95 protein-coding genes, 1 tRNA gene and 5 pseudogenes (2 of these 101 only partly in view) are annotated in these 113792 nt (G+C 72.5%); 50 read left to right on the forward strand and 51 right to left on the reverse strand.

Features of this window, described 5'->3' with window-relative positions; genetic code table 11:
• The 5 genes in view from IE242_RS07965 to IE242_RS07985 are tightly spaced (at most 55 nt apart) and all read right to left on the reverse strand, a layout consistent with a single transcriptional unit that may run on beyond the window.
• Nucleotides 1-823 carry the beginning of a 3-hydroxyacyl-CoA dehydrogenase NAD-binding domain-containing protein gene (locus IE242_RS07965; RefSeq protein ID WP_189856797.1) on the reverse strand. Its footprint begins 1358 nt before the window's first position, so only the first 823 of its 2181 coding nucleotides appear in the window; the start codon lies at nt 821-823; the stop codon falls past the left edge of the window.
• Between the two features lie 37 nt (nt 824-860).
• Complete coding sequence (locus IE242_RS07970; protein ID WP_189856799.1) at nt 861-2075, reverse strand: acetyl-CoA C-acetyltransferase; 1215 nt, start codon at nt 2073-2075, stop codon at nt 861-863.
• Between the two features lie 55 nt (nt 2076-2130).
• The gene (locus IE242_RS07975; RefSeq protein ID WP_189856801.1) at nt 2131-3273 is read right to left on the reverse strand and encodes an acyl-CoA dehydrogenase family protein; all 1143 of its coding nucleotides are present in this window, start codon (nt 3271-3273) and stop codon (nt 2131-2133) included.
• A gap of 22 nt (nt 3274-3295) precedes the next feature.
• A complete protein-coding gene (locus IE242_RS07980) occupies nt 3296-4321 on the reverse strand; it encodes an LLM class F420-dependent oxidoreductase (protein WP_189856803.1) in 1026 nt (341 codons plus the stop codon).
• 5 nt (nt 4322-4326) lie between these two features.
• On the reverse strand, nt 4327-5457 hold the full coding sequence (locus IE242_RS07985) for a CaiB/BaiF CoA transferase family protein (RefSeq protein WP_373299493.1): 1131 nt from the start codon (nt 5455-5457) through the stop codon (nt 4327-4329).
• A 283-nt stretch (nt 5458-5740) separates the two neighbouring features.
• Here IE242_RS07985 and IE242_RS07990 point away from each other — a divergent pair, with 283 nt between their 5' ends.
• A complete protein-coding gene (locus IE242_RS07990) occupies nt 5741-6415 on the forward strand; it encodes a TetR/AcrR family transcriptional regulator (RefSeq protein ID WP_229858447.1) in 675 nt (224 codons plus the stop codon).
• Nucleotides 6416-6482: 67 nt separating this feature from the next.
• Here the strand turns inward: IE242_RS07990 and IE242_RS07995 are convergent, their stop codons facing one another.
• From IE242_RS07995 to IE242_RS08005, 3 genes are all read right to left on the reverse strand, one after another.
• Nucleotides 6483-8075, reverse strand: coding sequence for an MFS transporter (locus IE242_RS07995; RefSeq protein ID WP_189856807.1), 1593 nt, complete (start codon nt 8073-8075; stop codon nt 6483-6485).
• A gap of 161 nt (nt 8076-8236) precedes the next feature.
• Nucleotides 8237-8707, reverse strand: a complete 471-nt coding sequence (locus tag IE242_RS08000; protein ID WP_189856809.1) for a MarR family winged helix-turn-helix transcriptional regulator — start codon at nt 8705-8707, stop codon at nt 8237-8239.
• Between the two features lie 64 nt (nt 8708-8771).
• Nucleotides 8772-9431 (reverse strand): TetR/AcrR family transcriptional regulator, encoded by a 660-nt coding sequence (locus tag IE242_RS08005; protein WP_189856811.1) that lies wholly within the window; start codon nt 9429-9431, stop codon nt 8772-8774.
• Between the two features lie 149 nt (nt 9432-9580).
• On the opposite strand from IE242_RS08005, the gene IE242_RS08010 reads away from it, so the two are divergent.
• From IE242_RS08010 to IE242_RS08035, 6 genes are all read left to right on the forward strand, one after another.
• Entirely contained in the window at nt 9581-10867 is a 1287-nt protein-coding gene (locus IE242_RS08010; RefSeq protein WP_189856813.1) for an MFS transporter, read from the forward strand.
• A 24-nt stretch (nt 10868-10891) separates the two neighbouring features.
• Nucleotides 10892-12682: a glycoside hydrolase family 3 protein gene (locus tag IE242_RS08015; RefSeq protein WP_189856815.1), complete on the forward strand. Its 1791-nt coding sequence runs from the start codon at nt 10892-10894 to the stop codon at nt 12680-12682.
• Between the two features lie 156 nt (nt 12683-12838).
• Nucleotides 12839-14239: a serine hydrolase domain-containing protein gene (locus IE242_RS08020; protein ID WP_229858449.1), complete on the forward strand. Its 1401-nt coding sequence runs from the start codon at nt 12839-12841 to the stop codon at nt 14237-14239.
• A gap of 78 nt (nt 14240-14317) precedes the next feature.
• A complete protein-coding gene (locus IE242_RS08025; protein WP_189856817.1) occupies nt 14318-14905 on the forward strand; it encodes an HXXEE domain-containing protein in 588 nt (195 codons plus the stop codon).
• Nucleotides 14906-14914: 9 nt separating this feature from the next.
• Complete coding sequence (locus IE242_RS08030; RefSeq protein ID WP_229858452.1) at nt 14915-15346, forward strand: hypothetical protein; 432 nt, start codon at nt 14915-14917, stop codon at nt 15344-15346.
• A 64-nt stretch (nt 15347-15410) separates the two neighbouring features.
• Nucleotides 15411-16004, forward strand: coding sequence for a DinB family protein (locus IE242_RS08035; protein ID WP_189856819.1), 594 nt, complete (start codon nt 15411-15413; stop codon nt 16002-16004).
• Nucleotides 16005-16006: 2 nt separating this feature from the next.
• Here the strand turns inward: IE242_RS08035 and IE242_RS08040 are convergent, their stop codons facing one another.
• A complete protein-coding gene (locus IE242_RS08040; protein WP_189856821.1) occupies nt 16007-16417 on the reverse strand; it encodes a VOC family protein in 411 nt (136 codons plus the stop codon).
• 295 nt (nt 16418-16712) lie between these two features.
• Between IE242_RS08040 and IE242_RS08045 the strand changes: the two genes are divergently transcribed.
• Nucleotides 16713-18671, forward strand: a complete 1959-nt coding sequence (locus tag IE242_RS08045) for a calcineurin-like phosphoesterase C-terminal domain-containing protein (RefSeq protein ID WP_189856823.1) — start codon at nt 16713-16715, stop codon at nt 18669-18671.
• A gap of 189 nt (nt 18672-18860) precedes the next feature.
• Here IE242_RS08045 and IE242_RS08050 read toward each other — a convergent pair whose 3' ends face one another.
• A complete protein-coding gene (locus tag IE242_RS08050; RefSeq protein WP_189857543.1) occupies nt 18861-19721 on the reverse strand; it encodes a helix-turn-helix transcriptional regulator in 861 nt (286 codons plus the stop codon).
• Between the two features lie 156 nt (nt 19722-19877).
• On the opposite strand from IE242_RS08050, the gene IE242_RS08055 reads away from it, so the two are divergent.
• Nucleotides 19878-20675: an alpha/beta fold hydrolase gene (locus IE242_RS08055; protein WP_189856825.1), complete on the forward strand. Its 798-nt coding sequence runs from the start codon at nt 19878-19880 to the stop codon at nt 20673-20675.
• Here the strand turns inward: IE242_RS08055 and IE242_RS08060 are convergent.
• Nucleotides 20657-21394: a metallophosphoesterase gene (locus IE242_RS08060; RefSeq protein ID WP_373299494.1), complete on the reverse strand. Its 738-nt coding sequence runs from the start codon at nt 21392-21394 to the stop codon at nt 20657-20659. The two genes, IE242_RS08055 and IE242_RS08060, sit on opposite strands and share 19 nt — an antisense overlap.
• Nucleotides 21395-21534: 140 nt before the next feature.
• On the opposite strand from IE242_RS08060, the gene IE242_RS08065 reads away from it, so the two are divergent.
• Nucleotides 21535-22161: a CGNR zinc finger domain-containing protein gene (locus IE242_RS08065; protein ID WP_189856829.1), complete on the forward strand. Its 627-nt coding sequence runs from the start codon at nt 21535-21537 to the stop codon at nt 22159-22161.
• 112 nt (nt 22162-22273) lie between these two features.
• Here IE242_RS08065 and IE242_RS08070 read toward each other — a convergent pair whose 3' ends face one another.
• Complete coding sequence (locus tag IE242_RS08070) at nt 22274-23041, reverse strand: MBL fold metallo-hydrolase (RefSeq protein ID WP_189856831.1); 768 nt, start codon at nt 23039-23041, stop codon at nt 22274-22276.
• Nucleotides 23042-23570: 529 nt separating this feature from the next.
• Nucleotides 23571-24692: an amidinotransferase gene (locus tag IE242_RS08075; protein ID WP_189857545.1), complete on the reverse strand. Its 1122-nt coding sequence runs from the start codon at nt 24690-24692 to the stop codon at nt 23571-23573.
• Between the two features lie 347 nt (nt 24693-25039).
• Between IE242_RS08075 and IE242_RS39090 the strand changes: the two genes are divergently transcribed.
• The 3 genes from IE242_RS39090 (at nt 25040) to IE242_RS08085 (ending at nt 28022) form a co-directional block, all read left to right on the forward strand.
• On the forward strand, nt 25040-25135 hold the full coding sequence (locus IE242_RS39090) for a putative leader peptide (RefSeq protein ID WP_373299479.1): 96 nt from the start codon (nt 25040-25042) through the stop codon (nt 25133-25135).
• Between the two features lie 232 nt (nt 25136-25367).
• Nucleotides 25368-26798 (forward strand): sulfatase family protein, encoded by a 1431-nt coding sequence (locus tag IE242_RS08080; protein WP_189856833.1) that lies wholly within the window; start codon nt 25368-25370, stop codon nt 26796-26798.
• 150 nt (nt 26799-26948) lie between these two features.
• Nucleotides 26949-28022 carry a type I phosphomannose isomerase catalytic subunit gene (locus IE242_RS08085; RefSeq protein ID WP_189856835.1) on the forward strand — a complete coding sequence of 358 codons (1074 nt, stop codon included), beginning with the start codon at nt 26949-26951 and terminating at the stop codon, nt 28020-28022.
• 124 nt (nt 28023-28146) lie between these two features.
• Here IE242_RS08085 and IE242_RS08090 read toward each other — a convergent pair whose 3' ends face one another.
• Nucleotides 28147-28407, reverse strand: a complete 261-nt coding sequence (locus IE242_RS08090; protein WP_189856837.1) for a hypothetical protein — start codon at nt 28405-28407, stop codon at nt 28147-28149.
• A 337-nt stretch (nt 28408-28744) separates the two neighbouring features.
• Here IE242_RS08090 and IE242_RS08095 point away from each other — a divergent pair, with 337 nt between their 5' ends.
• Both IE242_RS08095 and IE242_RS08100 read left to right on the forward strand, forming a co-directional pair.
• The gene (locus IE242_RS08095) at nt 28745-30037 is read left to right on the forward strand and encodes a YeeE/YedE family protein (protein WP_189856839.1); all 1293 of its coding nucleotides are present in this window, start codon (nt 28745-28747) and stop codon (nt 30035-30037) included.
• A 97-nt stretch (nt 30038-30134) separates the two neighbouring features.
• The gene (locus IE242_RS08100; RefSeq protein ID WP_189856841.1) at nt 30135-30560 is read left to right on the forward strand and encodes a DUF6003 family protein; all 426 of its coding nucleotides are present in this window, start codon (nt 30135-30137) and stop codon (nt 30558-30560) included.
• Between the two features lie 31 nt (nt 30561-30591).
• Here the strand turns inward: IE242_RS08100 and IE242_RS08105 are convergent, their stop codons facing one another.
• From IE242_RS08105 to IE242_RS08115, 3 genes are all read right to left on the reverse strand, one after another.
• Nucleotides 30592-31806, reverse strand: a complete 1215-nt coding sequence (locus IE242_RS08105) for a glycosyltransferase (RefSeq protein WP_189856842.1) — start codon at nt 31804-31806, stop codon at nt 30592-30594.
• The gene (locus IE242_RS08110; RefSeq protein WP_189856845.1) at nt 31803-32603 is read right to left on the reverse strand and encodes a MerR family transcriptional regulator; all 801 of its coding nucleotides are present in this window, start codon (nt 32601-32603) and stop codon (nt 31803-31805) included. Before IE242_RS08110 ends, IE242_RS08105 begins: the two co-directional genes overlap by 4 nt.
• Nucleotides 32604-32679: 76 nt before the next feature.
• A complete protein-coding gene (locus tag IE242_RS08115; RefSeq protein WP_189856847.1) occupies nt 32680-33666 on the reverse strand; it encodes an alpha/beta hydrolase in 987 nt (328 codons plus the stop codon).
• Nucleotides 33667-33827: 161 nt separating this feature from the next.
• On the opposite strand from IE242_RS08115, the gene IE242_RS08120 reads away from it, so the two are divergent.
• Nucleotides 33828-35498: an NAD-dependent malic enzyme gene (locus tag IE242_RS08120; RefSeq protein ID WP_229858455.1), complete on the forward strand. Its 1671-nt coding sequence runs from the start codon at nt 33828-33830 to the stop codon at nt 35496-35498.
• A gap of 32 nt (nt 35499-35530) precedes the next feature.
• Here the strand turns inward: IE242_RS08120 and IE242_RS08125 are convergent, their stop codons facing one another.
• Entirely contained in the window at nt 35531-35950 is a 420-nt protein-coding gene (locus IE242_RS08125) for a MerR family transcriptional regulator (RefSeq protein ID WP_189856851.1), read from the reverse strand.
• Nucleotides 35951-36384: 434 nt separating this feature from the next.
• Between IE242_RS08125 and IE242_RS08130 the strand changes: the two genes are divergently transcribed.
• Nucleotides 36385-37896, forward strand: a complete 1512-nt coding sequence (locus tag IE242_RS08130; RefSeq protein WP_189856853.1) for a SulP family inorganic anion transporter — start codon at nt 36385-36387, stop codon at nt 37894-37896.
• A 135-nt stretch (nt 37897-38031) separates the two neighbouring features.
• Here IE242_RS08130 and IE242_RS08135 read toward each other — a convergent pair whose 3' ends face one another.
• Nucleotides 38032-39339, reverse strand: coding sequence for a dicarboxylate/amino acid:cation symporter (locus IE242_RS08135; RefSeq protein WP_189856854.1), 1308 nt, complete (start codon nt 39337-39339; stop codon nt 38032-38034).
• A gap of 356 nt (nt 39340-39695) precedes the next feature.
• Nucleotides 39696-40106, reverse strand: coding sequence for a Fur family transcriptional regulator (locus IE242_RS08140; protein WP_189856856.1), 411 nt, complete (start codon nt 40104-40106; stop codon nt 39696-39698).
• A 247-nt stretch (nt 40107-40353) separates the two neighbouring features.
• Here IE242_RS08140 and katG point away from each other — a divergent pair, with 247 nt between their 5' ends.
• Complete coding sequence (gene katG, locus IE242_RS08145) at nt 40354-42588, forward strand: catalase/peroxidase HPI (RefSeq protein WP_189856858.1); 2235 nt, start codon at nt 40354-40356, stop codon at nt 42586-42588.
• Nucleotides 42589-42710: 122 nt separating this feature from the next.
• On the opposite strand, the gene IE242_RS08150 is transcribed toward katG, so the two are convergent.
• Nucleotides 42711-42968 (reverse strand): chaplin family protein, encoded by a 258-nt coding sequence (locus tag IE242_RS08150; RefSeq protein WP_229858458.1) that lies wholly within the window; start codon nt 42966-42968, stop codon nt 42711-42713.
• A gap of 262 nt (nt 42969-43230) precedes the next feature.
• On the opposite strand from IE242_RS08150, the gene IE242_RS08155 reads away from it, so the two are divergent.
• Together IE242_RS08155 and IE242_RS08160 are read left to right on the forward strand one after the other, a co-directional pair.
• Nucleotides 43231-44667, forward strand: coding sequence for an amino acid permease (locus IE242_RS08155; RefSeq protein ID WP_189856862.1), 1437 nt, complete (start codon nt 43231-43233; stop codon nt 44665-44667).
• Nucleotides 44668-44789: 122 nt separating this feature from the next.
• Nucleotides 44790-45575 carry a 2OG-Fe dioxygenase family protein gene (locus IE242_RS08160; RefSeq protein ID WP_229858463.1) on the forward strand — a complete coding sequence of 262 codons (786 nt, stop codon included), beginning with the start codon at nt 44790-44792 and terminating at the stop codon, nt 45573-45575.
• A gap of 102 nt (nt 45576-45677) precedes the next feature.
• Here IE242_RS08160 and IE242_RS08165 read toward each other — a convergent pair whose 3' ends face one another.
• Nucleotides 45678-46547 carry an esterase/lipase family protein gene (locus IE242_RS08165; RefSeq protein ID WP_189856864.1) on the reverse strand — a complete coding sequence of 290 codons (870 nt, stop codon included), beginning with the start codon at nt 46545-46547 and terminating at the stop codon, nt 45678-45680.
• A 915-nt stretch (nt 46548-47462) separates the two neighbouring features.
• Between IE242_RS08165 and IE242_RS08170 the strand changes: the two genes are divergently transcribed.
• Nucleotides 47463-48233: a hypothetical protein gene (locus IE242_RS08170; RefSeq protein ID WP_189856866.1), complete on the forward strand. Its 771-nt coding sequence runs from the start codon at nt 47463-47465 to the stop codon at nt 48231-48233.
• Between the two features lie 132 nt (nt 48234-48365).
• Here the strand turns inward: IE242_RS08170 and IE242_RS08175 are convergent, their stop codons facing one another.
• Nucleotides 48366-48632 (reverse strand): hypothetical protein, encoded by a 267-nt coding sequence (locus IE242_RS08175; protein WP_189856868.1) that lies wholly within the window; start codon nt 48630-48632, stop codon nt 48366-48368.
• A 241-nt stretch (nt 48633-48873) separates the two neighbouring features.
• Here IE242_RS08175 and IE242_RS08180 point away from each other — a divergent pair, with 241 nt between their 5' ends.
• Nucleotides 48874-49809 (forward strand): LLM class flavin-dependent oxidoreductase, encoded by a 936-nt coding sequence (locus IE242_RS08180; RefSeq protein WP_189856870.1) that lies wholly within the window; start codon nt 48874-48876, stop codon nt 49807-49809.
• Nucleotides 49810-49843: 34 nt separating this feature from the next.
• Here IE242_RS08180 and IE242_RS08185 read toward each other — a convergent pair whose 3' ends face one another.
• Nucleotides 49844-50680 carry an SDR family NAD(P)-dependent oxidoreductase gene (locus IE242_RS08185; protein WP_189856872.1) on the reverse strand — a complete coding sequence of 279 codons (837 nt, stop codon included), beginning with the start codon at nt 50678-50680 and terminating at the stop codon, nt 49844-49846.
• 309 nt (nt 50681-50989) lie between these two features.
• Here IE242_RS08185 and IE242_RS08190 point away from each other — a divergent pair, with 309 nt between their 5' ends.
• The 3 genes from IE242_RS08190 (at nt 50990) to IE242_RS08200 (ending at nt 52979) form a co-directional block, all read left to right on the forward strand.
• Nucleotides 50990-51307 (forward strand): hypothetical protein, encoded by a 318-nt coding sequence (locus IE242_RS08190; protein ID WP_189856874.1) that lies wholly within the window; start codon nt 50990-50992, stop codon nt 51305-51307.
• Nucleotides 51304-52068, forward strand: a complete 765-nt coding sequence (locus IE242_RS08195; protein ID WP_189856876.1) for an SDR family NAD(P)-dependent oxidoreductase — start codon at nt 51304-51306, stop codon at nt 52066-52068. Before IE242_RS08190 ends, IE242_RS08195 begins: the two co-directional genes overlap by 4 nt.
• Nucleotides 52069-52322: 254 nt before the next feature.
• A complete protein-coding gene (locus IE242_RS08200) occupies nt 52323-52979 on the forward strand; it encodes a YceI family protein (protein WP_189856878.1) in 657 nt (218 codons plus the stop codon).
• Here the strand turns inward: IE242_RS08200 and IE242_RS08205 are convergent.
• Together IE242_RS08205 and IE242_RS08210 are read right to left on the reverse strand one after the other, a co-directional pair.
• On the reverse strand, nt 52928-53884 hold the full coding sequence (locus tag IE242_RS08205; protein WP_189856880.1) for a DUF5995 family protein: 957 nt from the start codon (nt 53882-53884) through the stop codon (nt 52928-52930). The genes IE242_RS08200 and IE242_RS08205 overlap by 52 nt on opposite strands.
• Before the next feature lie 105 nt (nt 53885-53989).
• Nucleotides 53990-54352, reverse strand: coding sequence for a DUF2267 domain-containing protein (locus IE242_RS08210; RefSeq protein ID WP_189856882.1), 363 nt, complete (start codon nt 54350-54352; stop codon nt 53990-53992).
• 191 nt (nt 54353-54543) lie between these two features.
• Between IE242_RS08210 and fdh the strand changes: the two genes are divergently transcribed.
• From fdh to nrfD, 3 genes are read left to right on the forward strand one after another with little or no spacing between them, the layout of a single operon-like run.
• Nucleotides 54544-57834, forward strand: a complete 3291-nt coding sequence (gene fdh / locus IE242_RS08220; protein ID WP_229858466.1) for a formate dehydrogenase — start codon at nt 54544-54546, stop codon at nt 57832-57834.
• Nucleotides 57831-58859 carry a 4Fe-4S dicluster domain-containing protein gene (locus IE242_RS08225; protein ID WP_189856886.1) on the forward strand — a complete coding sequence of 343 codons (1029 nt, stop codon included), beginning with the start codon at nt 57831-57833 and terminating at the stop codon, nt 58857-58859. The genes fdh and IE242_RS08225 overlap by 4 nt, the downstream gene beginning before the upstream one ends.
• On the forward strand, nt 58856-59989 hold the full coding sequence (nrfD, locus tag IE242_RS08230; protein ID WP_229858468.1) for an NrfD/PsrC family molybdoenzyme membrane anchor subunit: 1134 nt from the start codon (nt 58856-58858) through the stop codon (nt 59987-59989). The genes IE242_RS08225 and nrfD overlap by 4 nt, the downstream gene beginning before the upstream one ends.
• Before the next feature lie 37 nt (nt 59990-60026).
• Here nrfD and selD read toward each other — a convergent pair whose 3' ends face one another.
• The gene (gene selD / locus IE242_RS08235; protein ID WP_189856887.1) at nt 60027-61073 is read right to left on the reverse strand and encodes a selenide, water dikinase SelD; all 1047 of its coding nucleotides are present in this window, start codon (nt 61071-61073) and stop codon (nt 60027-60029) included.
• 117 nt (nt 61074-61190) lie between these two features.
• Here selD and IE242_RS08240 point away from each other — a divergent pair.
• Nucleotides 61191-61283, forward strand: a tRNA-Sec gene (locus IE242_RS08240).
• Nucleotides 61284-61387: 104 nt separating this feature from the next.
• On the opposite strand, the pseudogene IE242_RS39095 reads toward IE242_RS08240, so the two are convergent.
• From IE242_RS39095 to IE242_RS37450, 4 genes and pseudogenes are all read right to left on the reverse strand, one after another.
• Nucleotides 61388-61927: pseudogene (locus IE242_RS39095) on the reverse strand (selenocysteine-specific translation elongation factor); the annotation flags it as partial.
• 504 nt (nt 61928-62431) lie between these two features.
• Nucleotides 62432-63250, reverse strand: a pseudogene (locus IE242_RS39100) (GTP-binding protein); the annotation flags it as partial.
• Nucleotides 63251-63257: 7 nt separating this feature from the next.
• On the reverse strand, nt 63258-64661 hold the full coding sequence (gene selA, locus IE242_RS08250; protein WP_189856889.1) for an L-seryl-tRNA(Sec) selenium transferase: 1404 nt from the start codon (nt 64659-64661) through the stop codon (nt 63258-63260).
• 143 nt (nt 64662-64804) lie between these two features.
• Nucleotides 64805-65455 carry a maleylpyruvate isomerase family mycothiol-dependent enzyme gene (locus IE242_RS37450; RefSeq protein WP_373299495.1) on the reverse strand — a complete coding sequence of 217 codons (651 nt, stop codon included), beginning with the start codon at nt 65453-65455 and terminating at the stop codon, nt 64805-64807.
• Between IE242_RS37450 and IE242_RS08260 the strand changes: the two genes are divergently transcribed.
• On the forward strand, nt 65342-66301 hold the full coding sequence (locus tag IE242_RS08260) for a LysR family transcriptional regulator (RefSeq protein WP_229858471.1): 960 nt from the start codon (nt 65342-65344) through the stop codon (nt 66299-66301). The genes IE242_RS37450 and IE242_RS08260 overlap by 114 nt on opposite strands.
• 136 nt (nt 66302-66437) lie before the next feature.
• Entirely contained in the window at nt 66438-66983 is a 546-nt protein-coding gene (locus IE242_RS08265; RefSeq protein WP_189856895.1) for a superoxide dismutase family protein, read from the forward strand.
• 234 nt (nt 66984-67217) lie between these two features.
• On the opposite strand, the gene IE242_RS08270 is transcribed toward IE242_RS08265, so the two are convergent.
• The gene (locus IE242_RS08270; protein WP_189856897.1) at nt 67218-70121 is read right to left on the reverse strand and encodes an nSTAND1 domain-containing NTPase; all 2904 of its coding nucleotides are present in this window, start codon (nt 70119-70121) and stop codon (nt 67218-67220) included.
• A gap of 523 nt (nt 70122-70644) precedes the next feature.
• Entirely contained in the window at nt 70645-72576 is a 1932-nt protein-coding gene (locus IE242_RS08275; RefSeq protein ID WP_189856899.1) for an AfsR/SARP family transcriptional regulator, read from the reverse strand.
• 456 nt (nt 72577-73032) lie between these two features.
• On the opposite strand from IE242_RS08275, the gene IE242_RS08280 reads away from it, so the two are divergent.
• Together IE242_RS08280 and IE242_RS08285 are read left to right on the forward strand one after the other, a co-directional pair.
• Complete coding sequence (locus IE242_RS08280) at nt 73033-73992, forward strand: TIGR03885 family FMN-dependent LLM class oxidoreductase (protein WP_189856901.1); 960 nt, start codon at nt 73033-73035, stop codon at nt 73990-73992.
• Entirely contained in the window at nt 73989-75995 is a 2007-nt protein-coding gene (locus IE242_RS08285; protein ID WP_229858473.1) for a glycoside hydrolase family 15 protein, read from the forward strand. Before IE242_RS08280 ends, IE242_RS08285 begins: the two co-directional genes overlap by 4 nt.
• Before the next feature lie 119 nt (nt 75996-76114).
• On the opposite strand, the gene IE242_RS08290 is transcribed toward IE242_RS08285, so the two are convergent.
• Nucleotides 76115-77314 (reverse strand): CaiB/BaiF CoA transferase family protein, encoded by a 1200-nt coding sequence (locus IE242_RS08290; RefSeq protein ID WP_189856903.1) that lies wholly within the window; start codon nt 77312-77314, stop codon nt 76115-76117.
• A 207-nt stretch (nt 77315-77521) separates the two neighbouring features.
• Here IE242_RS08290 and IE242_RS08295 point away from each other — a divergent pair, with 207 nt between their 5' ends.
• Nucleotides 77522-80581 carry an AfsR/SARP family transcriptional regulator gene (locus IE242_RS08295; protein WP_189856905.1) on the forward strand — a complete coding sequence of 1020 codons (3060 nt, stop codon included), beginning with the start codon at nt 77522-77524 and terminating at the stop codon, nt 80579-80581.
• A 454-nt stretch (nt 80582-81035) separates the two neighbouring features.
• Here the strand turns inward: IE242_RS08295 and IE242_RS08300 are convergent, their stop codons facing one another.
• Complete coding sequence (locus IE242_RS08300; protein WP_229858476.1) at nt 81036-81224, reverse strand: hypothetical protein; 189 nt, start codon at nt 81222-81224, stop codon at nt 81036-81038.
• A 208-nt stretch (nt 81225-81432) separates the two neighbouring features.
• On the opposite strand from IE242_RS08300, the gene IE242_RS08305 reads away from it, so the two are divergent.
• The 3 genes from IE242_RS08305 (at nt 81433) to IE242_RS08315 (ending at nt 85506) form a co-directional block, all read left to right on the forward strand.
• Entirely contained in the window at nt 81433-82251 is an 819-nt protein-coding gene (locus IE242_RS08305; protein WP_189856909.1) for a lipase family protein, read from the forward strand.
• Between the two features lie 587 nt (nt 82252-82838).
• Nucleotides 82839-83768 (forward strand): AurF N-oxygenase family protein, encoded by a 930-nt coding sequence (locus IE242_RS08310; protein ID WP_189856911.1) that lies wholly within the window; start codon nt 82839-82841, stop codon nt 83766-83768.
• A 76-nt stretch (nt 83769-83844) separates the two neighbouring features.
• Nucleotides 83845-85506: an FAD-dependent oxidoreductase gene (locus tag IE242_RS08315; protein WP_189856913.1), complete on the forward strand. Its 1662-nt coding sequence runs from the start codon at nt 83845-83847 to the stop codon at nt 85504-85506.
• 60 nt (nt 85507-85566) lie between these two features.
• On the opposite strand, the gene IE242_RS08320 is transcribed toward IE242_RS08315, so the two are convergent.
• The 4 genes and pseudogenes from IE242_RS08320 to IE242_RS39110 all read right to left on the reverse strand — a co-directional run.
• A complete protein-coding gene (locus tag IE242_RS08320; RefSeq protein ID WP_189856915.1) occupies nt 85567-85767 on the reverse strand; it encodes a hypothetical protein in 201 nt (66 codons plus the stop codon).
• A 153-nt stretch (nt 85768-85920) separates the two neighbouring features.
• On the reverse strand, nt 85921-86130 hold the full coding sequence (locus IE242_RS08325; protein ID WP_189857555.1) for a hypothetical protein: 210 nt from the start codon (nt 86128-86130) through the stop codon (nt 85921-85923).
• A gap of 172 nt (nt 86131-86302) precedes the next feature.
• Nucleotides 86303-86662 (reverse strand): annotated as a pseudogene (locus IE242_RS39105) (substrate-binding domain-containing protein); the annotation flags it as partial.
• A 188-nt stretch (nt 86663-86850) separates the two neighbouring features.
• A pseudogene (locus IE242_RS39110) lies at nt 86851-87063 on the reverse strand (LacI family DNA-binding transcriptional regulator); the annotation flags it as partial.
• Between IE242_RS39110 and IE242_RS08335 the strand changes: the two are divergent.
• Nucleotides 87062-87415 (forward strand): DUF1330 domain-containing protein, encoded by a 354-nt coding sequence (locus IE242_RS08335; RefSeq protein WP_189856917.1) that lies wholly within the window; start codon nt 87062-87064, stop codon nt 87413-87415. The pseudogene IE242_RS39110 and the gene IE242_RS08335 sit on opposite strands and share 2 nt — an antisense overlap.
• A 35-nt stretch (nt 87416-87450) precedes the next feature.
• Here IE242_RS08335 and IE242_RS37455 read toward each other — a convergent pair whose 3' ends face one another.
• On the reverse strand, nt 87451-87894 hold the full coding sequence (locus IE242_RS37455; RefSeq protein WP_229858478.1) for a sulfotransferase: 444 nt from the start codon (nt 87892-87894) through the stop codon (nt 87451-87453).
• Nucleotides 87849-88358: a sulfotransferase gene (locus tag IE242_RS37460; protein ID WP_229858480.1), complete on the reverse strand. Its 510-nt coding sequence runs from the start codon at nt 88356-88358 to the stop codon at nt 87849-87851. The genes IE242_RS37455 and IE242_RS37460 overlap by 46 nt, the downstream gene beginning before the upstream one ends.
• Nucleotides 88359-88906: 548 nt before the next feature.
• Here IE242_RS37460 and IE242_RS08345 point away from each other — a divergent pair.
• From IE242_RS08345 to IE242_RS08355, 3 genes are all read left to right on the forward strand, one after another.
• A complete protein-coding gene (locus IE242_RS08345) occupies nt 88907-89182 on the forward strand; it encodes an acyl carrier protein (RefSeq protein ID WP_189856919.1) in 276 nt (91 codons plus the stop codon).
• Nucleotides 89179-90405, forward strand: a complete 1227-nt coding sequence (locus IE242_RS08350; protein WP_189856921.1) for a beta-ketoacyl-[acyl-carrier-protein] synthase family protein — start codon at nt 89179-89181, stop codon at nt 90403-90405. The genes IE242_RS08345 and IE242_RS08350 overlap by 4 nt, the downstream gene beginning before the upstream one ends.
• 112 nt (nt 90406-90517) lie before the next feature.
• Nucleotides 90518-91786: a wax ester/triacylglycerol synthase domain-containing protein gene (locus tag IE242_RS08355; RefSeq protein ID WP_189856923.1), complete on the forward strand. Its 1269-nt coding sequence runs from the start codon at nt 90518-90520 to the stop codon at nt 91784-91786.
• Here the strand turns inward: IE242_RS08355 and lpdA are convergent.
• Nucleotides 91776-93176, reverse strand: coding sequence for a dihydrolipoyl dehydrogenase (gene lpdA / locus IE242_RS08360; protein WP_189856925.1), 1401 nt, complete (start codon nt 93174-93176; stop codon nt 91776-91778). The genes IE242_RS08355 and lpdA overlap by 11 nt on opposite strands.
• Before the next feature lie 250 nt (nt 93177-93426).
• Here lpdA and IE242_RS08365 point away from each other — a divergent pair, with 250 nt between their 5' ends.
• From IE242_RS08365 to IE242_RS08380, 4 genes are all read left to right on the forward strand, one after another.
• On the forward strand, nt 93427-94635 hold the full coding sequence (locus IE242_RS08365; protein ID WP_189856927.1) for an ROK family transcriptional regulator: 1209 nt from the start codon (nt 93427-93429) through the stop codon (nt 94633-94635).
• A 107-nt stretch (nt 94636-94742) separates the two neighbouring features.
• A complete protein-coding gene (locus IE242_RS08370) occupies nt 94743-95606 on the forward strand; it encodes a Cof-type HAD-IIB family hydrolase (protein WP_189856929.1) in 864 nt (287 codons plus the stop codon).
• A 142-nt stretch (nt 95607-95748) separates the two neighbouring features.
• Nucleotides 95749-95997 (forward strand): helix-turn-helix transcriptional regulator, encoded by a 249-nt coding sequence (locus IE242_RS08375; RefSeq protein ID WP_189856931.1) that lies wholly within the window; start codon nt 95749-95751, stop codon nt 95995-95997.
• A complete protein-coding gene (locus tag IE242_RS08380; RefSeq protein WP_189856933.1) occupies nt 95994-96524 on the forward strand; it encodes a hypothetical protein in 531 nt (176 codons plus the stop codon). The genes IE242_RS08375 and IE242_RS08380 overlap by 4 nt, the downstream gene beginning before the upstream one ends.
• Nucleotides 96525-96560: 36 nt before the next feature.
• Here IE242_RS08380 and IE242_RS08385 read toward each other — a convergent pair whose 3' ends face one another.
• Complete coding sequence (locus IE242_RS08385) at nt 96561-97355, reverse strand: helix-turn-helix domain-containing protein (protein WP_229858493.1); 795 nt, start codon at nt 97353-97355, stop codon at nt 96561-96563.
• A gap of 1218 nt (nt 97356-98573) precedes the next feature.
• Here IE242_RS08385 and IE242_RS08390 point away from each other — a divergent pair.
• Nucleotides 98574-98735: pseudogene (locus IE242_RS08390) on the forward strand (SDR family NAD(P)-dependent oxidoreductase); the annotation flags it as partial.
• A gap of 1077 nt (nt 98736-99812) precedes the next feature.
• Here IE242_RS08390 and IE242_RS08395 read toward each other — a convergent pair.
• Nucleotides 99813-100727 carry a restriction endonuclease gene (locus IE242_RS08395; RefSeq protein ID WP_229858495.1) on the reverse strand — a complete coding sequence of 305 codons (915 nt, stop codon included), beginning with the start codon at nt 100725-100727 and terminating at the stop codon, nt 99813-99815.
• Nucleotides 100728-100822: 95 nt separating this feature from the next.
• Entirely contained in the window at nt 100823-102271 is a 1449-nt protein-coding gene (locus IE242_RS08400) for a hypothetical protein (RefSeq protein WP_229858498.1), read from the reverse strand.
• A gap of 122 nt (nt 102272-102393) precedes the next feature.
• Here IE242_RS08400 and IE242_RS08405 point away from each other — a divergent pair, with 122 nt between their 5' ends.
• Complete coding sequence (locus IE242_RS08405) at nt 102394-102948, forward strand: DUF1269 domain-containing protein (RefSeq protein WP_189856936.1); 555 nt, start codon at nt 102394-102396, stop codon at nt 102946-102948.
• Nucleotides 102948-103430, forward strand: coding sequence for a DUF1269 domain-containing protein (locus IE242_RS08410; RefSeq protein ID WP_189856938.1), 483 nt, complete (start codon nt 102948-102950; stop codon nt 103428-103430). Before IE242_RS08405 ends, IE242_RS08410 begins: the two co-directional genes overlap by 1 nt.
• A 217-nt stretch (nt 103431-103647) precedes the next feature.
• On the opposite strand, the gene IE242_RS08415 is transcribed toward IE242_RS08410, so the two are convergent.
• Entirely contained in the window at nt 103648-105027 is a 1380-nt protein-coding gene (locus IE242_RS08415) for a diacylglycerol/lipid kinase family protein (protein ID WP_189856940.1), read from the reverse strand.
• Nucleotides 105028-105320: 293 nt separating this feature from the next.
• On the opposite strand from IE242_RS08415, the gene IE242_RS08420 reads away from it, so the two are divergent.
• Entirely contained in the window at nt 105321-106382 is a 1062-nt protein-coding gene (locus IE242_RS08420) for a hypothetical protein (RefSeq protein ID WP_189856942.1), read from the forward strand.
• Complete coding sequence (locus IE242_RS08425; RefSeq protein ID WP_229858500.1) at nt 106379-106903, forward strand: RDD family protein; 525 nt, start codon at nt 106379-106381, stop codon at nt 106901-106903. Before IE242_RS08420 ends, IE242_RS08425 begins: the two co-directional genes overlap by 4 nt.
• Nucleotides 106904-107204: 301 nt before the next feature.
• Here IE242_RS08425 and IE242_RS08430 read toward each other — a convergent pair whose 3' ends face one another.
• The 5 genes from IE242_RS08430 to IE242_RS08450 form a co-directional block, all read right to left on the reverse strand.
• Nucleotides 107205-108698, reverse strand: coding sequence for an alpha-amylase family protein (locus tag IE242_RS08430; protein ID WP_189856944.1), 1494 nt, complete (start codon nt 108696-108698; stop codon nt 107205-107207).
• Nucleotides 108695-111490 (reverse strand): MGH1-like glycoside hydrolase domain-containing protein, encoded by a 2796-nt coding sequence (locus IE242_RS08435; RefSeq protein ID WP_189856946.1) that lies wholly within the window; start codon nt 111488-111490, stop codon nt 108695-108697. The genes IE242_RS08430 and IE242_RS08435 overlap by 4 nt, the downstream gene beginning before the upstream one ends.
• Before the next feature lie 116 nt (nt 111491-111606).
• Nucleotides 111607-113076: a diacylglycerol/lipid kinase family protein gene (locus IE242_RS08440; RefSeq protein WP_373299480.1), complete on the reverse strand. Its 1470-nt coding sequence runs from the start codon at nt 113074-113076 to the stop codon at nt 111607-111609.
• Nucleotides 113073-113513: a DUF7144 family membrane protein gene (locus IE242_RS08445; protein WP_189856948.1), complete on the reverse strand. Its 441-nt coding sequence runs from the start codon at nt 113511-113513 to the stop codon at nt 113073-113075. The genes IE242_RS08440 and IE242_RS08445 overlap by 4 nt, the downstream gene beginning before the upstream one ends.
• 48 nt (nt 113514-113561) lie before the next feature.
• Nucleotides 113562-113792: the 3' portion of an SHOCT domain-containing protein gene (locus tag IE242_RS08450; protein ID WP_189856950.1), read on the reverse strand. 192 nt of this gene lie beyond the right edge of the window; the window shows 231 of its 423 coding nt (coding positions 193-423); the start codon falls outside the window, past its right edge; the stop codon is at nt 113562-113564.

Raw genomic sequence — 113792 nt, forward strand, 5'->3', positions numbered from 1 at the left:
AGGCCGTGTCGACGTCGACCTGGGCGCTCTCCACCGCCGCGGCCAGGATGTTGCGCGGCGCGGGGTAGGGCGCCCCGCCCAGCTTCTTGCGGAGGACGGCGGGCAGGGCGGGCAGCTGGGCGGCGAGCGCGGGGTGGGCGGGGGTGCCGCCGGGGATCCGGTACCCCCGCGCGTCCCAGGGCTGCGCGCTCTCCGGGTGGGCGTCGATGAACGCCCTGGCCTTGGCGATCAGCTCCTCCTGGCCGGCGGCGACGGCATCGACCAGGCCCGCGGCGAGCGCGTCGGCCGGCGCGTACTGCCGGCCCTCCAGCAGCACCTTCCGCAGCGCCTCGGCCACCCCGAACATCCGTACCGTGCGCGTCACTCCGCCACCGCCGGGCAGCAGCCCGAAGGTCACCTCCGGCAGTCCCACGCGGGCGGCGGGCCGGTCCAGTACGACGCGGTGGTGGCAGGCGAGCGCGATCTCGTAACCCCCGCCCAGGGCGACGCCGTTGATGGCCGCCACGACCGGTACGCCCAGCGTCTCCATCCTGCGCAGCGCGCGCTTGACGCGCATACCGGCCTCGAAGGAGTCACCGGCGGTCTCGGGGGTGACGGCGATCAGGTCGCGCAGGTCGCCGCCGGCGAAGAACGTCTTCTTGGCGGAGGCCACGATGACGCCCTTGAGGGTGTCGCGCCGGGCCTCCAGCCGGTCGACGGTGGCGTCGAGCGAGTCGATGAAGGCCGCGTTCATGGTGTTGGCGGACTGGTCGGGGTCGTCGAGGACCAGGGTGACGACGTGGTCGGCGTCCTCGTCCCAGCGGATGGTGCGGCTCTCGGTCATGGGTGGTCTCTCCTGGTGGCGGGACGGAAGGGGCGGGTCAGACACGCTCGACGACGGTGGCGATGCCCATGCCGCCGCCCACGCACAGGGTGACGAGCCCGTACCGCAGACCGCGCCGTTCCAGCTCGTCCACGACCGTGCCGAGGATCATGGCGCCGGTGGCGCCGAGGGGGTGGCCCAGGGCGATGGCGCCCCCGTTGACGTTGACCTTGTCCAGGCCCAGCCCCATGTCCTTGACGAACCGCAGGACGACGGCGGCGAACGCCTCGTTGATCTCCACCAGATCGATGTCGTCGATGGTCAGCCCGGCTTTGGCGAGCGCCTTGCGGCAGGCGGGCGCGGGGCCGGTCAGCATGATGGTGGGGTCCGAGCCGGACACGGCGGCCGACACGATCCGGGCCCTGGGCCGCATGCCGTGGCGCTCCCCGGCCTCGCGGGAGCCGATGACGACCAGCGCGGCTCCGTCCACGATGCCGGAGGAGTTGCCCGCGTGGTGGACGTGGTCGATCTTCTCGACCCAGTGGTACTTCTGCAGCGCCACGGCGTCGAAGCCGCCCAGTTCGCCGATGTCCGCGAAGGACGGCTTGAGCGCGGCGAGGGAGTCGGCGGTCGTACCGGGTCTCATGTGCTCGTCCCGGTCCAGGACCAGCAGTCCGTTGCGGTCCCGCACCGGGACGACGGACGAGGCGAACCGGCCCTCCTTCCACGCCTCGGTGGCCCGCGCCTGCGACTCGGCCGCGTAGGCGTCGACGTCGTGGCGGGTGAACCCCTCAAGGGTGGCGATGAGGTCGGCGCCGATGCCCTGGGGGGCGAAGCCGGTGCTGTAGTTGGTCAGGGGGTCCGTCGCCCAGGCGCCGCCGTCACTGCCCATCGGCGTACGGGACATGGACTCCACCCCGCCGGCCAGGATCAGGTCCTCCCAGCCGGAGCGGATCTTGGCGGCGGCGAGGTTGACGGCCTCCAGACCGGATGCGCAGAACCGGTTCTCCTGGACGCCGGCGACGGTGTCGGGCAGTCCGGCGGCCATCGCGGCGGTCCGGGCGATGTCCGCTCCCTGGTCGCCGACCGGGCTGACGACGCCGAGGACCACGTCGTCGATGCCGGCCGGGTCCAGGCCGGGGAACCGGCGGCGCACCTCGTCGATCAGCCCGACGACCAGGTCGACGGGTTTGGTGCCGTGCAGGGCGCCGTTCGCCCTGCCGCGGCCGCGCGGGGTGCGGATGGCGTCGTACACATATGCTTCGCTGGTCATGGGCTGCCTTCCGGTCGTATCGGTATCGGGGAGGACGATCAGGCTCGGAGGTCACTCAGCCCAGCAGCGAACGGCCGATGATCTCCTTCATGATTTCCGTGGTGCCGCCGTAGATGGTCTGGATACGTCCGTCGAGGTACGCCTTGGCGACCGGGTACTCCGTCATGTAGCCGTAGCCGCCGTGCAGTTGCAGACATCGGTCGACCACCCGTTTCTGCAGCTCGGTCGCCCACCACTTGGCCATCGAGGCGTGTACGGCGTCCAGCGCGCCCCTGCTGTGCTCGGTGATGCAGCGGTCGACGAAGCTCCGGGTGACCGCGCACTCGGTGGCCATCTCGGCGACCTCGAACCGGACGTGCTGGAGCCTGGCCAGCGGGCGGCCGAACGCCTCGCGCTGCCGCACGTACTCCCGGGTGAGGTCCAGGACGTGCTCGGCGGCGGCCGCCGCGCCCACGGCGATGGCCAGCCGCTCCTGGGCGAGGTTGGCCATGAGGTAGGAGAAGGCCCGGTTCTCCTCGCCCAGCAGGTTCTCCTTGGGCACCCGCACGTCGTCGAAGAACAGCTCGGCGGTGTCCTGCGCCTTCTGGCCGATCTTGTCGAGGTTGCGGCCCCGTTCGAAGCCCGGCATGCCCCGCTCGACGACGAGCAGGCTCTGTCCCGAGCTGCCGCCCTCGGGGGTGGTGCGGGCCACGACGACGACCAGGTCGGCCAGGATGCCGTTGGAGATGAAGGTCTTGGTGCCGTTGAGCAGGTAGTGGTCGCCCTGGTCGGTGGCGGTGGTGCGGATGCCCTGGAGGTCGGAGCCCGCGCCGGGTTCGGTCATGGCGATGGCCGTGACGGTCTCGCCGGAGGTGTAGCCGGGCAGCCAGCGCCGCTTCTGCTCCTCGGTGGCGAGCCGGGTCAGATAGGGGCCGACGATGTCGTTGTGCAGGCTCAGCGCCAGACCGGACGCCCCGGCGCGGGCGAACTCCTCGATGAGCAGGGCGCTGTACCGGTAGTCGTCGGTGCCTCCGCCGCCGTACTCCTGCGGGACGGCGAGGCCGAGCAGGCCCTGGCGGCCCGCCGCGCACCAGACCTCGCGGCTCACGATGCCGTCCCGTTCCCACCGTTCGTGGTGCGGGAGCACCTCCTTGGCGAGGAAGGTGCGTACGGTGTCGCGGAACGCCTCGTGCTCCGGCGTGTAGATGTCTCGTTCCATGTCGCCTCCGCGTCGGGGGTACTCACAGCCAGCTCTTGACCCGCTCGACGAGCCGGGCCGGTTCGGGTCCGACGGGCGTGACGTTGAGCATGGTCACGCCCGCCTCCCGGAACGCCTCGACCCGTTCGCGCACATAGCCCTCGGGGCCCGCCAGGCAGACGAGTTCGCACAGCTCGGCGGGAACAGCCGACTCGGCCTCCCGCTTGCGGCCCGCCAGATAGTGCTCCTGGACCGCGGCGGCCTCGGCCTCATAGCCGTAGGAACACACCAGGTCGTAGTAGAAGTTGCGGCCGGGGGCGCCCATGCCGCCCACGTACAGGGCCATGACGGGCCGCATCAGGTCGCGCACCGCCTCCGCCCCCTCGCCGATGGCCAGCAGCCCGCCGGCGACGACGGACAGCGGTCCCAGGGCCGGGTCGCGCAGTGCGGTGCCCTCCGCGAGAGGCTCGCCCCAGATCTTGGCGGCGTGCTCGGGGACGTACAGGAAGGGCAGCCAGCCGTCGGCGAGTTCGGCGGTCATCCGGACGTTGACGGGGCCGAGCGCGGCCACGTACACCGGAATGGTGTCGCGGACCGGGCGGGTGAGCAGCTTCAGCGGCTTGCCGAGGGTGCCGCCCTTCTCGGGCGGGAGCGGCATGTCCGTGATGCCGTGGTGCTCGATGACCTCGCGGCGCCAGATCCGCCGGGCCAGTTCGATCGTCTCGCGGGTACGGCCGAGGGGCTTGTCGTAGCGGCGGCCGTGCCAGCCCTCGACGACCTGGGGGCCGGAGGCTCCGATGCCGAGCAGGGCGCGCCCGCCGGTCAGGGCGTCGAGTCCGGCGGCGGTCTGGGCGATCAGCGCGGGGGTGCGCGAGTACACGTTGAGGACGGCCGAGCCGATCCGCAGGCGTTCGGTGCGGGCGGCGAGGTATCCCATGATCGTCGGGGAGTCGAAGCCGTACGCCTCGGCCACCCAGATCGCGTCGAGCCCGGCTGCCTCGAGCGCGGCGGCCTCGTCGGCGGCGGCCCGCGGGTCGCCCGCGTACTGCAGGGGCGTGGAGAGTTCCATCGGCGTCATCCCATCTCGTGCGGTGCGTCGTGCCGGAATCCCCGGACCAGTGCGGGCACCTGCCAGTCGTGGGCGACCTCGCCCTGGTGCGTACCGGGAACGGCGGGCGGCAGGCGCAGGGCGCCGGGTGTCGCGGAGAAGCGGGGCGCCACGCCCGGCTGTACGAGCCCCTGCGACCGGGTGAAGGTCCGCCGGTGGTCCAGGTGCGGGTGGCGGACGGCCTCGCGCAGGGACAGCACGGGGGCGACGCAGGCGTCCGTGCCTTCGAAGACGGCGGCCCACTCGTCGCGGCCGGCGGTCCTGAAGCGTGCGGCGAACCGCTCCCGCAGCTCCGGCCACCGGCGCGGGTCGTCGCGGTCCGGCAGTCTCCCGGCGTCGAGCCCGAGGAGCCGTACGAACTCGGTGTAGAACTGCGGCTCCAGCGCCCCGACCGCCATCCAGCCGCCGTCGCCCGTCTCGTACACGGCGTAGTAGGGGCAGCCGCCGTCGAGGAGGTTGCGGCCCCGGCCGTCCTGCCACGTTCCCGCGGCGAGCATGCCGTGCACGATGGCGGTGAGGTGCGCGGTGCCGTCGACGATCGCCGCGTCCACCACCTGTCCCTCACCGGTGGTCCGGGCGGTGAGCAGCGCGGCGAGCACTCCGACGACGAGGTAGAGGGAGCCGCCGGCGTAGTCGCCGAGCAGATTGGCGGGGACGGCCGGCGGGCCGTCGGGGGCGCCGATCATGCCGAGCGCGCCCGCGGTGGCGATGTAGCCGATGTCGTGCCCGGCCCGGGGTGCGAGGGGTCCGTCCTGGCCCCAGCCGGTCATCCGGCCGTACACCAGGGCCGGGTTGGCGGCCCGGCAGTCCTGCGGACCGACGCCCAGCCGTTCCGCGACACCGGGGCGGTAGCCCTCGATCAGGATGTCGGCACGCTCGGCGAGCGCCCGCACCACCGCCGGACCGTCCGGCGACTTGAGGTCGACCAGGACGGAGCGCTTGTTGCGGTTGGTGACGTCGTAGGCGGGGTCGATCCGGAGCGGGGAGCCCCCCGGCCGGTCGACGCGTACGACGTCGGCACCGAGGTCGCCGAGGAGCATGGCGGCGAAGGGGCCGGGGCCGATGCCGGCCAGCTCCAGCACACGCACGCCGGTCAGCGGTCCGGCCCGGCGGGACGGTGGAGCGGTGTCGGGGTGCGTCACATCGGTCCCTTTCTCACGGGGGTCGGCTGTCGCCCACCGGAGGAGACTTACTTAGCGCTCGCTAAGAAAGTAGGGGTGACGATATGGACGGTCAATGGGCATGACACGCTCAACTTTTGGAGACGAGGACCACTGGCGCACGAGCGCTTACTGAGCGGACGATAAGCAGCAGGGGGAGAGCATCCGAACCCGGCGGACGTACGATGTGCCTCGCCGGCAACCCATCGGAGGAGCACCGTTGAGCAGCACGCAACCAAGCCTGGAGCCGGGCCCGGGAGCCACTGCCGCACCGCACTGGCGCACCTACGGGCCGCTCGGCCTGCACCCGATCCTGGTGCACGCGATGGAGGCGTTCAACGAGCAGGGGTACCACGGCACTTCGGTGCGGGACATCGCCGGCCGGGTGGGCGTCACCGTCCCCGCGCTCTACTACCACTACGAGAACAAGCAGGCGCTGCTCGCGACGCTGCTGGAAACCTCGATGAAGGACGTGCTCGACCGCTGCCGGGCCGCGGCCGCCGAAGCGGGGGACGACCCGCTGTCCCGCTTCTGCGCCATGGTCGAGTCCATCGTGCTCTACATGGCCCACCGCAAGGGGCTGGCCTTCCTGGACACCGAGATCCGCAGCCTGGAGCCCGGCAACCGCGCCCGGTACGTGGCACTGCGCGACTATCTCGAGCACATGCTGCTGGACACGGTCGAGGCGGGGATCGCCCGGGGCCTCTTCACCACCCCGATCCCCGCCGACGCGGTGCGCGCGGTGCTCATCATGTGCCAGGGCGTGGCCAACTGGTACCGGGCGGACGGCCCGCTCAGCGCGGAGGAGATAGCCCGGCGCCACGTCCTGCTCAGTCTGGGCACGGTGGGCCACCCGGGCGCGACGGCCGGCCGGTACACGCTCCCCCGCTCCTGAGCGGGCGGCGTGGTCTGCCGGCCCTCCCCGGCGACCCCGTGACGGAGCCGCTGGGGAGGGGCCGCTCTCAGGTGACGGGCTGCCCGGAGGCGCGGCGTACGCCGGCCACGGCCACCACGGCGCCCACGACGCACAGCACACCGGCGACGAGCACGGAGGTGTGCACACCGTTCATGAAGGCCTGGTGGCTTCCCTCGATGACGGCGCCCTTGAGCTGGGCGGGCATCTCGCCGGAGACCGGGGCGACACCCATGGCCACCGCGTCCTTCGCCTCCTCCAGGCCGGTGGCGGCGGCCGCGGGCACGCCGGCGGAGGTCAGTTCGCCGGTGAGGGTCGAGCCGACCCGGCTGCTGATGAGCGAGACCAGCACGGAGGTGCCGAGCGCGCCGCCGATCTGCAGCGCGGTCGCCTGCAGACCGCCCGCCACGCCGCCGTCCCTGACCGGCGCGTTGCCGACGATGGCGTCGGAGGAGGACGACATCACCATGCCCACACCGAGGCCGAGCGCGATGAACGGCGGCCACATCGTGGTGTACGAGGAGTCGGCGCTCCAGCTGAGCATGATGAAGCAGGCGATCGCCTGCAGGGCCATGCCGAGGGGCATGGTGAGCCGCGGTCCGAACCTGTCCGTCAGCGCCGCGCCGAGCGGGGAGGCCACGACGGAGGCGAGGCTCAGCGGCAGGGTGCGCACACCGGCCTCGACGGGGCTGAATCCGCGCACGTTCTGCAGGTACAGCATGACGAAGAAGATCACGCCGAGCAGCACGAAGAAGTTCAGCGCGGTGATGACCGTGCCGATGGTCAGCGCCCGGTTGCGGAACAGGCGCATGGGCAGCAGCGGGGCCGCGACCCGGGTCTCGTAGAAGCCGAAGACGAGGAGGACCACCACACCGGCCGCCATCGCGCCCAGGGTGCCGCCCGAGGTCCAGCCCCACGTCTCGCCCTTGACCACGCCGAACACGAGGGCGAGCAGCCCGAGGGCCAGCAGCAGGACGCCGACGATGTCGAACTTCTCGTCCTTGGCGGCGTCGTTCTTGCTCTGCGGCAGGACGATGACGCTGAAGACGAGCGCGATGATTCCGATGGGGGCGTTGATGTAGAACACGGACTCCCAGTTGACGTGCTCCACGAGGAGGCCGCCGACGATGGGACCGAGGGCGGTGGAGACCGAGGAGACCATGGCCCAGATGCCGACCGCCATGCCGAACTTCTTCGGCGGGAAGACGGCCCTCAGCATGCCGAGGGTGTTGGGCATCAGCAGGGCACCGAAGAAGCCCTGCACCGCGCGGAAGGCGATGACGCCCTCGATGGACCCGGCGAGCCCGATGGCGACGGACGCGACGGTGAAGCCCGCGACGCCGACGAGGTAGAAGGTACGGCGCCCGAAGCGGTCACCGAGCTTGCCGCCGAGGATCAGCGCGGCGGCGAGGGCCAGCAGGTAGGAGTTGGTGACCCACTGGAGGTCGGAGGTGGAGGCCTGAAGGTCCCGGCCGATCTCGGGGTTGGCGATCGAGACGACCGAACCGTCCAGGCCGACCATGAAGAGACCGAAGGCGACGGCTATCAGCGTCAGCCACGGGTTGGCCCGGCGGCCGCGAGGCTGGTCCGCGGGCGACGCCTGGGTGGGCGGAGCGGAGGAGTCGGTGGTTGCGGAGGGCATGACTGTGGTGCCTTGTCCTTACGAGTACATGGAGAGAGGCGCGGACGGGAACGGGCCCGTCCGCGTGACATGAGGAGAACCGGCGACCGGCAAGGGAAACGGCGACCGCGCGAGACCCCTGGCGGGGCACGCGGAGGACCGGGGTGCGGGTCGGCCCGCGATCAGACGCGGGCGTGCAGGTGCTGGGTGAGTGCCGAGAGCGCGCTCAGGGCGGAGCCCAGAGCGTCCAGCTCGCCCTCGGTCAGGGCACGCAGCGCCCCGGCGAGATGGGAACCCATCAGGCGCTCGACGTCGGCGACCTGTCGCCGGGCGGTCGGAGTGAGGTGCAGATGCGCGACCCTCTTGTCCGCCGCGTCCTGCCGGCGCTCCAGCAGTCCCTGCTCGGTCAGCTGGGTGACCAGCGCGCTGACGTTGTTCGGTTTCATCAGCAGGGCCTCGGCCGCCGCGCGCACGGTGACGCCGTCGTTCTCCTCGACGTGACGGAGCAGGGCGAGCTGGGCCTCGGAGGGCTTGGGGTGCTCGTACCCCCGCGCGACCTGCCGGTCGAGAGCCCGAGTCAGCACCGGCAGGCACGCCACGAGCCCTGCGGCCACGTGGTCGATGTCCTGGGCGGACGCATGGTTCTCGGGCATACCCCCAGTATGTCTATGAGGCGATACCTATGTCAAAGCACCCAACGGGTGTCCGGCCTCCCGCTCAGCCGTTCGCGGGAAGTCCCGAGCCGTCGGCGGTGAGGGAGCGCAGCAGACGGTCGAGGTAGCCGTGCAGCCGGCCCGGCATGTCGTACGTCGCGGGGGCGAGCGACCACTGCAGCTGCAGTCCGTCCATGACGGCGGCGATCTCGGAGGCGACGCGCTCGCAGTCGGTGTCCGGCCCGAGCTCGCCCCGCTCGACGGCGGCGCGCAGCGTCCCGGCGATCTGTCCGACGACCGCGCGGTAGCGGCGGACGAAGTAGTCGTGGGCGGGGTGACCCAGCTCGCCCGCCTCGGCGGCCAGGACGTTGAACATCCGGGTGCGGCCGGGCCGCTCGCTGTTGAACCGGGCCAGGTCGACGATCGACTCGAAGGCCTCGACCGCGGTGCGCGGCTCGAGCGAGAAGAACCGCGCGACATCCTGCTCGTCACTGTGCCGCAGGACCGAGACGAGCAGGTCCTCCTTGCTGCGGAAGTGATGCAGCAGACCACCCTGGGTGATGCCGACGTCCTTGGCGATGCGCGCCAGCGACGAGGCGTGGAACCCCCACTGCGCGAAGTGTTCGACGGCGACGTCCAGGATCCGGGCACGGCGCTCGTCGCCCACGGCGTAGCTGCCGCGAGCCGCGGATTTACGGGGCTTACGGCCCTGGTCTCGGTCCATGACGATCACCCTAATCCGTGCCCCCGACAAGCCCTCAGGGGGTGTGATTCAAGCCACCCACGAAAACCTATTGCCTACTCGGTTTCTGCGTCTACGGTGAGGGCGCCTGGACGGCGAGGAAGCCGTCCCCTCCCCTCTGGAGAGCCGTCATGGCCGTCATCCCCGATGCCGCGCCGGGTGCCGAGTCCCCCGTGCCGACCGTGTTCCCCTCGCCTCAGCCCGCTTCCAAAGCGCTGGTTTTCGGCCTCGCCCTCGCCCAGTTCGGCGTGATGCTCTCGCTGCTGACACCGGTGATGGTCACGCTGGCGCTGCGCGTCGCGCAGATCGTCCCGGAGGACGGCCGGAGTGCCGCCCTGGGCCAGGTCCTCTCCCTCGGCGCGGTCCTGGCGATGATCGGCAATCCGGTCTTCGGCTCGCTCTCCGACCGCACCCGCGGCCGCTTCGGACGCCGCCGGCCCTGGCTGGTCGGCGGTATGGCGGCCGGCTTCCTCGGGCTGCTGGTGGTCGCCCTCGGCGGCAGCGTCCCGGTCCTGATGCTCGGCTGGGCGCTGGCCCAGCTCGGCGGCAACGCCGCCCTGTCGGCGGTCGTCGCCTGCGTCCCCGACCTGGTGCCCGAGCAGCAGCGCGGCAAGGTCTCCGGCATCGTCGGCATGATGACGTCCGTGGCGATGATCGTGGGCACCGTCCTGGCGAACGCCTTCGCCGACGACCTCGCGCTGGCCTTCGTCGTGCCGGCCGTCATCGGGCTCGCCGGTGTCCTCTGCCTGGCCTCGGTCATGAAGGACCGCCCCGCCGCGCCGGGCGCCTTCGCGCCGTACAGCCTGCGCGAGTTCCTGCGCTCGTTCTACGTCAACCCCAGGCGGCACCCCGACTTCGCCTGGAACTTCGCCGGCCGCTTCCTGGTCTTCACCGGCATGTCCTGCGTGACCAGCTACCAGGTCTACTTCCTGATGGACCGGCTCGGGTACAGCGACGCGGAGGTCTCCGGGAAGATCCTCGTCGCCACGGTCGCCATGGTCGTGGCGGTCGTCGCCGGTTCGCTCGTCGGCGGCTCCCTGTCCGACCGGTCGGGCCGCCGCAAGCCGTACGTCTTCGGCTCGTCGATCCTGGTCGCCGTCGGCCTGTTCCTGGTCGCCACCGCGTACTCCTTCCCCGCGTTCGTCGTCGCCATGGTCGTCTTCGGATTCGGCGAGGGCCTGTACCTGTCGGTCGACGTGGCGCTCGCCGCGGCGGTCCTGCCGAACCCGGAGGAGGCCGCGAAGGACATGGGCGTCCTCAACATCGGCAACGCGCTCCCCCAGTCCCTCGTCCCCATCGTGGCTCCCGCCCTGCTCGCCGTCGGCGGCGGCGGGAACTACGGGGTCCTCTTCCTCTTCGGCGGCGTCGCGTCCGTGCTCGGTGCGCTCGCCGTCCAGTTCGTCCGCAGCGTCAAGTAGCGTCCAGTAAGGCAGAAGTCAGTGATGAAGTCCCGTCCCGCAGTACGCAACGAGGGTCACCCCTACCAGAACCCCGAACTCCCGGTCGAGCAGCGGGTCGAGGACCTCCTGACCCGTATGACGGTCGCCGAGAAGGCGGGCCAGCTCTTCCACACCATGCTCGCCATGAAGCCGGACGGCGCAACGGTCGAGAAGGGCGACCCGGGCATGGTGGAGCTGGACACCACCCACATGCTGCACGGCCAGTACCTGACCCACTTCAACCTGCTGGGCACCTACGAGCCCGCCGCCATGGCCCGCTGGCAGAACACCCTCCAGGCGATGGCGGCGGACACCCGCCTCGGCATCCCGGTGACCCTCTCCACGGACCCGCGTCACGCCTTCACCGACAACGTCGGCACCTCCTTCAACGCGGGAGCGTTCTCGGCCTGGCCCGAGCCGCTGGGCCTGGCGGCGCTGGGCGACCCGGAGCTGGTGTACGAGTTCGCGGACACGGTACGGCGCGAGTACCTGGCCGTGGGGTTCCGGGTCGCCCTGCACCCGCAGATCGACCTGGCGACGGAGCCCCGCTGGTCCCGCCAGAGCGGCACGTTCGGCTCGGACGCGGCCCTCGCCTCGCGGCTCGTCCGCGCGTATGTGCGCGGGCTGCAGGGCGACCGGCTGGGCAGGCACTCGGTGTCCGCCATGGTCAAGCACTTCCCCGGCGGCGGTCCGCAGCAGGACGGCGAGGATCCGCACTTCCCGCACGGCAAGGAGCAGGTCTACCCGGGAGGCATGCGCGATCTGCACCTGGAGCCCTTCAAGGCGGCGATCGCCGCGGGATGCGCGCAGATGATGCCGTCCTACGGCCAGCCGATCGGCACCGACTGGGAGGAGGTCGGCTTCGGTCTCAACCAGGGCGTCGTCCAGGGGCTGCTCCGTGACCGGCTCGGCTTCGACGGCATCGTCTGCACCGACTGGGGCCTCATCACCGACGCCGCCATCTTCGGCGAGGTGCACCCGGCGCGGGCCTGGGGCCTGGAGTCCCTCCCGGAGATCGACAAGGTGGCGCGGGTGCTGGCGGCGGGGTGCGACCAGTTCGGCGGCGAGGCCTGCCCCGAACTCGTGGTGGAACTGGTCGAGTCGGGCCGCGTCCCGGAGTACCGTCTCGACGCGTCGTTGCGGCGGATCCTGCGCGAGAAGTTCGTCCTCGGTCTGTTCGACGACCCGTACGTCGACGTGGACGCGGCGGCCGAGACCGTCGGCCGCGCCGACTTCCGGGAGGCCGGCGCGCGGGCCCAGCGCCGCTCGCTGACCCTGCTCACCAACACCGACCGGACCCTGCCGGTGACCGCGACCGCGACCGCACGGCCGAAGCTGTACGTCGAGAACGTCCGCGAGGAGGTGGCCGGCGAGTACGGGCGGGTGGTCACGGACGCCGCCGACGCGGACCTGGCGATCCTCCGCCTGCGCACCCCCTACGAGCACCGCGCCAACAAGTTCGAGTCCTTCTTCCACTCCGGCCCCCTCACCTTCCCCGAGGAGGAGCTGAAGCCGGTCCTCGACCTCCTCGACACCGTCCCGACGGTCGTCTGCATCAACCTGGAACGGGCCGCGGTCATCCCGGAGATCGCGGAGCGGGCCGCCGCGCTGATCGCCGACTACGGTGCGAGCGACGCCGCGCTGCTCGACGTGGTGTTCGGCCGGGCCAGGCCGGAGGGGCGCCTGCCGTTCGAACTCCCCCGGTCCATGGAGGCGGTGGCGGCCTCCCGCCCCGACGTCCCCAACGACACGGTGGACCCCGTCTTCCCCCACGGGGCGGGCCTCACCCTGTGACCCACCCTGTCGTGGCGTACGCCTGACAAGTGTCATGTGTTTCCGTGCACAGGATCCTTCTGTGGGAGGAGGGCCGCCACCGGTCTCGCGACCAGGATGGGTGCCCCATGCACACACCGAAGTGTGCGGCACCGAGCGAGACAGGAGTGACCGCCCGTGCGCCTCGCCCGCCCGAGCACCGTCCACCCTCCGGCGCGGAAGAGATTCCACCTGGCCACAGCCGCCGCGACCGCCGTCCTCTCGCTGGCGGTCGCGGCGGTACCGGCGCAGGCGGCGTCCCAGCCGTCCGTCGCGGCCGGCACGTCCAGCACATCCAGCACGTCCACGGCGGCGTCGTCCCTGACCGGCGGCCTCGACCGCAAGGCCCTCCGCGAGTCGCTGGAGGCGTTCCACGACGCCGGGATGTACGGCGCCTTCTCGGCGGTCCGCGACGGCGGCGCGCAGTGGCGGGGGGCCGCCGGGGTCGCCGACGTGGACACCGGGCGGCCGGTGCGGCCGGACTTCGAGCACCGGATCGGCAGCATCACCAAGACCTTCACCGCGGTGGCCGTCCTCCAGCAGGCCGACCGCGGGCGCATCGACCTCGACGCGCCCGTCGGCCGCTACCTGCCCGACCTCATACCGGGCGAACGCGGCCGCGAGGTGACGGTCCGGATGTTGCTCAACCACACCAGCGGCATCGGCGACCACATACTGGGCGCCTTCCCCGCCCTCGCCACCGACGACCCCGGCAAGGCGCTCGACGAAGGCCGCTTCAAGCACTGGGAACCCGAGGAACTGGTCCGGTTCGGCCTCGCCGCCCAGCCGGTCGCGGAGCGCGGCACGTACGCCTACTCCAACACCAACTACGTCATCGCCGGGCTGCTGCTGGAGAAGGTCACCGGCCAGGACGCCGAGGACTACATCACCCGGCAGGTGATCCGTAAGGCCGGGCTGCGGCACACCTACTTCCCGGACTCTCCCCGTATCTCCGGACCGCACGCGAAGATGTACGAGTCGATGTACGGCTATATCGACCCGGCCCGCGACTACAGCGTCTACGACATGTCCTGGGCCGGTACGGCCGGGGCGATGGTCTCGACGATGCAGGACCTCAACGACTTCTACCGCCAGTTGCTCGGCGGGAAGCTGCTCGGCGCCGACGAGCTGCGCGCCATGAAGACCACCGTCCCGATGTACGAAACGCCCCCGGGCGAGGAGGCCCTGGCCCGCTACGGCCTCGGCATCTACACCCAGCAGATGCCCGACGGCGACTGGTACTGGGGTCATGACGGAGCCGTCTTCGGGGCCGGCACCTGGGCGATGTCCAGCGAGGACGGCCGCCGGCAGGTGGCCCTGGGCTTCAACCTGATGAAGTACCAGCGATACGACGAGAACAACGTCCCGCTGCCGGATCCCATCGGGGAGGCGCTCAACGACTACGCGATCGGGGCGCTCACCGGCGTGTTCCCGTCGGCGTCGGCCACCCCGTCCGCCCCTCAGCGCCGGCAGCAGGCCGCCCCCGACCCACTGACCGTCACCCCGCCCCTCGTCACGCCGGAGCAGCTGCGCCACTGAGCCGTACGGTCCCGGCGCCCTCCTCACGGGCGGGGGCACCGGGCGACGGACCTGTGCGTACTGGCATCCTTCCTGTCCATGAACGGACATGAGCCGGGCGACAAGACGGGTGGCGGGGCGGTCAATGGTCACGGGGGCGTCGGTGCCGGTGTGACCTTAGGGCTGCTGGCCGCGTGGGCGGTGCACGACCTGGAGGAGGTGGCCACGGTGCCGGGCTGGACGCGCAGCCGGGTTCCGGAGCTGCGGGGACGCTTGCCGCAGGTACCGGAGCGGCTGTGGCAGCGGCTGGAGTCCATCGACGGGCGTGAGTTCACCACGGCTGTCGCGGGGATGGGCCTGGTGGTCGCCGCCGCCGCTGCCGCTGGGCACCGTACCGGTGGACGTTCCCGCTTCTACCAAGGGGCACTCAACGGGTTCGGCCTGCATGCGCTGGTGCACCTGGCTCAGGCGGCGGCCGTCCGCGGATACACGCCGGGTGCGGTCACGTCCCCGCTGGTGGTCATCCCCTTCACGGTGTGGGCCCGCGGCCGACTGCGCGGAGCCGGGGTGCTGCGCCCCTCCCGGCCGCGTGGCGCCGTCCAGGGACTGGCGCTCGCCATGGCGGCGACGGCCGGGACACATGCGGTGGCGCGACGGCTTCTGAGCCGGCGCCGATCGGCATCGTGAAGTGCTGTCGTGCTGCTGAGACGGATCGCCGAGGTCGCGCACGAGCCCCTGGTCCTGGAGCCGGCCGACCGGCGGGTGGAGTGGGACGCCAACACCTGGTGGCTGAGTGCGGAGGAGCGGGACCGCAGGTCGTTGTCCGTCCCCGACGTGGTGGCCGCCTTCGAGCGGACCGCTTCCGTCATCCGGGACCGCATCCGTGAGCAAGGCTTCGTCGGAGTGGCGACGTTCTACGTATGGCACGACCCACAGGCCGGGCAGCTCCGTTGCTCGACCGGGTCGGTGCCCCCGGACGCGTTGCCGTTCGGTGGCGGCTACGTGCCTTCCGGGGATCTCGAGCCGGTCGTGGAGGAGTTCCTGACGGACAGTGAGGGGACCGGAGCCGGGCGGGAGAGCGCGCCCTTGCGTGTCTGGGTCAGCGGTGTCGGAGCTGCCCGGCCCTGAGCCCCGCACTGAGCCGATGTGCAAAAGCGGTGGACAGAGATCACGCGAGCGGCAGACTGACGCCATGACCCCTACTGATCCCAAGGCCGACCTCCACTTCTACCTGCAGTCCGCCCGCGACGCCCTGCTGTGGAAGCTCGAAGGGCTCTCGGAGTACGACATCCGCCGCCCGATGACGCCGACCGGCACCAACCTCCTGGGCATGGTGAAGCACGTCGCCAGTGTGGAGTTGGGCTATCTCGGTGACGTCTTCGGGCGGCCGTCCGGCGAGCCGCTGCCCTGGATCGAGGACGGCGCCGAGTCCAACGCGGACATGTGGGCCACCGCCGACGAGTCGCGCGAGGAGATCGTGGGGCTCTACCGCCGGGCGTGGGCACACGCGGACGCGACGATCGACGCGCTGCCGCTGGACACGGTCGGCAGGGTGCCGTGGTGGCCGAGCGGCAAGAACGAGGTGACGTTGCACCACGCAGTGGTGCGCGTGATAGCCGACACGCACCGGCACGCCGGCCACGCCGACATCGTCCGGGAACTCATCGACGGCGCCGTCGGGATGAACGAGGGCCGGGACAACATGGTGCCGGGCGACGCGGCGTGGTGGGAGAACTACCGGAACCGGCTGGAGCGCGCGGCCCGGGAGGCCGACGGGAAGGCCTGACCTCAGGTGTCCGACGCCGGTCGGGCACCCGGCCCGGTGGGCACCCAGAGGCAGAACGGGTGGCCCACCGGGTCGTACAGGACGCGTACGTCGTCCTGGGGCTGGAGGTCCGCGAGCGTCGCGCCCAGGGCGAGGGCGTGCTCGACACCTGCCGTCAGGTCGTCCACCTCGATGTCCAGGTGCATCATCATCTGCTGCCCGGACGGGCCGGTGGGCCATCGTGGGCGGGTGAACCGCGGTTCGGTCTGGAAGGACAGCCCGGCCGTGCCGTCGGGCGGTGCGATCTCGGCCCAGCCCGGTTCCTCCTTCTTCGTCGGCCAGCCGAGCAGAGCCCGGTAGAAGCGCGCGAGTTCGTGGGCGTTCGGCGCGTCGAGGGTGGTGGCGGACAACGTGTAGCGCGGCAGGGACTCCATGCTCTGCGGCTGCCCGGTTCCGGCGCCGGGACGCAGCCGTCCGTTCGGTGTCGTGACCGCGTGCTCCTCCGCGTCCGTGCCGTGGCTTCGCGTTCGGCCCTGTCCGGCGCCGTGGCTCCGCCCCCCTCCATGTCCGGTTACGTATCATCCGCCCCGTGAAGCCCGGTGAGCGCTGTCTGTCCCTCTATGCTTCAGCTGCTCCTCGCCCGCCATTCAACTCCGGTGGACAGTCTCACTGCCGTCGGCCGACCTGGGCCGGTGTTCCACCTGCCGGAACTACGGAGGTGCCACAGCAATGCCCCTGTCCCGCCCCCGCTTCGGACGCACCCGTGCCGGGATCGTCGCGCTCGGCGCGACGGCCCTCGCGGGTTCGACCGCCCTCGCCCTGACGGTGCAGGCCGCCGCGTCCGCCGCCCCGTCCGCCACCGCCGCCGCGACGACGACCGCGTCCGCGTCCGCCGCCCGCGGTGCCGACTGGGACGAGACCGCGTACCGCGGCCACATCGAGGTCGTTCCGGCCGACGGTGACAGTACGGAGAAGAAGACCACGGACGACGGCCGGCCGGTGATCGAGGGCCGGGTGTTCCTCGACAGCGACCGCGACAGCAGCAGCCGCGGCGGCCGCGACCGCGGTGTGGCGGGCGTGCAGGTCTCCAACGGCCGTGACGTCGTGACCACCGACCGCCAGGGCCGCTACGAGCTGCCCGCGTTCGACAACATGACCGTCTTCATCACCCAGCCCGCCGGCTACCAGGTGCCCGTCGACGACAGCAACGTCGCCCAGTTCCACTACAACCACCTGCCCGCCGGTTCCCCCGAGCTGCGCTACGGCGGCATCGAGCCGACCGGGCCCCTGCCGAAGGCCGTCAACTTCCCGCTGGTGAAGAGCAGGGCGACCGCCTCCATGCAGCAGAACTGCGTCATCGCGGGCGACCTCCAGACGTACAACAAGAAGGAGGTCGGCTACGCGCGCGCCGGTGCCATCGCCGACCTGTCGAAGCGCGACGACCACCAGGGCTGCGGCCCGCTGTTCATCGGTGACGTGGTCGGCGACGACCTGTCCCTCTACCCGGACGTCAAGGGCCTGACCAAGGAACTCAACGGCCCGGTGCGCTTCCTGCCCGGCAACCACGACCTCGACTACGACGCCGAGACCGCCGAGCACTCCTTCGACACCTTCCGTCAGCACCTGGCCCCGACGTACTACTCGTACGACGCCGGCCGCACCCACGTGGTCGCCCTCAACACCGTGCGCTACCCGTGCACCCCGGACGTCGACAACGCGGACGGCAAGCACCCCGAGTGCAACGACCCGGAGAACAGCCCCGCGTACAACGGGCGGCTCGGCGAGCGGCAGCTGGCCTGGCTGAAGGCGGACCTGGCCCGGGTGCCGAAGAACAAGCTGGTCGTCGTGGCGAGCCACATCCCGCTGCTGACCTTCGCCGACGAGGGCAGCCCCCGGCACCAGACGGACGAGCTGCTTGAGGTCTACGAGCTGCTGAAGGGCCGCAAGGCGGTCGCCGTGGCGGGTCACACCCACAGCGTCGAGAACATGAAGACCGGTGACCTGTTCAAGGGCTGGAAGGACATCTTCGGCATCGACGGCCTGCCCTTCCCGCACATCACGGCCGGTGCCATCGCCGGTGACTGGTACTCCGGGCAGCTGACCGAGAACGGCTACCCGGTCGCCGTCGGCCGTGACGGCGCTCTGCCGGGTGCGCTGACGCTGAACGTGAACGGCAACCGGTTCAAGGAGCGTTTCACCGTCACCGGGCGGGACGACGACTTCCAGATGCAGCTCGGCGTCAACTCGCCGACGTACCGGGACTGGTACGTGGAGCGCCAGGCGTGGAACAAGACCAAGGAGGGTGCGGCCCCGGAGCTCGCCGACACCGGCGTCGTCACCCGCGACGACCTCGCCGGCACCACCTGGCTGACCACCAACTTCTTCATGGGATCCACCGGTTCCTCCGTCGAGGTCAGCATCGACGGCGGCAAGGCGCGCAAGGCCGTGCGCACCCAGCGGGCGCGGGGTGAGGACCAGCTGGTCGGGCCGGAGTGGTCCGACCCGGTCGCCGTCGCCCAGCAGCTCGTCAACGGTGGCAGCGTCGCCGACCGGTCGATGCACCTGTGGCGGCTGGAGCTGCCCGCCGGACTCAGGACGGGCACGCACCGGGCCGAGGTGACGGCGACCGACTCCTACGGCCGCCGGTTCACCGAGACGATGACGTTCGAGGTGGCGGACCGGCGGTGAGCCGCGGGCCGCACCACGGCCCCACCCGTCACCGGGACACCTGACGGCACGGCCCGGGCACCTCGTACGAGCGGTGCCCGGGCCGTGCCGTACCCCTGCGCGCGACGTCCCGGCGGTGCGCCGGGCCGGCGACCGGGGCGTGGTCATGCGCAGGGACACCACCGTGGTGGGAGAGCATCTGACGGACCGTCAGCCGGTCGCGCCGAACTGGCCGTTGCCCACGACACCCAGCAGGGCGAGCCGTTCGGCGGTGCCACTGCCCGCGGGCGGGGTGCACAGGACCACACGCTGGTCGCCCTCCGGGGCGAGCAGCACCTGGCAGTCCAGCTCGATCTCGCCGATCAGCGGGTGCACGAGGCGCATGCGTGAGGCCCGTCGTACGGCTACCTCGTGCAGTTCCCAGAGACCGGCGAACTCGTCGCTGGCCTTCCGCAGCCGTTCCACCAGGCGCGTCGCGACGGGGTCACCCATGCGCCGGCCCACGGCCGCCCTCAGGTCGGCCACGTGCAGCCGGCTGTAGTGGTCGTGCTCGTCGGCCGGGTACGCGGCGCGCTGGGCAGGGTCGGTGAACCATCGCCACACCACGTTGCGCCCGTGTTCGGACACCGTGCACACACCGCCCAGCAGGGCCTCGGCCATGGCGTTCTGGGCGAGGACGTCGCCGAGGTCGCCGAGCACCTGCACCGGTGTGGCCGGCAGCCGGTCCAGCAGGTGCAGCAGCGCGGGACTCACATGGTCGCCGCTGATCCGGCCCGCGGGCGGGCGGCGGCCCGCGAGGACGTGGAGATGGTCGCGTTCGTCGGAGCTCAGGCGCAGGGCGCGGGCCAGCGCGGCGAGCATCTGGGGTGACGGCTGCGGGCCGCGGCCCTGTTCCAGACGGATGTAGTAGTCGGCGGACATGCCGGCGAGCTGGGCGACCTCCTCCCGGCGCAGGCCCGGCGTGCGGCGCCGGGGACCGGCCGGCAGGCCCACGTCCCGCGGACGTACCCGCTCCCGGGAACGGCGCAAGAAGTCGGCGAGTCCGGCTCGGTCGATCGTCATGCCGAGCATCATGCCGAAAGCTCCCCTCGCTCAACCAGGGACTGCCGGTCCCAGGGTCGGGAAGGCTCTCCCGGCGCCTGCGCCCCGGCCGCACTGTGGGACGGGCCGGAGCGGCACCGCCCCGGCCGGCAGCCACCGCAGTCGACACCCCCAGGGAGCGTCTCCATGGCCACCGTCACCGTCAACGGCGCCCGGGTCCACTACGAGCGGACCGGCTCGGGCCCCGCGCTCGTCCTGGTCCACGGCACCGGATCGGCGGGTGCCGCCGTCAACTGGGGGCAGACCGCCCCCAGGTTCACCCCGCACCGCACCGTCGTCACCCCCGACCTGTCGGGCACCGAAGCCACCACCGACGACGGTGCTCCCCTCACCACCGAAGGACTCGCCGCGCAGGTCCTCGCCGTCATCGAGGACGCGGCGGACAGACCGGCCGACCTGCTGGGCTTCTCGATGGGCGCCACGGTCGCCGCCGCCGTCGCGGCGCTCCGCCCCGACCTCGTACGACGGCTGGTCCTGGTGGCCGGCTGGGCGCACACCGACGGCGACGCGTACCTGCGCAGCCTCTTCACCCTCTGGCGGGACCTCGGCACGACCGACCCCGCCTCCTTCGGCCGCGCCGTGGCGATGACCGGCTTCAGCCGGGATTTCCTCAACTCCATCGGCCGCGACCGGTTCGAGGCCCTGATCCCCAACATGCCGCCCACGCCGGGCACCCTGCGCCACATCGCCTACGACCTCCAGGTGGACATCCGGCCGCTGCTCGCCCGCGTCCGGGCCCCCACCCTTGTCATCGGCTGTGCCCAGGACATCACGGTCCCGGTCGAGCACAGCCGCGCTCTGCACGCCGCGATCCCGGGCAGCGGCTACGCCGAGATCGACTCGGGCCATGTGGCGTTCTTCGAACAGGAGGACGTCTTCGTCAAGCTCGTGACCGACTTCGTCGATCAGAGCACCACCCGGTAGTGGGTGGTCAGGCGCCGGTCGCCGCCCAGGACGTGGAAGGCGAGGCCGGGCGGCTGGTCGCGGTCCGCGGGGCGGTCGCCCTCCCAGGGCATGCGCAGGGTCCAGGTGACGGCCGGTCCGACGATCAGGGGACGGCCGGCGAAGGTGGAGGCGGCCGCCGTGTGGGCGTGTCCGGTCAGGACGGCGACGACCTGCGGGTACGCCTCCAGCAGGGCGGCCAGCTCTCCGGGCTGTTCGAGCATGCAGGAGTCGGGCAGCGGGTGGTGGAGCGCGACCGGCGGCTGATGGAAGGCGATCAGTGCGGGGGTGTCCTGGGGCAGCCCGGCGAGTCGGGTGCCGATCCAGTCGAGCGTCTCCGGGTCGAGGCGCCCCTCGTCGCGGCCGGGGACGGTCGAGTCGCACATCAGGACGGCGGTCCCGGCGATGTGGTGGATCCGGTTGACGGGCCCGTGGCCGGGCGCCTCGCCGAGCAGGGCCTTGCGGTAGGCGGAACGCACATCATGGTTGCCGGGGCAGGTGAGCACCGGGAAGGGGGCTGCCAGGATGCCTGCCGCTTCCTCGTACTCGGCCTCCTCGCCGTGATCGGCGATGTCCCCGGTGACCAGGACCGCGTCGACCGGTCGGGGAAGGGCGCGCAAGTAGTCCATGACGCGGACGGCGCGCCGGGTGGCTCTCTCGCTGCCGTCCAGGTGCAGGTCGCTGATCTGGGCAAGCAACATCGTCATGTCCCGTCCCCTCCAGTGGCGGCTCCGGCCACCTTCACTCTCTAACGGAAGTTCTCGTTTTCCCGTTAGGAACTGTAGGGTGCGCCCGGGAGTGTGATCAAGCAGTGGACGACGAGGCAGGGAAGGAGACGCCGATGGAGCGCTGGCCGGCACTGGAACTGGCGAGCACGATCCGCCACGACGGAGACGGCGGCGTCACCGACGACCTCGCCACGGTCCAGGGCACGACCCGCTGGATCCGGGCGCAGAGCGACCTGCCGGCCGGCCATGCCCCGGCCGGGGACATCGCGGCGGACGAAGAGCTGCGGACGGAGATCGTCGCGTTGCGGCGGGCGGTACGGGCGCTGTTCGCCCGGGCGGTCAGTCCCGCTCCGCCCAGTCCCGCGGACGCCCGTCGGCTCATGCCGGCCGACCAGGCGTTGGCTCACCTCAACGCCGTCGCCGCCCGTGAACCGGTCGCCCCGCAGATGGACTGGCCTCTCGACGGGGCGCCCGTGACCCGGCTGCTGTCGGCGGAAGACGATCCGAAGGTCCGGTTCTTGGCGGCGCTGGCCCGCGCCGCCGTCGAGTTCCTGAGCGGCCCGCAGCGCACCCGGCTGCGCGCCTGCACCGCACCCCGCTGTGTGCGCTACTTCGTCCAGAGCCATGGACGGCAGGAATGGTGCAAGCCGTCCTGCGGCAACCGCGCCCGGGCGGCCCGCCACTACCGGCGTCAGCGCACGGCGGCCGACGGCGGTCCGGCCCCGGGCGGACCGTCCTGACCGCCCCGGGCCAACACTTCCTCAGTCACCGGCCAGGGCGTGGCTGACGGTTCGCGAACCGGACACGCGCCGGCCGGACTCGCGCTGCCCGGTCCCGAACCCCGCGCTGCGATCAGCGGCCCGGCACCGTCCTCGCCCGCGCGAGTTCCTGCGCCCGCCGGGCGGCTGCCGACACCGGGCCGCGGTGGACGGGGCCGTGCCCGGGAAGCAGTACGTCGCCGTCGAGGCCCGCCAGGATGTCCAGCGAGGCCACCGCCCGGGACCGCTCATGGTGGAACATGTCGGGCAGCAGCTGCGGGCCCTTGAGCCGTGCGGTCGGATGGCCGCTCACCAGCGCGTCACCGGAGATGACCACTCCGGCTTCGGGCAAGTGGTAGGCGCAGTGCCCGTCGGTGTGCCCAGGAGTGTGCACCGGTACGGGCCGGCCGGGCAGGTCGAGCGCCCCGGCCACGTGGAAGGGGGCCGGCTCGGCCACCGGCAGCTGGGCCGTGCCTCCGGAACGGACCACGTGCAGCGCCCAGGGCAGCACGCCCGGCCGCCATCCGTTGCGCAGCACCGCGCCGATGGAGACCTGCTGCAGGAAGTCACGGCGGGCGTGCGGCACTTCCGCCTCGTGGAGGAGGACGGGGGTGCCGTAGGTGGCGCGCAGGTACTCGGCCGACCCGAGGTGGTCGTTGTGGGCGTGGGTGATCAGCACAGCGACCACGCGCTCCGGTGAACTGCCCACCTCGGCAAGGGACTGGAGGAGCTGGGGCCGGTCCCCGGGGTACCCGGTGTCGACCAGTGTCACCGCGTCGCCCTTGGTCAGGATGACCCAGTTGGTGTTGCTGCCGTGTACCAGGTGGATGTTGTCGGCGACCTGCCGCACGTCCGCGCGCATCGGGTTCCCTCTGTTTCCCTCTGTCCTGCGTCGGCCGCCCACGGAGGCCGGACGGCCTCGCGGCCGAAGCCGGCTCTGCCCAGCGATATCGACGAGGACTGTAGCGCCGGTCCGGAGGGTCCCGCCCCGGTACCCGCGAAAGCGGTCAGACCCTGCCGCGCCTGTTGCCGACGGCGTACGCGAGACCCCAGGCGGCGGCGACCACCAGGCCGAGCAGGGGCGATGACGGCAGCGCCGGCCCGGGCGCCGTTGCTGCGGCGTCCCACGAGGCCGGCCATGGCGCCGACGACGGCTCCGTCGAGCAGCGCGTGGACCATATAGAGGGTGCGGGTCACGGTGTCCGTCTGGTCCTCGTACGTGGCCAGGATCAGGCCGCCGCAGATCAGCGAGACGACCACCGAGACGAAGAACCCGAGGAAGACCGCGCCCACCGGACTGCCGCCCGCTGCCTGCTGCGGCGGCCGTGGCGGCTGCGGCTGCTGCCCGAAGGCAGGTGCGTGGTACGGCCGCCCGGGCTGCGCCGGCGGCCTCAATCGAAATACGACTCCAGCGTGCCACGACGCCGGACATCGAGCGTCGCGCAGTGGAACGAGCCACCGAACGGCGCGTAGTGCAGCAGGTCGCACGGGATCGTCTCGAATCCCCATTTCTCGAGCGCGCGCAGCATCCCGGTGTGATGCCGCTCCACGATCACCCTTTTCTCGTCGACCATGAGGATGTTCATGCTGAGCCACTTGCCGCAGATCGAGGTGAGCTTGAGCAGACGTTCGTCGATCCGGTCCGGTTCGGGGGCGATCAGGACGTCCCACGAGCTCAGGATGTCGGGCAGCCGGTCGACGTCGATGTATTCGGGATTGACCAGCACCTTGCCGGGCGAGAGAAGGACGAATGTCGTGTCGATGTGCATGGGCGTGCGGCAGCGGCTCTCGATCTCGTGGATGCGATAGCCCGGTCCGAGATGGCGGCGCAACCACTCGATGCCCATGCGATTGGTGACATTGCTGCGCGTGACGAACAGATCGCGTCCCGCGCGCACGAAATCCGCCGCATCGAACACCGGCTCGAACTCGGTGAGGATGTGGCGCACCGGCTCACCCGCCGCGGGAATACGGAAATCCGGCTCGAACAGCTCATCCGTGAGCTGCGGCTTCGGTGCCGCCGTCCAGCGCGCGCCGCGCCGGAAGTAGTCCTTGAGGAGCGACCGGTAGGAATGCGTCTCGAAATACCGGCACGGCCATGCCATCGGAGTTTCGATGATCTCGTCGCCGATCACGAGCATGCTGTCACGTGGACAGGTGTTGCAGAAACCGCGCGACGACCAGTCGGGAGTGCCGAAGCGTTTCCTGTGGTCGACCGCGTCGGGGCGCCGGACCGTGACACCGAGGGAGCGCAGAAGAGCGACGAAATCGTCGAGTTCGCGCTGCGCCCTGTCCACCAGCACGCGCGGGTACCTGAATCCCGCGGCGAATCCCTGCAGACGCGCCGCCCATGGCGGAATGTTGCAGGTCACGACCGGATGCCCGGAGGGAATCGTCGCGCCGTCGAGACGCCCGACGACGATCTCCTCCAGTGCGTCCCATTCATTGTGGGAATTGACCGGCGAAGCGAGCGGCTCCGCGGCATCGGCGCGCGTGATCGACGGCGCCGCCATCACGCGTGACCCATGGCCCGCACAGGGGCGTCATTGTTCACCGCTGTCCGATGACCCGTCCTCTGCACCACCGTCATGCTCAACCGCTTTCGATCGCAGAAGTCAGTGACTCGCCGTGACCGACACATTATCCAATGCACACGGGGACACGACCGTTCCCGTGCGCCGAAGGCGTGTTTTCGCGCCCGGCGGACCGAGTCGGCCGACACCTGTCCCGAGGGCCGGCCGAGCGGCACCCTTTCGCACGGCGGCCGGACCCGCGTACGGCACAACCACCGCGATGACCAGGCCGTCCGTCATGTGGATCACTGTTGACAGCCACTTCCGGCTCCGTCAGGCTCACATCCATGCAGCCCCTCAGTGACCCGACGGTCACCCTCGTGGAGCGCCGCCACGTCGATCTCGTCCGTGTCGCGAGCGCCATCTGTCGCTGCGCCTCCTGATCATTCACGCTCTCCGGCCGGCCGGCGCGGCTCACGTGCGCTGCCCGGTCCCCTGAGGCTCGACGGCTCCCTCAGCGCGGTCACAGCCGCCTGACCATCCGCCGCCCTGCCGCACCTGTCTTTCGTTTCCGTACTCGCGGGCCCGCCATGCCGTCGTCCTGACCCGTCCTCGTACCCTGACGCGTCCTGTACACACGGTCCTGTGCGCCCGCGCCGCGTTCAGGAGCGCACCATGTCCACGTCCTCCGAAGATTCCTCTCCCCTGTCCCGACGCGCTTTCGGCGGCGTCGTGGGCGTCGGGGCGGCGACTGTCGCCGCCGGGCTTCCGGCCGCCGGCGCCCACGCGGCCTCCGGCGGTCCGGACAGCCCGCGGGAGACGCCGTTCCGCGCCGCCACGGGGCGGCACGCGCGCCGCCCCAACATCCTGTTCATCCTCGGCGACGACCTCGGCTGGGCCGACCTGTCCTCCTACGGAGCGCCGCACATCAGCACCCCGAACCTGGACCGGCTGGCCCGCCAGGGCGTGCGCTTCACCGACGCCTACTCCGGCTCCGCCACCTGCTCCCCGACCCGCTTCAGCCTCTACACCGGCCGCTTCCCCGGCCGTACGAAGGGCGGGCTCGCCGAGCCGATCGCCGACCGCTCCCGCGGACTCGAACCGACCCACCCGACACTCGCCTCCCTGCTGCGCGACGCCGGGTACGCCACGGCACTGATCGGCAAGTGGCACTGCGGCTACCTGCCGGACTACTCGCCCACCAAGTCGGGCTGGGACGAGTTCTTCGGCAACTTCGGCGGCGCGCTCGAGTACTACTCGAAGCTGGGTCTCGGCGGCGAGTACGACCTGTACGAGGGGGACGCCGAGTACAAGGACCTGCGGTACTACACGCGCATCCTGACCGAGCGGGCGAGTGAGTACGTACGGCGCGACCACGACCGCCCCTGGCTGCTCAACCTCAACTTCACCACGCCGCACTGGCCGTGGATCGCCGACGGCGACAAGGAGGAGGCCGCGGAGGTCGAGAGACGGATCAAGGCGGGCGACCGGAGCGCGCTGTGGCACGGTGACGCCGGCTCGGTGGAGAAGTACGCACAGATGGTCGAGGACCTCGACCGGTCGGTCGGCAAGGTCCTGGACGCCCTGCGCGCATCCGGGCAGGAGCGCGACACCCTGGTGTTCTTCGGATCCGACAACGGCGGCGAGCGCTTCTCGTACCAGTGGCCGCTGTCCGGGGAGAAGTCCTCGCTCCAGGAGGGCGGCATCCGGATACCGACGATCGTCCGCTGGCCGGCCCGGCTGGACGGCGGTCAATTCAGTCATGAGCCGGTCTGCACGCCGGACTGGACGGCCACGCTGCTGGAGATCGCCGGGACCCGCCCGGACCCCGCGTACCCGCTGGACGGCGTCAGCCTCGCCGGATACCTGCTGCGCGGCGAGGAGGTACCCGAACGCGACCTGTTCTGGCGGGTCCGGGGCGAACGCGCCCTGCGCCGCGGGAAGTGGAAGTACTACCGCGGGCAGGACGGCACCGACCACCTCTACGACCTGGTGGACGACCAGCGGGAGCAGGCCGACCGGGCCGCGGACGAGCCCCGGCTGCTGGCCGAGCTCAAGCAGAGCTGGGAGAAGGTCGACGCCGGCCTGCTGCCCTATCCGTCGTGACCGGTGAAGCCCCGCTGATCCCGAGCACCTGACCGCGGACGAGGTCCGGGCCCACCCCACGGAGGCCCGGACCCGCCTCGCTGTCGTTTTCGCCCGGTGCGCCCAGGGGTACTTGCACGCGGCAGTCACGGCGACAGGAGGGCCCGTTTCGTGAACTGGTACCCACTGCGGCTGACCACCCCCGTCAAGCAGCATGTCTTCGGCGGCCGCGTGCTCGCCGACCGTTGGGGACGCACCGGCCTGCCCGCCGGCCCCGTGGCGGAGACCTGGGAGGTCAGTGATGTCGACGGCGACGGCGCACGGGTGGTGGACGGCCCGCTGGCCGGCCGGCCGCTGCGGCAGCTGGCCACGGATCATCCCGAGGAACTGATGGGCGGCGGATGGCGCGGACCGCATTTTCCCCTCCTCACCAAGTTCATCGACGCGTCCGGGCCGCTGCCCGTGCACCTGCACGCCGACGACGCCACCGCCCGGCGACTGGAGAACCAGCCCAACGGCAAGACCGAGGCCTGGCACATCCTCGAGGCCGCACCCGGCGCCACCGCGCTGGCGGGTGTGAAGAAGGGGGTGGACCGCGAGGCACTGCACAGGGCGCTGCTCGCCCAGGACTTCGACGCCGTCCTGCGCCGTCTGCCGGTCCGCGCCGGACAGACCCTGTACGTACCGGGCGGCACCCTGCACAGCTTCGGTCCCGGCACCCTCGTCTACGAGATCGAACAGACCTCCGACATCCAGCAGCACGCCATGCGTCATCGCATGGAGGACGGTTCCCCGATCACCGATGACGAGTGGCACACCAATCTGGAGCGGCTCCTGGCCGAGTGGCGGCCGGAGTCCCGCCCCGACTTCCGGTCAGGGCTGAGCGTGCCGGTCGACGACGGCGTGGAGCGGACCGTACTGTGCGCCGGCCCCCATTTCGCCCTGGAGCGGTGGCGGGCCGGCACCGCGGCGCCCCTGGCGCACACGTTCACCACCGCGCTGGTCCTCAGCAACGCCGGAGCGCCCGTCACCGTCATGACCCCCGGTGGGGCCCGGCGGCTGGGCCGCGCCGAAAGCCTGCTGCTGCCCGCCGCCCTGGGCGGCCTGCGCATCGAGGGACCGGCCGACGTGCTGCTCGGTCACCTCCCCGACCTCGACCGGGACATCCGCGCACCCCTGCTGGCGGCCGGCCACGGCTCCGCGGCGATCGAGGCCCTGGGCGCACCCGCCATCGCCGACGGGTGACTCCGCCGTCGGCGATGCCGACGATGCCGGGCGTGCTACCGGGCGCGTACTGACGGACGGGGACCGGCGGACCGAACGGACGCGGACCGGCGGACCGAACCGGCGGACCGAGTCGCCGGAAGGCTCAGGCACCCTCGCTGCCGGTGTCCTCCTCGACGTCCTCGCCGCCGACCGGCTGCGGCAGGGCCCGTTCTCTCGTCTCGAGGCCCTCCAGGGGCTTCCCCGCCCCCGTGCCGCGGCCCGGCTGGTAGCCCTCCTTCGCGCTCGCCGTGCCCGGGACCGTGCGGTCCCGCGGCCGGCTCTCGGAGCCCGAGTGGGCTCCCGGCTCCTCGGGGCTGCGCGCCCGCTCGTACCCGCCCCCATGCTCGTTCTTCCGGCCGGTCATCTCGACACCTCCGGGTGGTCGCAGGCCTGAGCGGGTTCCCTGGGGCCGGGGCCGCAAACGGCCACCGGACACGGCGCGAGCCGGCCCGCCGCCCACCGTCGTCTCACCGCACCATCCGCATGGCGAGACGGGCCAGCGCCCGGAACCCTCCGCTCCGTATATTCGTACGCATGTCTGCATCCGCCCCGTCGCTGTGCCGCGCGCTGTTCGCGCACTCGGCGTGGTGCGTCGACGACGGCCTCTGTCGCGGCTGAGCCCCGCGCCGGACGTGCCCGCCGCGCCTCCGGCCGCCGCTGTCCCCGCCCGCCGTCCCCCGTGCACCACCCGGAGATCTTCCGTGACCACCGCACCACCCGCCGGGCCGGCCGCGCCGTCGCGCGTGCCCGCCACCCTGTTCACCCCCTCCCCCACCTCCTCGCCCCGGCCACAGGCACCGCCCCTGCCCCCGGTGCGGCGGGCGCCGCTCGTCGTGGCCGGGCTGCTCTCCGTGGCCCTCACCGCGTACGTGTGGTCCGCGCACGGCGCCAAGCCGGGCGTGCTGCTCCTGCTGGGGCTCGGCCTGGGCGTCGCCCTCTTCCACTCCCGGTTCGGCTTCACCTCCGCCTGGCGGCAGCTGGTCGCGGTCGGCAACGGCGTCGGACTGCGTGCGCACGCGCTGCTGCTCGGCACCACGGCCACCCTGTTCGCGCTGATCATCGGCACCGGCACCGGACTGTTCGGCTCGCAGCCGGCGCCGTCCGCCGGGTCGATCGGCGTGGGCCTGATCGTCGGCTCGGTGCTCTTCGCGATCGGCATGCAGCTCGGCGGCGCCTGCGCCTCCGGCACCCTCTATGTCGTCGGCTCGGGGCAGACCTCGGTCCTGCTGACCCTCGGCGGGTTCGTCGCGGGCGCCACGCTCGCCGCCTGGCAGTACGACCTGTGGAAGGACCTGCCGGCCTGGGAGCCGGTCGTCCTCGCCGACCACGTCGGCTGGTTCGGCTCCTGGGCCGTGACCATCGCCGCGCTGCTGCTCGTGGTGCTGGTCAGCCGACGCGTCCAGGCCCGCCGCAACCCGCCGCCGCTCGGGCCCGTGCCCTCGGCGCGCGGCGCGGCCCTCCGCGCCGTCCGCGGCTCGTGGCCGCTGGCCGCCGGCGCGCTGGCGCTGGCCCTGCTCGGCGCGGGCGTCCTGCTGGTGTCCGGCGGCGCCTGGGGCGTCACCAGCGCCTTCAGCCTGTGGGGCTCGGAACTGGTGGGCGCGCTCGGCGGCCACCCCGAGAACTGGACCTGGTGGCAGCGGCCCGGCAACGCCGAGATGCTGGCGGGCCCGGTCCTCGCCGACAAGACCAGCCTCACCGACATCGGCATCATGCTCGGCGCGGCGGTCGCCGCCGCGCTCGGCGGCACCTGGGCCCTGCACCGCGGCATCCCCTGGCGCACGGCCCTCGCGTCGGTGCTCGGCGGTGTGCTGATGGGCATCGGCGCCCGGCTGGCCGGCGGCTGCAACATCGGCGCCTATCTGGCGGGCATCGCCTCGGGCAGCCTCAGCGGCTGGCTGTGGGGCGCGTTCGCGCTGGCCGGCACCTGGGTGGGGCTCAGGCTGCGCCCGCTGTTCGGCCTGGGCAACCCCAAGCCGGGCGACGGCGTCTGCTGACGGCACGCGACCGGGCCGCCAAGCGGGGCGGTGGTCCGGCCCTGCCGGGGTAGAGGGACGGTGATCCGTCCCACCACTCCCCCGTGAGGAGCCGCGCATGACCGACGACGCCTATCTGTTCCTGCTGGACGACGCGGCGGCCGGGCCGCTCGGTGTGCCGCCCGCCGCGGTCGGAGAGCTCGCCTGCATGGAGACCCCTGCCGTACGGGCGTGGCTCGACGCGCACGGCGTGACGGCGGCCTCCGGCAGGCTGCGCCTGCTGCCCCCGGAGGACACGGCGGCCGTTCCCGAGCAGGCGGAGCGGCTGCCGGTTCCGCTCAGCGACGAGGAACTGAGCCGCCTGCGTCACCGGGCCGCGCCCGAGGCGGTCACCCGGATCGAGGAGGAGCTCCTGGCGTACCGCGACTGCGCCGAGGGCCGGGAGGCGCTGCTCACCCGGGCGCTGGCGGCCGGCGTACCCCTGCGGCGCATCGCGGAACTGACCGGCGAGGATCCCGCGGCCGTGGCGGCCGCCACCGGCTGAAGGCGATGCGGCGGGGGCTTTCGGCGGGGAATCATCTCCCGGTCAGCCGCTGGACGGCCGCGACGACCCGGCCCGCTCCGTCCTCGGTCGCCATGTGCTGCGCGGCGGTCGCGGCGGCGCGCGTGAAAGTCTGCTGCCGTGTGACGTCGACGAGGGCTTCGGCGAGCCGCTCGGCGGTGAGGTCCCGGAAGGGGATCGGCTCGGCGGCGGCGCCGATCGCGGCCAGCCGCCGCGCCCAGAAGGGCTGGTCCGCGGTCACCGGCACGGTGACCGCGGGAACCCCGGCGCACAGCGCGGCCGCCGAGGTCCCCGCCCCGGCGTGGTGGACCACCGCGGCGAGCCGCGGGAACAGCAGGGCGTGCGGTACGTCCTGGACGGTGAGCACGTCGTCGCCCTCGGCCGCGAGTCCCGCGCTGCCGGACTGGAGGATGCCGCGCAGCCCGGCGCGCCGCAGGGCCCGTACGGCGAGCTCGCTCAGCCGTTCCCCGTCACCGGCCGCCATGCTTCCGAAGCCGATGAGGACGGGCCGGGGCCCGGCACCCAGGAAGCCCTCCAGCTCCGTCGGCAGCCGTTCGTCCGCGGCGTGCTGGGGCCACCAGTTGCCCACGACCTCCAGGCCGGGGCGCCAGTCGGAGGGGCGGGGCACCAGGGCCGTGCTGAAGCCGTACAGGACGGGCCAGTTCTCCTGCTCCAGCCGTCGGCGCGTCATGGAGGGGGAGGCCGGGGGCAGCCGGAGGCGGTGGCGCAGCCGCGCGACCGCCTGGTCGTAGAGGCGGTCGGTCATACGGAGGGCGAAGCGGCCGGCCATGCGGTTGGCGGGGCGGCCCAGGGAGCGGGAGCCGGTGACGACGGGCGGGAAGTCGCCGGTCGGCGCGGTGGGCACGAGGTACGCACCGAGGCTCGGTACGCCCGTGGCCTCGGCGAGGTGCCAGCCGAGCGGGGCCGTGGTGGCCGACAGCAGGAGCAGGTCCGTGCCGTCGTCCATCGCGTCGGCGAACCCCTGGCCCAGTTCGGTGACGAACGCGGCGGCGGTGCGCATCAGTTCGCGCCTGCCCGTGACACCGCCCCGCCCCCGGTGGTCGGCGGGCAGAGCGCGGAACTCCAGTCCGGCGTCGTGCACGAGGGGTGCGAAGGCGTCCGTGGTGGCGAGGGTGACATCGTGTCCGGCCCGGCGCAGTGCGGCGCCGAGGCCCGTGTAGGGCGCCACGTCGCCGCGCGATCCGGCCGCGGCCAGCAGGATCCTCATCGGTTCTCCTCGGAGCCGGTACGGCCGCCTTCGTGCCGGGCCGCGTTGGCGTGGACCGCCTTGCACAGGTAGGCGGCCAGGCCGGGGCGCTGCTGCGACGGCGGTACGACCAGGGCGAAGGCGCGTGGGTCGGCGACGAAGTCGTCCGCGATGCGCCGGTGCATGTCGGGCGGGCAGGAGGTGAACCAGCGGGAGATGTGCAGACGGTGCTCCTCGGCAAGGTCCATGGCCCGCTCACCGTCGCCCGGCTCCCGCTCGTCGAAGGCCGCGAGCAGTTCCGCGCGCCAGGCGGCGGCCTCGCCCATGAGCTGCCGCCAGTCCTCCTTGGTGTGGGCGGCCGCCCGCGCCATCGACTCGCGCTGTCCCTCCGACCGCGCCCATTTCAGCTCCGCCTCGGTGGCATAGCTCAGGTCGAAGGTGATCTCGCCGAAGACCTCGAAGCGTTCCTGAGGTGTCAGGGACACCCCGGTCTGCTGCACCTCGATCGCCCGTTCCGCCACCTCGGCCAGCCGTTGCAGCCTGGCGATCTCCTCGGTCAGCTGACGTTGCCGGGCCCGGAGCTGTTCCAGGGCGTTCGCCTGCGGATCCTGGAAGATCGCGGCGATCTCGTCGAGGGAGAAACCGAGTTCCCGGTAGAAGAGGATCTGCTGGAGCCGGACCAGGTCGGCGTCGCCGTACAGCCGGTAGCCCGCGTGGCTGCGGTCACTGGGCGAGAGCAGTCCCGCCTTGTCGTAGTGATGCAGCGTACGCACCGTCACCCCGGCGAAAGCCGCCACCTGACCCACGGAGTAACTCATCCACCTGCCCTTTCGTCGGCCTGCAGTGTCAGGCCTGACGTAAGGGGAGGGTCAACTCGCGGTGTGCGGGACCCGGTCAGCCCTCGGTGCGGGACGCGGGCCGGCCGAGGCGCGCCCTGATCAGACCGGCGAGCTCCTCGGTGGCCCTGCGGCAGGCCCGCGAGTAGTGGCTGAACTGGGGGAAGCCGTGGGTGAGGTCCGGGTGGTGGACGTAGGTGAGGTCGTTGCCGGCGGCGGCGAGTGCGCGGGCGTAGGCGTGGCCGACGTCGCGCAGGGGGTCGAAGCCGTTGGTGACCAGGATCGTCGGGGGCAGCCCGGCGTGGGACGCGGCGTTGAGCGGGGTGATGTACGGCTGGCGGACGTCGTCGGTGTTCCGCACGAGGTTGCGGATCATCTGGAAGATGCCGTTGGACTCCAGGTAGAGCCCCGAGCGGTTCTCGCTCGCGGCGGGGGTGTCGGCGGGGAAGGCCGTCTCCGGGAACAGGGGCACCTGGAGCGCGAGCGCGGGGCCGTTCCCGTCACGGAACCTGAGCGCGAGCACGCAGGTCATGTTCCCGCCCGCGGAGTCACCGCCCAGCGCGATCCTGGCGGGGTCCACGCCCTGTTCACCGGCGTGGTCGAACAGCCAGCGCACGGCGTGCTCGTTCTCCTCCAGCTGGGTGGGGAACTTGAACTCGGGTGCGCGCCGGTAGTCCACGGCGTAGGTCTTGATCCCGGCGCCCTCGGCGATGATCCGCAGGGGCAGCTCGAACTCGTCGAGGGTGCCCACCGTGAAACCGCCGCCGTGCAGGTACACCAGGGCACCGCAGGGTGTGCCGGCCGCCTCGGTGGGGGTGTGCACGCGCACCGGCAGCGAGCCGTACGGCCCGTCGAGGACCAGGTGCTCCACCGCGCCGACGGACGGCAGCGGCACCTCGCCCAGGACACGGTGAGCGCGCCGGGCGTCGGCGACCGGTTCGTCGGCGCCGAGGACCGGACCCGTGGGCAGCCACGCCGCCAGCTCGGGGTCCAGTGTCCCCCGCCCCACCCGCTCCGGGACGGTGTCGCGGTCGTAGACCGGCATGACAGGCACTCTCCTTGGTCTCCGGCGCGTTCAGGCAACCACGGACCGGGGCGCCGGGCCACCGCAGCGAGCCGGCCGGGCCCGGAACGTGCGCGCCGGACGGCCGTACGGTGCCGCTGCCCGAGTTGAGCGCATGCGCGGGCCGCGTCAGCATGGAGTACGTGAACGGCGTCGTGACGTCCACGGTCCCGGCCGCGCTGTGCGACCCGCTGCGCAACCGCGGGACCGCCTTCACCCACGCGGAGCGCGAACGGCTCGGCCTGACCGGCCGTCTCCCGGCGGCGGTGGAGACCCTCGACCAGCAGGCGGCCCGCGCCTACGCCCAGCTGGGCCGGCAGCCCACGGACCTGGCCAAGTACCTCTATCTGGACGCGCTGCACGACCGCAACGAGACGCTCTACTTCAAGCTCCTGCTCGACCATCTGCCCGAGCTGCTGCCCGTGGTCTACGACCCGACGGTGGGCGACGCGATCCAGCAGTGGAGCCATGACTACCGCCGCTCCCGGGCGGTGTACCTGTCCGTCGACCGGCCGCAGGACGTGCGGGCCTCCTTCGAGACCCTCGGGCTGGGCCCGGACGACGTCGATCTGATCGTCGTCTCCGACGCGCAGCAGATCCTCGGGATCGGCGACTGGGGAGTCAACGGCACCGACATCTCCGTCGGAAAACTCGCCGTCTACACCGCCGCCGCCGGCCTCCACCCGGAGCGGGTGATCGCGGTCAACCTCGACGTCGGCACCGACAACCAGGTGCTGCTCAACGACCCGATGTACCTGGGCAACCGGCACGCCCGGGTGACCGGCACGGCCTACGACGACTTCGTCGCGCTGTACCTGTCCACCGCCGCCGAGCTGTTCCCGCGGGCGCTGCTGCACTTCGAGGACTTCGGCCCGTCGCACGCCCGGCGCATCCTGGTCGGCAACGCGAAGGATCACCGGATCTTCAACGACGACCTGCAGGGCACCGGGGCGATCGTCATGGCCTCGGTGCTCTCCGGGCTCGAGGTCACCCGGCAGTCCGTCGCCGACCAGCGTCTCGTCGTCTTCGGCGCGGGCACCGCCGGCACCGGCATCGCCGACCAGATCTCCGCCGCGATGGTCCGTGCGGGCCGCACCCCGGAACAGGCGGCATCCCAGGTGTGGCTGGTCGACAAGGACGGCCTGGTCAGTGACGACATGGACGGCCTGCCCGACTACCAGTCGGCGTACGCCCGCCCGGCCGAGGAGGTGCGGGACTGGCCGCGCACCGACGGGAGGATCGACCTGCTCACCGCCGTCCGGCAGGTCAGGCCGACGATCCTCGTCGGCACCTCCACCGTGCACGGCGCGTTCACCCAGGAGGTAGTCGAGGCCCTGTGCGCCGGGGTGGAACGTCCGGTCCTGCTGCCCCTGTCCAACCCGGGCTCACGCATCGAGGTGATGCCGGACCAGGCGATCCCGTGGTCGAAGGGCAAGGCCCTCATGGCCGTCGGCATCCCGGTCGACCCGGTCACGTACGACGGCACCACCTACACGATCGGGCAGGCCAACAACGCCCTGCTCTACCCGGGCCTGGGGCTGGGCGCCGTCGTGGCCGGCGCCGAGCACATCACCGACGGGATGCTGCTGGCCGCGGCGACCGCGGTCGCCGGGCAGGTCGACGTCTCCGAGCCGGGTGCCTCACTGCTGCCGCCGGTACGGAACCTGCGCGCCTCCTCAGCCGTCGTCGCCGTCGCGGTCGCCGAGGCGGCCGCCGGGGACGGGGTCGCCACCCGCACCCACGGCAATCTCGTCCAGGCCGTTCAGGACGCGATGTGGCAGCCCGCCTACGCGGAGCGGGCGGGCGACCGCTGACCTCACCACGTACCGATCAACCGATCAGGTGATCAGGCAGGTCCGCCCGTTCCCGGGGTGTCCTGCGCCAGGCGGGAACGCAGCGTGGCGGCGAAGTCCTCGGCGCGTGCCAGCTGCACCCGGAGCTTCGCCATCTGTTCGGCGGCGGCCCGCTCGTAGGCGCGCACCCGCTCGAGCAGGGCTTCCCGTTCGTCGGCGGCCAGGTCGCCGTCGGCGTCGAGGCGGTCGGTGGCGTCCAGGAGGTCGCGCATCTGCTCCAGGGTGAAACCGAGCGGCTTCATACGGCGGATGACCATGAGCCGCTGTACGTCGGTCTCGGTGTAGAGGCGGAATCCGCCCTGGGACCGGGCGGAGGGCACGACGAGGCCGGTCTCCTCGTAGTGCCGGATGGTGCGCAGGGACAGCTCGGTCCGTGCGGCGACCTCGCCGATCTGCATGTGCTTGGCGTCCACGCCCGTGTTCCTCCGGCTCTTCCGTCCCCGGCAGGCCGCTCCGCTCACGAGCCGGCCGATCTCTACTCTAACGTTAGGGTAGAGTTAAGGACGGCGTGGGCGGCCCACCGCCGCCCCGCCGTTGCCGTGTCGGGACCGGCTTCAGCCCCCGGCGAGGACCCGACCACCCTGGCAGGAGAGACGCGTGCGCGAGTCCACGAGGCCCGGCGCCGCCGCCTGTCCGCCGTGATCCCTCGCTCCCCCGCTCACGGGGGCGGGGTCCGTCCGCGCTGACGCGCGCCTTGGGATCCTCTGCCTCCGTCTCTTCCTCTCCTCGACTTCCGGTTCCGCCTCGCGGAGCCGTCCGCGGGGTGCCGTCCGGCCGCTCCGCGTCCCTCTCGCCCGCCTCTGTCCGTTCACCGGGGCGTGCCCGAGTACGACAGGTGACTGCTCCCTTGTCCTCTTCCGTTTCCGTCGCCTCCCCCGCGGCGCGGCTGCGCGGCCTGCGTCCCGACTGGCTGCGCGATCCGAAGGTCTGGCGCACCGAGGTGCTGGCCGGCCTGGTCGTCGCCCTGGCGCTGATCCCCGAGGCGATCTCGTTCTCGATCATCGCCGGGGTCGACCCGGCGATCGGCCTGTTCGCCTCCTTCACCATGGCCGTCACCATCTCGATCGTCGGCGGGCGCCGGGCGATGATCTCCGCGGCCACCGGCGCCGTCGCCCTGGTGATCGCTCCCGTCAACCGCGAGCACGGTCTGAGCTACCTGGTCGCGACCGTCATCCTGGCCGGTGTCTTCCAGGTCGTTCTCGGCGCGGTCGGCGTGGCCAGGCTCATGCGGTTCGTGCCCCGCTCGGTGATGACCGGCTTCGTCAACGCCCTGGCCATCCTGGTCTTCGTGGCGCAGGTCCCGGAGCTGCACGACGTGCCCTGGGCCGTGTATCCGCTGCTCATCGGCGGTCTCGTGCTGCTGGTGCTCTTCCCGCGGGTCACCCGGGTGATCCCCGCCCCGCTGGTGTCCATCGTCGTCCTGACCGTCATCACCGTCGCCGCCGGCATCGCCGTGCCCACCGTCGGCGACAAGGGCGAGCTGCCCTCCTCGCTGCCCAGGCCGGGCCTGCCCGACGTGCCCTTCACGCTGGACACCCTCACGACCATCGCGCCCTACGCCCTGGCGATGGCGCTGGTCGGCCTGATGGAGTCGCTGATGACCGCCAAGCTGGTCGACGACATCACCGACACCCGCTCCAGCAAGACCCGTGAGTCCGTCGGCCAGGGCATCGCCAACATCGTCACGGGCTTCTTCGGCGGCATGGGCGGCTGCGCCATGATCGGACAGACGATGATCAACGTGAAGGTGTCCGGTGCCCGCACCCGCGTCTCCACCTTCCTCGCCGGTGCGTTCCTGATGGTGCTGTGCGTCGTCTTCGGCCCCGTCGTCTCCGACATCCCCATGGCCGCCCTGGTCGCCGTGATGGTCATGGTCGCCTTCGGCACCTTCGACTGGCACTCCATCGCACCGAAGACGCTCAAGCGGATGCCCACCGGCGAGATCGCCGTCATGGTCATCACCGTGATCGTCGTGGTCGCCACCCACAACCTCGCCATCGGTGTCGTCGTCGGCACGATCACCGCGATGGTCGTCTTCGCCAAGCGCGTCGCCCACCTCGCCGAGGTCACCGCCGTCACCGACCCCGACGACACCACGGTCGTCTACCGCGTCACCGGCGAGCTGTTCTTCGCCTCGTCCAACGACCTCGTCGGACAGTTCCGGTACGCCACCGACCCCGGCAAGGTCGTCATCGACCTGTCCGCCGCCCATGTCTGGGACGCCTCCTCCGTGGCCGCCCTCGACGCCATCGAGACGAAGTACGCCCAGCGCGGCAAGACCGTCGAGATCGTCGGCCTGAACGAGCCCAGCGCCCGGCTGCACGGCAAGCTGAGCGGGGAACTGGCCGCCGGTCACTGACCGACGGCCCGCCCACCTGCGACGGCGGAGGGCCCCCGGCATGACTGCCGGGGGCCCTCCGCTTTCTCTGCACTTGTTCCGCGGCCGTAAGCGGCTGTCCTCAGGACGCCACCGTCACGACGCGGTGGTCCGGGTTCAGGCCGCGGCCGGGACCCGGTCCGCCGGCGCCGGCTCCGGCTCGTCCAGCGGCGAGCTGTGCGCCTTGTCGTACGCCGTGCGGTCGAGCAGGTTCTCGCGGGCGGAGACCAGGACCGGCACCAGGGCCTGTCCGGCGACGTTGGTCGCGGTGCGCATCATGTCCAGGATCGGGTCGATCGCGAGGAGCAGACCCACACCCTCCATGGGCAGGCCCAGGGTGGAGAGCGTGAGGGTCAGCATGACCGTCGCACCGGTGAGGCCGGCCGTGGCGGCGGAACCGACCACCGACACGAAGGCGATCAGCAGGTAGTCGCCGACGCTCAGCTGGATGTCGAAGATCTGGGCGACGAAGATCGCCGCGATCGCGGGGTAGATGGCCGCGCAGCCGTCCATCTTGGTCGTCGCGCCGAACGGCACGGCGAAGGACGCGTACTCCTTCGGGACGCCGAGACGCTCGGTGACCTTCTGGGTCAGCGGCATCGTGCCCACCGAGGAGCGGGAGACGAACGCCAGCTGGATCGCGGGCCAGGCGCCCTTGAAGAACTGGATCGGGCTGAGCTTGGCCACGCCGGCCAGCAGCGCCGGGTAGACCACGAACATCACCAGCGCGCAGCCGACGTAGATGTCGGCGGTGAAGGTGGCGTACTTGCCGATCAGGTCCCAGCCGTAGGTGGCGATGGCGTTGCCGATGAGGCCGACGGTGCCGAGCGGGGCCAGGCGGATGACCCACCACAGGGCCTTCTGGAGGAGTTCGAGGACGGACTCGCTCAGGGTGAGGATCGGCTGGGCCTTGTCGCCGAGCTGGAGGGCGGCGATACCGGCGACGGCGGCCATGAAGACGATCTGCAGCACGTTCAGCTCGGTGAACGGGGTGATCACGTCGGTCGGCACGATGCCGGTCAGGAAGTCGATCCAGGAACCGGTGTGCTCGGGCTTCGCCCCGTCCTTCGGGGTGAGGCCGGTGCCGGAGCCGGGGTTGGTGACCAGGCCGATGACGATGCCGATGGCCACCGCGATCAGCGAGGTGATCATGAACCAGAGGAGGGTGCGCGTGGCCAGGCGGGCCGCGTTGGTGACCTTCCGCAGGTTGGTGATCGAGACGAGGATGGCGAAGAAGACGAGCGGGGCGACGGCCAGCTTGAGCAGGCCGATGAAGATGCTGCCGATCTTCTCGAGGGTCGTCACCAGCCAGGAGACGTCCTGGCTGCGGGCGAGCCAGCCGAGCAGGACGCCCAGGACGAGACCGGCGATGATCTGGGCCCAGAAGGGCACTCTGAAGGATTTCGTGTTCGAAGACACGGACATGCTCCGATGGGGACGCGCAGGGACTTGCGGGCAAGTGGCGTACGAGAGCAGCGGCCCCCGGGGAAGAGGGTCAGCAGCACCGCCGCGGCGTGACGTCGTACGTGAACGACCTCAGGGACAACAGGTCGCGGACATACAGCGACAGAGGTCCACATGCAGGCGCGCCACGAGGAGCGGAACACTCCGAGGCATGGCGGGCGCGGCTGCTGATTTCATACAGAAACCTTAACACTTCAACTTTGGAGACCTCAAAGCCTGGCTTTGAGAGGCGGGCGACCGCCGCCACCCGCACGATGCGCGACATCTGTCGGTCGTGTCTGTCGTGTCCTGTGCACGCTGCGTCGCGTCGTGTACGCCTAGGCGCAGGACGGGCAGAGCCCGCGATAGGTGACCTCGGCCTCGACGACCGTGAAGCCGAACCGCTGGTCGGCCGGGAGGTCGCTCAGGGGATCACCGGTGGGATGCACATCGCGGATGGTGCCGCAGCCGGAGCAGACCAGGTGCTGGTGCGGGTGGTGCGCGTTGGGGTCGTACCGCTTGGCGCGGCCCTCGGTCGAGACCTCCACGACCTCGCCCAGTGAGACGAGCTCGCCCAGGGTGTTGTAGACGGTCGCACGGGATATCTCGGGCAGCCGCTCCACGGCGCGGGCGTGCACTTCGTCGGCCGTGAGATGGACGTGGTCGCCGCCGAGGACTTCCGCGACGACACGCCGCTGGGACGTCATCCGCCAGCCACGCCCGCGCAGCCGCTCGAGCAGGTCACTCATGTCGGTTCACCTATTCGGGTTCGGTGGTGCACGAAGTCTATGGGCGGGGGCGTGGATCTCAACCGGCCGGTAAACCTCAACTGGCCGGGCTTCTGGGCGACTTCTTGACTTGGACTGTGTCAATCGTAGGATCGGTTCCGGCGACGGAGAAGAGCCAGGAACCCACGCGTCGCTCGTCTCCCGCCGATGCCGTCACCACCGCTCGCACTTCCCCAGCACCGTGACCGCCCGGTCCGGAAGGATTCCCATGTCTGAGAACCACGACGCCATCGTCACAGACCCGAAAACGGAGGAGAGCGCGAGCGGCTGCCCGGTCGCGCACACGGCACGCGCCCCGCACCCGACCCAGGGCGGCGGGAACCGTCAGTGGTGGCCGGAGCGGCTCAACCTGAAGATCCTCGCCAAGAACCCGCCCGTGGCCAACCCGATGGGCGAGGGCTTCGACTACGCCGAGGCGTTCAGGTCCCTCGACCTGGCGGCCGTGAAGCGGGACATCGAGGAGGTGCTGACCACCTCGCAGGACTGGTGGCCGGCCGACTTCGGGCACTACGGCCCGCTCATCATCCGGATGGCCTGGCACAGCGCCGGCACCTACCGCATCAGCGACGGCCGCGGCGGCGCCGGCGCCGGCCAGCAGCGCTTCGCCCCGCTCAACAGCTGGCCGGACAACGCCAACCTCGACAAGGCCCGCCGGCTGCTGTGGCCGGTCAAGAAGAAGTACGGCAAGAACCTGTCCTGGGCCGACCTGCTGATCCTCTCCGGCAACGTCGCCCTGGAGTCGATGGGCTTCACGACCTTCGGCTTCGCCGGTGGCCGCGCCGACGTCTGGGAGGCCGAGGAGGACGTCTACTGGGGCCCCGAGACCACCTGGCTCGGCGACGAGCGCTACACCGGCGACCGCGAGCTGGAGAACCCGCTCGGCGCGGTCCAGATGGGTCTGATCTACGTCAACCCCGAGGGTCCGAACGGCAACCCGGACCCGCTGGCCTCCGCCCGTGACATCCGCGAGACGTTCCGCCGCATGGCGATGAACGACGAGGAGACCGTCGCCCTGATCGCCGGCGGCCACACCTTCGGCAAGACCCACGGCGCCGGCCCGGCCGACGCCGTCGGCGCCGACCCGGAGGCCGCGGGCTTCGAGGAGCAGGGCCTCGGCTGGAACAACACCTTCGGCACCGGCAAGGGCGCGGACACCATCACCTCCGGCCTCGAGGTCACCTGGACCAGCACGCCCACCCGGTGGAGCATGGGCTTCTTCGAGAACCTCTTCGGCTACGAGTGGGAGCTGACCGAGAGCCCGGCCGGCGCCAAGCAGTGGAAGCCGAAGGACGGCGCGGGCGAGGGCACGATCCCGCACGCCCACGACGCCACGAAGAAGATCGCCCCCGCCATGCTCACCGCCGACCTGGCGCTGCGCTTCGACCCGGTCTACGAGCAGATCTCCCGCCGCTTCTGGCAGAACCCGGACGAGTTCGCGGACGCCTTCGCGCGCGCCTGGTACAAGCTGACCCACCGCGACATGGGTCCGAAGTCGCTCTACCTCGGCCCGGAGGTCCCGGAGGAGACCCTGCTGTGGCAGGACCCGCTGCCGGAGCGCGAGGGCGAGCTGATCGACGCGGACGACATCGCGGCGCTCAAGGCCAAGCTCCTCGACTCGGGCCTCACCGTCCCGCAGCTCGTCTCCACCGCGTGGGCGTCGGCCTCGACGTTCCGCGGCAGCGACAAGCGCGGCGGCGCCAACGGCGCCCGCATCCGCCTGGAGCCGCAGAAGAACTGGGAGGTCAACAACCCCGACCAGCTCGCCCTGGTCCTGCGCACCCTGGAGGACATCCAGCGCGAGTTCAACGCCGGCGCCGGTGCCAAGAAGGTCTCCCTGGCCGACCTGATCGTGCTCGGCGGCTCCGCGGCCGTGGAGAAGGCCGCCAAGGACGCCGGGTACGACATCGAGGTGCCCTTCACCCCGGGCCGGGTCGACGCGACCGACGAGCACACCGACGCGGAGTCCTTCGCCGCGCTGGAGCCCACGGCCGACGGCTTCCGCAACTACCTGGGCAAGGGCAACCGCCTCCCGGCCGAGTTCCTGCTGATCGACCGGGCGAACCTGCTGACGCTGAGCGCCCCGGAGATGACCGTCCTGGTCGGCGGCCTCCGTGTCCTCGACACGAACCACGACGGCTCGAAGTCCGGTGTCCTCACCGACGCCCCGGGCACGCTGACGAACGACTTCTTCGTCAACCTGCTCGACATGGGCACGGCGTGGAGCTCGACCTCCGAGGACCAGACCACGTTCGAGGGCCGCGACCGGGCCACCGGCGAGGTCAAGTGGACCGGCACCCGCGCCGACCTGGTCTTCGGCTCCAACTCCGAGCTGCGCGCGCTCGCCGAGGTCTACGCGAGCGACGACGCGAAGGAGAAGTTCGTGACGGACTTCGTCGCGGCGTGGCGCAAGGTCATGGACCTGGACCGGTTCGACCTGGTCTGAGACCCCGACCGGCACCTCGTCCGATGACGCGGTGACGACGCCCGGGACGGCCGCACACCGACCGTCCCGGGCGTCGGCCTTGCCCTGGCGGCTGCGGCCCGTGCCACGTCAGGTGAAGACATTCAGGGCGAGCGGCAGTGCCGGTCCCAGCGGGCCGGCCACCTGGGCCCCGTCCCCCCGCACGGGTTCAGCGGGCCCCCGACCGGAGCCTCGGCCGCATTGCCCGCGAGGGTGCCGGTGCCGTGCGCGGTCGCGCCCAGCGCATGGAAGCCGTCGTTCAGGTTGACGCACTCGCCGCCGCCGAGCGACACCGCCGACGCGCTCCTGACGTGCGCGATCATTCCGGCCGCGACGGCGGCCGACAGGGTGAACAACCTCAAGATCTTCCGATGGCGCATGCCAGGTGAACGAGGCCCGGGCGCTCCGGTCAATGATCTCTGCCCTCCCCCGGCTCAGGTCCGCGCCCTTGGCGCGTCGCTGCACGATTCCCTGCTCAGAGCCTGCTCCAGCGCACCTTTTGCGGTGACGGACGGGGGCACGCAGAACAAAAACGGGTGATTTGGAGCCGCGTCGAAGCATGTCCGACCATGGACAGCGTCCCGGCGATCCCGGACATCAGTTCGATGAGAGGCGCACCACCCCATGCACGTCACCGGAACCGTTCCACCCTCGGCTCCGGCCCCGCAGGAGACCCCCGCGGCCCCCGCCCCCGCTGCCGACACCGAGGGTTCCGCGAACCCGGCGGAAGACCCCACCGGCGGCTCCGGCAGGCACGCCCGCCACTTCGGGCTCCCCGTCGCCACCGCCCTGGTCATGGGCAACATCATCGGCGGCGGCATCTTCCTGCTCCCGGCCTCCGTCGCCCCGTACGGCACGGTCAGCCTGCTGGCCTTCGGCGTCCTGACCGTCGGGGCCATCGCCCTCGCCCTGGTCTTCGGCCGGCTGGCCCAGCGCGACCCACGCACCGGCGGGCCCTACGTGTACGCCCGCGAGGCCTTCGGCGACTTCGCCGGCTTCCTCACCGCCTGGGCGTACTGGATCACCACCTGGGTGTCGAACGCGGCGCTCGCCGTCGCCGCCGTCGGCTACCTCGACGTGCTGATCCCCGTGAGCGACCACGTCTGGACCGCGTGCCTGGCCGCGCTCGTCCTGCAGTGGCTGCCCGCCCTCGCCAACTTCGCGGGTACCCGCTACGTGGGCGCCGTCCAGCTCGTCTCGACCGTGCTGAAGTTCGCGCCGCTGCTGCTCGTGGCGGTCGGCGGGCTGTTCTTCTTCGACCCGGACAACCTCGGCCCGTTCAACTCGAGCGGCGGCAGCTCGATCGGCGCGGTGTCCGCCGCCGCCGGCCTGCTGCTCTTCTCCTACCTCGGTGTGGAGTCCGCCGCCGTGAGCGCGGGCGAGGTCAAGAACCCCCGGCGCAACGTGGGACGCGCCACCGTGATCGGCACCGCGGGCGCCGCGCTCGTCTACCTGCTGGGCACCCTGTCCGTCTTCGGCACGGTCGCGCACGGCCGCCTGGTGGAGTCCAGCGCGCCCTTCTCGGACGCCGTGAACGCCATGTTCGGCGGCACCTGGGGCGGCTGGGCCGTCGCGCTCGCCGCGCTCGTGTCGATGACCGGCTGCCTCAACGGCTGGACGCTGCTGAGCGCCCAGACCCCGTACGCCGCGGCCAAGGACGGCCTGTTCCCCGCCGCCTTCGCGCGCCGGCGGCGGGGTGTGCCGACGGTCGGCGTCGGCGTCACCGTCGTCCTGGCCTCGCTGCTCACCGTCTACAACTACACGGCGGGTTCGGCGAAGGTCTTCGAGACCCTGGTGCTCGTCACCACGTTCACCGCGACCGTGCCGTACCTGCTGGCCACCGCTGCGCAGATCTTCCACCTCGTCTCGGGGCGGGGCGAGCTGGTGAACCGGCGGCGGCTGGTACGGGACGCCGTGGTCGCGGCGGTCGCGGCCGCCTTCTCGATGTGGCTCGTCGCGGGTGCCGGGTACGCGGCGGTCTACCAGGGCGTGCTGTTCCTGTTCGCGGGCATCCTCGTGTACGCGGTGATGGCGGCCCGGCGGCAGCGGAGGAAGGCCTGACAGCGGCGCCGCCCCGCACCGTACGGTCTGGCCGTGGCGGCGTGGCGGCGCCGGGCCACGGAAGCGGTCGCACCGCCCCGGCTCCGCGTGCGTATGCCGGAGATCAGCAGGAACATGGCGGTATGGACGGAATGCGCCGGGACGGCCACACCGGCATGCGCACCGACGGCCCGACCGGCCCGGACACGGACGGGCAGCCGACCGGGCTCCTGGCCGCCACCTGCGCCTCTCTGGCCACGCAGGGCTTCTCCCTCATGCCGTCGGCCGACGTCTCACAGTGCCTGAGGACGGACCCGGAGGGCTGGCGGCGGTTCGGTGCGCACTGGGACGAACTGACGCCGGACACCTACGCGGCCGAGACCGGCACACAGCGTATGCGGCGCTACGGGCACTTCACTTTGTCGGGCTCGGGCGAGCTGACCCGGCGGGCGCACATCGCGTTCGTCCAGCCGGAGGACACCAACCCGCTGTACGTGGACAGGGACCGCCACTTCGAACCGCTGACCGAGTCGTTCGCCGCGGATCCCGTCCTGTCGGCCCTGCTGCGGATGCTCGGCCGGGTCGCGGCATCGCTGGCCGACGCGCGCGAGTGGAGTGTGAAGGTGCATCCCTTCCGGGTCGTCGCCTCGGCGGACCGTGCGGGGCAGCCGACACCGGAGGGCCGCCACCGCGACGGAGTCACGCTGGTGACGTCTCTGCTGATCGCCCGGGGCAATGCCGCCGGGGGCGAGAGCACCGTGTACGGCGCGGACGGCAGCGAGCTGATGAGCACCACGCTCAGCGAGCCCGGGACCCTGCTGCTGGGCGACGACCGTGCCACACTGCACGGCGTCTCGGCGATCCACCCGGTCGACGTCACCCGCCCCGCCCACCGGGACGTACTGGTGACGACGCTGACAGCGCGGTGAACGCCGTCCCCGTGTCGTGGACCGGGCCGGGCGAAGCCGGTGCGCCCGGCCGGTCGGCTCCGGCCGGGCGCACCGGCTTCGCCGGCTGGCGGTCGCTACGCGCTACGAGAGGGCCGCGGCGCAGGTGGTGGGAGTGGCGTGGGCCGGGTCGAGGACGTTGCGGATCTCGTGGTGGGTGATGCGGTCCGTGAAGCCGATGGACTCGTGCGTGGCCGTGTTGACCGGGCACAGATCCTGGATGAGGACGTTGCGTACGTCCGGGCCGTGCAGGAACTGGGACCAGTACGGGGTGACATTGAGGTCGTAGCGGGTGGCGAGCACGGTGTAGTGAACGCCAGGGACGGTGTCACCGCCGGCGTTCAGCCTGGCCAGGAAGCGTGACCCGGCGAGCTGCTGGGAGACGGCGGGGAAGGTCCTGGCCAGCCCGACCGGCCGGCCGGCCACGCGCACGAGGGGGGCCAGCCCGTGCAGGGTGGTGCCGTGGTTGCTCGGGGCGATGCCGATGAGGTGGTGCACCTTGTCCGCGCCGCCGAGGAACTTCAGGTAGTAGCGGGGCATCATGCCGCCCTGCGAGTGGCCGACCACATCGACCTCATGGGCGCCGGTCGTGGCGAGCACGTGGTCGACGAACGAGCCCAGCTGCCCGGCGGACCGCTCGATCGGTCCCAGGCCGTGGGTCAGGGGCAGGCCCACCTGGCCGTAGTCGAGGGCGAAGACGCAGTAGCCGTGCCGCGCCAGATCAGGAGCCAGGACGAACCAGTTGTCGAGCGAGTTGGCGCCCGTGCCGTGGACCAGCACGACCGGCCGCGGGTGGGCGTGGGAGGGACGGCAGGAGTAGTCGTTCCATCCGCCGGCCGAGTCCGCCGGCGGGGCCGCGTGGGCCGCGCCGGCGAGGGACGCGCCGGCGAGTGCGGCGGCGGCGAGGAGGATGCGCAGGGCGCGGAGGGGGGCGGGTGGTGTGCGGCGGGCCATCGAGGGTCCTTACAGGGGTGCGGAGGTGGAGAGTCGGGAGTGCGGAACGTGAAAGCGCGCCGGTCGCCGCCGGGCGGGCGGTGACGTGGCGGTGGGGACGCATCCACGTGTGAGGGCGGGCCGGCGGGCACGGATGTGTGACCCGCCACCCGGTGATGTCAGCTCCTGGACCTGGGGCGGAACCCGGAGTTACTCCGAGCATCGTGTGAGCTGATGAACGAGCTTCCCGACGATGGGGGCATCGCACGGCCACATAACCATTCGTGTTGATTAACGTCCCCGCCGCTGCTGACGCACCGGGCCCGGTGGCGACCTCCCCGGCCGACGCCGGCGGACGCGATCCCGGCCGCCCGCCCCGCACCCGGACCGCACCCCAACTCCTTGACCGGCTCAGGAAATTCAGCCAAGAAACGTGGACGGAACGGCGCCCACTTCCGCTCGCTTATCCCCGGGGCCGCGACTCCCGGTCGCCGCCCGAACCGGCTGGGCTTCACTCAGGGAACTCATATCTCCAGGGAGCCGGCACCCATCCCGCTCGACCAGCCACAACGGGAGTTACGACACTCAACCCGCGCACGTACACAATTCGAGCCGCCCGCCCGAGCAACCATCCGCAACACATCACCGTTAATGTCAGTACACTCACACAACCCCAGGTCAGAGACCATCCCCAACGTCCCGCCAGACAGCACTCACCTCGTGCTTCTCAGAAAACACACAACAGCCCAGCCCAGATCCCGCCCAACACACCACCCACAACTCAACAAACCCCAGTCCTCATCCGTACTATCTGCACGCCGGGCTCCTCGCAGCTGCACCACCGCTGCCGCTGAGACATCCGTCCGAGAACTCACGCGCCTGAGCCCCCGCCGGGCCACCGCCGGCCCGGTCAGAAAACGAGGAAAGGCCAACCGCATGCCCGAAACCGCCGCCACCACCGATCTGACGTCGCAGTACGCCGCTCAATTGGCCGGTGACCTGGAACGCAATGCCAGCGAGCAGGAACGCATCAGCACGGAAATCACCGTGCTGCAGGAGCAGTTGACAGCCCTGCAGCGTGACCACGCCGTGCTGGTCAACATGCAGCAGGCGCTCGGCCTGACGTCCGCCCCCGCCGCGCCGGCGGCCGCGCCCAGCGGCACCACCGTGCCCGCGCCTCGGGAGGACGCCGCCGACACATCCGCTGCACAGAAGCGGGCCGAGAAGAAGAGCACCGCCGCGGGCGGCCGCGGGGCGGCGAAGAAGCCTGCTGCCCGGAAGACGGCGGTCAAGGCCACCACCGCTAAGTCGGCCAAGACCGCCACGGAGAAGGCGGGTAAGGCCACCACGGAGAAGGCGGTCAAGGCCGGCAGCGAGAAGGCGGGTAAGACGAGCACCGGCAAGACGGTCAAGCCCACCCTGGTCGAACTCGTCCGCCGTCACCTCACCGAGCAGAGCGAACCCCGCTCCGCGGCGGAGATCGCCACGGCGCTCGGCCAGGCCCATCCCGAACGCGGCATCAAGACCACCGTGGTGCGTACCACCATCGAGGGACTCGTGGCCAGGAACCAGGCCCAGCGCACCAAGCAGGGCTCCTCGGTCTACTACACCGCCCCAGAGACCGCCCAGCAGGCCTCGGCCGAGAGCGAAGACCGGTCCGGCACGGCCGAGCGGACCGACCAGGACCTGCCGGGGTCCGGCGACTGACGGTCGGCGACCGACAGTCGACGACGAACAGCTGACGGCCGACGCCTCACCGTCGGCAGTGTGCCGGGCTCCTCCGGCCCGGTACCGCCCTCGGGGCGGCCCGGGCCGGAGGAGCCCGGACCTTTCACGCGGTCAGGGAATGTCACCTCGCCAGTCGAACCGGCGCCCACCGTCCGCCCTGGGCGCATACAGGGCACGGCCGCCCGGTCCATAACGTCCTACCTCGGTAGGCAGGGTCACCCCCTCCCGCAGCATGTGGTCGGGCCGGCCGGTGACGTCCAGGAGCAGGCCGTCCAGCGGACCGCCCACCAGCTCGACATAGGTACGCCCGGGCCGCGGGCCGGGGTCGGTGTAATCGGCGCCGTAGACCCGGCCGCGCATCAACTCCCACTCATCCACGCTCCGCAGCATTCCAGCCACCACTGACAGTCGGCTGTGTGGGCGCGGTCCGTCAGGGCATCGCGCGGGGCTCACCGTCGCGTCGGCGACAGGGCCACACCGCCCTCCGGGGACGCAGGAGCTCCGCGGCATCGCACGCGGCGTACGGCACCGGACAGTCGAGGGTTCGCTTCCACATCCTCGGAAGAAGGCAGGAACACCACACGTCCGTCTCGCCGCTCCGCATCGGAAGGTGACACACGTGAAGTTCAGCTACGCCATGCTCCCCGACTACCCCCTCACGGAGTCACTGGAGTCCATCCGGCTCGCCGACGAACTGAGCTTCCACGCCTGTTACGCCGCCGACGAGACCTGGCACAAGGACGTGTGGCTCCTCTTCGCCGCGGCCGCCGGCCGGACCAGCCGGATCCGCCTGGGTCCCAGCGTTTCCCCGGTGACGCTGCGCGAGCCGACGCTGATCGCGCAGGCCGTCGCCACGCTCGACGAACTGTCCGGCGGGCGCGCCGAGGCCGTGCTGTCCAGCGGCAACTTCGGGCTGCTGGCGCAGTACCGCATCGACTGGGCCCGCACCCGGCCGGTGCGGACCCGGGTGCCGCTCAAGCTCGGGGCGATGCGCGGGCCGAAGTCCTTCGAAGCGGCGGGCGAGCTGTCCGACGGCTGTCACCACGCACTGAGCTACACCCGCGAGGCCTACGACTACGCGGTACGGCACATCCGCGCCGGAGCGGAGCGCGCGGGCAGGGACTGGCGTGCGCTGGACATCGGAGCGTGGGTGGTCTTCGCCACCGGGCCCGACTCCGCGGCCGCCAAGGACCCGGCCCGCAGCATGGTCGGTATCTACGCCTCCTCGATGCCCGAGGAGCAGCTGCGCCGCAACGGGGTCGACCCGGGCGAGCCGAGACCGGTCATCAAGGCCATCGCCGACGGGGATCTGGCCCGTGGCACAGAGCTGACCACGCCGGAGACCGCGGAGCGCCTGTCCGTCGCGGGCACACCCGAGGAGTGCCGGGAGAAGATACGCCGGGAGATCGCCCCCACCGGGGTGAACCACGTGATCTGCACGATCACCGACCGCACGCCCGTCAGGGCCTTCACGGGCCGCGACCTTCCGGAGGTGGCCGATGTGAACACCCAGCTCCGCCTCGTCCACGACCAGATCATGCCCGGGTTCGCCTGACCCCTCGGGCTTTCGGAAGGGTGCCCGCCGAGCGCTATCCGGTCCGGGCGGTCCGGTAGCGCTCGGCCAGTGAGGCGGCGGACCCCTCCCGCACGTCGAGTTCCGCGGCGGCCAGACGGTCAACGGCCTCCGCATCCGTCAGGCCGGGCACGCACACCACCTCCCCGGCCGCCAGCGCGGCGAGCGAGGCGGTCACGACGTCGGCCGCCGGCATTCCGCCCTCGTCGTGAACGCGCTGCCGCTCGCCCGGCACCGGGGCCTCCCCCGTGCCGAGGTGGAACTCGGTGGCGGTGAGGCCGGGGCAGACGACCTGGACCCGCAGCGGGGTGCCGGTCAGTTCGGCGGCGAGGGTTCTGGTGAACGTCACCATGTATCCCTTGGTGCCCGCGTAGACGGCCCGTTGCGGGAGGGGACCGGGCGGCAGGGAACCGGCGAACGCCAGCAGCGAGGCCACGTTGATCACCGCGCCCCGGCCGCGCGTCGCCATGCCCGGGACGGCGGCACGCGTCAGCACCGTGGGCGCGACGACGTTCACGTCGAGGACCTTGGTCAGCAGGGCGGGATCCACCTCACCGAACGGTCCGTACCCGTTGATTCCGGCGTTGTTGACCAGCAGCGTCACGTCCTCGGCGGCGACCCGCTCCGCGACCCGGGCCAGGTCCGCCGACAGGGCCAGATCGGCCGCCATCGTCTCCACCGCCGCCCCCGTGTCCTCGCGCAGCCGTTCCGCCAGCCCGGTGAGGCGCTCGACCCGCCGGGCGACCAGCACCAGGTCCCAGCCGCGCGCGGCCAGCTGCCCGGCGTACTCGGCACCGATGCCCGACGACGCCCCGGTCACCACGGCCGTTCCGGGCGTCTCGTCCCCTGTCATCTTCGCGTTCCTCCCTGTCCCTGCATGTGGCGGGCTCGCCGTCCAGGAGGTGGCACGGCCGGCCCCGCGCCGGAAGCCCACTCATGATCACATGACCGCCGGGCCCGACCCTTCACCGGACGCGCCGGGTTGCGCCGGACGCGTTCGTCATTCCGGGACGACCCACTGCAGTGAGTACTGCAGCGGCTGCTGCAACGCGGGCGCCCACGATGAGTGCGTCGCGCAGCACCGACCGCTCCGCGCTCCCGGGCCACGGGACGCGGTACAGGGAAAGTGAGCAGGAAGGGCCGCAGCAGAGTGAAGATCCCGATGTCCGGCACCTACTCGGCGGGCAGGACCGACGAGAAGTGGGACGTACTCCTCTCCGCCCACGCGATCGTCCTCGGCCCACCCGCCTCCGCGGGCTCGGTGTCCGGCACCGTCCCCGCTCACCGTCCACACTTCGCCGAGTCGACCGGGCGGCGCTGGGTGGTCCAGGCGTGGCGGGGCCGGACCAGGGAGCACCGCGGCGAGCGCCTCGAGCCGTACGAGGTGCCCCTCCTGGTCGAGATCTCCGGCGGCGACCAGCACCCCGAACGCCTCAACCAGTACTCCGAACACCGCGAGAAGACCAGGAGGACGTCATGAGCGCGCCCCGCGACCTGTTCCGGCGCCCACCCGACAAGGGCCGTGTCGCCGTCGTCAGCGGCGGCAGCCGGGGACTCGGCCGGGTGCTGGTCGAGCGGCTGCTCGCCGACGGCTGGCGCGTGGCCACCTTCAGCAGGAAGGCCAACGGGTTCACCGAGGCGACGGCCGAGAAGCACCAGGACTCCTTCCACTGGGCGCCCGTCGACCTCACCGACTCCGCGGCGCTGCGGAGCTTCGGCCGCGACGTCGTCCTGCGCTTCGGCCGGCTCGACCTGCTCGTCAACAACGCGCGGGTGCTGCATCAGGAGCTGTTCCTGACCGCCGCCCCGGGACGCATCGAGGCCCTGGTCGGCGCCAACCTGCTCGGTCCCCTTCACCTGACCCAGGTGTGCGCCCGGGTCATGGTGCGCTCAGGCGGCGGGAGCGTCGTCAACATCTCCACAGTCGAGGCTTCCCTCGGCTGTCGGGGCGTCGCGGTCCACGCCGCCGCCAAGGCGGGTCTCGAAGGGCTCGGCCGCAGCCTGGCCCGGGAACTCGGCCCGCTGGGCATCCGGGTCAACTCCCTCAGCCCCGCCCTCTTCGACAGCGACATGACGGGGGACGACACCTCGCACGACCGCGAGAAGATCCAGCACCGCTCGCCGCTGCGGCGGCTGCGAACGGTCGACGAAGTCGCCGACGCGGTCCTGCTGCTCGCCTCGCCCCAGGCCGGGTTCATCACCGGACAGACATGGGTCATCGACGGAGGCGTCACACGCTAGACGGAACGCGCGCGGAGGGTGCCGGCATGGGACGGCCTCCTTCCCTCCCTCGGGCCGCCGAAAGACATCCCCCAGAGAGCCGGCCGCATGCGGGAGGGGACACCTCCCGACACCTCCTGATGCTTCCGCTTATGGTCTGCGCACCGCCGCCGACCTGGATAAATCGTCAATCTGTGAAGGTCCTGTTCGGGATGCGCAGACTCTCCTGGCCAACCCTTGCGGGCGCTCCTCGCCATGCCGTAACTACGTGCCTCATGAACTTGTTCAGCCGCAGCTCCTCCCCCCGGCACACGGTGACGCAGCCGGATCCGGTGGCGGTGGTCCCCGACACCGCCGTCCAGCCGGATCCCGCCCTGGCGGCTCTCACCGGAGACTGGATGGTCGATCCCGCGCACAGCAGGATCGGGTTCTCCGTGCGGCACGCCATGGTGACGACCGTGCGGGGCTGCTTCCTGCAGTACCAGAGCAGCCTCTATTTCGACGGCCGGAGGCCGGCCCGCTCCCGGGCCGAGATCGTCATGTCGACCGCGAGCATCGACACCGGTGTCGAACAGCGCGACGGCCACCTGGTCGGCCGTGACTTCCTGGACTCGGCGCGGTACCCGCACATGACGTTCAGGAGCACGGACGTGGAACTGGCGAGCAAGGACGTCTACCGCATGACCGGCGACCTCACCATCAAGAGCGTCACCCGCCCCGTCGTTCTGGAGCTCACCTACATCGGTCATGTCGTCGACCCGTTCGGTTACGAGCGCGTCGGCTTCGACGGCACCACCACCATCAACCGTTCCGACTGGGGCCTGACCTACAACACCAGGCTCGCCGAGGGCGGGGCCATGGTGAGTGAGAAGGTCCGCCTTCAGTTCGACATCGCCGCGATCCGTACGGACTTCACCGGCTCCACCGGCTGAGGGGACCGTGGTCCCGCCGGCCCGTCCGCGCAGTGGGCGTCCCGCAGCCGCCGGTATCCGGGGACCTGGGCGACCGCCAGCAGTGCGGCCCAGCGCGCCGCGTCGTGCTCGATGTCCCGCGCCACTCGCCGGCGTGCCGCGTCGTCCCGGGCGTCCGTCAGCCGCCGGGCGTGCACCCAGGCCTGTTCGCGCCATACACGCAGCAGTTGCGTGACGGTGAGGCCGGCGACCGGGTTCCACCGGTCGTCGGCCAGGCCGGCCACGGGGTCGTAGCGCCGGGCGACCTGCCGTACCCCGGGCCCGTAGGCGCGTTCCAGCACCGACTGGAACCGGTCGTAGTCCGGCTTGCGGGAGGTGCCGTCGGGGCGGGTCGTACCGAGCCGGGCGAGGACGTACGGCATGTCGCGCTGGATGTGCGCGTTGGCTCCCAGCAGTACGTCCTGTCCCGCGTTCGCGTCGCCCGACCGGGCCGTGTCGAACGCGATCCGCCAGGCGCGGGGCACGGGTGAGCCGGCGCGGTCCGCCCGGTGGGCGGCGAGGTAGAGGCCGACGAAGCCCGTGTTCAGGTCGCCCGCCAGCCAGGACGGTTCCTCGAACGCGCCGGGCCGCCGGACGGCGGCCGCCAGCGCCTGCTGGACGGAGACGTAGACGGTGGCGAACGGCGCGCGGTGATCGCACCCGAGCTCGTCACGCAGGCGCACCAGCACGCGCTCGGCCTCGTCGACGCAGCCGGACACCGGGCCGTCACAGCGCGGGTACGACCGGGACTCCCTCACGTCGCCCGCCCCCGCGGGCACCGCCGGCGCCATGACCAGCGCACACGCCACCGCCCACGCACCCACCACCCTCAAGTACGCCGACCACCGCACGATCACGCCCCCCGTTCGCCCGCCCACCGCGCTCACACGTCAAGCGGACAACGACCGGCTCCAGGGCGGAGTTATGCCCCGGAGCCGGTCCGGAAGGTGCGGCAACGCATCGATGCACCGATGCGACGACGTATCGACGCCTCAGAGGGCCGGGAACCCGCTCGGCAGCTGGTCCAGGGTGTCCTGGAACTCGTCGGCGGGTACGGCCTCGCGCAGCGTCATGCAGACCGCCGCGACACCTCGGCGCGCCACGGTCTCGTCGGTGTCCGCACGTCCGCACACCCGCCGCACGAACTCGTCGGTGTCGAAGCTCTGTCCCAGGTCGACCGGCGGCATCAGAGGCGGTGCCAGCTCCGCGGGCAGGTACTCCGCCAGATCCGTCGCCTGGCCGGCCGTGATCCGCTCCGCGAGCGTCATCATCGTGGCCCGGGTCAGCGCCGCCGCCTGCTGCTCCGGCACATCGGCCCGCTGGGCGACGAGCAGGACGAACTCGTCGTACTCCATGGCGACTCCTCATCGACGTGTTGCCGGGTCGGGCGTCCAGTCTGCACGCGGGTGCGCCGGCCCGCGCGCCGAGCGGACGGCCGGCACCGGCGGCGCTGCTCAGGAGTTGCGGCTCCCTGGCCGGGGCGTACAGTCCGAAGCGGGTACGTAGATCCCCCACCGCACGCAGCAGCACGCGAAGGAGCAGGTGGATGGGTGTGAAACGGTGGCTCGAAGCATGGCCGGTGTACCGGCAGCTCACCGGCACGGATCCCCTCGGGCGCGGCAAGGCGGCCCAGTCCGCGCGCTCCGCGGGGCTCGCGCCCCGGACGGAGGGGGCCGACCGGGTGGCGGACTCCGTCTGCCCGTACTGTGCGGTGGGCTGCGCGCAGCGCGTGTACGTGAAGGACGAGCGGGTCGTCCAGATCGAGGGCAACCCGGACAGTCCGATCTCGCGCGGCCGGCTGTGCCCGAAGGGCTCGGCCAGCAAGCAGCTCGTCACCGGCCCGCACCGCGAGCGGAAGGTGCGCTACCGGCCGCCGTACGGCACGGAGTGGCAGGACCTGGACCTCGACACCGCCATGGACATGGTGGCCGACCGGGTGCTGGCCGCGCGCCGTAAGGGGTGGCAGGACACCGACGAGGCGGGGCGGAAGCTCCGGCGCACCATGGGAATCGCCAGCCTCGGCGGGGCCACGCTGGACAACGAGGAGAACTACCTCATCAAGAAGTTGTTCACGGCTCTCGGGGCGTTGCAGGTCGAGAACCAGGCGCGTATTTGACACTCCGCCACGGTTCCCGGTCTGGGAGCCTCGTTCGGGCGCGGCGGCGCCACCGACTACCAGCAGGACCTGGTCAACACCGACTGCATCGTCATCATGGGCTCCAACATGGCCGAGGCCCATCCGGTGGGGTTCCAGTGGGTGATGGAGGCGAAGGCGCGCGGCGCCCGGGTCATCCACATCGACCCGCGGTTCACGCGGACCAGTGCCCACGCCGACCAGCACGTCACGCTGCGGGCCGGCACCGACATCGCCTTCCTCGGCGGGGTGATCAACCACATCCTCTCCCAGGGCCTGGACTTCCGGGAGTACGTGCGGGCGTACACCAACGCGTCCTTCCTGCTGAGCGAGGACTACCGGGACACCGAGGACCTGGACGGGCTGTTCAGCGGGTACGACCCGCACACCGGCGCGTACGACACCGCCAGCTGGACCTACGAGAGCGTGCAGGCGGCGGAGCACCCGAGCCACCAGGACATGGAGCAGTCCGCGCCGTACCGGCACGGCGCCGCCGGGCCGACCGTCGAAGGCACCGACCGCGACATCGCGGCCGATCCGAGCCTTGCGCATCCCCGCTGTGTCTTCCAGGTCCTCAAGCGGCACTACGCGCGCTACACCCCGGAGATGGTGGAGCGGATCTGCGGGGTCCCCCGGGAACTGTTCCTCGACGTGTGCCGCGCCTGGACGGCGAACTCCGGCCGGAAGCACACCACCGCGCTCGTGTACAGCGTCGGCTGGACGCAGCACTCCGTCGGCGCCCAGTACATCCGGGCCGGGGCGATCGTCCAGCTGCTGCTGGGCAACATCGGCCGTCCGGGCGGCGGGATCTACGCGCTGCGCGGGCACGCCAGCATCCAGGGCTCCACCGACATCCCGACCCTGTTCAACCTGCTGCCCGGCTACCTCCCGATGCCGGACACCGGCCATGAGGACCTGGCCGCCTACGTGGACGCCATCGGCCCGCACCACGCGAAGGGGTACTGGGGTCACGCCGACGCGTACACGGTCTCGCTGCTCAAGGAGTACTGGGGCGAGGCGGCGACCGCGGAGAACGACTACTGCTTCGACTACCTGCCGCGCATCAACGGCGACCACGGCACCTACCGCACCGTGATGGACATGGTGGAGGGCAAGGTCTCCGGCTACTTCCTGCTCGGCCAGAACCCGGCCGTCGGCTCGGCCCACGGCCGGCTGCAGCGCCTGGGCATGGCCAATCTGGACTGGCTGGTCGTCCGTGACATCACGATGATCGAGAGCGCCACGTTCTGGAAGGACGCGCCCGAGATCGAGACCGGGGAGATCGCCGCCGACCGCTGCCGTACGGAGGTGTTCTTCTTCCCCGCCGCCGCGCACGTGGAGAAGTCCGGCACCTTCACCCAGACCCAGCGGATGCTGCAGTGGCGGGACCAGGCCGTCGAACCGGCCGGTGACCAGCGTTCGGAGCTGTGGTTCTTCCACCAGCTCGGCCGGCGGCTGAAGGAGAAGCTGGCCGGTTCGGCGGACGAGCGCGACCGTCCCCTCCTCGACCTCGCCTGGGACTACCGGATGGAGGGCGACGAACCGGACCCCGCCGACGTGCTGCGGCACATCAACGGCATCGACCTGGCCACCGGACGGACCGTCGGCGGCTACACCGACCTCAAGGCGGACGGCAGCACCTCCTGCGGCTGCTGGATCTACAGCGGGGTGTACGCGGACGAGGTCAACCAGGCCCGGCGGCGCAGACCCCGCTTCGAGCAGGGCCCGTACGACGCGGAGTGGGGCTGGACCTGGCCGATGAACCGGCGGGTGCTCTACAACCGTGCCTCGGCGGACCCCGAAGGACGGCCCTGGAGCGAACGCAAGGCCCTGATCTGGTGGGACGAGGAGAAGGCCGAGTGGACCGGGAACGACGTCCCGGACTTCGAGCGGACCAAGCCGCCCCACTACCGGCCGCCCGACGGGGCGTCGGGGCCCGAGGCGCTGCGCGGCGACGACGCGTTCATCATGATGACGGACGGCAAGGCGTGGCTGTTCGCCCCGTCCGGGGTGGTGGACGGCCCGCTGCCCACCCACTACGAGCCGCACGAGTCACCCGTGCGGAACCTCCTGTACGGCCAGCAGGGAAACCCGGTGCGGAAGGTGTACGGGCGTCCCGACAATCCGTCCAACCCCGCCCCGCCCGAGGCGCACGGCGAGGTGTTCCCGTACGTGTTCACCGCGGCGCGGCTCACCGAGCACCACACCGCGGGCGGCATGAGCCGGCAGCTGCCGTATCTGGCGGAGCTCCAGCCGGAGCTGTTCGTGGAGGTGTCACCGGAACTGGCGGCCGAACGCGGCCTGGTGCACCTGGACTGGGCGCACGTGATCACCTCCCGGACCGCGGTGGAGGCCCGGGTGTGCGTCACCGACCGGATGGCACCGCTGCGGATCGACGGGCGGACCGTCCACCAGGTCTGGATGCCGTACCACTGGGGGAACACCGGGCTGGTCACCGGCGACGTGGTCAACGACCTGATCGGGGTGGTGGCCGACCCCAACGTGCTCATCCAGGAGAGCAAGGTGCTGACCTGCGACGTCCGTCCCGGGCGCCGGCCGCGGGGCCCGGCGCTGCTGGAGTACGTCCGTGACTACCGCCGCCGGGCCGGCATCACCCCCGAGACCGGCACCCGCATCATGACGGCCGGCGAGGGCGACGGTCCGCCGCACACCGAACCCGGTCCACCACAGGAGTCACCATGACGCGCGAGCACGGCAACAGCTTCTACGGGCCGCTCGACGACCCCGCCGCCGACGCCGGCCACCTCGACCACCCGCCGCGGGTGGGCTTCTTCACCGACACCTCGGTCTGCATCGGCTGCAAGGCGTGCGAGGTGGCCTGCAAGGAGTGGAACGACGTGCCAGAGGACGGCCTCGGCCTGCTGGGCATGTCGTTCGACAACACCGGCATGCTCGGCGCGTCCTCCTGGCGGCATGTCGCCTTCATCGAGCAGCAGCGCCCGCTGGGCGGGCAGGACGCGGGCCTGTCCGCGCTGCCCACCGGCCCGTCCGTGACCGACGCCCAGGAGGAGGTGGTGGCGGACGCGCTGCGCGGCACGGAACGGGGCGGCGGCGAACTGGGCACCGCCCCGGTCGATCTGGGCTTCCCCTCCTTCGACCTGCCCGGCGCCGCCACGGGCGCGGAGACCCGTACGGACTTCCGCTGGCTGATGTCCTCCGACGTGTGCAAGCACTGCACCCACGCGGGCTGCCTCGACGTCTGCCCCACCGGGGCGCTGTTCCGCACCGAGTTCTCCACCGTGGTGGTGCAGCAGGACATCTGCAACGGCTGCGGCTACTGCGTGTCCGGCTGTCCGTACGGGGTGATCGACCGGCGGCCCGACGACGGCCGGGCCTGGAAGTGCACCCTGTGCTACGACCGGCTGCGCGGCGGTCTGGAACCGGCCTGCGCGAAGGCGTGCCCGACGGACTCCATCCAGTTCGGCGTGCTGGACGAACTGCGGGAGCGGGCCGACCGGCGGCTGGAGCAACTGCATGGGGCGGGGGTGGCGGAGGCCCGGCTGTACGGGCGCGACCCGGACGACGGGGTGGGCGGTGACGGCGCGTTCTTCCTCCTCCTGGACGAGCCGGAGGTGTACGGCCTGCCTCCGGATCCGGTCGTCCCCACCCGCGACCTGCCGGACATGTGGAGGTACGCGGGCGTGGCCGCCTCGGCACTGCTGGCCGCCGCGGCCGCCGTCTTCGTGGGCGGCGGAGGCCGGCGATGAGCCAGGACGACGGCATCCTGCGGGAGCCGCGCAGCGACGCGGGTGCGGCCGACATGCGGGCGCGGTCGTTCTCCTCGGGCCGGGACGGCGGGGACGGTCAGGACGGCGGAGGCGGCCGGAACGGCGGGGACCGCGGCAGTGGCCGTGGCAGCGGTGACGGCGGGGACGGGAGCCGGGAGCGGCCCGTCGTGCCGAAGGCGGAGTTCCGCTCGTACTACGGCCGGCCCGTGCTGAAGCCGCCGGTGTGGGACTGGAAGATCGCCGGTTATCTGTTCACCGGCGGGCTGTCGGCGGGCTCGGCGCTGCTCGCCGCCGGTGCCGACCTCACCGGGCGCCCGGTGCTGCGCCGGGCGTGCCGGCTGGGCAGTTCGGCCGGCCTGCTGGCCAGCATGTATCTGCTGATCGCGGACCTGGGGCGGCCCGCGCGGTTCCACCACATGCTGCGCGTCGCCAAGCCGAGCTCCCCGATGTCGGTCGGCACCTGGATCCTCGTGGCGTACGGGCCCGGCACCATGCTGGCGGCCACGGCCGAGGTGCTGCCCGCCTCCGTACGCGACACCCTGCCCGGCCGGCTGCTGCGGATCGCCGCCCGCCCGGCCGGACTGTCGTCGGCGGTCATCGCCCCGGCGGTCGCCTCGTACACGGCGGTGCTGCTCTCCCAGACCGCCGTACCGGCCTGGCACGAGGCCCACCGGCACCTGCCGTGCGTGTTCACCGGTTCGGCGGCGGCCAGCGGCGGCGGGCTCGGCATGGCCCTGGCGCCGGTGGCCGAGGCGGGCCCGGCCCGTCGGCTCGCCGCGGCCGGCGCGGCGGCCGAACTCCTCGCGTCCCGGCTGATCGACCGCCGGCCCGGCTTCGTGACCAGGGCGTACACCACCGGGCGGGCGCACCGGCTGCGCAAGGCGTCGGAGTACCTCACGCTGGGCGGCGCGGCCGTCGCGGTGACGCTCGCCCGGCGCAGCCGGACGGCCGCGGCCGCGGGCGGGCTGGCCCTGCTCGCGGGCAGCGTTCTGCAGCGCTTCGGCACGTTCGAGGCGGGCCTCGCGTCGGCGAAGGATCCCGCGTACGTCGTGGTGCCGCAGCGGGAACGTCTGAGGGAGGCCGCGGAGGCGGAAGGCCGCGAAGTGTGACGCCGGGGCGCGACGCCCGCCCCGGTACCCCGTTCGGTCAGCGGACGACCAGCCGGTGCTCGCGCGCGGGTACGAGCTCCCCGATCACCGGCGCGCCGGGCACCTCACCGGCCACCAGCAGTCCCCCCGACGTCTGCGCGTCCGCCAGCAGCAGCCGGGTCAGCTCGTCCGTACGGCCGAAGTCGGTGTGCGGGGCGACCCACGCCAGGTTGCGGTGCGTGCCGCCGCTGACGTAACCGTCCCGGGCGGCCTCCCGGGCGCCGTCGAGGAACGGGACCGCCGAGGCGTCGACCACGGCGGTCACGCCCGAGGCGCGCGCCAGCTTGTACAGGTGCCCCAGCAGTCCGAACCCGGTCACGTCGGTCGCGCACACCGCCCGCCCGGCCAGGGCCGCCCGCGCCGCGTCCCGGTTGAGCGCCACCATGGTCCGTACCGCCTGGTCGAACACCTCACCCGTGACCTTGTGCCGGTTGTTGAGGACGCCGAGGCCCAGCGGTTTGGTCAGCGACAGGGGCACGCCCGGCCGGCCGGCGTCGTTGCGCAGCAGGCGCTCCGGGTCGGCGGTTCCGGTGACCGCCATGCCGTACTTGGGTTCCGGGTCGTCGACACTGTGGCCGCCCGCGACGTGGCAGCCCGCCTCGACGGCGATGTCGAGTCCCCCGCGCAGCACCTCCCGGGCCAGTTCGAGGGGCAGGGCCGCGCGGGGCCACGCCAGCAGGTTCGTGGCGACCAGCGGGGAGCCGCCCATCGCGTAGACGTCGGACAGCGCGTTGGCGGCGGCGATCCGGCCCCAGTCGTACGGGTCGTCGACCACCGGGCCGAAGAAGTCGGCGGTGACGACGACGGCCTGTGCCCCGGCGCCGGGCCCGCCCGGCAGCCGCACCACGGCGGCGTCGTCCCCGCTGTCCAGGCCGACGAGGAGGGCGGCGCCGGTTCCGTCCGCCCGGTCCGCGGGGCGGGTGCGGCCGGTCAGTCCTGCGACGATCTCCTCCAGCTCGCCCGGCGGGATCTTGCAGGCGCAGCCGCCGCCGCGGGCGTACTGGGTCAGGCGGACGCCGCGCTGCCGGGTTGCCGTCGTCGTCATGGGTGCCTTCCTTCATCGCGGGCGTGGTGCGGCGCGGTGCGTTGACGCCCGTACCGGGCGAGGGGTTCCATGCTGTGTGCCCGGACGGCGCGGACCGCGCGGCCGCACGTCCGGCTGGGAGACGTAAAGGTGCCTGGTGGCCTTCCCGGTCTTCAAAACCGAGGTGCCCGAGCAACTCGGGCAGGCGGGTTCGATTCCCGTCCGTCTCCGCCGTCCCGCCCGTCCCGGGGACCGCCCGCCATGCGACGGCGCCCCGTTCCGTCCAGACGGACCGTGCGGCCCTGCCGGTCGAGGTGTTCCAGCAGGGGGATGACGACACGGCGGGTGGTGTCCAGGGCCCGGCGTGCCTCGCTCGCGGTGAACGGCTGCTCCAGGCGTGCGAGAACCTCCGCGGCCTGCGCGTCCGCGCCGGGAAGCAGCACGATGCCGTCGGCGATCCGCAGCAGGGCCCCCGTCGCGGCGGCCGCGGCGAGCGTACGGGCCGTCAGGCCGAGTCGCTCCAGCCGTTCGGTCTCGGGGGCACGGAACGGCGCCCGGGCCAGCTCCGCCCGCACCGCTGCGACGGCTGCCTCGACGGGCGGCAGGAGGACGGGGCGGGACCGGCTGCCGTAGATCCGTCCCGCACGCCCGCGCAGCCGGGGGTCCGCCGCCAGCAGCGCCTCGACGAGACAGCGCTCGGGCAGGCCGAGCGCCTGCCGGGCGGCTTCCAGCGGGAGGCCCGGCTCCAGGGGACGGCGGGCGGCGTGCTCCTCCACGGCGCGGCGCAGCCCGTCGCGCAGGGCGGCCCAGTGGGCCGGGTCGGCCAGCCACTCCCCGGCGACCGGGGTGGCCCCGTCCGGTGGGCGCACCCCCATGGCGAGCAGTTCGCCGCTGCGCACCAGGCGTCGCCGGCGTACCTCCGCGGCCGCGTCGGGCGGTCCGCTCAGCGCGTCGAGTGCACGTGCGCGGGCCGCGGCCGAGCCGCGCCGGCTGAGCGACGGCGGTCGTACGTCCAGGACGGTGGCCCCGGCGGGGATGTGATGGCGTCCCGGGTCGCGCAGCAGCGCCCGGTCGGCGATCCGCAGCGGCAGCGGGCGGGCGAGCCGCAGCCGGGCGGTGTCCCCGCCCAGCGGACGGACCGTCACCGGGACGGCGGCGGAGCCGATGTGCAGGGTCAGGTGCCGTGGCAGGTCGCGGGCCGTGACGCCGTCGCTCAGGCCGTCGCTCACGCCGCCGCCGTGACGGTCGCGGTGCCCGTCGCCGTAGCGGTCACGGTGCCCGTCGCCATGCGGGACATGGCCGCCGTCTCCGTGCGGGACGTGGCCGCCGTCTCCGTGCGGGCCGCCACGCCCGTCGCCGTGCGGGTCACGGCAGCCCCCGCCGCCCAGCCGGACGTCCACCGTGTCGGTGGTCAGCCACCGGCCCGGGGTGAGCAGCGCGTCTCCGCGGCGCAGCGTCGCGGCGCCAGGTCCGTGCAGGTTGACCGCCACCCGGGCGACCGCGCCCACCTCCGGCCGGGGCTCCTTGAGCGTCTGGAGGCCCCGTACGCGCAACGGCCGTCCGCCGTCGGCCGACTGGAGACGGTCGCCGACGCGGAGCGTGCCCGCGCCCAGGGTGCCGGTGACGACCGTGCCCCGGCCGCGCACCGTGAAGACGCGGTCGGCCCACAGCCGTACGTCCGCGGCGGTGTCAGGGGCGGGCAGCGCGCGGGCCAGCCGGGTCAGGGCCGTGCGCAGGTCGTCCATCCCGGCACCGGTCACCGCGCTCACCGCCACGCACTCGACGGCTCCCAGCGAGGAGTCCGCGAGCCGGGCCAGCGCCTCCTCCCGTACCGCCGCCGGGTCCGCCAGATCGCTGCGGGAGACGGCGAGCACCCCGTGGCGGACGCCGAGCGCGTCGAGGACCGCGAGGTGCTCCTCCGACTGCGGTTGCCAGCCCTGGTCCGCGGCGACCACGAACAGCACGGCCGGGACCGGTCCGACACCGGCGAGCATGTTCCCGACCAGCCGCTCGTGGCCCGGTACGTCGACGAAGGCCAGGTCGCCGGCGCCGGGCAGCCGGGTCCACACGAAGCCCAGGTCCAGGGTCATGCCGCGGCGCCGTTCCTCGGCCCACCGGTCGGGTTCCATCCCGGTCAGGGCGCGCAGCAGGGCCGACTTGCCGTGGTCGACGTGTCCCGCGGTGGCGATGACGTGCACGCTCGGGTCACCGCCCGCTGCCGTCGGGTGCGTCGGCGGGTACGGGGCCCGCCCGGTGCGCCGCCCGGTACGCCTGCCGGACGGCGGCCGCGAGCGCGGCGTCCTCGGTCTCCGGCACCGCGCGCAGATCCAGCAGGCAGCGTCCGCCCTCGACCCTGCCCATGACCGCGGGCGTCACCCGGCGCAGCGGGCCCGCGCAGGACACGGGCAGCGACACCGCGGCGCTCGGCAGGGTCACACCGGGCGCACCGCCGCCACCGATCACCGCCTCGCTGTCCACCGCCCGGCAGTCCAGCCCGTGCCGGCGCAACCGTTCGGCGAGCCGCTCGGCCCGCTCCCGGAGCTGTCCGGGCCGTGCGTGCAGCGCGGCGTGGACCGGAGGCGCGGGCCCCCGCAGGGTCGCCTCCAGCGCGGCCAGGGTCAGCTTGTCCACGCGGAGCGCCCGTGCGAGGGGGTGGCGGGTGAGCCGCCGCACCAGGTCGGCGCGCCCCAGCAGGAGGCCGCACTGCGGGCCGCCGAGCAGTTTGTCACCGCTGGCGGTCACCAGGGACGCACCGGCGCGCAGCCAGGTGGTCGCGTCCGGCTCGTCCGGGAGCACCGGTTCGGGGGCCGGCAGGCCGGAGCCGAGGTCGGCGACCACGGGCACGTCCAGCCGGGAGAGTTCGGCGATGCCGACGTCGCGGGTGAAGCCGGTGACACGGAAGTTGGAGGGGTGCACCTTGAGCACGAACCCGGTCTCCGGTGTCACGGCCGCGGCGTAGTCCGCGAGGGAGGTGCGGTTGGTCGTACCGACCTCCCTCAGCCGGGCGCCGGTGCTCACCAGCAGGTCCGGCAGCCGGAAGCCGTCCCCGATCTCCACCATCTCGCCCCGGCTGACGACGATGTCCCGGCCCCGCGCCAGCGCGGTCGCCGCCAGCACCAGCGCCGCCGCGCCGTTGTTGACCACGTGCGCGGCCTCGGCGAGCGGCACCCGCTCCAGCAGTGCCTCGACCGCCGGCCGGCCGCGCCGTGACCGCAGGCCCGTGGCCAGGTCGAGTTCGACGTCCGCCGTTCCGCTGGCGGCGAGCACGGCCTCGCGCGCCGCCGCGGACAGCGGGGCCCGGCCCAGGTTGGTATGGACCAGCACTCCGGTCGCGTTGATCACCGGGCGCAGTTGGGAGGCCGTGGCGGGCAGCGCGGCCACCGCCTGTTCGGCGACCTCGTGGGGAGGGATCTCACCGGCCCGGGCCCGCTCCTGCACACCGGCGAGCACCGCCTTCACGAGCCTGCGCCCCAGCCGGTCCGCGGCCGCGGCGAGCCGGGGGTCGGCGAGGGTGACGTCGGTACGGGGCAGGTGGCGCCGTGCGTCGCCCGGCAGGGCCGAGGGCCGGGGGGTCGGGGTGTGGGGGGTCGGGGTGTGGGGACTTTCCATCTGCTGCGCCTTCGCTTCCGGGTCCCCCGCCCAGCGCGGTCAGCGTACGGCCGGAACGAGGTCCGGTGACGCAGCCACACCGGGCGGCGGCCCGGCGACGGGCACCCGGCCACCGTCCGGCCCCACCTTCCGCGGCTGCGGCTTCAGTGCTCCGCCCGCGCCTCCGGAAGTGCGCGCCCGTACGCGAGCAGCAGGAGTTCCTGAGCGGGGCGCGCCACCCGGCTGCCGGTCCCGTACGACCACTCCAGATCGGTGGCTCGCAGTTCGACGTCCGCGAGGTCCGCTCCGAAGAAGCGCAGCGTCCGCGGGGCGACGGTGCCCAGGACGATCCGCAGGCGTTCCTCCGGGACCTCGCGCCCGAGGCCGAGCGCGACCGTGATGTCCAGCCCGTGCACCACGTCGTGCCCGAGTGCCGCCGCCAGGCCGCCCACCGGCGGCCTCCAGGGGTGACGGGCGTTGTCGCGCAGTGCCGCGGCGAGTTGCCGGGGGGTGAGGGCGACGGCGTCCCGGCGCGCGAGACGGTCGGTCATCCGGTGCAGGCTGCCTCCGGCCCGGACCAGTTCCAGCGCCGTCCTGCCGAACGCGTACCGGAAGCCCATGCTCATGTGCGCGGCGACCTCCCGTACCCGCCATCCACCGCACAGGCTCGGCGCGTCCCACTGACGTTCCGTCAGTCCGTCATGGACCTGAGGCAGTTGCAGTACTTCGTCGCAGTGGCCGAGGAGGCCAGCTTCACCCGGGCGGCGGGCCGGGTGAACATCAGCCAGTCCGGGGTCAGTGCCCAGATCCGTCAGCTGGAACGGGAGCTCGGGGCCGAGCTGTTCGACCGTTCCGCGCGTACCGTCACCCTCACCGCCGCCGGACGGGCCGCCCTCGGACACGCCCGCGCCGCGCTCGCCGCCGCCCACGGGGTCGGCCAGGCGGTGGGCGAGGTGACCGGGCTGCTCCGTGGCCGCCTGACCGTCGGAATGGTCATCGGCTGCACCCTCACAGCGCTGTTCGACGCGCTCGCCGCATTCCACGCGGCACATCCCGGCGTGGAGATCTCGCTGCTGGAGGACCACTCCGACCGGCTCGTCGAGGCGGTGCGCGCCGGCACCGTCGACCTGGCCGTCGCCGGAACGACGAGTACCGCCGCCCTCGACGGGCTCGACACCCTGACCGTCATCAGCGAGCGGCTGGCCGTCGCGGTCCCGCCCGGGCACCCGCTGGCGGCAGCGGACCGGGTCGCTCTGCGCGATGTGACCCGCCACCCGATCGTGTGCATGCCGCCCGGTACGGGGTTGCGTACGCTCCTCGACGAGGCCTGTGCCGCCCAGCGGCTCCAGCCGGCGATCACGCTGCAGGCCAGCGCCGCGGACGCCGTCGCGGACCTCGCCGCCCGCGGCCTCGCCGTCGCCGTCCTCAGCGAATCGATGGCCCTGGCCCACCGGGACCGCCTCACCACCCGACTCATCGAGGACGTCACCGAGCCCGCGCTGCTCAGCCTCCTCTGGCGGAACACACCCCATCCCGCGGTACATGCGTTGCTGGTGCACAGCCGACACGCGTTCACCGCACCGGCCGCCGGGCCGGCCGCGACCGCCGGACGAGAGGGAGCGCTCCGGCCACGGACGACTACCACCGCGGCGTCCGGCTGACCGCTGCTGGGGCGTCAGTGACTCGGCGCGACGGGCGCACGCATGGCGGCATGTCTCGTTATCCGGTGGTGCCGGGTGCTCGCAGAAGCGAAGGTTCATGGCGGACGCAAGAGTTCCCGGAGGAGATGGAGCACTGATGTCCGTAATCGCGACGACGTTCCTGGCTGTGGCGGTGGCGAGCTTCCCGACCGGGGGCACGCACCACCCGAGCGTGGTCGTCCATGAGCGTTTCGGGGTCTCGTCCGAGGCCGCCGTCACCTACGACCGGTCCTCCGTGCCGAAGGGGAGCCGCATCGTGGTGGCGGAGTGGTTGAACAGGGACGGCACGACCACCTTCGACATCGGTCTGAAGGGCCTCGATCCGAACCGCACCTACGGTGCGCACGTCCACATCAAGCCGTGCGGACCGAAACCGGAGGACGCCGGGCCGCACTACCAGAACGTCGTGGATCCGAAGCAGCCCTCCGTGGACCCGGCCTACGCCAACCGCAAGAACGAGGTGTGGCTCGACTTCACCACGGACTCGGACGGTGACGGCGGCGCCCGGTCCACGGTCGACTGGCGCCTCCGCAGCAGCAAGGCCCGCTCCGTGGTGATCCACGAGCACGCCACGATGACCGCCCCCGGTCACGCGGGCATGGCCGGAGACCGGCTGGCCTGCGTCACCGTGCCCTTCGAGTGAACCGTTCGGACGGGCCCCTCGAGTGAGCCCTTCATGTGAGTTCTTCGAGTGAATTAGTCGAGTGAGTTCGTCGAGTGAGTTCTTCGGCTGACCGGATGCCGGAGTCCGGCGGGGCGACCGCGGGTCCGCCCGGAGGCGGGCACCACGCAGGTGCGTGGACGAACGCGGTCGTCCCGATCGAGGGCCTCGTGCCGGCCGGGACCTTCACCGGATCCGCCGGCATCCCCCGGCGGGCTACTCACCGTCGGTGCCGCAGACGTGGTGGGGCGCCTTGTCCGGAAGATATGTGGAGCGTTCCTGACGGGTGAGCTCGCGGTGCACCTCGCGGCAGACCGTACGGATCGCCTCGCCCGGCTCGGTGGGTGGTGCCGTGTTCCACAGGCGGATGTCGTCCTGACTCCCGACTGCCAGGGTCCGCCCGTCCGGGCTGAACGCCAGCGAAGTGATGTCACCGCTGTCGGCCAGCGTGGTGCGTTTCTCACCGGTGGCCACGTCCCAGAGCGCTATCCGGCCGTCCTCGTCGCCGGTGGCCAGAGCGCGGCTGTCCGGGCTGAACGCCATGATGTCCGTGTCCTCACCGGGCAGGGTTCGCGAAGCCTCGCCCGTCGTCGCATCCCACAGCCGCACCAGGCGCCTGTCGAAAGTGGCCAGGACACGGCCGTCCGGACTGAACTGTCCAGCCCTTGCCGACCCCACATCATCATCGCCGGCCATGGTTCGACGCACCTTGCCGGTGTCCGCGTCCCACAGTCGGATCGCCTCCTCGTCGGTGGTGACCAGGGTGCCGCCGTCCGTCGGACTGAACGACGGATATGTCGTGCCCTTGGTGGGCAGCGTCCGAAGGGCCTCACCGGTGGTCACGTCCCACAGCCGGACGCCCTTCTCGTCGTCGGTGGTGGCCAGGGTGCCGCCGTCCGGGCTGAACGTATGACCTGTCGTGCGCTCGGCGGGCAGGGTGTGCAGGAGCTCGCCCGTCGTCGCATCCCACAGCCGGATCCCGCCCTCCCGGCCTCCGGTGGCCAGGGTCCGGCCGTCCGGGCTGAGCTTCTCGATCCACCGGTCCGTGGGCAGGGTCCGGCGGATCTTGAACGTGGTCGCGTCCCACAGCCGGACCACGTCCTTCCTGACGGCGACGGCCAGGGTGCGGCCGTTCCGGCTGAGCTCCATGTACACCCTGCCTTCACCGGTGTCGGCCAGGGTGCGGAGGGTCTTGGCGGTGGCCACGTCCCACAGCCGGACCCGGCCGCTGCCATCGCCGGTGATCAAGGTGCGGCCGTCGGAGCTGAACGTCAGCCTCACGTACGCGGCACCGCTGACCAGATGACGCCGGCCGGGCAGCGCGGCGGCCGCACGAAGGCTGACGATCGCCTCGTCCGTCCGGCTGGCCCGGTAGGCGTGCAGGGCCAGGAGGGAGGCCAGCTCCTGCTCGGTGCCCATGAGTTCGAGGGCCTCTTCGGCGAGCTTTCGGGAGAGCTCGGCCTGCGCCGCGTCGGCCATCCGGCGGCCCCGGGTCTCGCTGGTGTCGTACTGCATCCAGGCGAAGACACCCGCCGTCAGCACGACGGCCAGCAGCACGGAGATGATGACGGTGAACCGGCGCTGGCGGCGGGCGGCGCGGACGGCGGCACGCTGCTCCCGGTCGCGCGCGATGACGCCCGCGGTGAGGAACTCGTCCTCCAGTGAGGTGAGTTCGCTCCGGCGGGCCGCGGCGGGGAAGGCCTGCTCGGCCACGGCCAGCCGGGTGCCGCGGTACAGCGCGTCCGGATCACGGTCCAGACCTTGCCAGGTGGTGGCGGCATCGGTGAGCTGGCGATGGACGCGCAGCCGGGCGCGTTCGGCGTCGAGCCAGCCGCCCAGGCGGGGCCAGGCGGTGATCAGCGCCTCATGAGCGAGATCGACCACCCCGTCGTCCACGGTGATCAGGCGGGCGCGGGTGAGGCGCTCCAGGACGGTAATGGCGTCGGCGACGTCACCGAGATCGAGTTCGGTGCGAGGCGTGGGACGGCGGGTGTCGGGCGTGCCGTCGCCGGGGGTGATCAGACGCAGCAGGAGAGGGCGGGCGAGGGCGGCTTGCTCCGGGGTGAGGCCGGTGTAGCAGTTCTCGGCGGTGCGGGCGATGGCGCCGTGCAGCCCTCCCACGGCGGTGTAGGCGGCCTCGGTCAGGGCTCTGCCCTGGCGTCGGCGCCATGTCTCCAGCAGGGCGTGGGACATCAGCGGCAGCCCGCCGGGTTCGCCCTCCACCTCGGCGAGCAGCCGGGCCGTCAGGGACCGCTCCACGATCAGCCCGGCGGCCTGGGCGGGGCCGACGATCGCCTGGCGCAGTTCGTCCCGGTCCATCGGGCCGACCAGCAGCAGGGTGCCCCGCAGGGCGGCGGCGAGTTCCGGGTGCTGGGCGCAGCGGCCCAGGAAGTCCGCGCGCACGGCGACGACCACCCGCAGCCGGCTGCCCGGGTCGCGGGCGGCCAGCAGCCGGCCGAGGAACCGGGACCGCTCCTCCGGGTCGGTGCACAGCGTGAAGACCTCCTCGAACTGGTCGACCACCACCACGGTGTCCCCGGCGGTGTCCTCCTGCGCGACCAGCGCTGCGGCGTGGGTGCGGGCGGGGCGGGCGCCCGGGGTGAGGATGCGCAGTGCGGCGGGACGCAGCTCCGGGGTGTTCTCGTGCCGCAGGGCGGGCAGCAGGCCCGCGCGCAACAGCGAGGACTTGCCGCTGCCCGAAGGTCCGAAGAGCGCCGTGAACCGTTCCCGGCGGACCAGTCCCAGCACGTCCTCGATCAGCTGGTCACGGCCGAAGAACAGGTCCGCGTCCCCGATGTCGTACCGGGCCAGCCCCCGGTACGGCGGCTCCGCGTCGTCCGCGGCCGGGAGAGCCGCGGCCGAGGCGGCCGCGGTCCGCCAGCGCGCTTCCCACTCCTCCGGGTCGGCACCGCAGGCGGTGACGTAGGCCAGCGTGACCGGCAGCGACGGCAGCCGCTCCCCGGCGGCCGCCTCGGAGAGGGTGCTGGCCGAGTACCCGGCCTTCTGCGCCAGCGCCCGGTAGGTCGGCTGCCCGGCCTCCTGCCGCACGGCCCGCAACGCCCAGGCGAAGGCCTGCACCGGCCCGGCGTCCGGATCGAGCGGCTTCTCCTGACGTGCCATGCTCGCCTCCCCCCGAGGCGCAGCATGCCCTCACCGTCAGGCTAGACAGCCGTACACGGCACCGGCCAGCCACAGGCGCCCGGGCACGGCCCGTCGTACCGTCCGCGCCGCCCGCCGCCCGCGCCCCGATCCCGTCCACCGCGTACGCCGGCGATGCGAGCGAGGACGGACCGCCCGCCGGTGGCCGGAGCCTCCTGGCCTGCTCGTACCGGAGAACCGACGACCCGGCGGCGCCCGGCCGGGGACGCGCTGCCCGCGAGCTCTTCGAGAAATCGCTCGTCCTGCGGAACGACCTCGGCCCGCCCCGCCGGAGAACGGGACCTCCGCCCGGCGCGCCGGGCCCGCTACCTCGCCCGGGCGTCCGGTCCTGCGCTCCCGGTCGACACCGTCCTCCGGACGGCCGCCGACGGCACCTACGACCGAGGGGTCAGTCATATGTCGGCACAGCCATGTATCGACTTGCCGGTGTGTCGCTTCAGCTCTGTGTTGCTCGGTTCTGTCATCGCCTCATCGACTCATCGCCTCATCGACTCGGGGTGACGAACCCGTCCAGCAGCGACAGAGCCCGCCGGGTGAGCTCGGGCACGACATACGCGTCCTGTCCCGGCACCTCGTGCACGAGGTGGACGTCGACCAGGTACTCCAGGAGCGTCTCGTCGTCCTCACCGCCGAGCGGCGGCGCGGTCACCTCGTGGAGATGCCAGCGGGAGGGCTCGCGGCCGGCCAGCCGGTGGAGCAACCAGCGGTGCGGGTGCGGCAGATGGTGATAGCTGGAGGCAATAGTACTCATCAGGGACTGCGTGCCCGTCAGGGACTGCGTACCCGTCACCGGAGACTGCGTGCCCGTCACCCGCGACTGCGTGCCCGCCGGGAGCCGGAGCAGCAGCCCGGGATCGTTGCGCAGTCGCTCCACCAGCCGGGCCACGGACCGGCCGGGCCGGCCCGCGAGGTGTCCCGCCACGGCCCGTACGGCCAGCGGCAGCCCCTCGCACATCCCCAGCAACTCGTCCCTGGCCACCGCCTCGTCCTGCCGGAGGCGGACACCGGTGACCCGGTCGTACAGCGTCCGGGCCTCGCCGCCGGACAGCGCGCTGAGCACGATCTCCCGGCCGGCGGAGAGACTGTGCGCGCGACAACGGCTGGTGGCGATCACCGCACAGCCCGGCCCGCCCGGCATGAGGGCGCGCAGCTGGGAGGCGGCGAGCACATCGTCGACCACGACCAGCACGCGCCGGTCGGCGGTCCAGTCACGGAACAGGCGGCTGAGCTCGTCCAGTCCACCGGGCAGCGTCTCCCGTCCCGTCCCGCAGGCGCTGAGGCCGGCCGCGAGCATGTCGGCGAGCTGGGCGGATCCTTCGTTCACCGTGGACAGGTCGATGAACAACCGGCCGTCAGGAAAGTGCTGCCGCGCCCTGTGGGCGGCGCGGACGGCGAGAGCGGTCTTGCCCATGCCCGGGGGGCCGTGGACCTCGGCCACGCGCACGCCCGTGCCGGACCGGCTGCCGAGAAAGGTCTCCAGTCGGGCGACCTCCGTCGTACGGCCCACGAAGTCCACCGGATCGGCCGGCAGCTGCGCGGGTCCCGGCGGACAGGAACGGACGGCCGGGTGGACGGCCGGATGGACCGCCGGGCGGCTCACGACGGGATGGGCCCCGGCCCGTTCGTGACGGCGCCCGTCGTCCCCGAGGATGCGCCGGCGCAGGTCCTGGAGCTCCGCCGAGGGCTCGACGCCCAGTTCGTCGACGAGCCGGGTGCGCAGGTCACGGAAGACGGCGAGGGCTTCGGGCCGGTGGCCACTGCGGTACAGCGCCTGCATGAGCTGGCCGGTGAAGGTCTCATGGAGGGGGTGGGCACGGACGGCGGCCGAGAGGGCGTCCACGACGGTCTGAGGGCGGCCGAGCCGCAGCTCGAGGCCGCACCACTGCGCCAGTGTGTGCCGGCGCCGCTCCTCCAGCTGGGTGGCCCAGGCGGACAGCCTCCGTCCCGTCGGAACGTCCACGAGTGCCCGTCCCCGCCAGACGGCGAGTGCCTCCCCGATGCTGCGGGCGGCCGCCTCAAGGGCACCGCCTCGGTGCTCCGACTGCCCCTTGTGGACCAAGTGCTCGAACCGGTAGGCATCGACCGCGTGACTTGTGCCCAGTCGCAGCTCGTACCCTCCGGCCCCGGTCAGCAGCGCGGGCAGCCGCTGGTGCGGAACCGGACCGGAGCCGCCACCGCCCTCAACGGTGGCCAGCCCGAGCTCTCGGCAGAGTTGGTGCGTATAGGTGCGCAATGTGGTCGCAGCGGTGGGAGGCGGCTGTTCCGGCCACAGTTCCTCATACAGATGACCGAGGCTGACCGGCGAGTTCGCGTTGAGAACCAGGAGGGCCAGCACCTGCCGGAGTTTCGGTGCGGAGGGGGTGGCGTCCTTTCCGTCCCGGCGTACTCGCAGGGAACCCAACAGGTCGAGTTCCATCACCCTTACCCCCGGTGTCCGGCGCTCCGGGCCGACCGCCCGGCATCGATGGCACCGAGTCCACCACCTGGGTGGTTGATGGGCAGCCCTGCCCGGACGGCCGGTCAAGGAAGGCGACGGCCGCGGAGGGGGCCCTCCGCGTCTTCGCGTAGCGGGCACGGGGATTGATTGGCGAGTGCTTCGGCCTCGCCAATCAATCGGTGGACGGCCCCGGCCGGGTCATACGGCCCGGACGGCCCGCCGACCCGGCTGACCCTGTCGGCCCGGACGGCCCGACTGACCCGGTCGACCCGAACGGCCTGCCGACCCGTACGGATCAACTCCGCACGCCGCGCACGGCCGGCTGTCCGACCCTGGAGGAGGGCGTACCGAGCGCCTCCGCCCGGTACGCAGTGGAGCAGGGCAGTGGGGGAAGGGCAGTGGAGCAGGGGGAAGGGCAGCGGAGAAGGGCATCTGATGACCGCGTACGGCTACCACGCCTCGCACGAGCAGTTCCCTCCGTCCGAGCTGCTCGCCCTGGTCCGGGCCGCGCAGGACGCGGGCTTCGCCACCGGTATGTGCTCGGACCACTTCGCGCCCTGGAGCGCGCGGCAGGGCCACTCCGGGCACGCCTGGGCCTGGCTCGGCTCGGCCCTGGCGGCGACCGGGCTGCCGATGGGCGTGGTCACCTCGCCGGGGCAGCGTTACCACCCGGCGGTGCTGGCGCAGGCGGCCGGGACGCTGGCGCAGATGCACCCGGGCAGGCTGTGGGTGGCCCTGGGCACCGGTCAGGCGCTCAACGAGCACATCACGGGGGATGTGTGGCCCGCGAAGGAGGTGCGCAACCAGCGCCTCGAGGAGTGCGTGAACATCATGCGCGCCCTGTTCGCGGGCGAGACCGTGTCGCACGACGGGCTGGTGCGCGTGGACCGGGCCCGGCTGTGGTCACTGCCCGAACGGCCGCCGATCCTGCTGGCCGCGGCGATCACCCCGGCGACCGCCGCCTGGGCGGCCGGCTGGGCCGACGGGCTCGCCACCGTCAACCAGCCGGACGACGCCCAGCGGGAGACCCTCGCCGCCTACCGTGACGCGGGCGGCCGCGGCCCCGCCGTACTGCAGGCGCACCTCTCCTGGGCGCCGACCCGTGAGGCCGCGTTGGAGGCCGCGCACGACCAGTGGCGCGAGGCAGTCCTCGGGTCGGACGTGGGCTGGGAGATTCCGCTGCCCGAGCACTTCGAGCAGGCGGCGGCGATGCTCCCACCGGACTGCGTGGAGCCGTACGTCCATGTCTCCGACGAGGTGGGGCGCCACACCGAGTGGCTGGCCCGGCAGGGCGCGTACGGCTTCGACGAAGTGATGCTGCACCAGGTCGGGCGGGATCAGGCGAGGTTCGTCGAGGTGTTCGGCAGTACGGTGCTCCCGGAGCTCAACTCGTGACCGGGGCGGCGGACGCCGGTCCGCCGCTCGGCGGGCTCGCGTTCCTCTCCGACTGCCGCACCGCCGCGCTGATCGGCCCGGACGGTGCCGTCGAGTGGATGTGCGTGCCCCGCTTCGACTCCCCCAGTGTCTTCGCCCGGCTGCTCGACCGGCGCGCGGGCGGCGCCTGGGAGCTGACCGTCGACTCCGGATCCGGAGGGCCGCCCGAGCAGCGCTACGCCGGTGACAACTTCGTCCTGGAGAGCCGCTGGACCACACCGTCCGGCACGGCCGTGGCCCACGACTTCCTCGCCGTACGCCCGGCGGCGGGCGACGACCCCCGCGGCATCCTGCCCGGCGGTGCCCTGGTGCGTCTGGTGCGCTGCGAGCGCGGCCGTGTCACGGTCCGCCACCGCGTCGACGCCCGGCCCGACTACGCCCGGCGCGGAGCACGGTGGACCCGGGACGGCGACGCCCTGGTGGAGGAGGACGCCGGGATGAGGATCACCGCCGCAAGGGGCGGGAACGCAGACGGGAGCGGGAACGCAGACGGGAGCGGGAACGGGAGAGGGAGCGGGAACGGGGGAAGCCTGCTGCGGACGGCGGAGGACGGTGAGGTCCTCGCGGAGGTCACCCTCCACGAAGGCGGCACGCTCGCCGTGGCACTCGCCCGCTGCGGGGAGGAGCACGGCACACCGGACGCCCGGGACGCGGCCGGAATGCTGGAGGAGACGCTGGACGCCTGGCGGACCTGGTCCTCCTCCAGCCACCACCACCCGTACCGGGGATACGGCGCGGCACAGGTGCGGCGCAGCGCGCTCGTGCTGCGGGGCCTGATGTACAGCGGTGCCGATGCCGGCGGGAGCATCGGGGGTGTCAACGGCTCGCTCCTCGCCGCCCCCACGACCTCGCTGCCGGAGTGGCCGGGCGGCGAGCGCAACTGGGACTACCGCTACGTATGGCACCGGGACGCCGCGCTCATCGTGATCGTCCTGCTGCGCCTGGGGCATCCCGCCGAGGCGGGCGCCTATCTCCGCGCCCTGCTGCGGCACTGCACCGCGTCGCACGGTGTGCTCACGCCGATGCTGGACCTCGACGGCTCCACGGGATCCCCCGAGCGGACCCTCGGCCACCTCGACGGCTACCTCGGCTCGCGGCCGGTGCGCCACGGCAACAGCGCCCATGAGCAGCGGCAGCTCGATGTGTACGGGCAGGTGCTGGACGCCGCGCTCGTGTACCAGCAGGTGGCCGGCGAGGAGGGGGGCGGGCTGGACCGGGACGAGCTGGACGCGCTGTTCTCGGCCGTCGACACGGCGTGCGACGAGTGGCACGAACCGGACCACGGCATCTGGGAGATCAGGAACCGGCCCCGGCACTGGACGAGTTCGAAGCTGTACGTCTGGGTCTGCGTGGACCGTGGCATCCGGCTGGCCGAGCTCACCGGTGACCCGCCGCCGCAGTACGAGACCTGGCGCGACGTACGGGAGCAGATCCGCGAGTCGCTGCTGACCGAGGGGTACGACGCCGCGGCGGGCGCCTTCACGCAGTCGTACGGCTCCGGCAACCTCGACGCGTCCCTGCTGCGCCTCTCCCTGCTGGGGTTCCTCCCGGGGGACGATCCCCGGGTGATGTCGACCATCGACCGCATCGACGCGGAGCTGGGCGAGAACGGCTGGCTGGTGCACCGGTACGACCCGGAGGCCACCGATGACGGCATCGAGGGCCCGGAGGGCGGCTTTCTGCTCTGCTCCTTCGACATGGTGTCGGCGCTGGTGCTGGCGGGGCGCACGGAAGAGGCGGGGCGGCGGTTCGAGGAACTCTGCGCGCGGGCGGGCCGCTTCGGTCTGTTCTCCGAGGAGATGACCGCGGACGGGACCATGCTGGGAAACTATCCGCAGGCCTTCACCCACCTCGGCCTGATCGAGGCGGCGATGAACCTGGACGCCGCCGGGGACGAGGAGGCGCTCCACGCCTGGGCGCACCGGTCGGGGCTCGGCCGGAACGACCGGGACCCCCGCGCCTGACGACGGGGCGCGCTCAGGCATCGAGGCCGAGCCGCCGAGACCACCGTGGCCGCCGAGACCGCCGAGACCACCGTGAACGCGGACGGCGTCGAGCGCCCGGGCGGCGGCCCGGCCGCTCCTCAGATGATCTTCTCTGCGCGCAGGCCGGCTATCTCCGCGGGGCCGTAGCCGAGCCCGGTCAGGACCGCCTCGGTGTGCTCGCCGAGGGCGGGCACCGCGCCCATCCGCACGCCGACACCCACGAGGTCCACGGGAGGCCGCAGTGCGGACACCTCCTGTCCGCCGGGCAGGGGCACCGGGCGCCAGCGGTCCCGGGCGTCGAGGACCGGGTGGGCCAGGAACTCCTCGACGGTGTTGACACCGGCGTTGGCGATCCCCGCCTCGTCCAGGAGGCGCATGGCCTCGCCGCTCTCCAGCCGCGCGAACCGCCGGGCGATGGCCGCGTCCAGTTCCGCGCGGTGGGCCACGCGGTCGGAGCCGGTGGCGAAGCGCGGGTCGCCGACGAGGCCGGGGTCGCCGAGGAACCGCGAGCACAGGGCGGCCCATTCGCGTTCGTTCTGGACGGAGATCAGGACGTCCCTGCCGTCCGCCGCCGTATAGGTGCCGTAGGGCGCGATGGTCGCGTGCCGGGTGCCGACGCGTGGCGGCTGCCGGCCGCCGTACCGGGTGTAGTGGGCGGGCTGGCCCATCCATTCGGCCAGGGCCTCGAACAGGGACACCTCCACCGCGCGGGCGACACCCGTGGTGGCGCGGGTGAACAGGGCGGTCAGGGTGCCGGAGTAGGCGTACATCCCGGCCGCGATGTCGGCGACGGACACCCCCACGCGCGCGGGTTCCTCCGGGGTGCCCGTCAGCGAGACCAGTCCGGTCTGGCACTGCACGAGCATGTCGTACGCCTTGCGGTGGGCCCACGGGCCGGTGGAGCCGTATCCGGTGACGGAACACGTGATCAGGCGCGGGAAGCGCTCCGCCAGGGCCTCCGCGCCCAGGCCCAGCCGGGCGGCGGCGCCCGGTGCCAGGTTCTGCACGAACACGTCGGCCTCGCGCAGCAGACGCTCCATGACCTTCAGCCCCTGACCGGACTTGAGGTCCAGGGTCACCGACTCCTTCCCCCGGTTGAGCCAGACGAAGTAACTGGACTCGCCGTGCACCGTGGTGTCGTAGCGGCGGGCGAAGTCCCCTCCCCCCGGGCGCTCGATCTTGATCACCCTGGCTCCGAGGTCGGCGAGCTGGCGGGTGGCGAAGGGGGCCGCCACCGCCTGTTCGGTACTGACGACGGTGATGCCGGAGAGCGGTGATTCCTCGGTCGGCTGCGGCAACGGTGGCCTCCGGATGCGGTCGGGGCGGCGCGGGTGCTTCAACTCGCGCCGAGTGCGCGGCGGTTGGATTCTGTGCTGTTCGCTTCCCTACCCGCACCGGGGAGCACCACATTGCCATATCGGTCGCCGAGGATTTGATCCGACGGCCCTCTCACGACGGTTGCGGGTAGCCTGGACGGCAGTCGCTCCACCGTCGGGGGAGGGGTGATGGGCGATCAGTCTGCGTCGCAGACGCTGCGTTTCCAGCTGCTCGGGCCACTGCGGGCCTGGCGGAACGGCACGGAAGTGGACCTCGGTCAGCTGCAGCAGCGGGTCCTGCTGGCCGTGTTCCTGCTGAACACCGACCGGTCACTGAGTCAGAGACAGCTGATGAGTGCGGTGTGGGGCTCGGCACCACCGGCCCGTGCGGTGAACCTGCTGCAGCGGCACGCCTCCGGGCTGCGCCGGGTCCTCGAACCGGACCGGCCGCCCCGCGCCCCGTCCCGGCTCCTCGTCTGGACGGACTCCGGCTACCGGCTGACCGTGCCCGCCGACCGTCTGGACCTGCACGCCTTCGAGGACGAGGTGGGACGCGCCCGTGCCGCGCGCACCGCCGGGGACCTGCCCACCGCCGCCGAGGCGCTGCACGCGGCGCTCGGGCGGTGGCACGGCGAACTCTGCGAGGGGCTGGCCGGGCCACTGGTGGACGCCGAGCGGCACCGGCTGCAGGAGCTGCGGCTCAAAGTGCTCGAAGAGCGCATCGAGGCGGACCTGGCCCTCCGTGATCCCTTCGACCTGGTGGGCGAGTTACGGCGGCTGGTGGCCGATCATCCGACCCGGGAGAGCCTGCACGGCCTGCTCATGCTGGCGCTGCACCGGGCCGGGTACCAGGCCGAGGCGCTGGCGGCCTTCCGTGCGGCGCGCCGGCTCGTGCGCGAGGAACTGGGGACCGAGCCCACCCACCGGCTGCAGCGGCTGCACGAGCGGATCCTGTCCGCCGACCCGGCACTCGACGTACCGCACACGGGCCCGCCCGTGCTCCCGGCCGCCTCTGCCGCTTCTGCCGCTTCTGCTGCTTCCATCGGCTCCATCGGCTCCATCGGCCAGACCGGCCCCGTCCGCCCTGCCGGTCCCTCAGATCCCTCAGATCCCACTGGCCCTATCGGTGCTGCCAGTCCCGCTGGCCCCGCCAGTCCCGCTGCTCCCGCCGTCTCCGAGACCGCGGTGGGTTCCGGGCCGCTCGGCGCCGACCCGCCCCCGTACCACCCCGTGGTCCCGGCGCAGTTGCCGCACTCGATGCCCGACCTCGTGGGCCGGGACGACGTGCTGGCCCGGCTCGACGCGCTCCTCCCCGGGGACGAGGACGGCACCCGTGAAGCCGCGGTGATCATCGCGATCGGGGGGACGGCCGGCGTGGGCAAGACGGCTCTGGCCGTCCACTGGGCGTACCGGATACGGGACCGGTTCCCGGACGGGCAGCTGTACGTCAATCTGCGCGGGTTCGATCCGACCGGACCGCCGATGGACCCCGCGGAAGTGCTCCGCGGGGTCCTCGACGCCCTCGCGATGCCCTCGGAGGAGGTCCCGCTCGCCCCCGAGGGCCAGACGGCCCTCTACCGGAGTCTGCTGGCGGGCCGCCGCATGCTGATCGTGCTCGACAACGCCCGCGACGCCGAGCAGGTACGACCGCTGCTGCCCGGCTCCCCCACCTGCCTCGTCGTGGTGACCAGCCGTAACGAGCTCACCGGTCTGGTGGCCACCGAGGGCGCCCATCCGGTGCCGGTCGACCTCCTCTCCCCCGACGACGCTCGGGAGATGCTGGCCCGCCGTATCGGCCGGCGGGAGGTCGAGGCGAACCAGGAGGCGGTGGACGCCATCATCGCCTCGTGTGCGCGGCTGCCGCTCGCCCTGGCCATCGTGGCGGCACGGGCCGCGCTGCGTCCCGGGTTCCCCCTCGCCGCGCTGGCCAAGGAGCTGCACGGCGTCGACGGCGGGCTCGGCTCCCTGTACGGCGGGGACGAGGCGACCAACATCCGGGCGGTGTTCTCCTGGTCCTACCAGCGGCTCAGCCCGCCCGCGGCACGGCTGTTCCGGCTGCTGGGGCTGCATCCCGCCCCGGACATCGGGGCGCCGGCGGCGGTCGCGCTGGCCGGCGTGCCGTTGGATCAGGGTCAGCCGCTGCTGGCCGAGCTGTCGCGACTGCAGCTGATCACGGAGTGGGCACCCGGCCGCTACGGCCGCCATGACCTGCTACGGGCCTACGCCGCGGAACTCGCCCGCGGCCACGACACGGCCGCCGACCGCGACGCGGCGCTGCACCGCATGCTCGACCACTATCTGCACACCGCCTACCAGGCCAGTCTGCTGCTCAACCCGCACCGGGACGATCCCATCGAACTGACGGCCGACGCCACGGTCACCGTCGAGCGCTTCCCGGACCACCAGCGGGCGCTGGAGTGGTTCTCCACCGAGCACGCGGTCCTGCTCGCCGTCATCCAGCAGGCCGCCGGCAGCCGTATCGACGCGGACGTCTGGCAGCTGGCCTGGACCCTCACGCCCTTCTGCGACCGGCGCGGTCACTGGCACGACGCGGCCCAGGCCCACCGTACGGCGCTGGAGGCCGCGCGGCGCCAGTCCAGCACCCGGGGTCAGGCCGTGGTCCACGGATGCCTGGCGTACGCGTACATGCGGCTGCGCGACTACACCGAGGTGCACCGCCACGTCCAGCGGGCCCTCGCCCTCTTCCGGGAGCTCGGCGACGCCGTCGGCCAGGCCCACGCACACCGGACGCTGGCCTGGGCGCTCGACCAGCAGCACCGCTACCGGGAGGCTCTCGACCAGGCGCGACGGGCCCTGGAGCTCTTCGAGACAGCCGGTCACGGCACCGGTCAGGCACGGGCGCTCAACGCCGTCGGCTGGTTCCACTCCCAGCTCGGGAACCACCGGCAGGGGCTGTCCCACTGCCGGCGCGCCCTCCGGCTGCAGGAGGAGCTGGGCGACCGGTTCCACCAGGCCGACACCTGGGACAGCCTCGGCTACGTCCACGGGCAGCTCGGCCAGTACGAGGAGGCGGTCGCGTGCTACCAGCGGGCTCTCGAGGTCTACCGCGAGTCCGGGGACCGGTACAACCAGGCCGACACCCTGCGCTCCCTCGGCGATCTCCAGCACATGACCGGCGACTGCCGGGCGGCCCGCACCAGCTGGCGGCGGGCCCTGGCGATCCTCAACGAGCTGGGCCATCCGGACGCCCTTCAGGTACGTGTGAAGCTGGCGGCCCTGCCGGTGTGAGGCCCGGGGCGGGAGCCGGTCACGTCCACCGCCGACCTGCTGTCCACCGTCACCCGCGCCCGCCGCATCACCCGCACCGCCACCCTCCCCACCGAACCCAGGCAGCCGGCCGCATCCTCCAGGAGGACCCGGAGGACCTCACCCGGGAACTGGGCGCCCGGCACGACGCCTTCACCGGCCGGCAGCGCGACGACCTGCAGACGGTCTTCCGCGTCGCCGCCGAGTCCCGCACCGGCCTCCCCCAGGACCGGTCGAAGACGCTGAGCACCCGATCCCCCGAGTGCACCGCGGACGGCTGGCGCCCGAGGGCTCGGCCTGAGCGAGCCGGTGGAGTCCGTTCAGCGCATGCTCCACGAGCCGGCGGAACGAGGGCTCGTCTTCCTGGACGGCCCTGCGGCCCTTGCTCTCGCCGTCCCCGCACGCCGGGGAGGGTGAGGGCGCCCCTGGGTCTGCCCTAGGCAGCCGCCTTCGGGCGGGGCACGATCATGAACCTGTCGCCGCGGGCGCTGTACACGACGTGCACGTCCTCGCCCGCCGCGTTACGGCTCGCCGCCTCGGCGTCCAGCCGCGGCAACGACTGCGGGTCCCCCGCGGGCAGCCAGCGGCGCTCCGCGTCCCGCTCCAGAGCTGCAACGCCCCCCATGTCCATGTCCTTCTTCCGTCGTCGAGGTGATCGGCCCGCATGCCGTGAACGCCGGGGCCGAGCGGATTCCACGACTCATGGTGCCCGCCGGAACCGCACAACTCGTTGCAGCAGCCGTTGCAGCGCCCGCTGCAACCGGCTCTGCAACGCGTGCACGCACGATGAGACGGACCGGCACCAGAACGGCCGACAACGGGGGAAGAGCAGCATGACGCACAACACCGCGCCCGCCGCCCTGGAATGGCGTGACCGTGCCCGGGCGGTCGTCCAGGACCTGACCGCCCTGGCCCGCACCGCCACCCAGCTGCCCCACGCGCCGGGGTACCGACACCGCCCCGAGACGATCACCGTCCCGCCACCGGCGCCCTCGTCGCGGCAGTCGGGCCCCGTCCGCCCCACGCACACTCCCGTGCTGCTGGTCCACGGCTACCTGACCACCGAGCAGTGCTGGACGCCACTGCTGCGCCGACTGCACCGGGCGGGCTTCCGCGACACGAGCTGCCTGCGCTACAACACCCTCACCACCGGCATCCCGCAGATCGCCGCCGCCCTCACCGACGCGGCCCGGGCAGCCATGGACCGCACCGCGTCCGGCAACGTCCACCTCATCGGCTACAGCCTCGGCGGCCTGGCCGTCCGCTACGCCGTCCAGCACCTCGGCCTGGACACCGGCACCCGGACCGCCGTCACCATCGCCACACCCCACCACGGCAGTCCGTGGGCCAAGGCCGCACCCGGGATCGCAGCCCCCCAGATGCGCCCCGGCTCCACCCTCCTGACCACACTGCCCGACCTGGCCGCCGGCCACCCGGTGCGGTGGCTGCTCGTACACAGCGACAGCGACCCGGTCGTGCCGGCCGGCAGCGCCACCGCCGGCCGCTCCCCGGACGCCGTCCACGTGCCCGGATGCGGACACCTGGGCCTGGTGACGGATCCGCGTACGGCGGAAGTGGTGACGGCCCACCTGTGCCACGCCGAGACCGACGCCGTCACCGTGGTTCCCCGGCCGCTCCACGACGCGGCGTGAGCACCGGGACCGACGTGTCCGCCGCGTGCCCCGCGCCACGCCTGGTGGACGGCGAGAGCTGTCGTGACGGTGGTCGCCAGGACCGGCGTCCACAGCCGTACGTTCCTGCCCCGCTCCCGCGCCGTACGCCGCCTGCCGGGCCACGGACTGCGGGGTTCCCGCTCCTCCAGAGGCTCCGACATCGCGACCGCCCACGGGTGCCGACCGGGGCGGGGACACGAGCCGCCGGCACGACGAGTGCGGTGGTCGCGACGCCCATGGCCACCGTGCCGATCCACAGCGACCAGGCGGCCCGCGCCCGCGCGGACCGCTGCGCCCTGCCCGCGGCCCGCCCCGCCGGTCCACGCAGTCCCCGACCGTACCGAACCAAGTGACCGTCTCCGCGCGGGAGTTAGGGAATGACAGGAGCGACCGGTGCCGCCCGCGCCTGATCCCTACCGGGGGGTAGGCCGACAGCGGCCGCTTGTTATACATTCCGTCTAACAACGATCGGCGGCGTCCTGGGAGACGTCCCGACCAGCGTGCCGTTCCACGGGAGCCGGCCCAGCACACCGCACGGCAGTCACTCGAACTGAGGAGTTGGGAGCATGGCAAGCAGCACGACCCGGCCGGACGTTCAGGGAAGCCAGGCCCAGGGGGGCGCTCAGGGCCCCGGTGTCGCCCGGCGACTGCTCGACTCGTCCGCGACGCTGTCCTACGACCCGCTGACGGAAGTGGACTGGGAGACGCCGCTGGACAAGGACTTCCACGGTGCGAGCCCGGAGTGGTGCACGCTGTTCGGCACCGCGTACTGGAACGAGATGACCGAGGTCCAGCGCAGGGAGCTGACCCGGCAGGAGGCCGCGTCGGTCGCGTGCACCGGCATATGGTTCGAAATGATCCTCCAGCAGCTGATCCTGCGGGACGTCTACGCCAAGGACGCGAGCGATGACACGGTCCAGTGGGCCCTCACCGAGATAGCCGACGAGTGCCGCCACTCGATCATGTTCGCCCGTGGCGCCAGGAAGCTCGGCGCCCCCGCGTACCGCCCGCGGCGCCTGGCCGTCGAACTGGGCCGCGCCTTCAAGACCGTCGCGTTCGGCGAGGCCGCCTACGCGGCGATCCTGGTCGCCGAAGAGGTCCTGGACGTCATGCAGCGCGACTGGATGCGCGACGAGCGCGTCGTCCCGTTCGTGCGCACCATCAACAACATCCATGTCGTCGAGGAGTCCCGGCACATGAAGTTCGCCCGCGAGGAGATGCGCCGGCATCTGGAGAAGGCGGGACCGGTCCGCCGCAACATCCACGCCTTCGTGATCGCGGTGGCCGCGTACGTGATCGTCACCAGCATGGTGAACAAGAAGGTGTACGCCAACGCCGGCCTGGACGAGGAGCGCGCGCTCGCCGAGGCCCGGGCCAATGAGCACCACAAGGCGATGCTGCGCTCCAGCTGCGCCGGCCTCATGGACTTCCTGGCCTCCTGCCGGCTGCTCACCAGGCCGGCCCTGGCGTTCTACCAGCGCGCCCACCTGATCTGAGCCCTTTCCGCCGCGTCGCGGAGCAGGACAGGACAGAGCAGGACAGGACAGAGCAGGACGGACCAGAGCGGACACCATGACCTACGCCATCACCCAGACCTGTTGCAGCGACGCCACCTGCGTCGCCGTCTGCCCGGTCAACTGCATCCACCCCACTCCGGAGGAACGTTCCTTCAGGGGCACGGAGATGCTGTACATCGACCCGAGGGCCTGCATCGACTGCGGCGCCTGCGCCGACGCCTGCCCGGTGGACGCGATCTTCCCCGCCGACACGCTCACCGGCCCCCGGAAGGCGTACGTCGACATCAACGCCGCGTACTACGCGGACACCGAGCCCGCCGAGGTCACCGACGACAGCCCGAACTTCCACCCCTGGGACAGACCGACGTTCGAGCGCACCCTGCCCGCCGACTTCCGCCCGCTCCGCGTCGCGGTCGTCGGCACCGGCCCGGCCGGTATGTACACCGCCGAGGACCTGCTCCTGCACACGGGCGCCGAGGTCACGTTGATCGACCGGCTCCCGGTGGCCGGGGGCCTCGTACGGTACGGCGTGGCACCCGACCACCCCGCGACCAGGAAGGTCGGCGACACGTTCGCCCGGCTGCACGGCCATCCACGGGTACGGATGCTGCTCGGGCTGCGGGTCGGCGAGGACGTCACCGTCGAGGAACTCGCCGCGCACCACGACGCCGTCGTGTACGCGGTGGGCGCGGCCGACGGCAGGCGGCTGGGCGTCGACGGTGAGGACCTCGCCGGGAGCCTGTCCGCCAGTACGTTCGTCGCCTGGTACAACGCCCACCCCGACGTCGCCCCCGACGCGATCGACCTCTCGGCGGAGCGCGTCGTCGTGGTCGGCAACGGCAACGTCGCCCTCGACGTGGCCCGCATCCTGGTCATGGACCCCGAGGAACTGGCCGGCACCGACATCGCCGGCCACGCGCTCCGGGCGCTGCGCGGCAGCAACGTGCGCGAGGTCGTCCTGCTCGGGCGCCGCGGCCCCGAGGACGCGTCCTGCACCCGCCCCGAACTGCTCGCCCTCACCCAGCTGCCGGGCGTGGACCTGGTCGTCGACGACCACGACCCCCGGACCGGTGCGGCGATCGACGCGGCCGGCCCGCACGACAAGGCCGCCCTGCTGCGCGACGTCACCCGGGCGGAGGTCGACTGGTCGGCCCCGCCGCCCGCGGGCCGCCGTATCGTCTTCCGCTTCCACTCCGCGCCCGTGGAAGTGCTCGCCGGGGACGCCGCCGGGGCCGTCCGGGCGGTACGGGTCTCCGGGCCCGCCGGCACGGAGGACGTCGACATCCCCACCGGAATGCTGCTCAAGGCGATCGGCTACCGGGGGACTCCCGTTCCGGGGCTGCCGTTCGACGAGGCCGCAGGAACGATTCCGCACACACACGGCCGAGTCACGGGACAGCCGGGCGCGTACGTCGTGGGGTGGATCAAGCGCGGACCCTCCGGCGGCATCGGCGCCAACCGTGCCTGCGCCGCCGAGACGGTCGGGACGCTGCTCGCCGACGCCGTGGACGGCGCGTTGCCGACGCCCGGCGGGTCGTCGAGGTCGTTCCGGCGTCTGGTACGGCGCCGCAACCGCGATGTGGTCGACGCGCGCGGGCTCGCCGCCATCGAGCGGGCCGAGCTGGCGCGCGGCCGTGGTGACCGCGGGCCGCGGGCCAGGCTGGCCACCGTGCCCGAGCTCGTCGCGGCCTCGAAGCGACGACGGCTCCTGCCCTGACCGTGCCCGCTCCGAGCACACTTGGCCCGTGCGCCCGGAGCTGCACCGTCACTCAACGGACTACGAGAAGTTCTGGGCCAACTGTCCGAGGCCGTTGAGGACCCCCCGACCGAAGTCGGTCGGGGCGATCAGTATCCCCAGCACTACGGCGATGATCACGACCACCAACTGGTCCCATCGGTTCCGTGACTTGACCGGGCGGAACAACAGCAGGAGGAGGATGACGGCCAGCAGCAGCGCCAGGTTGATGGTCAGATCCATGGTCAGGACCTCCCGTCGGACGGCCACCCTGGCTTTCTGTCTAGCGCGAAAGCGCCAGTACCGCTTCCGACGGACCGGGAGTTGGCGACAAAATACCTATTTGGCTCGATTTAACCGGCCAGTTGCCGATGGCCCCCCGAAGGAAGCCCGCCGTCACTGGCCGGCCCGCGAGACGCCTTCGGCGAGTTGGCTCAGGACGTCGAGGATCCCCTGACCGAGATCGGTCGAGGCGAGCAGCAGTCCCAAGGTGATCGCTATGACCACGCTCAATTGCTCGTCCCTTCGGCTCCGGGCCTCCGTACGGCGACGCAACCGCAGGAAGACGATGACGGCCAACAGCAACGCCAGGTTGATGGTCAGCACCATGGGCCAGGACCTCCCGTCGGGCCACGCCCGTCCTGGTTGATGAAAGCAGGAACGTTCACCCGGCTTTCTTGTTTAGCGCGGAACCACCACAACCGCGCCCACGCGGCTCAGGGGTTGGCGGCAAAGTGCCCATCTGGCTTGATTCGGCGGCCGCCGGGCGCCCACCGGCTCAACCCCCGCTGCTCTCCCGCACCATGAGGCGATGCCCGGCCACATGGCCCCGCGGCGGCCCCGGCTCCGGCCCTGGCTCATCGATGCGCTCCAGCAGCAGGGACACCGCCGTACGCGCGATCTCCCCCTTGTCCGGAGCGACCGTGGTCAGGCTCGGCACGCTGAAGCGCGACGCCTCGATGTCGTCGAACCCCACCACGTCGAGATCCCCGGGCACCGCACGGCCGCCCTCGGGCAACGCGGCAGCAGGGACAGCAGGCTGAGGATGACGCCGTCGCAGAACTGCGCGTCGAAGCCGTGCCGCGCGGCCAGTTCGCGCTCGCGCACCGCCCCGGTCTGGTGGAGCAGTACGGTGCGCCCGCGCCGGTCGGCCTCCGTCATCACGTACTTGGCCAGCTCGGCGAAGTAGGCGACGTCGAGTTCCGGCACGGCCAGGGTGATCACACCGGTACGGCCCTGGCGGAGCCGGCGGCCGGCGATGTCGACGCGGTAGCCGAGCGCGTCGATCGCCTCCCGGACGGCGGCGCGGGTCCGCTCCGACACGTGCGCGAAGTCGTTGACCACGTTGGAGACGGTCCTCGGGGACACGCCCGCGTACTCCGCGACGTCCTTCATGCTCGGCCTGGCCGCCACGCCGTCCCCCTTCCGCCCCCTGGACCGTAGCGAGCGGTTACCTCGCGGGTAATCGACCCGCTCCCCGGTCTCCAGCAGGGTGGTGGCCGTACACCACGGAGGAAACGGAAGACCAGGAGCAGACATGCCTGCCTACGCCCTCGCCAATCTCCGCCCGCCGGCCCGCCTCGACGAGGACGTCCTGACCTACATGGAGCGCATCCAGGCGACCCTGGACCCCTTCGGGGGGCGCTTCCTGGTCCACGGGGCGCCCGAACGGGACGTGATGGAGGGCACCTGGCCCCAGGCGCTCGTCGTCATCGCCTTCCCGTCGCTGGCCGAGGCCCGCGACTGGTACGCCTCCCCGGGCTACCAGGACATACTGCCCCTGCGCACCCGGCACATGGCCGGCGACGTCCTGTTCGTCGACGGTGTGGCCCCCGGCTACGATCCGGCCGCCACGGCCGCCGCGATCCGCGCCGCGCAGACCGCCGCCTGACCCGTCCGGCCGTCGCCCGGCCGGGAAGCCACGCCTCAGTACCCCCACGCCTTCGCGATCACCCGTGTCCTCGCCGACAGACTCTCGCTGCCCGGGTGCGGCCGGCCCGGCTGGACCCGGCCGGAGAGGATCTTCTCGCTGCGGTCGCCCAGGTTGGGCGGCAGGGGCCCCTGGTGCTGGGCGCCGTAGTCGAGCATGGCCGCCTCCCACGGCACGTCCAGCCAGTCGCAGATGCCGCGGGTGACCTTCTCCGGATCGGTGGTGAGGTCCTTGTGGCGCACGGTGTGACGCAGCGCCGGGTCCAGCGCACGGCGTGCCTCTTCCAGGGGGAGCAGGTACTTGAGCGCGTTGCGCTCGTTGGCCTCGGCCGTGGCGGTGTTGCCCTTGCGGTTGTTCAACGAGCTGACGATGCCCGCCGGATGGCGGTGCAGGATCAGGAAGCGGGCCCCCGCGGCCAGGCGTACCGGAGCCGCTCCCACACCCAGACGTTGCCGGGTGTCTTGTCCACGAGGACGTCCTTGGCGCTGCGCTCCAGTTCCCGGTGCAGGACCCGGTCCCAGAGCAGATGCTCCAGCTCCGTCCTGTCGAGGTCGAGTTCCCTCATGGACCGCTCGGAGAATCCCGGTGTCAGCCCGACCTCCACACTGCGCAGATGCGATTCGTGCGGGGCGCGGATCCGGGAATGGCTGTCGAGCAGCATACGGAGCAGCGTGGAACCGGAGCGGACCGGGGCGAGCACGAAGACGGGGTTCTCGACCAGCCTCGGGGCACGCGGCACGGTCGTCTCGACCGCCACCGTCTTCTTCGGCGGCCGACGCCCGGGCGCGGCGGCCCGGTCCTCCGGAGGGCGCGCGGAGTCCGCGCGGCCGGTGCGCCGGGGCGGCCGCAGCGCCTCCTTGAGGAGGCGGCCTCGTCGCCGTACATCGGTGTTCAAGGTTCCCACACGCAACTCCTCGCCTTTGCCTCGCGGGGATTCCGCCCCGGGAACCCATGCCTGGGCTGTGTGTTTTCCTGACCTCGGATGAAAATCGGCGCTCCGCGCGCGAACGCAGGTCCAGTAATTCGGTCCCGCGTACGGGCCGCTCCGGTGGAACCGCTCACCGGGTCACCTGAACGTGCCATGGGCCGGCCTCCTCAGTAACTGCGTCTCCGTCATGGTCGTTGGCCGCTGAGTGTGCGGAATCAATTGAGCATCGAAAGGGCGCCCGTTGGAGGTGGCCGGCCTCCGTCGGGGCGACGGCGGGTGCGAGCGGGCGGACAGCCGTCGCGCGGCAGCGTCCCGTCCGGGCAGGACGAGCCCTCGGGCCCGCATCCGCATCGCGCGTGACGGCTCGCCCGCGCAGTCGTCACGCGGTACGGGGAGCCGCCGCCGACCGCGGGGGGAGCACCGCTCACGGGATGAGCACCGCTCACGGCGGACGTACCGCCGGACAGGAAGACAGACAGGACCGCACCGGCACCCGGTGCGGCGACGAGAGATCGGAGAGCTGCATGGACCTCGCGCGTCGGGATGTCGTGGAGGCGCTGCACCCTCTGTGTGCGCAGGTGATGTCGGTGCCGCTGGAGTCGGTGGTGCCGGAGGCGCGGCTGGTGGCCGACCTCGGAGCCGACAGCCTGGACGTCACCGAACTGGAAGCGGCCGTCGAGGAGCTGTTCGGGGTGTCCTTGGGGGCCGCGTCGACGGCCGGGGTGGCCACGGTCGGCGACGTGGCGGACCTCATCGTCAGGCAGCGCGCCGTGGACAGCCGGAGGCAGGCCGTCGCATGAGGCGCCACGATGCGGTCGCGGTGACGGGCCTGGGCGTACGGTGTGCCGCGGGAGCTACTACAGGGGCCCTGTGGGACACCCTCCTGCGGGCCCGTCCCACGGCGTCGCTGCACGCGTTCGACGGCGAGGGCGGCGTCGGCGGCCACGGCGCCCTTGTCCACGTAGCGTGTCCCCTGCCCGGTTTCGATCCCGGGAGCCATCTGACCGCGAAGGAGATCCGGCGGACGGACCGGTCCGTTCAGCTGGCCGTGTGCGCTGCCGCGGACGCCGTCCGGGACGCGGGCGGGCTGGACGCCCCGCCGCTGCGGCGGGCGGTGATCACCGGCACCGGCTACGGCGGAGTGGTCACCCAGGAGAGCGGGATCGGGCACCCGACCGCGCTGTACGCGCCCCGGCTGATGCACAACGCGGGCGCGTACTGGATCAGCGCCCGGCACGACATCACGGGACCCAGTTTCACGATCTCGACGGCGTGCGCCTCCGGCACCCACGCGGTGGGCGAGGCGCTGCACATGATCCGGGCGGGTGGCGCCGACGTGGTGGTGGCCGGAGGGCACGAGAGCCCTCTGACCCCGACGACCGCGCTGGCGTTCGGCCGGGCCGGGGCGATGGTCACCGGATGCGACGATCCGGCGGGCGCGTCACGGCCGTTCGACGCCGGCCGGCGGGGCTTCGTCCTCGCCGAGGCGGCGGCGTTCCTGGTGCTGGAACGGCTGGATGCCGCCCGCGCGCGGGGGGCACGGATCCACGCCGTGCTGAGCGGATACGGGCGCACCTCCGACGCCCACCACCTCACGGCCCCGCATCCCGACGGCGCCGGCGCACGGGCCTGCATGGAGCTGGCGCTCGCCGACGCCGGCCGCCCCGCGGCCGCGGTCACCCACGTCAACGCGCACGGCACCGGTACCGACCTCAACGACGTCGCCGAGGCACGGGCCATCAACGCCGTGTTCGGTACGGCCGCGGTGCCCGTCACCGCCCCCAAGTCGGTGACGGGGCATGCGCTGGGGGCGGCGGGCGCTCTGGAGGCCGTGATCGCGGTGTTGTCCGTACGTGAGGGACTGGCGCCTCCGACCGCCAACCTCACGCACCTCGACCCACGGTGCGAACTGGACGTGATCACCGCGGAGCCCCGCAAGCTCCCGGACGGCCCCGTGATCAGCAACAGTTTCGCCTTCGGAGGCCACAACGCCTGCGTCGTGTTCGACTCCCCCTACGGCTGACACCACGGCTGACCGCGGCCGACCACAGAAGATCACGAGAAGCGAACACCACGGAACACCGGAGGGCAGCCGGCAGGGGTGCCCGAGCGAGCAGGGAAAGGCAACGCACCAGATGAGGCTGTCGGTCGTAGACCAGGGGCACATTCGCAGCGGACAGCCGGGGACCATCGGCATCGCCGCGCTGTTCACCGGGGACCCGCTGGACCTGGCGGAGGTGCGGTCCCGTGTGGGTGCCCGGTGGGGCGGGCTGGACCGGATGGGCTGGGTCCTCAGGCGGCCCGCCGGACCGGCGGCACTGACGGCCCACCACTGGCTGCCCGCGGGCCCGTTCGATCCCGCGACGCACGTCGTCCCCTCCGGGGAGGGACTGGAGTCCGTACTGACCGCCGGTGTCAGCCGGCCGCTGCCCGCCGGCCGGCCCCTCTGGCGGCTGGTCGTGGCGGAGAACGCGACGGCGGACGGCGAGCACGCCCTCGTCCTGCTCGCCCACCACGGGCTGCTCGACGGCAGATCGCTGGAGACCCTCGTCCGGCTGCTGATGGACGACGCCGTACCGCCGCGTCCCGCGGGACCGGCCCTGCCCCGCCCGTCCGCCGTCCCGGCCGTCCTGCGCAGGGAGCTGCACCGCCTCGGCGCCCGTGGGCAGGCCTTCCCCGTGTCCCCGGCCGAGGCCCGGCCGTCACTGGCCGTCGTACGGCTCCCGCCCGAGGTGGTGGGCGCGGCCCGGCACCGGCCGGTCCACGGCCGCGGGGCGACGCTCAACGAACTGCTCCTGGCGTCGCTCGCCGGAGCCCTGCGCTCCTGCTACGGACCGCTCCCGGGCTGGCCCGACGGCCCGACCCCCGTCTACGCCACGCTGCCGGTCGACCTGAGGTCCCGGCGGAACACGCACGAGCTGGGCAACATCGTCACCGCGCTCCGCGTTCCGCTCCCCGTCGGCCTCGTGTCCGCGGCCGACCGCCTCCGCGTGTGCCAGGACCTGGTCGCCGCACTCCAGGACCGCTGTGACGCCCACCGCGCGGCACTGCCCACGGTGGAGGCGGCGGCACGGCTGGTCCCGGGTCTGTCGAACGCCATGGCGCGGCGCCTGGTACGGCCCGACGTCACCCCCACCGTGTGCACGGCGTTCAAGTGGCGGGACAACCCGTGCGCGCTGCACGGCCGCCGGCTCACGCGCATCGTCCCGCTGCCCCAGCTCAACCCGCCCGGCACGGCGAACCTCTGTCTCGTCCAGACCGCCGACGCCTACACCCTCACCGTGGTGAGCCACCTCCGCCCGGCGGACGCCGCGATGCTCGGCGACGCCGTGACGCGGGAGTTCGAGGAACTGGCGGCGTTGCCGGACTCCGCGGCGGCTGACGTCGCTTCTCCTACATGTTGATCATGTGTCCTGCCAGGCCGTGCACCGCCTCCTTGACCGCCTCGCCCAGGGTGGGGTGCGCGTGGACGTTGCGGGCCACCTCGTGGACGGTGAGGTCCCACTGCTGGGCCAGGGTCAGTTCGGGGAGCAGTTCGGTGACCTCGGGGCCGATGAGGTGGGCGCCCACGAGCTCGCCGTGCGTGCCGTCGCTGATGATCTTGACGAAGCCGACGGGGTGTCCCAGGCCGTGGGCCTTGCCGTTGGCCGTGAAGGGGAACTTGGCCACCTGGACGTCGAAGCCCCGCTCGCGCGCCTGCGCCTCCGTCCAGCCGAAGCTGGCGATCTGCGGCTGGCAGTAGGTGGCGCGGGGGATCATCGGGTAGTCGAGTTCCATGGTCTCCGCGTCGGCGATGGTCTCCGCGGCCACGATGCCCATGGACTCGGCGGCGTGGGCGAGCATCAGCTTGGCGGTGACGTCCCCGATCGCGAAGATGTGCGGCACGCTGGTGCGGCACCGGCCGTCGACGTCGATCGCGCCGCGTTCGGTGAGGCGGACCCCGGTGTTCTCCAGGCCGTAGCCCGCGACGTTCGGGGCGAAGCCGATGGCCTGGAGGACCTTGTCCGTCTCCAGCGTGCGGCGTTCGCCGTCCTTGGCGACGGTCACCCGGACCCGCTCGCCGGAGTCGTCGATGGCCTCCACGGCCGTACCGGTGAGCACCTGGATGCCCAGCCTGCGGTAATGCCTGGCGAGCTCCTTGGAGATCTCCTCGTCCTCCAGCGGGACCATGCGGTCGAGGTACTCGACGATCGTCACGTCCACGCCGTAGCTGCGCAGCACGTACGCGAACTCGACGCCGATCGCGCCCGCGCCGGCGATGACGATGCTGCCGGGCAGCTCCTCGCTGAGGATCTGGCTCTCGAAGGTGACCACGCGCTCCGACAGGGAGGTGCCGGGGAGCAGCCGGGGGGTCGCGCCCGCCGCGATGACGCAGTGGCCGAAGGTCACCGTCTCGGTGCCGCCGTCCGTGCGCGTCACCACCAGGGTGTGGTCGTCGGTGAAGCTGCCGCGCCCGTCGAACTGGGTGATGGCGTTCTTCTTCATCAGGTAGTGGACGCCCTTGACCCGGCCGTCGGCCACCTTGCGGCTGCGCTGGAAGGCGGCTCCGTAGTCCACCGAGACATCACCGCCGAACGAGATGCCGTAGGACTTCGCCTCGCTGGTGACGAACTGCACCATCTCGGCGTTGCGCAGCAGGGCCTTGGAGGGGATGCAGCCGACGTTGAGGCAGATCCCTCCCCAGTAGCGCTCCTCGACCACCGCGGTGGTCAGACCGAGCTGTGCGCTGCGTACCGCGGCCGTGTAGCCGCCGGGTCCCGCTCCGAGGACGAGGACATCGAAATGCTGGCTCACAGGGGCACCCTCGCCCGGCGCCGGTCGGCACGCAACCGCTTCGCACGACCCCTCCCTGTGATCTTCCCCTCACCGCTGCCGGGCGGACCGGCACCGCAGCGTGTGCCCGCACCACGGCCCGGCCCGGCGGCGCGTCCCCGTCATCGAGCTGCGCTTCGCCCGGCCGGACACCGCATGGACGGCCCCGCAGGTCCGGGGCGGGGAGTCACCGCCCGCCTATTTGGGAAACAGTCCTTACTAGAATGGGCACATGTCCTCGCCCCCGCCGCCCCGGCCGTCCCTGGAGATGCTGCGCGCACTGACCGACGAGAACGTGCTGCGTGCGCTCATGGACCGGCCACGCCTGACCCGCGCGGAGATCTCCGCCCACACCGGGATCTCCAAGCCGACCATCTCCGACAGCGTGGCGCGGCTGAGTGCGGCGGGCCTGGTGGTGGACACCGGGGAACGCACCGCGGGGCGCGGACGGGCCGGCTCGTACTACTGCCTCGCGCCGCGGCTCGGCGCCGCACTGGTCGCGAGCATCACCCCGCACGGAGTGGTGGCCGAAGCGGTGGACGCCCACGGCCGCGTCGTGGAACAGGTACGGGCCGGACTCGGGCGGACCGCGGGAGCGGACCTCGCCGCCCGGACACTGGCGGCCGTCGCCGGCCGGCTCCGCACACGGGTGCCGGGCGGGCTGCGGACCGCCGTGGTCAGCGCGGCCGATCCGGTCGACCGTACGACCGGCCGGCTCGTCCGGCTGCCCGACGCGCCCTTCCTGGTCGGCGACCTCGACCCGGCGGCCGTCCTCGCTTCCTCGGTCACCGGTCCCGTGCTGGTCGACAACGACGTCAACTGGGCCGCTCGCGCCGAGCACCACGCGGGCCGCGCGCAGGGCGTCGACGACTTCGTCTACGTCCACCTCGGCGAGGGACTCGGCTGCGCCGTGGTCCACGACGGCGCGGTCCGGCGCGGCCGGCACGGGCTGGCCGGGGAGATCGCCCATCTGCACACCGCGGGGCCGGACGGTACGGCGATGCCGCTGACCGAGGTGTTCGCCGCTCTCGGCCTGCGCCGGCCCGCGTCGACCGCGATCGACGTCGCGGCGCTGGAGTCGGCCGTCGCCGGGGACGACGAGCGAGCGCGCCGTGTCCGCACCGTCCTCGCCCGCGCGATCAGCGGCGTACTGGCCGCCGCCGTCTCCCTCGCCGACCCGGAGATGATCGTCGTCGGGGGCGCCTGGGGCAGCCGTCCCCGCATGATCGCCGCCATCGGCGACCACTTCGGCCACAGCCCGCGCCCCGTCCGTGTCGCCGCGGCCGGGCTGACCGCGCCCGAACTGACCGGCGCGCGCACGCGCGCCCTGGAAGAGCTGCGCTCCCTCGTCGTCCGGTCCGCGCGCCCCGCCGGGGACCGGACGCCGTCGAAGGGCCGCGCCCCCTCGTCGCCCGCTCCGCGCGCCATCGGGGACCGATGACCGCCGGCACCGTACGCGGACCCCGACCGCCCCCGGCCGTTCTGTGGCCCGCCCCGCCCTCGCACCCCCGACCGCCCGACCGACCTCCCCGCACCCCCAGGAAACTCATGACCACCTTCCGGCCCCGGCCCGCACAGGCCCTGCCCGCCATCGAGTCCGCCACCCCGCCCGACATCCGACTCGTCGTCACCGACATGGACGGCACCCTGCTGGACGGCGACGGGCGCATACCCGACGGCCTGTGGCCGCTGCTGGCCGAGCTGGACCGCCGGGGCGTGGTGTTCTGCCCTGCCAGCGGGCGCCAGTACGCCACCTTGCTGCGCCAGTTCCAGCGGGCCGCACCCGGCATGGTCTTCATCGCCGAGAACGGCACGTACGTCGTGCGGGACGGCCAGGAGATCAGCTCCGACCTCCTGGACCGCGACGTCGTCGGCCAGGTCGTACGGACCGTCGAGGGCCTGCCCGCCGAAGGTGTGGACGCCGGCCTGGTGGTGTGCGGCAAGAGGTCGGCCTATGTGGCCCGCACCGACCCGGCGTTCCTCGCGGAGGTCAGCATCTATTACGCACAGCTGGAGACGGTGGAGGATCTCACCGCAGTCGACGACGACATCATCAAGCTCGCCGTCCACGACTCCGGACGTGCCGAGGACGGCACCGCTCCCGCGCTCAAGAAGTTCGGCGCGACCCATCAGGTCGTCCTCTCCGGCGAGCACTGGATCGACATCATGAGCCCCACCGCGAACAAGGGCGCCGCGGTCCGCGGCCTCCAGCGGCGGCTGGGCATCACCCCCGACCAGACGGTGGTCTTCGGCGACTATCTGAACGACCTGGAGATGCTCGACGCGGCATCCTGGTCCTTCGCCATGGCCAACGCCCACCCCGACATCGAGCGCCGGGCCCGCTACCGGGCCCCGGCCAACACGGACAACGGCGTCGTCGCCACTTTGACCGCGCTGCTGCGCCTGCCGTAGTCCGGCGGCGCATCCGGCCCCTTCGCGGCGGCGCCCTCACGAGGCGAGGGCGCCGCCGCGAAGCCGCGTGACGGCATCCTCCTCGGCTTCCTCGCCCCGAACCCGGTTGCAGACTTTCTTCAAGATGTAGTACTTCTTATACATGAGCGAGCAGGTACACAACAGGTTGGCGATGGTGCGCGCCGAACGGAAGGTGTCGCGCCAGGACCTGGCCGCGGCGATGGGAGTGCACTACCAGACCATCGGCTACATCGAGCGAGGGCAGTACAACCCGAGCCTCGACCTCGCACTGAAGATCGCGAAGTTCTTCGCGCTGCCGGTGGAGGCGTTGTTCTCCCTCGACCCGTTCCGGCCGCTCACGGACGAGGTTTACGGGAGGAAGCAGCCATGACGACGACTCGGATGACCCGCTACGACCGGAGCATGCTGCGGCTGATGAACGACCGCAGAGGACTTCCGCTGTACGCCACGACCGCACGCCGGCGCCTGGTCGTCGCCGTGCACGTCGCGCTCACCGCGGCCATCGGGGCGCTGATCACCCACACGTACCTCGCGGTGGCGGAGCCGGTGTGGCCCCTCGTCGTGGCGATGGTCCTGCTGCTGCCCTGGATGGTCGCGACGGGGGCGATCAACGGTGCCACCCGCGGCCTGCTGGAACTGCGTGAGCGTGCCCTCGACGAGCGGCAGTCCGCCGAACGCAGCCGGGTCCTGGCCCGCGCCCACCGCGTGATGACACTGCTGCTGGCCGCGACCGCGGCCGGTCTGCTGATCGCGGGAGCGGCCGCCGGCGACGCGCCCAGGGCGTACGCGGCCCCCGTCCTCGTCACCGCCCTCGCGGTCCACTGGCTGATGCCGTTGTGGGTGGCCGGCCTCATGGCCCGGGACGAGCCGGTCGAGGACGACGGACTCGGGGCGTAGGAGCGGGCGAGGGTGGCGCCCGACCGGCTGGATGCCCTACGGCGCCCCCGACAGTCCCGCGAGGCCTGAGGCGGCACGGAGGTAGGCCGCGTAGCGGACGCGCACCGCGCCGTCGGGCTCCTGCCGGCCTTCCTCCCAGGCGCGCACCTCGTCGACGCCGACACCGACGCTCGCGGCGACCTCGGCCAGCCGGAGTCCGAGGGCCTCGCGCCGGTGGCGGCGTTCGGCGGGAGCGGGCAGGGGCGGGCACAGGCAGGGGGGCTTCTCGGTGGCTGCCGAGGGGCTCCGTACCGCGCCCTCCGGTTCACTGGGCCCTTTCGCTCCTCTCGGTTCTCTGGGCCCTGTCGCTCCTCTCGGCTCTCTCGCGTCGCCCGTCCTGTGCCGCTCGAACAGCTCCCGCAGCAGGCTCAGCTCGATGTCCAGCAGACAACGGCGCAGGGCGGCCGTGTCCGTGGCGGTGAGGAAGCCGTCGGGGACCTGGAAGAACCGTTCGAGATCGAACTGGTGCCGGGCCTTCGGGCGGCGTTCGCCGGCGAGGAGGGCCGAGCACTGCTGGCGCGACATGTGCGCCCCCTCGGCGATCTCCTCATGCGTGTACATACGCCCGTTCGCCTTGCGGCGGGTGTCCCGCAGGACCGCCATACGCCGAACAAAACGTTTCTCCGGATCACTGGGCGGCGGCCGGCGCCCGGCGAGGAGCGACGCGACCGTGTACTGGGGAACGCCGGACGCCTCGGCCAGCGCTCGCTCCTCCAGGACCTTCTCCGGAGGGTGCCCCAGTTGGCGCGCGAGGATCGCCACACGGGCCGCGATCACCGCTGGGGACGTCACCGGATGCTCGTCGGGCGGCGTGTGTTCTTCTTCCAACCTGTGACCAACCCCCACCTCGGACCGGGGCGCCCTGTCCGTGGCCGGGGCGCGGCACCGGCCGCCCATTGTTCCGCGCGAGAACGAAGTTGAACACCTGTCATGGAAGGCGGGCGGGTAAGGCCGGCCATGCGTCATGTGCCGGGTGTCATGTGCCAGGTGCCGTGAGCTCTCGCCACCGGCCACCGGCCACCGGCCACCGGCCACCGGCCACAGGACGCGGCAGGCCGTCGGAGTCGGCCAAGCGGCGGAGTCGGCCAGGCCGCAGAGTCGGCCAGGCGGCGGAAGGGGGCGCGGTGGCCCGCGCCCCGACGATCCGGGAACCGGAGTCCGCAGGCTGTGCGCGTCCCGCGGATCCCGGTCCCCAGTCCTCCGGCCCTTCGAGTGGGGCTCACTCCCGCTGTACCCCACAGGGACGGTGAGGACAGCCCCGCGCGAGGCCCTCATGCCACGGCAGGACGCGAGTCCCTGCGCGAGGCGGCCGCCGTCATCGCCGACCAAGGGCGGCGGCCGTCCCTGTCTCCGGGCCGACGGAACCTCCCGCACGTCCCGCCGGTCCGGTCACACCCCGTTCACTGCGTGTCCGCCGTGGCGGCGGACACGGCGTCCCGGCCGTCCCGTCCCTCGAAGCCCGGACCGATCGGAACGGGTCTGCATCGACCGATCATCTGTCCCTGCCGCTGCAGCCGTCACCGGATGCGCGGCGCCGGCTTTCGGCCAGGTCCCGTCCGTCCCGTCCCGTCCCGCCACGGGACACGCACGGGCAGCCTCGCCGCACCCATCAGCAGTTCTGGCCTCAGCTTCCCAACCCGGTCGCGTCCGGTGCAGCGCCGTATGCGCAACCCGGCCCGCTGCCGCTGGCCACAAAACGAAATCACGGGTGTGCGCCACATCACCCGGTGTCAGGGCAGACCCCTGGAACATCCGGCGTCGGTCAACCGTTCATCCTCATGTGGCTGCGGAGGGGACAGTGTCCCCGGGCCTCACCTTTTGCCCATGGGGACGATCGTTCGGCTGAAGCCCCATGGAGCCTTTCGCCGCGAGGCGACCGCCCTCCGCACGCCACCCCTCTACGGCCCCGGTCGGCCTCCCCCCTCTGGCCGGGGCTTCCTCTTGCCCGCGTACCGGACGACGCCTGTGCGCGTGACGGTCGGCGACGCCCCGCCCGGTCACCCCGTCCCCATGGACGACCACAGGCCGCTCGCCCTGGTGACCGGGGCTCTGGGCGGAATCGGGTACGAACTGGCCAGGCTGTTCGCGGAGCACGGCCACGACCTGCTGATCAACGCCGAGGACGAGCGCCTGGAGCACGCGGCGCAGCGGCTGCGGGAGACGGGCGCCCAGGGCGTGGCCGACCGGATGCTGCCCGACAGCGCCAGAGCCACCCTCCGGGACCGCGGCGCGGAGCGGATCGCGGCGCATCCACGCGGGACACGGCGGCCGCGGCCACTGCTGCGCATCCCCCGCCGTGCCAGGTCCCGCCGTCCTCCGGTGGCCATTGGTGGCGGGTCACCCCGGGTCGTACTCCGCCCCCGGAGGAGCCGCCCCTTCAGCCTCCGGCGAGGTTGTCATGGTCACGCAGGAATTCGCCAGCGGCGATGAACGCCTCACCGCCCACCGGCACCACGGTCACCGAGATCGCCACCCGCCGGGGCTTCTTTCCACCCCGGGCGCTTCGCCGCTCACTATCGCTCCGCCTACGGCCGCACCCCCCTCCAGACCCTGCTCGACGGCTGAGCGACGATCACGGGCGAGCCGAATCCGGGGCCGGAGAGTTCGGCGTCGTCCGGGCGCCGACCGGAACACACCGGCGCCCGGACAACGGATCACGGCGGGCCGCTCGGGACGAGCATCGGCCCCTGGCAGGGTGTATCGGCCCCTAGCGGGGCGTGACGGCGGGTGATTCCGCATCCGGTGGGGCCGTCATCAGTTTCATGAACGACGCCATGCACGCCGCACAATGACCCGCCCGTTCCGCGCTCGCCGCGTCGACCGCGCGGATGAGCGTCCGGCCGCACAGGGTCTCGCTGGACCGCTTGGCCATGACGTGCCACACCAGCACTCCCCCGTGCTCTTCGTGGCCTGCACACATCTCGTACATGATCGGCTCCCTTGATGGACGCCTCTCTCCCTCCAGCAGACCTCACCTCGGCCGTACGCACGCAGCCGCGGGGGCCATTCGGGTGACGACACCCCCGTGACCTGCGGTTTCGCGAGGACGGTGGGCCGCCCGCGGCGCCGGCCCTTCTGTACTCGTCCGAGCGGAATCGTGCACACAAGGACTGTTCCGGTGGGTATCGGGCATGCAGCGTTCAGCGAAGCGAGAGGGGAAGCCGTGATCTTCACGCTGTGCACCGCCGTACCGCTGCTCCTGGCCCTGCTGCTGGTCCACCATCAGGACTGCCCGCGCCGCTCGCCCCGTCACAAGCGCGGCTCCTGATCCGGCGCGGGGACCGGGCTCCGCCAGGGCGGCGGCCCCGTGCCGTCGCTCCAGGCCAGCAAGGCGTCCCGGTCCACGCACACGATCCCGCACTGCTCGGCGTACTCGGCCGCCGGGGCGGTGAAGCCGCTGGTGGTGACCACGACGGCGACATCGGCCCCGTGCACGGTGAAGCATGTGCCGCCGAAGCGCTGAAGGTCCTGGGAACCGACCCGGTTGGTCTCGCCGTACCGCTTGCACTGGATCACCACGCTCCGTCCGTCCGGAGCGACGGCCAGGACGTCCGCGCCCAGGTCCCCCGCCCCGCCCACGACCTCGACCTCCACGCAGCCGTCCCGCTCGCACAGCGCGGCCGTCGCCTGCTCGAACTCGTCGGCGTCCAGGGCGTCGTAGTCGACGGTGACGGTTGCCTCATGCATGTCACACGTCTCATACATCTCATACGATTCGGATGCCTCGTACGTGGTGGTGCCGTACGCGGCGGTTCCGTCGTCCGGCAGGACGAGCGTCCGCTCGACGCCGGTGTCACCGGCGGCGGCACCGTCCTCGGCCGTCGGCGCCGCCACGGTCACGTCCCGGCCGCGGGGTGCCCCGGCGTCCAGTTCGTCCACCGCCGTTCTCGTCGCCTCGTCGAGGGCCTCGGCCGCCCGGCGCACCGCTCTCGCCGCGGAGGACCGGCGTCTCCCGCGCCGGAAGGCCACCACCGGCGCCACCCCTGTCGTCGCCAGGACGACCGCCCAGACGGGACGCCGCTCCACGACATCGGCCAGGGCGCGCACGGTGAACCCCGCGAGGCTCACCATGACGGCGAGGAGGCCGAAGAACAACGCCGTCGAACGCAGGTCGAAGGTGCGCTTGCGGTCCACCGGGCGGGTGCGGCGTGTGGGCGTGGCCACGATGTTCGATCCCCCTCACTCACGGCAACGGACAAGAGAACGACACGAAGATCACTCCCGTCGTGTGCCCCCGATCAAGGAGTTCACCGGTATGCCTACGAGGGCGGGAGGTCACCGGGAGGCGTCTCGCCGGCCGGGGCCGCGGTGCCGTCACGGGCCAGGAGGGTGACCGCGCCCTCGTACGCGGCCAGCCCGGCCGCGACCACGAGCAGCCCGGCCCACGAGGACAGCAGCAGCGCTGTCAGGACCGCGACGACGACGCCCCCGACCCGCAGCACATCGGCGTGCCCGCGGATCCACGGCCTCGACCGGCCGACGGACCTGGCTCGTTGACCGACCCGCGTCAGGAGCCGACCGGTGGCCTGGGCGCCCTGGACCACACAGTGGCGCAGCGCCACGGGGAGGCGTCCGGGGCCGACCAGGTAGGCGAGTACGGCGAGCGCGACGCCGGCCCAGAGGAGCTGGTCACCGCGTGTGCGCAGGGGCTCGAAGACGTCCCACAGCGCGGTCCGTACTCCCTCGCGGTAGACGCCGGGCCGCACCTGGCCGAGGAGGTGGTCCCGCACGGCCCGCAGGACGGCCGTCATCGCGGTGGTCGTCACCACCAGCCACAGGCCGAGCTGGAGGAGAGTGCGCCGGGGGCGCGGCGAGACCCACAGCGCGAGGGCCAGCAGCAGGGGCACGGCGACGACCAGTCCCACCACGGCGCGCCTGCACAGCAGCACGGCGTCCTGCAGCTGCCCGAGCCGGTGCCGGTCGTAGAGCCTGACCTGGGCGAAGTCCTCCGGCAGCGTCACCCCGAGCGCCTTGTCGATCCGGTCGCGCAGTCCGGGCGGGAACTCGCCGGACTTCACGGGCGGCAGGTCGATCCTCTTGCCGAACACGGTGGGGAGCCGGTCCTCCAACGCGTTGATCAGGTTGTTGACCAGGGGCAGCAGGTCGAGCGTGACCGTGTCGCCCCGCACCTCCACGTTCGGGGCGCGGTTCTCCAGCACGGCGACGATCCGTGGGTGCATGGAACGGTTCGCCGAGCGCCACAGCTCCTGGAACTCCTCCGTCCTGAGCAGCTCGCCGACCGAGTCCCGTACGTGGTCGTGGACGGCGGCGGTGACCGGTGCCGCGATGAAGGACGCCCGGTCGGGCAGGGCGTCGGACAGCCGCCGCTCGACGTCCAGCTGGTCGAACAGTTCGTCGGTGAGATAGGCGGAGAGGGCCGCGTTCACGGCCGGGTCCTCCGGCAGCGGGCCCACCGTGGCGACCCACCGGTCCGTGTCGAGGGCGGTCCGCGCGGCCCACACCCCGATCACCCCGCCGACCGCGCACACCGCCACCAGCGCGATCAGAACGGCGGCCACCGCTCGTCTGACGGCCAGGAGCCGGGCACGCCGCCGCTGCTCGGTCCCGACACGGGCGCGCAGCGCCTCGACCTCCGCCCGCAGCAGCTCCAGTTCTCCGGCCTCCCTGTGGGACACGGGGTCCGCCCCTTCGGCCGGCACCGGAGCCTCCCCCTCGCGGTACGCGGCAGTGTCCTCCTCGCGGGCCATGGGCGTCTCACCTCCTCCGCCCACCGTCGGGGACGCGGCACAGCGGCCCCTCACCCCCGGCGGGTGACGCGGCGCCGCGCGTTTCACGGCTCGATGGAACGGTGCCGTCGAAGGGAGTCACCATGGTCATGATCGGTCCGGTGCAGCTGCTGGTGGTCGAGTTCGGGCCCGACGCCGAGTTCGCGGGGCGGATCGTCGAAGAGCTGGAGACCTTGGAGTCGAACGGGCAGATCCGCGTTCTCGACCTGTTGTTCGTACAGAAGGAGCCGGACGGGAACCTCTTCGCCCTCGACTACCAGGCGACGGGCATGGGCGACATGGTCGCCGCGCTGCTCGGCATGCCGCACGAGTCCCTGCGCGGAGCGGAGGCGGCGTATCCGTCACTGACCGAGGGCAACGCCTTCGGTCTCACCGCCGGCGAGATCAGGGACATGGCGGGGGCGCTGGCCCCGGGGACCGCGGCGGGATTCGTCCTGCTCGAGCACGTGTGGGCGAAGTATCTACGGAAGGCGATCCGTGACGCGGGCGGCATGCCCGTCGCGGAGGGCTTCCTCACCGAAGAAGCACTCGAACCCGTGGCCGCGCAACTCACCGCCGTGGCGGAGCAGCTGGGCGAACCGACCGCTCCCCCGGCCCGCGCGAGCCGGACGGCCGGCCATGGCCGAAGGAGGACCTGATGGCGGATCTCATCGTGCTGGGCTTCTCCGACAAGGAGAAGGCGGAAGCGGTGATGCGGCTGTCGAAGGAGCTGTCGCGGCAGGAACTGCTGGACCTGGAGGACTCGGCGGTCGCCTGGCGCACCGCGGACGGCAAGCTGCATGTGCACCAGACGTACAACACCACCGCGGCCGGCGCGGCCGGCGGTGCGCTGTGGGGCACGCTGTTCGGCATGCTGTTCCTGATGCCCGTGTTCGGGGCCGCGGTCGGCGCGGCCACGGGCGCGATCGCCGGCAAGCTCAGCGACGTCGGCATGCACGACGGCTTCGTCAAAGAGGTGGCGGCCACCCTCGAACCGGGCCGGGCCGCGGTGTTCGCCCTCGTCCGCAGCTCCACGCCCGACCGGGTACGCGACGCGCTGCGTCCGTTCCACCCGACGGTGATCCGTACGTCGCTCACCAAGGACCGCGAGGAGGAACTCATCGAGGAGCTGACGAAGTAGCGGCGCCGGGCAGGCCGTACGCCGCCGGGGCGGAGACGCCCCGGCGGCGTATTGCCGGTGACCGAGTGGCCAGGTGACCGAGTGGCCAGGTGACCGAGTCGGTCGACCCTCGCGGTCGCGGGTCTCAGCCCCGGGCCGCACTTTTGTCGTCACGCCGTGCCTGGTGGTCCGGTCCCCGGCCGCCCGGCCCTGTACGGACCCGGATCGCCCACCCGGTCTACGGGGCGCCGCTCCGGGTCGGTTTCAGGGCGGCGAGTTCGTCCGGTGAGCGCGCCGGCGTCAGGGCCAGCCTCCCGAGCAGACGCCAGTCCAGCGGCGGCCGGGCACCGCGGGGCCCCGGCCGCCGGCGGGGGACGATCACCCGCAGGGCCCGTGGCCGCACCTCGCAGTGGACGGGAACACGGAGCCGTGAGGCCTCGCCGTCGACGTCGGCCCTCAGCCACCGCACATCGGCGTCGATCCGCACGTCCATCGCCGCGGTCCGTGTCAGGCCGGTGGAACGCCAGCCCCTCAGGAGCCCGGCGGCGTGGGCGGCGCCGGTCACCTCGACGCCGACGCAGCCCAGCGCACCGCCGTCCAGGCGCGGACGGGTCCCGAGCCCCGCGATGTCACCCGTGCCGTACGGGTTGTTGCTGACCAGCAGGGCCTGCGGGGCGCAGCAGGTGACCGCTCCGGCCCGCGCGGTGAGCGGGACGCCCTCGTGCCCCGCGAGCAGGCCGGGCAGCGCCTCCAGCGCCGTACGGACATGGCCGTCGCGGCGCCGGAAGCCGCGCGCGTGGCCGTTCCGGTACCAGGAGCCCGACGCCGCGCCCCCGTAGGCTCCGAACGCCACGTCGCTGACGAAGGGGCGGTCGCCCACCCTGCCCATGTCGACGTGCACCTCCACGCCGTCGTACAGCGCGTCCAGCGCCCTGACCGGGTCGTCGCAGTCCAGTCCGAGACTGCGGGCGAAGTGGTTGCGGGTGCCCGCCGGGATCACCAGGAAGGGGAGGTGCAGGGCGGCGGCGACGTCGGCGACCGGTGCCTGCATGCCGTCGCCGCCCGCGACGCCGAGCAGATCGGCACCCTCGGAGGCCGCCTTGCGGGCCAGTTCGGCGACGTCGGTCTCACCGCGCCATTCCAGCTGCAGCACCTCGGCGCCCAGGGCCTCGGCCCGCTCGCGCAGCGAGAACCGCCGTACCTTGCCGCCGCCCGAGCGCAGGTTCATGATCAGGAAGGGGTGGTGGATCTCGGGTGCCGGATGCTCGCGCGGCGGCACCGGCGCGTCGTGCCGGAGCAGGGCGGTCCGGGCCGTACCGGCCGCCACCAGCCACAGCAGCGCGGAGACGGCGACGGCCCACCCCAGCCGGGCCGAGGAGTACTCCCACAGGACCCACACCGGGGCCGACACGGCCAGCGCCCTGGCGAGGAGGCGCCGGGCACCCCGCCGGGTGAGCCCCCACCAGACCCCGGCGGCGGTGAGCGCCAGACCGACGAGTCCCACGGCCGCCAGGGCGGGGGACCGCAGAGCCGCGCCCACCAACAGGACCAGCACGGCCGCGGCGGCGGCCCCCAGCGCGACGCGCGCGGGCTGTTGCTCTCGCATCGTCGGTTCCATGACCGAACTGTGCCGCCCGGGTGGGGGGCCCGCATCACCCTGGGGAGGCGATTGCCGCCGACGGGGGCGTTCCGCCCGCCCCGTGCCGGGCCCCGCCCACCGCCTGCTGTACGGCTGCTCCGCCTGCTGAGGGGCGCAGAAGGCCAGAACCCGGATCACCAGCACGTCCAGCGCGATGAGAGAGCGCCGATGCCGACGCCGACGCCGACGCCGGTCATCATGCGGACGGCCACTGAGCGCGGTCACCCCCGAAGGGTGATGTCCCTTCGGACGCGGGCTGCTGTGATCGTGCCGTGACCAGTCCTGACGACGGCCCGCCCGGCCCGGTACCCGCCGACGGAGCGGCCTGTCGCGGCCTCGCGGGCAGGGTGGTCGTGTACGCGTCGCGTCTCGTCGTGGGGCTGGCCGACGCCGCCGCGCAGACCGTCACCGCCGCCGTCGGGGGCACCGTACGCGGCCGGCCGGGGGACGGACGGGGTGCGCTGCCCGATGCCGCGCTGGGCCTCGTCCTGCACCTGGAACGGCGGGCGCTCGCCGCGGTGGCCGCCGTGGACGTCCGGGTACTGCCCCGCGTGCGCGCCGTCGCGCGCGGCTTCGTACCGGCCGGGGTCGCCGACCTGGTCGAGGAGCACATCGCCCTGTGGAGCGCGCGCGGCGCGGCGGAGCGGCTGCGGGCCCGCGAGGAACTCCGTGGTACGGCACGGGCGGTGACACGGGCGCTCACGGCCGCCGTTCTCGCCGAGGTCGACGTGGACGCCGTGGCCGACCGCGTGGACGTGGAACGGATCGCCCGGCGCGTGGACGTGGACGCCGTGCTCGCCCGGGTCGACCTGGTGACGTACACGGAACGGGTCCTCGGGAAGCTCGATCTGGTGGCGTACACCGAGGCCGTCCTGGAGGAACTCGAGCTGGGGAGGATCGTGCGGGACACGGGCGGCAGCATCGCCGGGGAGACGCTCGACGCGTTCCGCCGCCAGAACGTGCGCGCCGACCGGCTCGTGCAGCGGCTCACCGACCGGGTACTGCGCAGAGGCGGTCCGGGCGGGGATGCCCTCGCGCCACGGGTGCCCGTGCCTCAGACATCTGTGCCACGGCCGTCCGTGCCGCAGATGTCCGTACCGCCGGTGTCCGTGCCGCCCGCGTCCGCACCGCCGTCCGAGTCACTGGCATCCATACCACCGGCACCACCGGCGTCTGCGCCACCGGCGCCCGTGCCACCGACGCCCGTGCCATCGCTGTCCGCACCAACCGCGTCCGCACCACCGACGTCCCCGCCATCCGCGTCCGTCCCCTGGAAGGAGGTGGACGTCCCGGCCACGGCTCCGACGCCTCCGCCGACCGGGCCTCGGCCGTGACGTCACCGGTCCGCGGCGCACCGTCCCTCCAGGGGCGGCCGGCCGGGATCGTCTCCCGGACGGTGGCGGGTGCCGTCGACCTCCTCGTGGTGCTCTGCACCGTCTTCTCGATCCACTTCGGCTTCGCGGCCGGGCGTTATCTGCTGCTGGGCCCGCCGTTCGCGCTGCCGAAGCCCGCGGCCTGGGTCACCCTCGGTCTCGGCTACGGCACCGCAGTCGCCTATCTGGCGGGCAGCTGGATGATCGGCGGGCGCACGGTCGGCGACCAGTTGCTGGGGCTGCGGGTGCTGAGCCGTTCCCGGGGGCGGCTCACCCTCGTCACCGCCGTGCTGCGGGCCGTGCTGTGCGTCTTCCTGCCCTGGGGCCTGCTGTGGATACCGGTCGACCGGCGCGGGGCGTCCGTGCAGGACCGCCTCGTGAACAGCGCCGTCGTGCACGACTGGTACGGCAGGTCCCGGCCCGTGACGGACGTCTCCCGCACGGGCCCGCGGACCCCGGTGAGAGGTGATCCCGACGGCTGAGGCGGCAGCATCGTCCGCCCCGACGCCGGGGCGCGTCCGGCGAGGTGGAGAGGCGCGGCAGGGCGGGATCCCGGGCTGTCGCGCAGTGTGTCGAATCTCGGCTCGTCCCTCGGTGCGCGGTCGCCGGGCCGGTGGGCCTGGTAGTCGCCGTGGTGCTCCTGCCACTCGGCCGGGCCGCGGCGGAGGGGACCAAGTGAGGAACGGCCCCTCCGCGCGGTCCTCTCCGCCGTGCGGTTCTCCGTGCAGTGTTCCTTCAGGCGGGTGATGCGGTCTTCCGGGCGGCTCCCCGCAGGTCTCTCCGTCAGCCGGCGGGCTCGACGGCGAACACGTGCGCGCCCCACGCGTCCAGGTCGACGAAGAGTCCGGGGCCCGCCAGTTCGCTGCCGGAGCGGACGTAGCGTTCACCGTCGACGAGGTCCAGCAACTCCCAGTCACCGCCGGCGAGTTCGGGCCACGGCGGGCGGATCATGCCCTGTGCGGGACGGCCGGAGAGGTTCACCGCCACCAGGTGCCGGCCGCCTCCCGCCTCGCCCGTCCAGCTCCAGGCGAGCAGGTCGCGGTACGTGCCGTTGTCGGGCCAGCCCGTGGGCTCCAGCAACTGCCAGTGCCCGTCCCGCATCCGGCTGTCGCGGACCGTGGCCAGGAGCCGTTCGTGGAAGGCCCGCAGTTTCTCGTCGGGCGGCTCGTCGGGGCGCCGGGTCAGGAAGACGGGCAGGTGGGTGCGGCGCCCGGTGAACTGGCCCTCGTGCCACAGGGTCGCTCCCGGCAGGGTGGCGATGACCACGGCGGCCGCGCGCTGCCGGGCCGGCGGAGCGAGGGTGGCCGCCGCGCGCGGCTCGTCGTGGTTCTCCAGGAAGCGGACCAGTCCGCGCTGATAGCCGTCGTCGGCGCGCAGGTGGTCGCGTACCGTCCCGGTGTTCTCGTGCAGCAGCCGGTCGTAGAGCCGCTTGTCGTAGGCGTGGTCGAAGCCCTGCTGCTGCAACGCCCATTCCAGGTCCCAGTAGGCCTCGGCCACGAACACCATGCCGGGGTGCCGGCGCCGCACGGCGGGCAGGACGGACGCCCAGAAGTCCTCCTCCGGGGCGGGTCCGACGCGCTGCCCCCACGTCCGGGCGAACACGTCGTTCATCAGCAGCATCGCCATGTCGCAGCGGACCCCGTCGCACAGGTCGCCGATCCGGGTCAGGACGTCGGCGGTCAGCGCGCGCAGCGCGGGGCTGAACGCGTTGAGCTGGACGACGTCCGGCCACGGCGGGAAGAAGGGGTCCCGGCCGCGGGCGTACACCGTGCCGTGTGCCGCGAGGTAGGCGGCCGGGTCGCGCCGCAGGTCGTCGTCGGTGCCGCGGACGAAGCAGTCGGGGCGGTCGGCGAGCCAGGGGCTGTCCGGCGCGATGTGGTTGGGCACGTGGTCGAGGAGCAGGCCGACGCCGCGGCGGTCGAGTTCGGCGCGGGCGGCCTTGAGCCCGGCGGTGCCGCCGAGGGACGCGTCGACGGTGTACCTGCGGATGCAGTACGGCGATCCGGCGATGTCGTCGGGACCGGCGTCCGGGAGGGCCCGGGTGAACGACTCCCGCAGGGAGGGGTCCTCCAGGGCGATGCGGAGGCCCTCCGGGCTGCGTTCCCACACGCCCATGAGCCAGACGGCGTCCACGCCGTGCGGGGTGATCTCGTCCCAGGCGTCCTTGGGGACGTCGCCGAGTCCCGTCGGGCGCCGCCCGGTGCGACGCCCCACCTCCCGCAGCCAGACACGGGTGTTGATCTCGTACACGACGGGCTGCGCGGGCAGCGCGGTCATGACTCGCCTCCGTCCCAGGGATCGCGGAAGTCCTCCGGGCCGAGCCTGCCGAACATGATCATCAGGGTGGCGATCAGGCCCGTCCAGCCGGTCTGGTGCGCGGCGCCGATGCCCGCGCCGTTGTCGCCGTGGAAGTACTCGTGGAAGCTGATCAGGTCGTTCCAGTGCGGGTCGGTGCGGAACTTCTCCTGGCCGCCGTAGACGGGCCGCCGTCCGTCCGGGTCCTTCAGGAAGATACGGGTGAGCCGGTCCGAGATCTCCTTCGCCACCCCGTACAGGGTCATCCGGTTCCCGGAGCCGGTCGGGCACTCCACGGTGAGCTCGTCGCCGTAGAAGCCGTACAGGTTGAGCAACGCGCGGACGACGAGCACGTTCATCGGCAGCCAGATCGGCCCCCGCCAGTTGGAGTTGCCGCCGAACATGCCGGAGTCGGACTCGGCGGGCAGATAGCCGACGCGCAGTTCCTCGCCGTGCACCTGGAAGGTGTACGGGTGGTCGGCGTGGTAGCGGGACAGGGCCCGGACGCCGTACGGGCTGAGGAACTCGTCCTCGTCGAGCAGGCGGGCGAGGACCCGCTCCAGCTTCTTGTCGTCGACGGCGGACAGCAGCCGGGGACCGTCGGCGGGCCCGGCCGTCGCCGACTCCCAGGCGGCGGCCAGCGAGGGGTGCCGGTCGACGAAGCGCGCCATCCGCTCCCGCAGCCCGGCGACCCGCGCCAGCTGCCGGGGGTGGATCACAGTGGCGGCGCACAGCGGCAGCAGACCCACCATGGAGCGCACCTTCAGCCGCTGGGCCCGGCCGTCGGGCAGCCGCAGCACGTCGTAGAAGAAGCCGTCCTCCTCGTCCCACATCTCGTCGTCGCGGTCGCCGACGCGGTCCAGGGAGGCCGTGATCCACAGGTAGTGCTGGGCGAACTTGACGACCAGGTCCTCGTACGCCGGGTTGCCCTCGACGAGTTCGAGCGCCATCTGGAGCATGGTCTGGCAGTACAGGGCCATCCACGCGGTGCCGTCGGCCTGTTCGAGGTGCCCGCCGGTCGGGAGGGGCGCGCTGCGGTCGAAGACGCCGATGTTGTCGAGGCCGAGGAAGCCGCCCTGGAAGACGTTGCGTCCGTCGGGGTCCTTGCGGTTGACCCACCAGGTGAAGTTGGTCAGCAGCTTCTGGAAGGCCCGTTCCAGGAAGTCGCGGTCCGCGCGGCCGGTGAGCCGCCGCTCCAGCTGGTAGAGGAAGTACGTGGCCCAGCCGTGCACGGGCGGGTTGACGTCGGTGAAGTTCCACTCGTACGCGGGGATCTGCCCGTTGGGGTGCAGATAGACGTCCGTGAGGAGCAGTTCGAGCTGCTCCTTGGCGAAGGCCGTGTCGACCACGGCGAGCGCGACCGTGTGGAAGGCGAGGTCCCAGGCCGCGAACCAGGGGTACTCCCAGGTGTCGGGCATGGACACCACATGGTCGGCCGTCATGTGGAACCAGTCGTGGTTACGGATGCCGTCGGCCGCGGGGCCGAAGGGGTCGACGCCGTGCTCGGTGAGCCAGGCGTTGACGTCGAAGTGGTAGTACTGCTTGCTCCACAGCATCCCGGACAGCGCCTGCCGCAGCACCCGCGCCTCGTCCTCGCCCGCGCCGGGCGGGGTGAGCGCGCGGTAGAAGGCGTCGGCCTCCGCGCGCCGCTCCTTGACGACCGCGTCGAAGCGGCCGTCGCCCAGGGCGGCGGGCTCGGATCCGCCGTACACGCGCACCAGCCGCAGCCGGACGCTCGCGGAGCCGCCGGGCGCGACGGTCAGCGTGTGGTCCGCGACCGCCTTGGTGCCCGTGCGCTCGGGGTTGACGGCCGCCGTCTCGCCGTCGACGACGTACCGGCCGATGCCGTCCTTCACGTACGGCGACGGGTTCGGGGTGCCGTACAGGCGCTCGGTGTTCGTCTCGTTCTCCGTGAACAGCAGCGGGACGTCGGCGGAGCAACGCAGTTCCCAGGTGCCGAGGTCCGGGTGCTCGGCCCGGACGACCGGCTCGCGGGCCGCGCCGCCGGCCGCGGTGAGCCGTGGTTTCGCCAGCGCCGCGCCTGGTTCCGGCGGTCCGGGCCACGACCAGGTGTTGCGGAACCACAGCGTCGGCAGCACCCGCAGCGTCGCCTCGTCGGGGCCGCGGTTGGCGGCGGTGATCCGCATCAGGATGTCGTCCGGGGCGGCCTTGGCGTACTCCACGGTCACGTCCCAGTAGCGGTCGTCGTCGAAGACGCCGGTGTCCATGAGCTCGTACTCGAACTCTTGCCGCCCCCGGTCCCGGTTGACGGCCACCAGGTCGTTGTACGGGTACGGGACCTGCGGGTACTTGTACAGGTAGCGCAGGTAGGAGTGGCTCGGGGTGCTGTCGAGGTAGAAGTAGTACTCCTTGACGTCCTCGCCGTGGTTGCCCTCGGCGTTGGTCAGTCCGAAGGCGCGCTCCTTGAGGATCGGGTCGCGCCCGTTCCACAACGCGAGGGCCAGACAGAGGCGTTGGTGGTCGTCGCTGATGCCGCCGAGTCCGTCCTCGCCCCAGCGGTAGGCGCGGGAGCGGGCGTGGTCGTGCGGGAAGGAGGACCACGCGTCCCCGGACCGGCTGTAGTCCTCACGGACCGTGCCCCACTGCCGCTCGGCGAGGTACGGCCCCCACATCCGCCAGGCCGCGTCCTCGGCGCGCTCGCGTTCCGTCCGCTGCGCCTTGCTCCGTGCGGCCCTGGTGGCCTTGGCGGCTTTCGCGGTCTTCGTCGCCTTGGCGGCCTTCGATGCCTTCTCGGCCTTGTCCTGTGTGGCCATCGCGCTCACCCGATCCGGCTCGCAGGAATCCCGGGCACAGTGTCGTCGCGTCCGGACGGCCGGGCCTCCCCCGCACCGGGTGAGGCCGGCCGCCGGCCGGTGGTCGTGGCGTACCGCTAACCGGTCCTCGCGTGCCGCCCCCGGCCCGCGGCGTGCCGGCCCCGCCCCGTGGCCAGCGCGAGCCTCGCCACCCGCCGCCAGTCGGCCGGTGGCCTGCTCACGGGCGTACCGGGACGGTCACGCGGCACGCGGACCCGCAGCGCCCCGGGCACGATCCGGCACACCACCGGGGCCGGCAGGCTCACCGGCTCCCCGTCGATGCCGGCCGGCACGGTGGCCGAGTGCGCCCCGTCCGTCCCGTTCCTTCCGGTCGGCCCGTCCGGCGCGTCCGTCGCGTCCGTCTCGACGACGACCTCCCTGGCGGTCAGCCACGTCACGCCGGAGGAGGACGGACCGCGCATCGCGCCCACCGCCCCGGCGGTGTTGTCGACGCGTACGCACAGCACCCCGAGCTTCCCCGAGTCCAGCCGCTCCCTGCGGCCCGGGTGCGAGAAGTCCAGGCCGCCCCGGTAGGGGTTGTTGCTCACCAGCAGCGCCTGCAGCCCGTCGAGCCGCACGTCCGCGGCCCGCATCCGCAGCCGGGGCACGTCGTCGCCGGTGAGGAGGCCGGGCAGGGCGCGCAGGGCCGTGCGCGTCTTGTCGTCGCGGTAGGCGGGATCTCCGACGACGGCGGCATAGGTGCCGAAGGAGGCGTTGTTGACGAACACCCGCCCGGCGGCGAAACCCAGGTCGACCCGCATCTCGACGCCTTCGGTGAGGGCTCCGAGGGCCGCCGCCGGATCGTCGCGGTCGAGGCCCAGGTCCAGCGCGAAGTGGTTGCGGGTCCCCGCGGGGATCACCACGAACGGCAGGTCGTGGTGCACGGCCACCTCGGCCACCAGGGCCTGGGTGCCGTCCCCGCCCGCCACGGCCAGGAGGTCCGCCCCGTCGGCCACCGCGCGGTGGGCCAGTCCGGCCACGTCCTGGTGCTCGGCGGCGTCCAGCAGGGTCACCCGGGCGCCCGCGGCCCGCGCCTTCTCCACCAGGCCGAAGCGCTCGACCTTGCCTCCCCCGGAGCGTGGGTTCATCACGATCCACGGGTGGCGCGGGGGCTCGGCGAGGGCCGGTTCCCGTACGGGCGCGAGGGCCGCGTCGCCCGGTGTCAGCGCGGTACGGGCCGCCAGCACGGCCAGCGTCCACAGCCCCAGGGCGACGCAGGCGACCCACAGCATGCCGTACGCGACGAACACGGCGAGGACGGTGACCGGCGCGGCGATCGTCAGCGCCATGCCGGTCATCCGCACGAGTGCGGTGTGGGCGAGGGCCCACCACAGGCCGACCGCGGTCAGGGCCAGCCCCGCGAGGCCGAGCAGGATCCAGAACACGCTGCGCAGCCCGGCGGCGACGAGCGGCACCAGGACGCTGCCCAGCAGGGCGAGCAGCGCCAGGCGTGCGCACCAGGCGTGGCCGTCACGGGCGGCGGCCGCCCGTACCCCGCCCGGTGCGCCACCGCTGCCCGCGTGCCGGGCGCCGGTCCGGCGGATCACAGATCGCGCGGTGCGCGCTCGTACAGGCCGGTGTCGTCGCGCCGCACCACGCACAGGGCCCAGATGACGAACCCCGAGAAGGCGATCATCACCAGGGACCAGACCGGGAAGTACGGCAGGGACAGGAAGTTGGCGATGATGACGAGCGACGCGACGACGATCCCGGTGACGCGTGCCCAGGTCGCCGTCCTGAACAGCCCGAGGGCGATCACGACGGCCACCGCGCCCAGAACCAGGTGGACCCAGCCCCAGCCGGTCAGGTCGAACGCGAAGACGTAGTCGGGTGTGGTGACGAAGACCTCGTCCTGGACGATCGCCATGATGCCCCGGCAGATGTCGAGGACCCCCATGATCGTCAGCAATACGGCGGCGAAGACGGTCAGGCCCTCGGCCCATTGCTGTTTCGCTGTCACACGGTGCGGGTGTGTCGTGGTCATCCCGTTGCCTCGATTCGTTCGCGGCGGTACCGCGCGGCCGGCGCGGGGTCAGTGCAGGATCCTCTCCTTCGCCCGGCGGAACTCCTCCTCGGAGATGTCGCCCCTGGCGCGTATGTCGGACAGCCTGGCGAGATCGTCGATCTCACTGGTGCGGGAGCGTGAGGCGCCGGCCGCCGTCTCCCGGACGTAGGCGTCGAACGCCTCCTGCTGCGCACGCGCGTGGGCGAGTTCACGACGGCCCATGTTCCTGCCGCGCGCGACGACGTAGACGAACACACC

The sequence above is a fragment of the Streptomyces poonensis genome, from assembly GCF_014650915.1.
In the GTDB taxonomy this organism is placed as follows: Bacteria; Actinomycetota; Actinomycetes; order Streptomycetales; family Streptomycetaceae; genus Streptomyces; species Streptomyces poonensis.

Excerpts from the sequence above, each read along its gene's own strand:
- IE242_RS08430 (WP_189856944.1), bottom strand. The coding sequence starts at position 108,698 with ATGACCGCGCTGCCCGCGCAGCCCGTCGTGTACGAGATCAACACCCGT.
- IE242_RS07980 (WP_189856803.1), bottom strand. The coding sequence starts at position 4,321 with ATGGAACTCTCCACGCCCCTGCAGTACGCGGGCGACCCGCGGGCCGCC.
- IE242_RS07970 (WP_189856799.1), bottom strand. The coding sequence starts at position 2,075 with ATGACCAGCGAAGCATATGTGTACGACGCCATCCGCACCCCGCGCGGC.
- IE242_RS08200 (WP_189856878.1), top strand. The coding sequence starts at position 52,323 with ATGAACTTGTTCAGCCGCAGCTCCTCCCCCCGGCACACGGTGACGCAG.
- IE242_RS08025 (WP_189856817.1), top strand. The coding sequence starts at position 14,318 with ATGAACGGACATGAGCCGGGCGACAAGACGGGTGGCGGGGCGGTCAAT.
- IE242_RS08035 (WP_189856819.1), top strand. The coding sequence starts at position 15,411 with ATGACCCCTACTGATCCCAAGGCCGACCTCCACTTCTACCTGCAGTCC.
- IE242_RS08415 (WP_189856940.1), bottom strand. The coding sequence starts at position 105,027 with ATGGAACCGACGATGCGAGAGCAACAGCCCGCGCGCGTCGCGCTGGGG.
- IE242_RS08365 (WP_189856927.1), top strand. The coding sequence starts at position 93,427 with ATGTCCTCGCCCCCGCCGCCCCGGCCGTCCCTGGAGATGCTGCGCGCA.
- IE242_RS08040 (WP_189856821.1), bottom strand. The coding sequence starts at position 16,417 with ATGGAGTCCCTGCCGCGCTACACGTTGTCCGCCACCACCCTCGACGCG.
- IE242_RS08345 (WP_189856919.1), top strand. The coding sequence starts at position 88,907 with ATGGACCTCGCGCGTCGGGATGTCGTGGAGGCGCTGCACCCTCTGTGT.
- IE242_RS08405 (WP_189856936.1), top strand. The coding sequence starts at position 102,394 with ATGGTCATGATCGGTCCGGTGCAGCTGCTGGTGGTCGAGTTCGGGCCC.
- katG (WP_189856858.1), top strand. The coding sequence starts at position 40,354 with ATGTCTGAGAACCACGACGCCATCGTCACAGACCCGAAAACGGAGGAG.
- IE242_RS08015 (WP_189856815.1), top strand. The coding sequence starts at position 10,892 with ATGAAGTCCCGTCCCGCAGTACGCAACGAGGGTCACCCCTACCAGAAC.
- IE242_RS08065 (WP_189856829.1), top strand. The coding sequence starts at position 21,535 with ATGGAGCGCTGGCCGGCACTGGAACTGGCGAGCACGATCCGCCACGAC.
- IE242_RS08140 (WP_189856856.1), bottom strand. The coding sequence starts at position 40,106 with ATGAGTGACCTGCTCGAGCGGCTGCGCGGGCGTGGCTGGCGGATGACG.
- IE242_RS08060 (WP_373299494.1), bottom strand. The coding sequence starts at position 21,394 with ATGTTGCTTGCCCAGATCAGCGACCTGCACCTGGACGGCAGCGAGAGA.
- IE242_RS08210 (WP_189856882.1), bottom strand. The coding sequence starts at position 54,352 with ATGGAGTACGACGAGTTCGTCCTGCTCGTCGCCCAGCGGGCCGATGTG.
- IE242_RS08055 (WP_189856825.1), top strand. The coding sequence starts at position 19,878 with ATGGCCACCGTCACCGTCAACGGCGCCCGGGTCCACTACGAGCGGACC.
- IE242_RS08080 (WP_189856833.1), top strand. The coding sequence starts at position 25,368 with ATGTCCACGTCCTCCGAAGATTCCTCTCCCCTGTCCCGACGCGCTTTC.
- IE242_RS08380 (WP_189856933.1), top strand. The coding sequence starts at position 95,994 with ATGACGACGACTCGGATGACCCGCTACGACCGGAGCATGCTGCGGCTG.
- IE242_RS08295 (WP_189856905.1), top strand. The coding sequence starts at position 77,522 with ATGGGCGATCAGTCTGCGTCGCAGACGCTGCGTTTCCAGCTGCTCGGG.
- nrfD (WP_229858468.1), top strand. The coding sequence starts at position 58,856 with ATGAGCCAGGACGACGGCATCCTGCGGGAGCCGCGCAGCGACGCGGGT.
- IE242_RS08165 (WP_189856864.1), bottom strand. The coding sequence starts at position 46,547 with ATGGCCCGCCGCACACCACCCGCCCCCCTCCGCGCCCTGCGCATCCTC.
- IE242_RS08135 (WP_189856854.1), bottom strand. The coding sequence starts at position 39,339 with ATGTCCGTGTCTTCGAACACGAAATCCTTCAGAGTGCCCTTCTGGGCC.
- IE242_RS07995 (WP_189856807.1), bottom strand. The coding sequence starts at position 8,075 with ATGCCCTCCGCAACCACCGACTCCTCCGCTCCGCCCACCCAGGCGTCG.
- IE242_RS08075 (WP_189857545.1), bottom strand. The coding sequence starts at position 24,692 with ATGGCGGCGCCGTCGATCACGCGCGCCGATGCCGCGGAGCCGCTCGCT.
- IE242_RS08050 (WP_189857543.1), bottom strand. The coding sequence starts at position 19,721 with ATGCTCGGCATGACGATCGACCGAGCCGGACTCGCCGACTTCTTGCGC.
- IE242_RS08045 (WP_189856823.1), top strand. The coding sequence starts at position 16,713 with ATGCCCCTGTCCCGCCCCCGCTTCGGACGCACCCGTGCCGGGATCGTC.
- IE242_RS08315 (WP_189856913.1), top strand. The coding sequence starts at position 83,845 with ATGACCTACGCCATCACCCAGACCTGTTGCAGCGACGCCACCTGCGTC.
- IE242_RS08160 (WP_229858463.1), top strand. The coding sequence starts at position 44,790 with ATGGACGGAATGCGCCGGGACGGCCACACCGGCATGCGCACCGACGGC.
- IE242_RS08190 (WP_189856874.1), top strand. The coding sequence starts at position 50,990 with ATGTCCGGCACCTACTCGGCGGGCAGGACCGACGAGAAGTGGGACGTA.
- IE242_RS07975 (WP_189856801.1), bottom strand. The coding sequence starts at position 3,273 with ATGGAACGAGACATCTACACGCCGGAGCACGAGGCGTTCCGCGACACC.
- IE242_RS08110 (WP_189856845.1), bottom strand. The coding sequence starts at position 32,603 with ATGAGTTACTCCGTGGGTCAGGTGGCGGCTTTCGCCGGGGTGACGGTG.
- IE242_RS08445 (WP_189856948.1), bottom strand. The coding sequence starts at position 113,513 with ATGACCACGACACACCCGCACCGTGTGACAGCGAAACAGCAATGGGCC.
- IE242_RS08305 (WP_189856909.1), top strand. The coding sequence starts at position 81,433 with ATGACGCACAACACCGCGCCCGCCGCCCTGGAATGGCGTGACCGTGCC.
- IE242_RS08400 (WP_229858498.1), bottom strand. The coding sequence starts at position 102,271 with ATGGCCCGCGAGGAGGACACTGCCGCGTACCGCGAGGGGGAGGCTCCG.
- IE242_RS08070 (WP_189856831.1), bottom strand. The coding sequence starts at position 23,041 with ATGCGCGCGGACGTGCGGCAGGTCGCCGACAACATCCACCTGGTACAC.
- IE242_RS08225 (WP_189856886.1), top strand. The coding sequence starts at position 57,831 with ATGACGCGCGAGCACGGCAACAGCTTCTACGGGCCGCTCGACGACCCC.
- IE242_RS08155 (WP_189856862.1), top strand. The coding sequence starts at position 43,231 with ATGCACGTCACCGGAACCGTTCCACCCTCGGCTCCGGCCCCGCAGGAG.
- IE242_RS08410 (WP_189856938.1), top strand. The coding sequence starts at position 102,948 with ATGGCGGATCTCATCGTGCTGGGCTTCTCCGACAAGGAGAAGGCGGAA.
- IE242_RS08300 (WP_229858476.1), bottom strand. The coding sequence starts at position 81,224 with ATGGGGGGCGTTGCAGCTCTGGAGCGGGACGCGGAGCGCCGCTGGCTG.
- IE242_RS08320 (WP_189856915.1), bottom strand. The coding sequence starts at position 85,767 with ATGGATCTGACCATCAACCTGGCGCTGCTGCTGGCCGTCATCCTCCTC.
- IE242_RS08105 (WP_189856842.1), bottom strand. The coding sequence starts at position 31,806 with ATGAGGATCCTGCTGGCCGCGGCCGGATCGCGCGGCGACGTGGCGCCC.
- IE242_RS08375 (WP_189856931.1), top strand. The coding sequence starts at position 95,749 with ATGAGCGAGCAGGTACACAACAGGTTGGCGATGGTGCGCGCCGAACGG.
- IE242_RS08185 (WP_189856872.1), bottom strand. The coding sequence starts at position 50,680 with ATGACAGGGGACGAGACGCCCGGAACGGCCGTGGTGACCGGGGCGTCG.
- IE242_RS08100 (WP_189856841.1), top strand. The coding sequence starts at position 30,135 with ATGACCGACGACGCCTATCTGTTCCTGCTGGACGACGCGGCGGCCGGG.
- IE242_RS08005 (WP_189856811.1), bottom strand. The coding sequence starts at position 9,431 with ATGGACCGAGACCAGGGCCGTAAGCCCCGTAAATCCGCGGCTCGCGGC.
- IE242_RS08265 (WP_189856895.1), top strand. The coding sequence starts at position 66,438 with ATGTCCGTAATCGCGACGACGTTCCTGGCTGTGGCGGTGGCGAGCTTC.
- IE242_RS08310 (WP_189856911.1), top strand. The coding sequence starts at position 82,839 with ATGGCAAGCAGCACGACCCGGCCGGACGTTCAGGGAAGCCAGGCCCAG.
- IE242_RS08270 (WP_189856897.1), bottom strand. The coding sequence starts at position 70,121 with ATGGCACGTCAGGAGAAGCCGCTCGATCCGGACGCCGGGCCGGTGCAG.
- IE242_RS08195 (WP_189856876.1), top strand. The coding sequence starts at position 51,304 with ATGAGCGCGCCCCGCGACCTGTTCCGGCGCCCACCCGACAAGGGCCGT.
- selD (WP_189856887.1), bottom strand. The coding sequence starts at position 61,073 with ATGACGACGACGGCAACCCGGCAGCGCGGCGTCCGCCTGACCCAGTAC.
- IE242_RS08000 (WP_189856809.1), bottom strand. The coding sequence starts at position 8,707 with ATGCCCGAGAACCATGCGTCCGCCCAGGACATCGACCACGTGGCCGCA.
- IE242_RS08260 (WP_229858471.1), top strand. The coding sequence starts at position 65,342 with ATGGACCTGAGGCAGTTGCAGTACTTCGTCGCAGTGGCCGAGGAGGCC.
- IE242_RS08170 (WP_189856866.1), top strand. The coding sequence starts at position 47,463 with ATGCCCGAAACCGCCGCCACCACCGATCTGACGTCGCAGTACGCCGCT.
- IE242_RS08115 (WP_189856847.1), bottom strand. The coding sequence starts at position 33,666 with ATGCCGGTCTACGACCGCGACACCGTCCCGGAGCGGGTGGGGCGGGGG.
- selA (WP_189856889.1), bottom strand. The coding sequence starts at position 64,661 with ATGGAAAGTCCCCACACCCCGACCCCCCACACCCCGACCCCCCGGCCC.
- IE242_RS08435 (WP_189856946.1), bottom strand. The coding sequence starts at position 111,490 with ATGGCCACACAGGACAAGGCCGAGAAGGCATCGAAGGCCGCCAAGGCG.
- IE242_RS39090 (WP_373299479.1), top strand. The coding sequence starts at position 25,040 with ATGCAGCCCCTCAGTGACCCGACGGTCACCCTCGTGGAGCGCCGCCAC.
- IE242_RS08370 (WP_189856929.1), top strand. The coding sequence starts at position 94,743 with ATGACCACCTTCCGGCCCCGGCCCGCACAGGCCCTGCCCGCCATCGAG.
- IE242_RS08355 (WP_189856923.1), top strand. The coding sequence starts at position 90,518 with ATGAGGCTGTCGGTCGTAGACCAGGGGCACATTCGCAGCGGACAGCCG.
- IE242_RS08335 (WP_189856917.1), top strand. The coding sequence starts at position 87,062 with ATGCCTGCCTACGCCCTCGCCAATCTCCGCCCGCCGGCCCGCCTCGAC.
- IE242_RS08090 (WP_189856837.1), bottom strand. The coding sequence starts at position 28,407 with ATGACCGGCCGGAAGAACGAGCATGGGGGCGGGTACGAGCGGGCGCGC.
- IE242_RS08280 (WP_189856901.1), top strand. The coding sequence starts at position 73,033 with ATGACCGCGTACGGCTACCACGCCTCGCACGAGCAGTTCCCTCCGTCC.
- IE242_RS08275 (WP_189856899.1), bottom strand. The coding sequence starts at position 72,576 with ATGGAACTCGACCTGTTGGGTTCCCTGCGAGTACGCCGGGACGGAAAG.
- IE242_RS08350 (WP_189856921.1), top strand. The coding sequence starts at position 89,179 with ATGAGGCGCCACGATGCGGTCGCGGTGACGGGCCTGGGCGTACGGTGT.
- IE242_RS08010 (WP_189856813.1), top strand. The coding sequence starts at position 9,581 with ATGGCCGTCATCCCCGATGCCGCGCCGGGTGCCGAGTCCCCCGTGCCG.